We start from the raw sequence: 110875 nt of genomic DNA on the forward strand, positions 1-110875 counted from the left end.
GGCGGGGAGTCGTGACCAGTCGGCGGGGGCGATGGGCGCAGCGGACGCGGGGCGGGCCTCCAGGCCGGCGGCACGGCTTCACGACGCGCCGCGTGCGCTTCGCCGAGATCGCACGAACCGTCGCTCGACAGGCGCTTTCGAGTGCCAGACCGCCTCGGTTGCACCACGCAACTTTCGTGCGTGACGCGCCGCTCGACTCCGGCGGAATCATGCATCATGCGGCAGGCCCGTGCATTACAGCGGTGTAAACAAATCGCCCCCGGTTCGTTCTGTTCCGTGACAGGGTGATACCAATGAGCGTTCCTGGCCGGGCACACAGACGTTCCACCCTCCGGCTCAGGACTCTTGCAATCATGACCAGAGAGGCAGCGGACATGGCATCCGTGACCAAGTGGGGCAAGCGCGGCATCGCGCTCGGCGCCGGTGCAGCAGCGACGGCGCTGGTGCTGACCGGCTGCGCGAGCAGCAGCGTGAGTGACACCGAACTGAACGGCCTGAGCATCGGGACGACGGACAAGATCACGTCCCTCGACCCGGCCGGTTCCTACGACAACGGCTCCTTCGCCGTGCAGAACCAGGTGTTCCCGTTCCTGATGAACACGCCCGTGGGGAGCCCGGACGTCGAGCCGGACATCGCCACGAAGGCGGAGTTCACGAACCCGACCACCTACGAGGTCACCCTCAAGGACGGGCTCGAGTTCGCGAACGGCAACAAGCTCACGTCGAGCGACGTGAAGTTCTCGTTCGACCGCGAGCTGAAGATCAACAACGAGAACGGCCCGCAGTCGCTGCTGGCCAACCTCAAGAGCATCGACACCCCGGACGACACCACCGTGGTGTTCAACCTCGACCACGCCGACCAGACCTGGCCGCAGGTGCTCTCGAGCCCCGCGGGTCCGATCGTCGACGAGGACGTCTTCAGCGCGACGAAGCTCACCAGCGCCGACGACATCGTCAAGGGCAAGGCCTTCGCCGGGCAGTACCAGATCAGCTCCTACAAGGAGAACGACACGATCCAGTACAAGACGAACCCGAAGTACGACGGCCTCCTCGGCAAGGCGAAGACCGACGAGGTCACCGCCAGCTACTACACCAAGGAGACCGACCTCAAGCTCGCCGTGCAGAAGGGCGACGTCGACGTGGCGTACCGCTCCCTGACGCCGACCGACATCTCGGACCTGCGCAAGGACGACTCCCTCAAGGTCACCGACGGCCCCGGCGGCGAGATCCGCTACGTGGTCTTCAACTTCAAGACGCAGCCGTTCGGCACCGGGCAGGACGACGCCGACGAGGCGAAGGCCCTGGCCGTGCGCCAGGCCGCTGCCGACGTGGTCGACCGTGCCCAGCTCGCGAAGGAGGTCTACAACGACACCTTCACCCCGCTGTACTCGATGGTCCCGGACGGCCTGACCGGCGCGGTCCAGCCGTTCAAGGAGATGTACGGCGACGGCGACGGCGGCGCGGACGTGTCCAAGGCGAACAAGACGCTGTCTGACGCCGGCGTCAAGGGCAAGGTGCAGCTCGACATCCAGTACGCGCCCGACCACTACGGTTCGGCCTCGGACGACGAGTACGCGCTGCTCAAGCAGCAGCTCGAGGACTCCGGTCTGTTCACCGTCAACATCCAGTCGACGGTCTACACGACCTACGCCCAGGAGCGCACCAAGGACGCCTACCCCGTGTACCAGCTCGGCTGGTTCCCGGACTTCTCCGACGCCGACAACTACCTGTCGCCGTTCTTCACCAAGGAGAACTTCGTCCAGAACCACTACGACGACCCGGAGATCCAGGACCTCATCGCGAAGGAGCAGGCCGAGTCCGACCCGGACAAGCGTGCTGACCTGATCGAGCAGGCCCAGGAGCGCGAGGCCACCCAGATCTCGACGCTGCCGCTGCTGCAGGGCAAGTCCGTCGCGGTCGCCGGCAAGGACGTCAAGGGCCTGACCCTCGACGCCTCGTTCAAGTTCCGGTACGCCACCCTGAGCAAGTAGCACCAAGCCCCACGTGCAGGCCGCGGGCGTTCCCACGAGGAGCGCCCGCGTGCCTGTGCAACGGCGACGAAAGGCACACACCCCGTGACCCTCAGCACTCCCGAGGCGACGCAGGACGTGAACGGCACCGATCCCACCAAGCCACAGGCACAACGCAGTGCCAAGAACAGTGGCGGCGGACTCGGCCGGTACATCCTCGTCAGGTTCCTCCTCATCATCCCGACCGTCTTCATCCTGGTGACGCTCGTGTTCTTCCTGATGCGCGTCATCGGGAACCCGATCACCGCGTCGGTCGGCGGTCGACTCACGCCGAGCCAGCTGCAGGAACGCCTGCACGCCGCCGGGTACGACCGGCCGGTGCTCGTGCAGTACTTCGAGTACCTCGGCAACATCCTGCGCGGCGACTTCGGCACCTCGTCGACGGACAACCGTCCGATCACCGACATCATCGTCACGTACGGCGGTGCGACCGCGGAGCTCGTGTTCTACGCGCTCATCGTCGCGCTGGTGCTCGGCATCCCGCTCGGCATGCTCGCCGCGTACACGCGTGACAAGTGGCCGGACGTGCTGCTCCGCGCGCTGGCGATCCTGACCTACGCCACGCCGGTGTTCTTCGGTGGTCTGCTGCTCAAGCTCGTCTTCTCGGTGTGGCTCGGCTGGCTGCCCCTCGGCGACCGGGCCTCGACCCGGGTGTCGCTCATCCTCGACGGCATCCCTGGCGCGAGCGGCATATACATCATCGACGCGCTCCGCACCGGCAACGCCCAGGTCATCGGCGACGTGCTCCAGCACGCCGTCCTGCCAGCGCTGACGCTCGGCCTGCTCACCGCCGGCATCTTCCTGCGCCTGGTGCGCGCGAACATGATCGGCTCACTCGGCTCCGAGTACGTCGACGCCGCCCGGTCCCGCGGTGTGCGCGAGTCACGGTTGGTGCGCACCCACGCGTTCCGTCCGGCCCTCGTGCCGATCATCACCGTGATGGGGCTGCAGATCGCGATGCTCCTGGGCGGCTCGGTGCTCACCGAGACGACCTTCGGGTGGCGCGGTCTGGGCTTCGAGCTCAACCAGTACCTGTCGGCCCGTGACTTCGTCGCGGTGCAGGGCATCGTCGCGATGCTGGCGGTGATCGTCGCGGTGACCAACTTCATCGTCGACGTCGTCGCCGCCCTGATCGACCCGAGAGTGAGGTTCTGACGATGGTCGACACCACCCTCGTCGACCGCCACGAGCCGCTCTGGAAGCGGCTCCCCGTGGTGGTCCAGCTCCGTCGGAGCACCGGCTGGCAGCGCGCCATGCTCATCGTCGGCGTGGTCATCTGCGCCCTCTACCTGCTCGTCGCGGTGTTCGCCCCGCTCCTCGCCCCGTACGGCTTCGGCCAGCTGCAGGGCGCGGACGGGCAGAGCTTCCCGCGTACCGGCGCACCGAGTGCCGAGCACATCTGGGGCACGACGGTCGGCGGCTTCGACGTGTTCAGCCGCGTGCTCTACGGCGCCCGCACGGCCGTGCTCGTCGTCATCGTCGCCGTGATCGTCTCGATCATCGTCGGTGTCCTGCTCGGCATGGTCTCCGGGTACCTGGGCGGCTGGCTCGACCGCGTGCTGGTGGTCGTGGCCGACGCCATCTACGCATTCCCGTCGCTGCTGCTCGCGATCATCGTGTCCATCGTCATCTCCGGCGGCAACTCGAGCTACTCGGGCGGCATCATCGCGGCGGCGATCTCGATCACCGTCGTCTACGTGCCGCAGTACTTCCGCGTGGTGCGTGCCGAGGCCGTCCGGCTGAAGAACGACGCGTTCGTCGAGTCGGCGCGCGTGATGGGCACGAACCCGTGGCGCATCATGACGCGGCACGTCCTGCGGAACTCGACCCGTTCGCTGCCGCTCATCCTGACGCTCAACGCGAGCGACGCGATCCTGACCCTGGCCGGCCTCGGCTTCCTCGGGTTCGGCATCGGCCCGACGTCCGGAGCCGAGTGGGGCTACGACCTGAGCCGTGCACTCTCGGACGTCGCGAGCGGCGTCTGGTGGACCGGTGTCTACCCGGGTGTCGCGATCGTGGTGCTCGTGCTCGGTGTGACCTTCATCGGCGAGAGCCTGAACGACATCTCCGATCCCCGCCTGCGTGCACGCCGCCGGCTGAAGCAGCTGGTGTCCACGCGCAACGCCGGGAACGACACGGAAGGGACGGGCGCATGACCCCGACCACCCGCCTGCAACCGGGCGACACCACCACCGAGCCGGTCGTCGTCGTCGACGACCTGACCGTCACCTTCGCGACCGACGGCGGCGCCGTCGACGCGGTCAAGGGCGTCAGCCTCGACGTCCGCCCCGGCGAGGTCCTCGCCCTGGTCGGCGAGTCCGGCTCGGGCAAGTCCGTCACGGCCCGCAGCATGCTGCGGCTCATGCCGAAGACGGCGACACTCGGCGGCGCGGTGCTGCTCGACGGCACCGACGTCGTGTCGGTCGGCTCGCAGAAGCTCCGCGAGCTCCGCGGGACGGCCGGCGCGATGGTGTTCCAGGAGCCGTCGACCGCGCTCAACCCGGTCTTCACCGTCGGGTGGCAGATCGCCGAGGGGCTCCGTGCCCACGGCGGCGTGTCCAAGAAGGAAGCACGGGCGAAGGCCATCGACTATCTCGGCCGCGTCGGCATCCCCGACCCCGAGACCCGCGTCGACCACTACCCGCACCAGTTCTCCGGTGGGCAGAAGCAGCGCGTGGTCATCGCGAGCGCACTGGCCCTCGAGCCGAGCGTCATCATCGCGGACGAGCCAACAACGGCACTCGACGTCACGGTGCAGGCCGAGATCCTCGACCTGCTGCGTCGCTGCCGCGACGAGTTCGGCACCGCGATCGTCGTCATCACGCACAACATGGGCGTCGTCGCCGACCTGGCCGACCGCGTCGCCGTGATGTACCAGGGCGAGATCGTCGAAGAGGCCACGGCGACGGCACTGTTCGCGACGCCGCAGGCCGACTACACCAAGCGGCTGCTCGCTGCGGTGCCCCGGCTCGAGGCGTCCACCGGGGTGGCCCGGCGCGCCGCGATCTCCGAGGACGTCACCCCGCTGGTCGAGGCGAAGGGGCTCGAGATCGAGTACCCCGGCCGGCTCGGGTCGCCGGCGTTCAAGGCGGTCAAGGGCGTCGACCTGGCGATCCGTCCGGGTGAGGTCCTCGGCCTGGTGGGGGAGTCCGGCTCGGGCAAGACCACCATCGGCCGGGCCATGGCGGGCCTGACGAAGGTCACCGGCGGCTCGCTCACGGTGCTCGGCGCCGAGATGCTCGGGTACCGCGAACGCGACTTCAAGCACCTGCGCAAGGACATCGGCTTCGTGTTCCAGGACCCGGCGACCTCGTTCAACCCGCTGCTGACGATCGCCGAGTGCGTCGCCGAGCCGCTGGTCGTGCACAAGGAGGTCTCGAGCCCCCGTGCCGCGCGCAAGCGGGTGGACGAGCTGCTCGAGGCCGTGCAGCTGCCGGCCGCGTACGGCGACCGCTACCCGCACGAGCTCTCCGGCGGGCAGCGCCAGCGTGCATCGCTCGCCCGGTCGCTCGCGCTCCGGCCGAAGCTGCTCATCGCCGACGAGCCGACGAGTGCGCTCGACGTCTCCGTGCAGGCCCGGGTGCTCGAGCTCTTCCTCGAGCTGCAGCAGGACCTCGGCTTCGCCTCGCTGTTCATCAGCCACGACCTCGCGGTCGTCGGCGCGCTGTCCGACCGGATCGCGGTGCTGTACCGCGGCGACCTGGTCGAGACGGGCACGACGGCGCAGGTCCTCGGCGCGCCGCAGCACCCCTACACGCAGCGGCTCCTCGCGTCGCTGCCGGTGCCGGACCCAGCCGAGCAGGCGGAGCGACGGCGTACGCTGGAGCGACTGGAGAACGTCGGGTCCTGACCCGACGTGACCCGCCCTGGAGGCCCGCCCAGCGTCGTCGACGCACGCCGGGCCTCCAGGGCGGTCGTCTCCACTGCTGCACGCACGACGGACCTGCCAGGGCGGCCCGTCGCGAACCGCCGCCAGGGGGCGGCGTGGAAGGGGACCCATGATCGCGGTCAACGGACCGGCGGTCGTCGCGGACGACGTGTCGATCGAGTACCGGGGCGGACGCGGGGGCGAGTCCATCCGGGCCGTCGACGGCGTGAGCCTCACGGTCCGGCAGGGGGAGATCCTCGCCCTGCTCGGTGAGTCGGGATCGGGCAAGTCGACCTTCGCCGCCGCCATCGCCGGCCAGCTCGGATCCCACGGCGAGGGCGAGGGCGCTCTCCGTCGGCACATCGTCGGCGGCGAGCTGACCGTGCTCGGCCAGAAGACCCGGGGCCTCCGCCCTTCGTCACGCAAGCTCGAACGGCTGAGCGGCCGGATCGGGTACCTGCCGCAGGACGGCGCCGACCGGCTCAGCCCGGACCTGACCGTCGGCGAGGCCGTCGCCGAACCGATCTACGCCCGCGACCGCCGATTCGACCGGCGCGAGGCCGGGCTCATCGTGGCCCGGCTGCTCGACGCGGTGCACCTACCGCTCGGGGCGATGCGCCTGAACACCTGGGAGCTCTCGAGCGGGCAGCGTCAGCGTGTCGCCCTGGCGAAGGCGCTCGTGCTCGAGCCCCAGCTCCTGGTCGCGGACGAACCGGCGCGTGGCGTCGACGTACTCGTGCGGCAGTCCGTGCTCGAGGCCCTGGCGACCCTGCAGCGCGGCCGGCAGTTCTCGGCCGTCGTCGTGTCCAGCGACCTGCGCGAGGCCCGCGCCCTCGCCGACCGCGTCGCCGTGATGGCCGATGCCCGGCTCGTCGGGCTCGGCACCTTCGACGAGGTCCTCGACAACCCGGTCGACCCCTACGTGAAGACCCTCGCCTCGACCGCGGCCCGCGGCGTGAAGCGTCGTCCGGCACCGACCACGGCCCGCCGTTCGTCGGCGCCGCGCCGTCCGCTCGCCGCCGGCACCGGCCCGCGCACCGACCGTCAGGAGAACGCGTGAGCACCACTTCCCAGGGCCCCCGCGGCCACCGCGCCGTCGTCCCCACGTCGGGTGCACCGCTGCCGATCGACGCCCCGCAGCCCGGGCCGGTCGCCGTGCTGCCGGAACCGACGGACCTGCACGTGGACGCCGTGACCGAGGCCGGCGGCACCGTCGCGCCGCTCGACGCCGACACCCGCGGGGTCGTCTGGCTCGACCCCCGCGACCCGGCCGGCCTCGCCGACGCGCTGTCCTCGGCGCCGGGGGTGGGTTGGGTGCAGCTGCCGTTCGCCGGCGTCGACGCCTTCGCGCACCTGATCCAGGAGCACGGCGACCGCGTGCTGTTCACCTCGGCCAAGGGTGCCTACGCGGAGCCGGTCGCCGAACACGCGCTCGCGTTGACCCTCGGCACGCTCCGGGTCCTGCAGAAGCGCGCTCGTGCGTCGTCCTGGACGACCGAGCCCGAGGGCGTCTCGCTGTACGGGCGGAACGTCGTCGTGATCGGTGCCGGCGGGATCGCCCTCGAGTACCTCCGGCTGCTCGCCCCGTTCGACGTCGACGTCACCGTCGTGCGCCGCTCGCCCGAGCCCGTGCCGGGAGCCGCGCGGACCGTCACCACCGACGAGCTCGACCGGGTCCTGCCCGACGCCGACGTCGTGATGATCGCAGCGGCGATGACCTCGGGCACCGCGAAGCTCTTCGGTGAGGAGCAGTTCCGGATCATGAAGCCGTCCGCCCGGCTCGTGAACATCGCCCGCGGCGGACTCGTCGACACCGACGCGCTGGTCGCCGCCCTGCGGACGGGGGAGATCGCCGCGGTCGGCCTCGACGTCACCGAGCCCGAGCCGCTGCCCGACGGGCATCCGCTCTGGTCGGAGCCCGGCGCGGTCATCACCCCGCACCAGGCCGACACCCCGGAGATGGTCGCACCCCTGCTCGCCGAGCGCGTCCGGCTCAACGCCGCGGCGTTCCTCGGGGGCGACGGCGGGGGCTTCGTCGGCGTCGTCGACCCGGTCGCCGGCTACTGACACGGGGGCCTCGAAGCGCGGCGCGCCCGGGCGGCGTGTCCGATGCGGTGGAGGGCCTCGGCGTCCTGCTATGCTGTTACCCGTTGTTCGCACGTCATTCGCCAGCGGACAGTGATCCTCGATAGCTCAATTGGCAGAGCAGCCGGCTGTTAACCGGCAGGTTGTTGGTTCGAGTCCAACTCGGGGAGCGACAGGTCCTCATCCCTTCGGGGTGGGGATCTTTTGCGTTGCTGTCGTCGTGCGCGTTCGGTGCTCCCTGTACGATCGTTCCGTCATGACGAACACTCGGGAGTCCCGCCGCGGACGTTCGGAGCGAACGGAGCGGCGGTCCGTCGTGCAGGCGGTGGACGTCGCACTGTCGTCACGAGCGTCGTTCGTGGTGGTGCTGACGGTCTTCGTCGTCATGGGGTTCGCCTTCGCCGGGTGGTTCCACGTCCACGTGGCCGCGGCCCCGGACGAGCGAGGGCACGTCTGGAACATCCTGCTCTACGCCGAGCGCCCCGTGCTCGCGGGCCCCTACCTGCAGCAGGTCGACCCGTCGCAGCTCTGGATGGGCGAGCTCGTCCGGTCGCCGCTGTACCTGTACCACTACCTGATGTCGTTCCCCGCGCGCGGAGCACTCGCGATCGGGCTCGACTACGAGCAAGTCGTCTTCGTTCTCCGTGCCGTGGACGTGCTGTGGGCAGCTTCGGGGCTCATCGCGCTCCGGTCGCTGTTCCAGCACGCTCGCGTCCCCGCGTCGATCGGGCTGCTCGCGATCGTGGCGACGGCGTTCACGGGGCGGTTCACCTGGCAGGCCGCGTCGGTGAGCTACGACGCCCCGGCCATGGCAGCGCTCTTCGTGTTCGCCGCCGTCGCGGTCCGTTTCGTCCGCGGTGGGGGACTGCGCACGCTGGCCTGGATGGCCGTCGCAGCGCTGTTCGCCCTCCTGATGAAGTACTCGCAGGCGCCGTTCGTGCTCGCGGGAGGGTTCTTCGCCATCCTGCTGCGGTACCGCGCCGCCGGCTGGTCGTGGTTGCGGCACCCGGTGCAGCGAACCGTCGGGGGACTCCGCGCGCGACCCGGACAGTCGATCGTGCTGCTCGTGATCGGCGGTGTGCTGACCGCTCTCGCGATCGAGCGCTTCGGCCTGAACCTGTTGCAGTTCCACGCGGTGAACCCCGCCTGTACTGCCCTGCACAGTCGTGCCGATTGCATGGACTACGCGATCTTCCGCCGGAACTACGCCGCTTCCCGCGCCCACGACCTGGCCGAGGTGAACGGAACGCTGCCGGCGTTCGCGCCGCTGTCCTTCCTGCGGTCATGGGTGACGATCTACTTCCAGTCACTTTTCTTCTTCTGGGGCGCCTCGTTCCCGTGGCGTCCGAACCCGTCGGTCGTCGTGTTCGGAGCCTCGAGCGCCGTCGTCGGCATCGGGATCGCGCTGACGCAGGCCCGACGGATCCTGCACGATGCGGCGCTCACCTGGTGCGCCGCGGTCGCGGCGACCTACACGTTCGCCGTCCTCTGCTTCAACGCCGCCACGATGGTCAACTTGGGGGAGTCGTACGCGTTCTCCGGTCGCTACCTGTTGCCAGCGATGCCGTTGGCCGTGGTCGTCGTCCTGGTCGGTGTCCGGACGTGGCTCCGACGTCTCCGACCGCGAACGCGTGCCGTCGCGACGGCCGTGGTCGGCGTGGTGCTCGCCGCGCTCTTCGTGTTGTACAACCCGCTGAGCGCGTTCTTCCCCTACGCACACTCCGCCGCGTGGTACTCCGATTGGGGGCTCGACGTCCTGCCGAGATGGCTGACCGGGGTCGAGTCGTGAGCGCGTCCCGTCGCGCCCGTGGGGTGAGCGTCGGAGTCGCCTCAGCTGCCTTCGTCGTGGTGATCGGTGTCGCAGCCTTCCTCAGGCCGGGCGACGACGGGGGTACGAGTCACGATGTCGACGGTTGTGCGGTGGTGTCCGAGCCGGGGCCGGCCACGGCGACGGCGTGCCCCGGAGCCGACCTGTCATCGGTCGATCTCTCGACGGCCGACCTCCGGCTCGCAGACCTGCGTGGTGCTGACCTCCGTGACGCAGACCTCTCCGAGACCGTGTTCTTCGGAGCCGACCTGCGCTCGACCGACCTGCGCGGCGCGGACCTCCGGGAGGCTGATCTGCACGCCGCCGATCTGCGCGGTGCTGATCTGCGCGGAGCCCGGCTCGCGGACGCTGATCTCTCCTCCGCCCGGATCGACGGTGCAGACGTCTCCGGTGCCGACCTGTCGGGCGCTCGGATCGAGCAGATGAGCGTCCGGGGCACAGCACTGGAACCCGGAGCGCTCTCGGTCCGGAGCACCGACGGCACAGCAGTCCGCGTCGTGCTCCGACTGGAACTGCCACTCGGACTGACTTCTCCGAACTGCAGTGACCGTGTGGTCACCGCGCCGGTCGGCACGACGACCGTCCGGTGCCAGATCCGCACGGACGCACGACACGGCGGTCGTCTCGAGGCGCCGGTGGACGTCGTCGTCGCCGGACAGGACAGCTGAACCTCGATCGCGGTCAGCGAGCGTCGGGCTCGACCCTGAGCGTGCCGTCCCGGTTGTTGTCCTCGATGATGCCCTGTCGGGGCACGTAGACGTCGAGGTAGTCGAGCCGGAAGTGCTGGAGTTCTGCAGCGTGTTCGTCGAGGAACGTCCGGACCTGCTCGGGCATGGTCCGCCGGGTGTCCGAGCCGACGACGACGGCGTCGAACGGTCCGTTCTCAGGGCGCATGGAGCCACGGTCCCCGAAGTAGATGCGCCAGGTGTTGGCGCTGAACTGGCTGAAGAGGACGCCTTCGGAGTCGTGTCCGCGGACCTTCAGAGCATCCGAGAGCAGAGCGATCCCGCTCGGACGGGTCTGCACGACGGCGACGCCCAGCCGTGCGACGGGGATGAGCAGCGCGGCGACGAGCACTGCTGCCGCAATGCGTCCGAGGGGCGGCCGGACGGTCGCCAGTCGCCCGTACCCGATCGCCGCCAACGCGATGATGAACGGTATCCACGCGTCGTAGTAGTACGGCAGCGAGACGTTGGCGACGATGACGTAGAAGACGAGGAAGACACCGAGGGCGATGCCGAGGTACGCGACCAGGCGGTCCGGTCGGACGACGAGCGCGGCGACCACACCGATGGTCAGGACGGTGAGCAGCAACCAGCCCGTGCCGTCGGCGAGGAACGCGAAGTTCGCCCACCACGGTGCCGCCGGGTAGATCGTCCCGAGGATGGTCGTCGGGTGCCCGTGGGCGTTCTGCTGCGCCTGGAACCGGAGCATCTGCCCGATGGCCGCGAAGAGCCCGACCGGCAGGTAGACGACGACGAACACGACCACGAACGCGATGCCGCCGTACAGCGCACCGACCCCCAGGTCGCGCCACCGACGGAACAGCAGGGGGAGTGCTCCCACGGCGAGGACGAGCACCGCCGTCGACACCTTCGAGGTCACGGACAGTGCGAGCAGCGCACCCGCTGCGGCCACCCACCACCGGTTGCCGGTCCGCATCCAGCGCCAGGCCGCGGCGAGCGAGGCGACGGCGAAGAAGACCATGAGGGGTTCGAGCATCGCGAACCGCTCGATGCGGACGCCGATGACCGACCCGGCTTCCGCCCAGGACGAGCCCGAGCCACGCGGCGTCAGCCACCACATCGCCGCCGCGGTCAGGCCGGTCCAGAAGCCGACCTCGCGTCGCAGCCAGAGGAACAGGACGACACCCGTGCCGAGCATCGCGGTCGCAGCCACCAGCCTCGGTCCGAGCGGCCCCTGTCCCACCAGGAGCTGCGCCACGCCGTACACGTACTTCGCGAGCGGCGGGTGCTCGAGGTTGAGCGAGAAGTTCCCGTGCACGTAGGCCCAGCTCGCGCGGAGGTACACGAACTCGTCGTTCACGATGGTCGGACGGCCGAGGTGCCAGTAGGCGACGAACACAGCAGCCAGGGCGACGACCACGAGGGCCGTCGCACGGACGGGGCGGGAGTGCAGGCGGGGGATGAGGACCTCCAGGACAGGGCGATGCCGGACCATCATCGCAGGAGCCGCCGTACGGGTCGTCCGCAGCGCTTGCTGTTAGCGTTCACAGGTGCACCGTTCCCGTTCGCCTCGACTCACGCTCCTGGGCGTCGTCGTCGCCGTGACGGCGGTGCTCACCGGCTGCAGCAGCGTCGGCCCGGACACCGACGCGTCCGAGGACCCGACGAGCTCGGACACCGGCCTGGGCTCGGGCGCGTCGCCCGTGGTCTTCGCGTTCGTCTGCGCCGCCGACGGATCGGACAGCGAGACCTACACCACCTACTCGGCGGTGTGGGAGGCCGAGCGCGCCGACTGCTCGGCGAAGCGCCTGACCGGGTCGGTGCCGTCGAGCCAGCAGCAGGCCGCGGTGGCGGCGGCGCGCGGTGACGCGACCCTCGTCGAGCTCGCGAGCACGTGCGCGGTCCGCGGCTCGGCGCCGTGGACGTCGGCGGTCGCCGACGCGCGCGGTGCGCACGTGGCCGCCGGGCTCCTGCGGTACTGCCCCGGGCACCCGGAGACCGACCGCCTGCGCGACGCACTGGCTGCCTACCGGGGCTGAGCCGGGCCTCCAGGCCGCCCGCCGGACCAGCGACGGGCTGGACGGCACCGGGTGCCGACGTCGACGGGCGTCAGCCCTCGGGGTGGTCGCGACCCGGCAACCAGGACTGGCCGGGGCCGCCCCAGCTGCTCTTGCGGATCGCCTTGGCGACCTGCTTGCCGTAGGGGTGCACCAGGCGGTCGGCGTAGAGCCAGCCGTCCAGGTGGTCGTACTCGTGCTGGAAGATCCGGGCCAGCCAGCCGTGCGCCTCGACCTCGAACGGGGTGCCGTGCTCGTCGAAGGCCCGCAGCAGGGCGCCCTCGGAACGGCGGAGCGGGAACCGCTCACCAGGGATCGACAGGCAGCCCTCGGACTCCTCGTCCTCGTCGAGCTCCTCGACCGATTCGGGGACCGGGGGCGTGATCCACAGGACGGGGTTCACGGCGGCGCCCCGGTGCAGGACGTCGTCGTCGTCGGTGTAGGAGTACACGAACAGGCGCTTGCCGACGCCCACCTGCGGACCGGCCAGGCCGACGCCCGGTGCCAGGTCCATGGTCTCGAGCATGTCGGCGACGAGGGTGCGGAGGTCGTCATCGAACGCGGTGACCTCGGCTGCACGCTCGTGCAGGACGGGTTCGCCGGTGATGCGGATCGGGAGAACGGCCATTCACCCAGGTTATCCGGCGGGGGACGGTAGCCTCGACGCGTGACGACGGACCTCCAGCTGCCCGACGCCGTGAGCAACCTCACGCCGTTCCAGGCGCTGATGATCCCGGTGGCGCTGATCGGTGCGGTGTTCCTGTCGCTCGGGGCGCAGTTCCAGAGCCGCGGGGTGCAGCGGGTCGAGGCGCGTCTCGGTCGGCAGTCGAAGGGGCTGAGCGTCAGGCACGTGGTCGGGCTCGTCTCGAGCGGTTACTGGGTGCTCGGCACGCTCATGCTCGGCATCGCGGTGGTGCTCCAGCTCATCAGCATCACGTTCGCGCCCCTGATCGTCGTGCAGCCGCTGGGTGCCGTCGCCCTCGTCATCACGACGTGGTTCTCGTCGCGGTCGTCCGGTGTGCCGCTCGGTCGTCGTGCGCGGCGGGCCGTGTGGACGTGCATCATCGGTGTCGGCATCTTCGTCGGGATCGCGGCGTTCGTCGGGCACGAGAGCGCGATCACCCGCCAGCAGCTCGTCACCGTGCTGGTGATCCTGGCCGTCGTGCTGGTGCTCGTGCTGGTGTCGTTCCGCCTGGTCGCCAAGCACCGCAGTGCGCTGTACTACATCGTCGGGGCGGGGGTGCTCTACGGGTTCGTGGCGACGCTGGCGAAGGTCGTGCTCAACCGGTTCGTGAACGGCACCTTCGACTGGCTGACCGTGCTCGCCATCGCCGGGGTGGTCGTGGCGGCGTCGCTCGGTGGGTACTTCGTGCAGAACGCGTACTCGAGCGGGTCGGCCGACCTCGTGATCGCGGGGTTGACGGTGATCGATCCGATCGTCGCGGTCGGCATCGGCGTGATCGTGCTCGGCGAGGCCTCGGGGGCGCCGTGGTTCGCGGTGGCGGGGTTCGTGGTGGCCGCGGGCATCGCCATCACCGGGGTGTTCCTGCTCGCCAAGCACCACCCGCAGACCCGGGCCTGACGCCGGCCGGCGCGGGCGACCGGCGCGCACGCGGCGGTGCACTCGCCGCGCACCCCGGGTGGTCGCCGCCCTCATCCGCGCGGCTGACGCGACCGTCGATCCTGGTGCGATAGCGTCACTGCCGACCAGCCATCGCCCACGAGAGGACGAACTCAGCCGTGTCAGGAGACGCCACCACCGCCACCGCCGGACCGACGGAAGCGACGGGCGGTCACCGACCGTTGCGCGTGCTGATCGCAGCGGACACCTTCGCCCCCGACGTCAACGGCGCCGCCACCTTCGCCGAGCAGCTCGCCGTCGGCCTGGCCGAGCGCGGGCACGAGGTGCACGTCGTGGCCCCGGCCTCGAGCCGCCACTACGGCACCTTCGACGAGGAGCACCACGGCGTCACGCTCGTCGTGCACCGCCTGAAGTCGTACAAGTGGCCGCTGCACCCGTGGCTGCGCTTCGTCTGGCCGTGGAGCGTCCGGAAGTGGACCGGCCCGATCCTCGACGCCGTCAAGCCCGACGTGCTGCACATCCAGTCGCACGTGGTCATCGGCCGCGGCATCGTGCACGAGGCGAACGACCGCGGCATCCGGGTCATCGCGACGAACCACTTCATGCCGGAGAACCTGCTCGAGTACACGCCGTTCGGCAAGTGGACGCTGCCCCTCGCGCTGAAGATCGCGTGGAGCGACGCCGCCAAGACCTACCGGCTGGCCGACACCATCACGACGCCGACGAACCTGGCCGCCGACTACCTGCGGAAGGCCATCGCCGGCCAGCAGGTCCTCGCGATCTCGTGCGGCATCGACGCGTCCCGGTACGTGGCGCGCGAGGGACGCCCGGTCAACAACGACATCGTCTTCGTCGGTCGCGTGGCCCCCGAGAAGAACCTCGACGTGCTCGTCCGCGCGGTGGCGCTGCTGCCCGCCGAGCTGTCCGCGACGCTGACCATCGTCGGCGACGGCGAGATGATCCCGAAGCTGACCGCGTTGGCGAAGGAGCTCGGGCTCGAGGACCGCGTGCGGTTCCTGGGGTTCGTCTCCGACGAGCGCAAGCAGGAGGCCCTGACCAACGCGACGGTGTTCGCGATGCCGTCGACGGCGGAACTGCAGAGCATCTCGTCGCTCGAGGGGATGGCGTCCGGGCTGCCCGTCGTCGCCGCCGACTCGATGGCGCTGCCGCACCTGATCGACGGCAACGGGTACCTGTTCACCCCGGGCGACGTGGACGACCTGGCGGCGAAGCTCACGACGGTGCTCACCGCGCCCGAGTCGGAGTACGTCGCGATGCGGGATCGCAGTCTGACCATGATCGAGGCACACGACATCAACCGCACGCTGTCGACGTTCGAGTCGCTGTATCGTGGTGAGCCGGTGGCCTGAGGGTCTCCGGCGAGGGGCGGTAGCCAAGCTGGTCAAGGCAGTCGGCTCATAACCGAACGATCCGCGGGTTCGAGTCCCGCCCGCCCTACGTGCACATGCCAAGGAAGCGCGACACGTCGCAGGACGACCACGCACCGACACCGAACGTCACCTTCGAGGTGACCCGTGGCGGTACCGGCGTGCGCGTGAACGCCTTCCGCCTCGGGTTCATGGGCGCCATCGGGGTGCTCGTCGCGCTGCTCGCCGGTGCGATCATCAACGAGCTCAGCACGGTGCTGGTCTACATCGGGGTCGCGCTGTTCCTGGCACTCGGTATCGACCCGCTCGTGTCGTTCCTGGAGCGGATCATCCCGCGCTGGTCCGCCATCACGATCGTCGTGGTGGTCGTCCTCGGGGCCTTCGCCGGCATCGTCTTCGCCGTCGTCCCGATCCTGGTGGAGCAGGCGTCGAACCTGGTCCAGAACTTCCCCGAGATCGTGCAGGACATCTCGCAGCAGCCGTGGGTGCAGGACCTGTCGAAGCAGTTCGCCGGGTCGTTCGACATCGACCACGCGCTGCAGTCGCTGCAGTCCTTCGTCGAGAAGCCGGGCAACCTGCTCAGCGTCGGCGGCGGGATCCTGGCGGTCGGCAGCGGGATCCTGTCCGGGGTCACCGGGGCGCTCATCGTCATCATCCTGATGCTCTACTTCCTCGCGTCGATGCGGGGCATGAAGCGCGCGGCCTACCGGTTCGTCCCGGCGTCGCGTCGCCAGAACTTCATCGACGTGAGCGAGCAGATCACGCAGGCGGTCGGCCGGTACGTCGTCGGGCAGGTGTCGCAGGCGCTCATCAACGGCATCCTGAGCTTCATCTTCCTGCTCATCATCGGTGCACCGCTGCCCGTGCTGCTCGCGTTCATCGCGTTCCTCGGCTCGCTGATCCCGCTGGTCGGCACGCTGGCCGCCGCGATCGTGATCTCGCTGCTCTGCTTCTTCGCGTCGCCGGCCACCGCCCTGTTCTCGGGCATCTACTACCTGGTCTACATGCAGGTCGAGGCCTACCTGATCTCCCCGCGCATCATGTCGCGGGCGGTCCAGGTGCCCGGCGCCCTCGTGGTCATCGCGGCGGTCGCCGGCGGCACGATCGGCGGCGTGCTCGGCGCGCTCGTGGCGCTGCCCGTCGCGGCGTCGGTCATCATCATCGTGCAGAAGGTCATCTACCCCCGCCAGGAGCAGGCGTGACGAGCGGCACCGGCGCTGCCGACGACGCGCTCGTCGCCGCCTTCGCCGAGCACGTCCACGACCGTGACCGCTGGGCGCGCAGTGCCCGTGGACCGCTCGCCCTGGTGAACGCCCAGCACGTCGACCACCCGCAGCCGGTCTGGCCGGTCCCCGGGACGTGGGCCCCGGCCGTCGGCGGACTCACCGTGACGGCCGAGGCATCCGACGGCGTCGTCGTCGACGGCGTCCCGGTCGACGGCACGGTCCTGGTGGCCGGGGACACCGCCGTCGTTCCGTCGACCGTCGCGCTGCCAGACGGCTTCGCCGGCACCGTCAGCGGCGACACCCTGCGCGTCTGGGACCCGTCGTCCGAGGCGATCGCCCGCTTCGCGCAGATCGCCCGCTTCGCCTGGTCCGGCGACTGGGTGACGTCCGGCACGTACGTCCCGCTGGTCGGGGACGCCCTGGAGGCCCGTGGCAGCGTCCGTGACGCCGCCGGCGACGCCCTGCCGGTCGCCGGACACGTCGAGACCGTCGTGGGTGGTGCCGCGGTGCACTTCGTCGCCGTCCGGTCGGCTGCCCACCGCGGAGCCGCCCGGCTGCAGCTCATCGTGCAGGACGCCACGAGTGCCCTGCCCGAGGACGACCCGGGCAGCACCTACTCGATGGGTCGGTTCCTGTACCTCGACGACCCCGGCACGGAGGCCACGGTCGAGCTCGACTGGAACCTGCTGGTCCTGCCGCCGTGCGCGTTCTCGTACCAGTACGCGTGCCCGATCCCACCGGAGGACAACCGCGTCCCGGTGCCGATCACGGCGGGGGAGCGACACCCGGTCGACGCGGACGGTGCCGTCCTGCACTGATCGGGGTCGGTTCCTTGCCGTTCCCAGCCGCGGCGCTGCATAATGGGCGTGTCCCGTCGGGACATCACAATCGCATACCGATGGTTCCGTGGCCCCTCGGGTCAGGATCCTCCGCACCAGGTCGATGGGGAAGTCGCACCTGACGTATCGGAGGAACCGTGAACGGAACGACGACAGGAGTGCTCTACGTGCACTCCTCACCCCGCGCGCTCTGCCCGCACGTCGAATGGGCAGCAGGTCGCGCGATGAACCGCGCCGTGAACTTCTCGTGGCTCGACCAGCCCGCACAGGACGGTGCGCGCCGGACCGAGTACACGTGGACCGGTGCGGTGGGCGCCGGCGCCGCGATCGCGTCGGCCCTGCGCGGATGGGAACACCTGCGGTACGAGGTCACCGAGGAGCCGACGAGCGCCTCGGACGGCGGTCGCTGGATGCACACGCCCGACCTCGGCGTGTTCTACGCGCAGACCGACGTCACGGGCAACATGGTCATCCCCGAGGACCGGGTGCGCTACGCGATGGAGGTCGCGGGCAGCAACGCCCTCGAGCTGCACCGTGAGCTCCGACTCGCACTCGGGCAGGCCTGGGACGACGAGCTCGAGCCCTTCCGCCACGCGGCCGAGGGCAACCCGGTCGTCTGGCTGCACCGCGTCGGCTGAGCCAACTCGCAACACGCGGGCGTGTCGGGTGCGCCAGACGCCGGCGTGTCGGGTGCGCCAGACGCCGGTGTGTCGTCCGGACACCGCCACAGACTCGAGACGCCGCCGAATACGGCGGCGTCTCGTCGTTTCCGGGGCGCCTCAGCGACACGACGGCGTGTTGCCGGGACTCCAACCGGCACCGGAACGACGGAAGCCCGCCCCGACGACGCGGGACGGGCCTCCTGGCAGGGTGGGACGGATCAGACGCTGCGGAACGCGACCACGGCGTTGTGGCCGCCGAAGCCGAACGAGTTGCTGACCGCGAGCAGGTCGCCCTCGGGCAGTGCACGCGGCTCGCGGGCCACGTCCATGACGATCTCCGGGTCCTGGTCGTGCAGGTTGATCGTCGGCGGGGCGACGCGGTTGTGCAGCGCGAGGACGGTGAAGACCGCCTCGATCGCGCCGGCACCACCGAGCAGGTGGCCCGTCGAGGCCTTGGTCGCGGACACCACGACGTCGTCCAGGTGGTCGCCGAAGACCCGACGCATCGCGTGGTACTCGGCGACGTCACCGACGGGGGTCGAGGTGGCGTGCGCGTTGACGTGCACGACGTCCTCGATGCTCGCGTCGGCGTGCTCGAGGGCCTGCAGGACCGCACGGGCGGCGGCGCTGCCCTCGGGGTCCGGCGCGGTGATGTGGAAGGCGTCCGAGGTGATGCCGGAGCCGGCGACCTCGGCGTAGATCGTCGCGCCGCGGGCCTCGGCGTGCTCCTTCGACTCGAGGATGAGCGCCGCAGCGCCGTCACCGAGCACGAAGCCGTCACGCGTGACGTCGTACGGACGCGATGCGGTCTCGGGGGAGTCGTTGCGGCGCGACAGGGCCTGCATCGCGGCGAACGCGGCCAGCGGGAGTGGGTGCAGCGCGGCCTCGGCGCCACCGGTGATGACGATGTCGGCGTCGCCGTCGGCGATGTGCCGGTACGCCTCGGCCAGCGACTCGGTCGACGACGCGCAGGCGGACAGGTAGGTGCGGGCACCACCACGGGCGCCGAACTCCATCTCGATGGCGGCGGCGGGTCCGTTCGCCATGAGCATCGGGACCGTCATCGGCAGGACGCGACGCGGACCCTTCTCGCGCAGGGTGTCCCAGGCGTCGAGCAGCGTGTTGACGCCACCGATGCCGGTCGCCCAGTCGACGATCAGGCGCTCGGGGACGACGGACTCGTCGTCGATGCCGGCGTCGGCCCAGGCCTCGCGCGCCGCGACGAGCGACAGCTGCGACGAGGGGTCGAGGCGCTTCGACTCGGGGCGGGTGAGCTGGTCGGTGAGGAACCGGCGCGCCTGGCCGGCGAACTCCACCGGGAGTTCGAGCTCGGCGTAGCGGGGGTCCTCGATGCGGGTGATGCCGGACTTGCCGGCGAGCAGCGCGTCCCAGGTGTCCGGGGCGGTCGCGGCGAGGGGTGAGATCGCACCGATCCCGGTGACGACGACGGTCTTCTTGGTCATGGGACGACGTGTTCTTTCGTTGGGGTGAACAAGATGAGCGCCACGGCCCGCAGGGGTCCGCGGGCCGCGGCGCTCAGGAAGCTCGTGTCAGGCCTGGGCCTTGACGATGTAGTCGACCGCGTTGCCCACGGTCTTGAGGTTCTTGACCTCTTCGTCCGGGATCTTCACGTCGAACTTCTCCTCGGCGTTGACCACGATGGTCATCATCGAGATGGAGTCGATGTCGAGGTCGTCCGTGAAGGACTTGTCGGCGGCGACGGTGTCGGTGGCGATACCGGTCTCGTCGTTGATCAGCTCGGCCAGGCCGGCGAGGACTTCTTCGTTGGACAGGGCCATGAGTGTTCTCCTTGAAGGGGGGTGTCGTTTGACCGTTGACCAGCCTAGGGCACGCGGGGTCCGGGTGCGCGGAGGCTCGTCGGGATGGGGACCGGGCGCGCGGTTGCGCGACCGGACGGGGATCAGGGGAGGACGACCACCTGGGCACCGAACACGAGTCCGGCGCCGAAGCCGATCTGCAGGGCGAGGCCGCCCGACAGGTCCGGGTGCTCCTCGAGCAGGCGGTGCGTGGCGAGCGGGATGCTCGCGGCGGAGGTGTTGCCGGTGGTGGTGATGTCGCGGGCGATCGTCACCGTCTCGGGCAGGCCGAGCTGCTTGGCGAACTCGTCGATGATGCGGATGTTCGCCTGGTGCGGCACGAACGCGGCGAGGTTCTCGGGGCGGACGCCGGCGGTCTCGAGCGCCTGGCGGGCGACCTTGACCATCTCCCAGACGGCCCAGCGGAACACCGTCTGCCCGGCCTGGCGCATGGTCGGACGCGGTGCGCCGGCCTCCCACTCGTTGTAGGTCGCGGTCATGCCGATGGCGTCCCACTTCGAGCCGTCGGAACCCCAGATGGTGGGGGCGATGCCCGGGAAGTCGCTCGGGCCGATCACGGCGGCGCCGGCACCGTCCCCGAGCAGGAACGAGATCGAGCGGTCGGTCGGGTCGACGACGTCGCTGAGCTTCTCGGCCCCGACGACCAGCACGTGGTCGGCGAGCCCGGACTTGATGAACGAGTCGGCCTGGGCGATGCCGTAGGCGTACCCGGCACAGGCGGCGCTGATGTCGTACGCGGCGGCCGGGGTGGCGCCGATGCGCTCGGCGAGCAGCGACGCCATCGACGGGGTCGCCACGGTGTGCGTGACGGTGCTCACGAGCACGACGCCGATCTGGGACGGCTCGATGCCGGCCTTCTCGATGGCCTCGCGTGCGGCGGCCTCGGCGAGGTCGACGGCCTCGACGTCCTTGCCCGCGCGCTTGCGGGTGATGATGCCGGTGCGCTGGCGGATCCACTCGTCGGACGAGTCGATCGGGCCGACGAGGTCGTCGTTCGGCACGACGTTCTCGCCGCGGGCGGCGCCGAACGCCAGGATCCGGGTGAACTCGTGGCCGCTGCGCTGCTGGAGCAGCGGGCGCGCGGATCCGGTCGGGAGGCCCGTGGGGGCGTCCGTCGGGGTGGTCGGGTCGGTCATGCGGTTGCGTCTGCTTCCTGGCCCGCGCGCTGCAGCAGGTCGATCGCTGCAGGCAGGTCGTCGGGGGTCTTGACGGCGACGGTCGGCGTGCCGCGGAGGCCGCGCTTCGCCAGGCCGACGAGGGCACCGGCGGGTGCGAGCTCGATGATGCCGGTCACGCCGGCGGCGGAGAAGGACTCCATGACCGCGTCCCAGTGCACGGGGCTCGCGATCTGCTGGACCATCAGGTCGACGAAGCGGCGCCCGTCGTCGACGCGGGAGCCGTCGGCGTTGGTCCAGATCGGCAGGGTCGGGTCCTGCACGGTGGTGGCGGCCGCGACTGGGGCGACCCGCTCGACGGCGGGGGCCATGTACCGGGTGTGGAACGCACCGGCCACGGCGAGCGGGATCACCCGGGCCTTGGCGGGCGGGTCGGAGGCGAGGGCCGCGATGGCGTCTGCGGCACCCGCGACGACGGTCTGGCCGCCACCGTTGTGGTTCGCGGGCACGAGGCCGTGCTCGGCGAGGGCTGCGGCCACCGCGTCGGCGTCGCCACCGAGGACGGCGGCCATCGAGGTCGGCTCGAGCGCTGCGGCGTCCGCCATGGCCCGGCCGCGCTCGGCGACCAGGGCGACGGCGTCGGTCGGCTCGAGGATCCCGGCGACCGCGGCGGCGGTGAACTCGCCCACCGAGTGTCCGGCGACCCCGCCCACCAGCGCACGACGGCCCTCGGCGAGCAGTGCGTCGGCGGTCACCAGGCCGGCGGCCACGATGAGGGGCTGTGCGAGCGCGGTGTCCTTGATGGTGTCCGCGTCGGAGTTCGTGCCGTGCTCGGCGAGGTCGACGCCGATCGACTCCGACCACTGCCCGACTCGTTCACGAACGGTGGCGTCCTCGAGCCAGGGGGCGAGGAAGCCGGGGGTCTGGGAGCCCTGTCCGGGCGCGACGACGACGATCACCGGACAATCCTCGCGTTCTCGTCCCGCGGGGCCCGTGTGGACTTCCCACACGAATCCCCGCGGGACATTGTCGGTTCTCTACCGTCCGGAGCGCTCTAGCGTCGGGGTGTGATGCGGCGACGGCCGGTCGCGGACTCGGACATCGCGCCGAGGATGAGCGCCGACTGCACGATCAGGGCGTCCCGGGCGTGCGTGGCGTCCCACCCGATGATGTCGGCGACCCGGCGCAGGCGGTAGCGCACGGTGTTCGGGTGCACGAAGAGCTCGCGCGCCGTGGCCTCGAGCGACCGGCCGGTGTCCAGGTAGCACCACAGCGTCTGCAGGAGCTCGGTGGACTGGTCCTTGAGTGGGACGTAGATGCGCTGCACCAGGGCCGACCGGGCGAGCGGGTCGCCGGCAAGGGCCCGTTCGGGCAGCAGGTCGTCGGCCAGGGCCGGACGGGGCACGCCGCGCCAGGCACGCGCGACGGCGAACCCGGCGAGGGCGGCCTTCGCGCTGGTCGAGGCGTCGACGACCCCGGGGACCTCGTTGCCGAGCACCAGGTGGCCCTCACCGAACAGCGGCTCGAGGGCCTGCGCGATGGTCGTGAACGAGACGGGCTCCTCGCCCTCGGGGACGTCGTCGCGGGGGGTGGCGCGACCGATCACCACGACGAGCCGCGACCCCTGGACCCCGACGAGCACATCGGCGTCCATGTGCCGTGCGGTGCGGCGGACCTGGTCGACCTCGAGCTGCTTCGGTGCGGTGCCGACGAGCACCGCGACCTCGCCGTGGCCGTGCCATCCGAGGGCGGCGATGCGGGACGGCAGTTCGTCGTCGTACTCGCCGGAGAGGATCGAGTCGACCACGAGTGCTTCGAGCCGGGCATCCCACAGACCGCGGGCCTCGGCCGCGCGGGCGTAGACGTCGGCGGCGGCGAACGCGATGTCGCGGGAGTACTTGAGGATCGCCTCCTGCAGCATCTCGTCGTCGGCCGCGCGTTCCTCGACCACGGTCACCACGACGCGGATGAGCTGCAGGGTCTGCTGCAGGCTCACCGAGCGCAGGAGCTCCCGCGGGGCGGACCCGAAGACGTCGGCCGCGGCGATCCACGGCGTCGACGCGGTGCCCTCGAGCCAGCTGATGAACGAGGTGATGCCCGCCTGGGCGACGAGGCCCACGGCGGAGCGGCGCCCCGGCGGCATCTCGCTGTACCAGGGGAGCGTGTCCTCGAGCCGCTTGATCGTGGCGGTGGAGAGTTCTCCGGACACCTGACGGAGCCAGGAGAGCGCGCGCTCGCGCGCGCTCTCCTGGCTCTCGTGGTCCGGGCGGACCGTCGTCACGGGTTGATCAGCTCTCGCCGCCCGCGCTGCCGGTGGTGCCGGCGGTCACGTCGTGCAGGCGGTACTTGTCGATCGCCTGCTGGACGAGCGCGCCGTCGACCTTGCCCTGGCGGGCGAGCTGCTGCAGCGTCCGCACGACGACCGAGGGGCCGTCGATGTGGAAGAAGCGGCGAGCGGCCGGACGGGTGTCCGAGAAACCGAAGCCGTCGGCGCCGAGGGTGGCGTAGTCGGTCGGCACGAACGGGCGGATCTGCTCCTGCACCAGGTGCATGAAGTCGCTCACGGCGACGACCGGGCCCTCGGTGCCGAGCAGACGCTCGGTGACGAACGGCGTGCGGGCCGGCTCGTTCGGGTTGAGGAACGCCTGCTGCTCGGCGGCCACACCGTCGCGGTACAGCTCACCCCAGCTCGTGACGCTCCACACGTCGGCCGACACGCCCCAGTCCTCGGCGAGGAGCTGCTGCGCCTCGAGGATCCACGGCACGGCGACACCGGACGCGAGCAGCTGGGCCTTCGGGCCGTCGTGCTCGCTGGCCTTGAGCAGGTACATCCCCTTGAGGATGCCCTCGACGTCGACGCCCTCGGGCTCGGCCGGCTGCACCAGCGGCTCGTTGTAGACCGTCAGGTAGTACATGACGTTCGGGTCGGCGTGCTTCGGCGAGCCGTCCTCGTTCGTGCCGTACATGCGGTCGAGGCCGGCCTTGACGATGTGGCCGATCTCGTAGCCGTACGCCGGGTCGTAGGAGACGACGGCCGGGTTCGTCGTGGCGAGGAGCGGCGAGTGACCGTCCGCGTGCTGTAGGCCCTCGCCCGTCAGCGTGGTGCGGCCGGCGGTCGCGCCGATCATGAAGCCACGGGTCATCTGGTCGCCGGCGGCCCAGATGGCGTCGCCGGTGCGCTGGAACCCGAACATCGAGTAGAAGACGTAGACCGGGATGAGCGGCTCGCCCTGCGTCGAGTACGAGGTGCCGACCGCGGTGAACGCTGCGAGGGCGCCCGCCTCGTTGATGCCGACGTGGATGATCTGGCCCTGCGGGCTCTCCTTGTAGGCCAGGAGGAGCTCGCGGTCGACCGACGTGTAGTGCTGGCCGTTCGGGTTGTAGATCTTCGCCGACGGGAAGTAGGCGTCCATGCCGAAGGTGCGCGCTTCGTCCGGGATGATCGGGACCACGCGGTCGCCGAAGTCGGGCGAGCGCAGCAGGTCCTTCAGCAGGCGTGCGAACGCCATGGTGGTGGCGACCTCCTGCTTGCCGGAGCCCTTCTTGACGACCTGGTACTTCGAGTCGTCCGGCAGCGTGAACTGCGTGTACTTCGTGCGACGTTCCGGCACGTAGCCACCGAGCGCGCGACGACGCTCGTGCATGTACTGGATCGCCTCGTCGTCGTTGCCCGGGTGGTAGTACGGCGGCGTGTAGGGGTTCTCTTCCAGCTGCGCGTCGGAGATCGGGATGCGCATCTCGTCGCGGAACTGCTTGAGGTTGTCGAGCGTGAGCTTCTTCATCTGGTGGGTCGCGTTGCGGCCCTCGAAGCTCGGGCCGAGGCCGTAGCCCTTGACCGTCTTCGCCAGGATGACGGTCGGCTGGCCCTTGTGCTCGGTCGCGGCCTTGAACGCGGCGTAGACCTTGCGGTAGTCGTGGCCACCGCGCTTGAGGTTCCAGATCTGGTCGTCGGTGTAGTCCTTGACGAGCTCGAGCGCCTTCGGGTCGCGCCCGAAGAAGTTCTCGCGCACGTAGGCACCGTTCTCGGCCTTGTACGTCTGGTAGTCGCCGTCCGGCGTCTGGTTCATCAGGTTGAGGAGCGCGCCCTCGGTGTCGCGGGCGAGCAGGTCGTCCCACTCGCGGCCCCAGACGACCTTGATGACGTTCCAGCCCGCACCGCGGAAGAACGCCTCGAGCTCCTGGATGATCTTGCCGTTGCCACGGACCGGGCCGTCGAGTCGCTGCAGGTTGCAGTTGATGACGAAGTTCAGGTTGTCGAGGCCGTCGTTCGCGGCGACCTGGAGCTGCCCGCGGGACTCGACCTCGTCCATCTCGCCGTCGCCCAGGAACGCCCAGACCTGCTGGTCCATGGCGTCCTTGATGCCGCGGTTCGACAGGTACTTGGCCTGCTGCGCCTGGTAGATCGCGTTGATCGGGCCGATGCCCATCGACACGGTCGGGAACTGCCAGAAGTGCGGCATGAGGCGCGGGTGCGGGTACGACGACAGGCCGCCGCCGGCGTGCGACTTCTCCTGCCGGAACCCGTCGAGCTGGTCCTCGGAGAGGCGACCTTCCATGTACGCGCGGGCGTACATGCCGGGGGAGGCGTGGCCCTGGAAGAAGACCTGGTCGCCACCGGAGGGGTGGTCCTGCGCGCGGAAGAAGTGGTTGTAGCCGACCTCGTACATCGCAGCGCTCGACGCGTACGTCGAGATGTGCCCGCCGACCCCGATGCCGGGACGCTGTGCACGGTGCACCGTGATGGCCGCGTTCCAGCGGATCCAGCGGCGGTACCGGCGCTCCAGCTCTTCGTCGCCGGGGAACTCCGGCTCGTTCTCCGGCGCGATGGTGTTCACGTAGTCCGTCGTCGGGACCATCGGCACACCGAGGTGCAGTTCCTTGGACCGCTTGAGCAGGCTCAGCATGATCTCGCGACCGCGCTGGTGTCCGTGGGTCTGGACCAGCCCGTCGAGGGACTCACGCCATTCGGCGGTCTCCTGCGGATCCTGGTCGTTCGCCCCGGCGCTGTACGGGTCCTGGTCGTTCACCGTCACCCTTGACCTCGTTCGTTCTCGTGGTGGTGGACATGGTGGCTCCGGTGGTCGGGTCGCGACCGGCTGGGGCCCCGTCCACTCTAGGCCCCAGGACCGACGCTGATGCTGATGGTGACGTGCAGGTGGACGGGTGCTTGCATTCGCGTGTCGTCGGCGTAGCATGGCCGATCGTGCACACGCGATCCGCGGCGCACGGACCCGACGGGCACACCCCACGCCCGAGGAAGAAGCACACGTAGCGATGGCACTGGAGATCGGCTCACTCGCGCCGGACTTCGAGCTCCCGAACCAGTTCGGTGAGCACGTCCGACTCAGCGACTTCCGTGGCAACCGCCCGGTCGCACTCGTCTTCTTCCCGCTGGCGTTCTCGTCCGGGTGCACGAACGAGCTCTGCACCCTGCAGGACAACATCACGATGTTCCAGGACCAGCGCATCGAGCTGCTCGGCATCTCGGTCGACTCGAAGGCGACGCTCCGCTCGTTCGCCGAGACGAACGGCTACGACTTCGAGCTGCTCGCCGACTTCTGGCCGCACGGCGCGGTCTCGAAGGAGTACGGCGTGTTCCTCGAGAACAAGGGCTTCGCCACCCGCGCGACCTTCGTCATCGACGTGCAGGGCCGCATCAAGGCCTCGATCATCACCGAGCCCGGCCTGCAGCGCGACGTCGCCGAGTACAAGGCGGCCCTCGACCGGCTCGCCGCCTGCTCGGCACCCGTCCCCGTCGGCTAGCGTTCCGAATCCCTCCTGACGGACGCGTCCGCGTCGACGGTCGGACAGGAGGCCCGGTGCACGCCATCGACACCGACCCGCGTGGTCGCGGGGTCGCCGCTGATGCGTACGCCCCGTACCCGGTGCGCGTCACGCCCGGCGTCTGGGGGCTGACCCGCACGGTCGTGGAGGCCCCGACCGGGCCCGTCGTGGTGCACCACCGCGCCGGCCCGGACCCGCTCCTGCTGCTGCACGGCGTCGCGGGCTCCTGGTCGACGTGGACACCGTTGCTGCGTGCCGCGGACGGGATCGGGGACCGCGGGCTGGTCCTCGTCGACCTGCCCGGCTGGGGGTCCTCGCCGGCTCCGGACGGTCCGCTCGGGCTCGACGCCGTCACGGCTGCCGTCTCGGCGGTCCTCGGTGCGCTGGCCCTCGGCGCGGTCGACGTGGTCGGGCACTCCATGGGCGCGTTCGTCGGGTTGCACCTGGCCGTGGTGGCGCCCGAGCGGGTTCGGTCGCTCGCCCTGGTGTCCGGCACCACGGTCGCGACCGCCGGTGCGGCTCGGCACCCGGTGCGGGCGCTCGGCACCCTGCCGGCGTTCACCCTGCTGCGTGCGGGCCTCACGGTGACCGGGGTCGCCGCTCGTCCGCTGCTCCGGGGGATCGCGCGGATCGGCCTGTTGCCGCTCGTCGCGGCGCCGGTGTTCACGCACGTGCGACGTCTGGACCCGAGCGTGCTCGAGGCCTTCGTCGAGGAGCTCCGGCCGGAGCAGTTCACCGAGGCGGCACGGTCGGCGGCTGCGTACGACGTCGACCGGTGGCGTGGGATCACCTGCCCGGTGACGGCGATCGCCGGGCGCGACGACGTGTTCGCCCGCGTCTCGGACCTCGAGGCGCTGCGGGCGTTCGTGCCGCAGGTCCGGACGGTCCTGCTCCACGACTGCGGGCACTTCGCCCACGTCGAGCGTCCCGACGCCGTCGCGCGGGAGCTCGGCCTGCGCTGAGCCGACGTGGATGCGTGTGCATGCGGCGACACCACACGAGTCGTTCGACACGTGCATCGTCGGAACATGCACCCGCATCGGATGCGTGTGCATGTGGCGACCCCACACGAGTCGTTCGACGCGTGGATCGTCGGAACATGCACCTGCACGGTCTGCCCGCCGGTCGGGGCGCGTCAGGTGTGGACGGGGAACGTCGCTGCGACGCGGGAGCGCACCTCGGCGACCACGGCCTCGCGCATCGTCGGGGAGAACAACGCGTGGTCGCCGTCCTCGACGCGGACGACGGACACCGAGCCGCGACGGTCGTCACCGGGCCAGCGCCGGACGGCCTTCTGCCCACCGAGCCGGTCGAACAGGGCGGCGTCCTCGGGGGCGACGATCACGACGACGTCGGTGCCGTGCTCGACGAGCGGGCGGACGTGGCCGACGACGCCGCCCATCCGGTCGCGGCGGGCGATGCGGTCGCGGACGGCCTTCGGCACGAAGCGGTTGTACCGCTCGCGTACCCACATCCGGGCGGGCGACGGGGCGTCGATCGCCCGGACCCCGTCCGCGTACGAGCCGGGCTCTGCCGGGACGCGACGGTAGTCGTTCGGGCTGATCTCGACGACCAGGCGCGGGGCCTCCTCGACGGCGCGGCCCGCGACCCAGGCGCCGGCGCACATGCCGACGAGCACGAGCCGGTCCGAGGGGGTGGCGAGTGCGGTGACGACGGCGGACTGGTCCTCCACCCACTCCTGGGCGAACAGGAAGCTCCGCTCGTCCTCGTGCACGCCGGTGCTCTCGCCGGTGGCACGACGGTCCACCCGGACGACCCGGGCGCCGTCGCGGGCGAGGGCGCGGGCGAGTTCGACCTGGTAGTCGGTGGCCCCCACACGGTGCTCGGCGCCGCCGCTGTGGAGCACGACGACGGGGGCGTCGTGGTGCTGGGCGGACGAGACGGTCTCGATCCCGAACAGCCCCTGATCGCCGAGGTGCACGATCCGCTCCGACACGCGGCCGTCGACGTCGAGGACCTCGTCGAGGACGGGCGTGCGGACGGGCACCGCCGTCTCGGGCGCCCAGGTGTCGAGCCAGGCCACGACGGTGTCGACGGCGGCTCCGGGGATGCGGGCGTGGATGCTCGTGCCGTCGAGGAGCTCGGCGCTGCCGGTGACCTCGGTCACGTCGACGTCACCGAGGGGCTTCGGCGGCCGGGCGCCCGGACGGACGAGCGCGACGGTGGGCCCGGTGCGCGGGGCGAAGGCAAGGTCCGCGAGTGCGGCGGCCTCGTCCGGCTCGACGTCGAACCCGATGAGGCTCTCGACGCCGTCGACCACGCGGTCGGGACCGATCGTGATGGTCGCGAGGGCGCGCTGCCGACGGAGCCACCCCTTGCCCGATGCCGGGGCGTCCCAGACGACGAGGCCGTCGGTGTCCGCGGCCGCGTTCGCCGCGACGAGGGCCGCCGAGGCCAGCCCGACGAAGGCGACGTGCTGCACCCCCGTCGTGCGGAGCACGGCGACGGCGTGGCGTGCGGACCGGACCTGCGCGTCGGGCGCGGTGTCGGGTGCGCCGTCACCACGTCCGGACGGGTCGTAGCGCACCGAGGCGATGCCACGGGCCTCCAGGCGGTCGGCCAGCAGACGGAGCGTGCGGTACGCGATGACGCCCTCCTGCCCGAGCGGCGGGCAGATCACGACGCCGGCGCGCGCGGCGGCGGGGAGCTGGACCGCTGCGCGGATCGCCGGCGATCCGGACCAGCCGTGCAGCGTGGTCACAGGGCGAGGGCGGCGCGGGCGGACGCCGGCCAGGCGTCGAGGTCCGTGCCGTGGGCGGCGAACAGGGCGATGGTGATGCGTTCCAGGCCGAACGCGATGCAGGCGCTGTGCGCGACCTGTCCGTCCTCGGTGCGGAGGCCGAACGAGGTGCCGAAGTGGTCCTCGTGCAGGTTCGCGGAGCTGATCGCGGTGGCGTCGTGGTCGGGGCCGTAGACCTTCGTCACGAACTCGAACTTGAGCGCCTGCTCGACCTGGTTGCGGGCGAGCATCTGCCCGACGCGGCCGAAGAAGGGGTCGTTGGCGGGGACGACGTCGATCTCGAGCCCGAACGACTCGAGCAGCGCGCGCATCACCGGGATGCTGCCGTCCCGGTGGGCCGCCGCGGACGCGGGGGTGCCGACGTGCACGAACTCGTGCATGTGGAAGGCCTGCAGACGCATCGGGTCGAGCGAGGGCTCGCGGCGGAAGGAGTCGCCGAGGACGTCGAAGAACCGGCCCTGCTGCGGCACGGTGTCGCCGATCAGGCCGTAGACCGGGTGGCAGACCGCGGGGGTGAGCATGAGGTCGGCCGGCTCGAGGAACCCCTCCCAGCGCTCACCGCGCTCGCGGGCGGCGAGCAGTGCGCGGTGGGTGCGGTCGTCGCCGGTGAACCCGGAGATCGACGCGGCGAGGTCCGGGAACGACGCGATGTAGTCGGTGCGCTCGAACGACGCGAGTGGCTCGACCGGCGGGAAGCGCAGGACCTCGGCGCCGAGGTGCTGCTGGCTGCGCACCGCTGCGGCGTCGACCGCGGCGTACACGCGCTCGAAGACCCCGGTGCGGCCGTAGAGGCCGGGCGTGCCGAGGTCGAGGAGGACGCCGTCGGTGAGCAGGCGGGCGCGGAGGGCTGCGCGGGCGGCGTCGAGCGCGGCTGCGTCGGCGGCGGTGTCCGCGGTGGTGGTGTCGGTGGTGTGCGTGGTGGTGTCCGTGATCGTCACAGGATCACTCCCGTCATGATGGCCAGGTCGGCGTCGTTCTTGAGGAGACGGTCGTTGCTCACCATGACGGCGGCCCCGTGGGCGTCTCGGAGGTGTCGGGCGATGCTCATCGGACCCGAGGCGGCGTAGCCCGCGATCCCGACGATGCGCAGCGCCTTCGTGACGATGTCGGTGACGCGCTCGGACGCACCGATCTTCAGGGCGTTCGCGGCCAGGGCGTACGCGCTCGAGGCCAGCACGTCCGGGTCGTCGGCGGCGGCGTCGAACCGTTCGGCGGCGTGTCGCACCGAATCGGCGAGGGCCTGCAGGTCGACCAGGAGCTCGGCGAGCCGGAGGGCACCGGGCGGGGTCGTCCCGACGGCGGCGCGGGCCTGCTTGCGGACGGCGCTGCGGGCACGTTCGGCGGACGAGACCGCGATGCCGAGCCAGACCGAGGCCCAGAGCACGTGCGACACCGGCAGGACGGTCTGGGCGGAGATCGCGGCGTAGTCGTCGCGGAACACCCGGTCGGTCGTCGTCTCGGTGTCGAGGATCCACCCGTTGCTGCACGTGCCGCGGAGCCCCATGGTGTCCCAGGTGGACGTCTGCGACAGGACCATCGTGTCGGTGCGGCAGATGAGCAGTCGCTGGTCCGACGCCGGGGCGTCGGGGTCGCGACGGGCGGTGACGAACACCGCGTCGGCCTCGGTGGCGTACGAGATCACCGGCGCGTCCTTGCGCAGGCGGATCCGGCCGTCGTCGGTCGGCTCGATGGAACACGTGGACCGCCGGGCGTCGCCTCCGACGCCGCGCTCGGTGGTGGCTGACGCGACGAGTGCCCCGCCCCGGACGGCCTCGATCGTCTCGAGCACGCCGGCACCGTCGCCGCCGTGCCGCCAGAGCGCCATGACCTGGCCCTGGTGCATCGCGAACACCATGCCGGTCGCGGCGCAGGCCCGGCCGAGTTCGGTCGCGATCGCGGAGAGCTCCGCCACGGAAGCACCCTCGCCACCGTGCTCGGTCGGCACCGCTGCCGCGAGCAGGCCGTACTCCCGCATCGCGGCGATGGCCTCGCGCGGGGGTCGGGCGTCGCGGTCGACCTCGTCGGCGAACTGTGCGGCGACCTCGGCCACCGCGCTCGCACGCTCGGCGAAGCGGTCGACGACCGACGGTGCCGGCAGGACCAGGGTCACGAGGCGAGCTCCGCCGCGGCGGTGATCGACTCGACGCTCGCGAAGGTGGACCGGTTCAGCACCGAGTCGGGGAACTCGACATCGAGGTCCGACTCCACCGCGAGCATCACGTTGACGGTGGCGTGCGAGGTCAGGCCGAGGGCGTAGAGGTCGGCGATCGACGCGACGTCCCACGCGTCGACCGTCAGCCTGCCGTGCTCGGCGAGGGCGCGACGGACGGCCCGGTCGGTGGCCGTGTCGGCGATCGTCGCGGTGCTGCTGGAGGGGTTCGGGTCCTGTTCCATGACTGCAACCGTAAAGAGGAACGGCCCTCGGGAAACCGCCGTGCGGGTGCGGGAAACCGCACCCCTGTCCGGAGCGCCGGGTCAGCGCTCCGAGAGGGCCACCGCCGTCGCCACCGCGAGCCCCCGTTCGTGTGCCAACGAGACCGCGATCGGGCCGCACCCGATCGACTCCGCCAGGGCCGCGGCCTCCCCGGACAGCTCGACCGTGGGGGCACCGCCGGCGTCGAGCACGACGGCGACGTCACGCAGCGGGATCGCCTGGTCCGGAGCCGGCCGCAGCAGCTTCACGACGGCCTCCTTGCCCGCGAACCGGGCAGCGAGGCGCTCCGGGTCATCGCCGGTGTCGGTGCGTTCCCGCAGGGTGAACACCCGGTCCAGGTACCGCTCGCCGTGCGCCGTCACGGCGTCGACGACGTCCTCGACCGCTGCGAGGTCGGTGCCGGTGCGGATGGTCATCACGAGGAGCAGGCTACGCACCGGTTGTCCACAGTGCATGCCCTGACCGGCATGGGGCACGCCGGGGGTTCGTATGATCGTCGCCAGGGACCACCGAGGGGGAACGATGGCATCAGCGTGGACGGGCATCATCGAGGACGCGCGGCACTACCCGTCGCCGCACAACTCGCAACCGATCGTCGTGCGCGTCGAGGACGACCGCACCGCGACCGTGTTCTACGACCTGCGACGGGGGTTGCCGGCGGAGTCGTTCGGCATCCCGTTCGGGCACGTCTGCGCCGGGGTGTTCCTGGCCGGGCTCGACGTGGTGGCACGAGCGCACGGGCACACCGTGCAGGAACGGCTCGACCACGCCGAGATGGACTTCGGTCGGCTCGACGCTGGTGCGGACGACCGCCTGCACCGGCTGGGCACGGTGACGTTGCGTCCGCACGTGGTCACCGCGGACGACCGGGAGGCCCTGTCCGGCTTCCTCGCACGGCGCACCTCACGCAGGCCCTACGACGCAACGCTCGTCGACGCCACCGCGATCGAGGCCGCGTCCGCCATCGCGTCGGCTGCCGGGCAGCGCTTCCGCACCACCGACGACCGGGCCACCGTCGACGAGATCGTGCGCGTCAACCAGGAGACCCTGTTCGACGACCTGCAGCACGACGCCGTGCACGACGAGATCCTGCACTGGCTGCGGTTCTCGAAGCGACAGGCAGCGGCCACCGGTGACGGGCTGTCCGCCGAGACGATGCTCATGCCCGGCCCGGTGCTCCGGTTCGCCATGGAACACCGCGGACTCTGGCAGGCCCCGGGCATCGGCGGGGTCTTCCGCAGGGTGTACCTGTCCACCATGCGGGGCGTCCGACAGCTCGCCTGGCTCGAGGGACCGTTCAGCACCCCGGCCGAGTACGTCGAGGCCGGACGGGTCTTCATGCGCATCTGGCTCGAGTTCTCCGCACGCGGCATCGCCATGCACCCCTTCGGGACCGTGATCACCAACCCGCGGTCACACGCCGCGTTCGTGGAACGCGCGGGCGTCGACGAGTCCGACGGGCGGATGGCCTGGATGCTGTTCCGCTTCGGACACAGCGACCCACCACCCCTGGCACACCGCCGACCCGCAGCAGCGATGACCGTCGGCGGTGCCCGGTGAAGCGCGCAGCGGTGTTCTCGGTGGTGTGGGTGGTCGAGACCTTCGTCGCACTGTTCATGCCCCGCGTCGGCACCCACAAGCTCCTGCTCACGCCGGGCATCGAGCCGCTCCGCTGGACCCTCGGACGCTGGCGCGCCTGGCGGACCGCGGAACGGGCTGCGAAGCGGGTCCCCGCGTACCGGGCGTTCCTGGCGGAGTCCGGACGCGCCTCCAGGCTCGACACCCGTGGCGGGATCGCCGCGGCGATCTCGGGACTGCCCGAGATGGACAAGGACTCCTACGTCAAGCGCTGGAGCATCCCCGAGCGCTGCATCGACGGACGCCTGCCCCGACGCGGCGTCGTCGTCGACGAGTCCAGCGGGTCGAGCGGCACCCCGACCAGCTGGGTGCGCGGCCCCGACGAACGCCAGGCCACCCGACAGCTGCTGCAGCTCGGGTTCTCCCGCACCGCCAAGGACCTGTCCAAGCAGCCCTTCGTGCTCAACGCCTTCTCGCTCGGCGCCTGGGCCACCGGGATGAACGTGACGGCCTCGCTCACCGAGTCCTCCATGATCAAGTCGATCGGCCCGGACCGCGACAAGATCGTGCAGACGATGCGCGAGTTCGGCACCGACTTCACCTACATCATCTGCAGCTACCCACCGTTCCTGAAGGCCCTGTTCGAGGATGACCGGCTCGACTGGAGCCAGTACACGATCGTCGCCGCGTTCGGGGGCGAGGGCATCAGCGAGAACATGCGCGCCCACATCGAGCAGTACGCCCAGGCCGTGCTCGGCTCCTACGGGGCGAGCGACCTCGAGATCAACCTCGGCATCGAGACGCCGTTCAGCGTGCAGCTGCGCCGGGCGATCGCCGCCTCACCGGAACTCTCCGCCGCCCTCACCAAGCAGGGCGAGTACGGGGTGCTGCCGATGGTGTTCCAGTTCAACCCGTTCGGTTACCTGATCGAGACGAACGACCTCGGCGAACTCGTCGTCACCATCGCCCGCTCCGAGAACATCAGCCCACGCATCCGCTACAACATCCACGACCGCGGACACGTGGTGCGGATGAAGGAACTCCGCTCCGTGCTGCGGGCGACGGGGCACGCGGCGCTCGCCGCCGAGGCCGAGCTCGACCTGCCGCTGCTGTTCCACTACGGCCGGTCCGACCTGTCCGTCGACTACAACGGCGCCGTCGTCGCACCCGACGTGGTGCGAGACGTCGTGTACGGCGACCCGGAGCTGCTCGAGGCCGTCGAGAACCACCGGCTGATCAGCTACGAGGACGACCGCGGTGACCGGCAGCTGCACATCGCGTTCCAGCTCGCCTCGGGTGCCGGCGGGTTCGACGCGGACGCCGCCCGGGGCGACGTGATCGCCGAGCTGCGGCGGTTGAACAAGGACTTCTCGAACGCGATCCGTACGGCGCCGCCGGGCACGCTGCCGACGGTCGCGTTCTACCCGTACCGGACGGGGCCGTTCCGCGAGGACGGCAAGAAGCTCAAGAACGAGTACGTGTGGCAGCTGCCGGCCGGGTCGGTCGCGCAGTGGGACCTCGACCTGTCGTGGGTCGCGGCGAAGGAGGCCTGAGCCGAGCCGGTTCCGGCGCTAGTCGTACTGCGGGGGCCAGTCGAAGGGGGCCGGCAGGTGCGGGACCTCGCCGACGGTCGTGACGACGAGGACGATCTGGCGCAGGTCCGTCAGCTCGATCGAGCGCGGGTTGCCGATCCGCCGGTGCCCGTCGACCCACACCGTCAGTTCGCCGCGCAGACCACCGACGTGCTCCGGACCGAGCGAGACGCCCCACTCGTCGAAGAACTGCCCGAGCGTGAACGTCTGCTCCGTCGGGGACTCGACGTGCACGATGCCCGACGTGTCGTGCGTGTGGATCTCCGCGGCGAACTTCCGCTCGTCGGAGTGCCCGATGTTCGCCGGGACGGTCACCGGCTCGTCGCCGTCCAGGATCGTCAGGTGCGTGTGCACGTGCTCGGCCAGCCGTTCGCCCCAGACGTTCCGGAGCCCGGCGGATTCGGCGCGGGCCGTCAGGTCGGACGGCCGTGGCCAGGGCGGAGCGTCGCGGGCGGTGGCCGGTCCGGATGCGGCGCACCCGGACAGCAGCAGGAGTGCGGCCACCGCGACCGCGACGCTCCGGCGTCTCACCAGCGGTCGTGGACGCTCGCGCAGAACCACGTGTCGTACAGGTCGTGCACGGTGGCGTCCAGCCCCTCGATCGGCGGCAGGTCGCCGGCGGCGGCGTTCGAGCGCGCCTGCTCCGGGTTGCGCGCGCCGGGGATCGCCGCGGTGACGCCGTCCTGCGCGATGACCCACGCGAGCGCCGCCTGCGGGACCGAGACGGCGTCCGGCAGGGAGGCCGCGAAGGTCTGCGCGGCGCGCACGCCGTCGTCGTAGTCGACGCCGCTGAAGGTCTCGCCCTGGTCGAAGGCCTCGCCGTTGCGGTTGTAGTTGCGGTGGTCGCCCTCGGCGAACGACGTGTCGGTCGTGTACTTGCCGGAGAGCAGCCCCGAGGCCAACGGGACGCGCGCCAGGATGCCGACCCCTGCCTCCAGGGCGGCCGGCAGCACGCGGTCGAGCGGCTTGAGGCGGAACGCGTTGAGGATGATCTGGACGCTCGCGACGCCGGGCCGGGCGATCGCGGTGAGGGCTTGGTCGGCGGTCTCGACGCTGACGCCGTAGGCGGCGACCGAGCCGTCGGCGACGAGCGCGTCGAGGGCGTCGTAGACGGCGTCGTCCTCGTAGACCGGGGTCGGCGGGCAGTGCAGCTGCACGAGGTCGAGGGTGTCCTGCCCGAGGTTCTTCCGCGAGCGGTCCACCCACTCGCGGAAGTTCGCGGCGACGTAGTTCTCGGGGACCTGGTCGGCGCGACGGCCCATCTTCGTGGTGATCGTCAGCGGCACGTCGGGGTTCGCGGCACGCCACGCGCCGATGAGCTGCTCGCTCCGGCCGTCGCCGTAGACGTCGGCGGTGTCGAACAGGGTGACGCCCGACTCGACGGAGGCGTCCATGACGGCGTTCGCGTCGGCTTCGGAGACGGGACCCCAGTCACCGCCGAACTGCCAGGTGCCGAGACCGATGGGGGAGACGGAGCGGCCGGTGCGGCCGAGGGTGCGACTCTGCATGGGTCCGAGCGTAGTCAGACGTGCGCGGGCGGGGTTCAGCCGATCGTCGAGACGCCGCGGCGCAGGAGCGCTCGCGCTGCCCGCGCGCGGGGGATGACCCAGACGGCTGCCCACAGGGCCATCGCGCTCCACAGCAGGATGAGCATCGTCGTGATGAGCGTGCCGTGCTGGTCGCGCATCGACCAGGTCATCGCGATCCACAGCACGCCGAGGACGACCTTGCCCCAGCCGGCGCCCTCACGGTCGGCCTGGGCCTGCACGAGCGGGATCCACTGGTCCGCCGGCACACCCGCGGGCACCTGACCGTCGGCGATCCACTCGCGGACGACGATCGACCGTTCGTAGCCGCCCTCGGCACGCCAGGCGCGGCGCTGCAGGACGACGGCGATCGCGGCACCAGCCACGGCGGTCGGGATACCGGCCGAGACCAGGACGGTGGTGGTCGCCTCGGTCCACGAGGACAGGACCAGCATGACCAGGACGACGGCGAAGGCCGCGCCCGTCACACCGGCGCCGAGCAGGCGGAGCCGCCCGGCTTCGTCGAGGACACCGACTCCGACACCGTTCACGGGGGAGAGCGTACCTGCGGTGATCGGGGGCCGGGGGCGTTCGTCAGCCCAGTGCCAGCAACCAGCACATGCCGGCGGCGGCGAAGGCCATCGCCCAGCTCACCAGGCTGCCGATGAGGAAGTACTCGGCCTGGTACCCGGTCGTCTCGCGGCGGATCTCGGGGAACCGGACGATCCCCTTCGCGGCGATCAGTGCGGCGACTACGGGGAAGGCGCCGGCCAACGAGAACCCGGCCAAGAGCAGGCGCTCGATCGGACCGATCATGCGGCCGCCCTTGAGGGTGACCGTGCGGTCTCCGGGTTGGTCGTCGTCTTCGTCCGACGCCCTGCCGGTGCGTCGTCGGCCGAAGCGTTTCGGTCGGCCGGCTGCTGCTGCCGCCGCTGTGCGCTGGGCGTCCGGGGAGAGTTCTGCTGGCAGTGCCTGGGCGACGACCACGTTGGCCGAATCGACCAGGAACAGCGCCGATCCGATCCCGGCGACGATCGCGGCGAGCGGCACCGCGCCGACGAAGGACGGGCCGATGTCCCGGTGCCAGTCCACCACGAAGCCCGAGGGGTCGGCAGCCGGCGCCCAGAGCAGCAGCACGGCGACGGCGACCGCGAGCAGGACGGCCGGCCAGGACCCGGAGCGTCGGAGCCAGGGGAGTGCCCGATCGCGACCGCCTGGCGCGCCACCGGACCGCACCGGGATCGTCGTCGCGACCCACAGGGCTGCGAGGACGACCGTGACCAGCACCGACCAGACGGCGAGGCCGAGGCCGAGCACCGCCACGGCCGTCACGGCGGCCCAGAGCAGGACGATCACCGTGGCGGTCAGCCCGCGCCGTGGAGCCGCATCGGTCCCGGTCCGTGCGCGGACGACGTCGGCGAGCCCGACGAGGGTCAGGAGGACTCCGGCGAGCATCAGCGGCCCCCGTCCCCGAGGACACGCAGGCCCTCGACCAGGGCGGCGACGCCCGACTTCTGCACGGACTGGGACACCGCCGACGGGGTGATCCCCTCGTCCGCGGCGATCTGCGCCTGCGTGCGGCCCTGCACCAGTCCGAGTGCGATCCGGCGGGCGCGGGGTGCGAGCCGCGAGACGACGTGGTCGCGGCTGAGGAAGTAGGCGTTCACGAGTCGCTCCGTCGTTCCGTGGCGGTCGTCGGCGTCGTGGTACCAGGACCGCAGGAACGCGGTCCGGCCGTCCTCGCGCCGGTGGGTCTCGTTGATGGCGTCCCGAGCCGACCACCAGCCCGGGCCGTCCTGCAGCGGGCCGGCGCCGCCGGTGCCGATCGTCCGGACCTGCCCGCGGCCGATGCCGAGGCGGATCTGCACGGTCGGGGGGAGTGCGAGGGTCGCGGCCGTGGTCGCCAGCAGCGCGTCGGTGAGCGTGGCGTAGATGACCTGGAACTCGTCGCCGACGGTGGCGCGGAGGGGGTCGAGTGCACTGACGTCCGGGGTACTGTCGAAGGCGTGCTCGACGTTCTGCTGGGCTGCGGAGCGGTCCTCGAGCGTGCGGGAGTCGACCAGGTCGACGATCACGGCGATCACGGGCTCGGGCTGCATGGGTTAAGCGTAGAGCTTCATATCGTCGAAAGTAAGCCTGGGGCTAAACTTCATCGACTGCCGTGACGCTCTAGGATCGTCGTGAGGGCCTTTAGCTCAGCTGGTAGAGCGCCACGTTTACACCGTGGATGTCGTCGGTTCGATCCCGGCAGGGCCCACCGAGAAGACTCGGATTCAGTGCGTGGCCGGTCCTCCACCGGGACCGGCCAACGACCCGTCAGTCGCCGAGGGGCCACAGCCATTCGGCTTCGAGGTGGCCTTCGACGAGGTCCGCGAGCTTGCCGAAGTAGTTGCGCCTACGACGTCTCGCCCACGGCGGCTGTCTACTGCGGCACGAAGGTCGCAGCACGGGCGATCACCGAGGGGCTTCACCAGGAGTCACCGCGCGGGATCCGTGTCACCACCGTGTCACCACCGTGTCACCAGGAGTCACGGAGTCCGAGCTCGCCGAAACGATCACCGACGCCTCCGCCGCCGCCGCGATGGTCGTCTACCGTGCCGAGTCGATCTCCGCCGACGCGATCGCCCGCGCCGTCTCCTACGCGGTGGCCGAGCGACCCGACGTCGACGTGAACGAGATCGTCGTGCGGCCTGCGGCCCAGCGTTGAGTTGCTCCGCAGTGTCGCAGCGAGCCGCCGGGCGAGGCGTGGCGGGTGGCCGTCACCCCGGAGGGGCTACGACGCAGGTCACGAGTGCAACAGCGCTCAGGGCGATGAGGGCGATCGCTCACCGGCGTGAGGCTGTTCGACGTGTCATCGGGTCACGGTAGCGGTCCTCGGCGATCACTCCGGCGTCCGGTAGCGTCAGCGCCATGACCGAGATGCAGCGACGCAGTCTGCTGGAACGGCTGATCGGCAAGCCCCTGCCGTGGCTCGCCTGGGTGTGGGCGGTCATCGCGCTGGTCTGGCTCGTCCTGGCCGTCGTCGAACCGTCCCGGTTCCACACGCAGATGGCGGTCCTCTGGATCATCCTCGCCGCCGTGCAGATCGGCTCGGTGTCCTACGCCCGCGCGCAGGCGCGGAAGCGTGCTCGGAACGCAGGCGACGACTCGTAGCCGGCCCGACGCCGGCGCCCAGAGCACGCCCGCGCCCGGAGCGCGCCCGCGCCCGCCCAGTGCATGAGCGTGCGCAGAGCTCGGCGAGAGGCCTGTGTGCTGCGTGAGAGCATGCGGTCGTGACAGACGAACCCCTGCTCGAGATCCGGTCGGCGTCCGAGACGGACGCGGCGTCCGTCGCTGCGGTCGTCGTCCGTGCGTACGCCAACGAACAGGGTTGGGTGAGCGACGCCGAGCTGGTGACCGGGGAGCGGACGACCCCGGACCAGGTGCGTGCGATGATCCGTGCCCCGCGGTCGGTGGTGCTCGTCGCGGTCCACGACGCCACCATCGTCGCGACGTGTCACCTGCGGGCCTCCGACCGGGCGACGGCGCACCTCGGCATGCTCGCTGTGGACCCGGCGTGGCAGTCCCGAGGCATCTCCCGGCGGCTCCGGACCGCGGCGATCGCGTTCGCCGAGGAAGCCATGGCATGCGAGTCCGTCGAGCTCGAGGTGCTCAGCGTGCACGAGGGACTGCGACGCGTGTACGAGCGGAGCGGGTTCATCGCGACGGGGGAGACCCGACCGTTCCCGGCACACGTCGCTCGCGTCGCGGGGCTGCACTTCGTCGTGCTCCGGAGATCGCTCGGCGCGTCTGGACAGAACCCGGACGTGTGACCCGAGCGGCGCGCCGCCGCCGGGACCCGTAGGCTCCAGGCGGACCCACCGGTGCACGGGGCGCACGGCGGGATCCGAGGGGGAACCACATGTCCATCACATCCAGGATCACCACCGCGGGGACGGCGACCGTGATCGTCGTGCTCGCGCTCTCCGGCTGCGCCGGGACCGGCACCACCGCACCGGGGACGGAGCGGGCGGCAACGCAGTCGTCGACACCGACACAAGCGCCGACCCAGGCACCGACGGAGACGCCGACCGCGCCGGCCACCGTCGACTCGGCAACGAAGGACCTCACGTTCGAGGACGGCGACGCGCTCTCGGCGAGCACGCTGCCCGCGTTCGGGCTCCAGGTCTCGGCACTCGACGGCTGGGAGCAGACCGGCGAGGACCCGACCACCGGGTCGCGTGAGTACACGAACGCCGACGGCTCCGTGGCGACGATCACGCAGCAGCGGCTCACCGACCTCGACCCGACGATCGGGGACCGTGCCGCCACCGAGCAGCTGTTCACCGCGGCGGGGCTCCCGGCCGACCGGCTCGAGGAGCAGCTCCTGCCGACGATCACCGGCGGCACCGCGCAGTTCCTGTCGATCGCCGGGCACAACACGGACGGGTCCTGGTCGGCGACGGTCGCACGCGCCTTCGCGAAGCCGGGAGCGGCGCTCATCGTGAAGGTCCGGACGACCTCGCAGGATGCGCTCCGTCCCGACCTGCACGACATCCTGGTCAACGCGCAGGTGGTCGTCGCCTAGCGAGTCGAGCTGGTGCGTCGGGGGCGCCGCGACGGGCGCCCCCGACGGGTCCCTATGCTGAGTCCTCGTGCGCCGCTCCGTCCGTCTCCTGACCGTCATCGTGATCGTCGCCCTGTTCGCCGTCGGGGTCCTTGCGGCAGTGGTGTTCATCCAGCGTGTGCTGGCGGATCCGGCAAGCGACGTCGCGTGGGTCGGCACCGTCCGGGCGATGGGGTTCATCGTCATCGGGGTCATGCTGACACTGCTCGGACGGCGAGGGCTGCCCGCGGCCGTCGACGCGGTCAACTTGCTCGCCGACGCCGGTCCGGTGCGGCCGCTCACGGTCGTGGTGTGGGTCGTCCTCGGCGCCACCATCTACTCGATCCTGCGCGGCTGGACGGTGATCGTCCCCGTCGCGGCCGTCATCGGTGCGATCGTGGTGGCGTTGCCGTTCGTCGAACGCTTCCTGGACGCGGCGCTGGCCCGACAGGCTGCGCGAGCCGACGCCGACGCCGACGCCGACGCCGACGCCGCGACACCGGTCGCGCCGGTGGCGCCCGCCGGGACCGCCGCCGACGCGTGAGACGGCAAGCGAGACGGCACGCGGGACGGACGTGAGACGGTCACGAGACGAAACGGGAGGCCCGGTGCCAGCTGGCACCGGGCCTCCCGCTTCGTCGTCGACGCGGCCTGACCGCCCCTGCCGACCCACGCGGGTCGGCCCGCGTCAGCGCTCGGCGCGTCCGGCGAAGCGGTACCGGAACCCGGGCACACCGTCCGCGGTGACGACCACGTCGTAGTACCCCCACTCGTCGAGCGGCCAGTGCATCGTCTTGTGCCCGGAGCCGCGGACGTGCGCGGTCTCGCGGTGCTCGACGAAGTCGTTGGCCACGAGCACGAAGCGGAGCTCGCCCGTGCCGGTGTTCTCGAGCAGGAGCTGCAGCGTGCGCCGACCGCGGGGGTCCCGGACGACGGAGACGTGCGGCACGCCGCCGGTCGCCCGACCACCGACCGCGACGGTGCCGGCGAAGCGCCGGAGGAACCGGTCGGGTCCGTAGACGCTGACGTCGTAGGCGCCGGCGGTCGTCGTGGTGTCCCATGCCCAGTCGGCGGTGGCGCCCACGGGGACGGTCTTCGGGTGGGCGACGAACGGCAGCGCGGTGTTCGGGTAGACCAGGAAGTTGACGCCCTGGCGGCCGTCGTTCGCGAGGGTCACGGTGACCCGACCGGTGCTCCGGTCGACGGTCGCGTCGGCGTGCTGCCGGTAGGGCAGGCTCCGGCGGCGGACGGTGCCGGGTTCCTGGACGGGCAGGGTCTGCGCACCGATCGCCGGTTCCTCGATCGGCGGCTTCGCCTGGTCGGCGTCGGCGGCCGCCACCAGCGCACGGGTCTGCTCGATGCCGGGGACGACGTCTGGACCGGGGATGCTCGGGTCCGGCGCGCTGAAGTCGAAGCAGCTCGTCAGGTCCCCGGAGACGGTCCGTCGCCAGTCGGAGATGTTCGGCTCGCGGACGCCCGTGACGTGTTCGAGGAACTGGATCACGGACGTGTGGTCCGCCACCTGCGAGTTGACCCACCCGCCCCGGCTCCACGGGGACACCACGGTCATCGGCACGCGCGCACCCATGCCGATGGGCAGGCCGTCGACGTACTCGTCCGGGGTGCCCGGCTCGGCGAACGGGGGGACGACGTGGTCGAAGTACCCGTCGTTCTCGTCGTAGTTGACGAGCAGGACGGTCGAGGCCCAGGTGTCCGGGTTGCTGAAGAGCGCCTGCACCACGGCGTTCGTGTAGTGGGCGCCGTAGTCCGGGCTGGCGGCCGGGTGCTCGCTCCAGCCGTAGGGGGCGACGACGTACGACACGGTCGGCAGGCTGTTGGTCGCGCAGTCCTGCCCGAACTGGCTGAGCAGGTGGGTGACGTCGAGGCCCTTGCCGGAGTTCGGCTTCCACCCGTCGTGCAGCCCGGCACGCGTGGCGAGCTCCTGCTGGGCGGGGTCGGAGGACGCGAGCGCACGGTGGTACTGCTCGAACAACCAGAGCGGGTTGTCGCCGTAGTCGCCGACGTAGGGGTCGGCGGAGCTGTCGCCGACCTCGTCGTTGGCGTAGGTCTTCCAGGTGACCCCGGCCGCCTGCAGGCGTTCGGCGTAGGTGGTCCAGGCGAACACCGGTTCGTAGTCCGCCGGGTTGTCGGTCGCCGGTCCGCCCTGGGCGCCGCGGGGGTCGATGGTGCCGGACCACTGGTACAGCCGGTTCGGCGTCGTGGGCCCGTTGAGCGAGCAGTGGTAGTCGTCGCAGACCGTGAACGCTCCGGCGAGTGCGCGCTGGTAGGGGATGTCCTCGCTCGTGAAGTAGCCCATCGTCTGGGCGCTCTTCGCGTCGACCCACCGGTTCCAGGCCCCGCCGTTCCAGGCGGTGTGCCCACCGCCCCAGGAGTGGTCGAGGCCGTCGGCGTTCTGCGCGTTGAACCGGGTGGTGTCGAGCCGGAACGGCAGCATGGCGCCGCCGTCGGTCCGGGCCGCCGCCGGCTGGTGGAAGACGTCGTGTCCGGTCGGCAGCTCGAGCGCCTGCTTGTCCGAGAACCCGCGGACCCCGGGCATCGTGCCGTAGTAGTGGTCGAACGACCGGTTCTCCTGCATGAGCACGACGACGTGCTCGACATCGGCGATCGTGCCGGTGGGGACGGCACGAGCGGTCGCGGCGCTGGCGCGGTCGGCCGCGCCCGGTCCGAACGCGGACCCTGCGGCGACGCCGGCCATGATCGCTGCTGCGCCGCCGACCAGGACCGTCCGGCGGCTCAGGCCGGGGCGGACCGCTGCGGTGTACGCCGCGTCCGGGGTCAGCGGTGGTGCGGCGTCCAGGCTGACGTCGGGTGCGCCGTGTTCGGGCTTCCTCGTGCTCATCGCGGGCCTTCCAGGTCGGTGGGAGTGCGGGCGCTGCGGGGGAGGAGCGCCCGTCAGCATGACAACGAGGTGCGCTGAACCGTGCCTTGCCCGGCCGTGGCGGCGGGGTGAACGCGTCCGGTGGAGTCGGGATCGACCTGTCCAGGTGTGCCGCGGCGCAGCCCTGTCGTTCCGGTGTCGATCCCGCGAAGACTCCGACGCACCTGGACAGCTCGTGCCGCGGCGGGGGAGGATCACCGGGTGCGACCACTGTTCCGGGACATCGCCGAGGACCTCGCCGACCGGGTGCTCCGCGGTGAGTTCGACGCCACGGGTGTCCTGCCGGCCGAGCACGACCTGGCGGCCGACTACGCCGTCGCGCGCGGCACCGTGCGGAACGCGCTCGAGCTGCTCCGCGACCGGCAGGTCCTGACGGCACGTGCGGGCTCCCGCTGGCGCGTCCGCACCACGACGCTCGGCCACGACGCCGGCGCGCTCGAGTCGTTCGGTCAGCTGGCCAGGGCCAGGGGACACGAGCCCGGCGGGCGGGTCGTGGCGGTCGAGGAACGGCCGGCCACCGTGCGCGAGCGGCGCCTGTTCCGCGCCGCGCACGACGAGCCCGTCCTGCACGTCGTGCGGGTGCGCTCCCTCGACGGTGTGGACGTCATGCTCGAGCGCACCGCCTACGCGCCGTGGGTCGCCGCCGTCATCCGGACGATCCCGGGCGGGCAGACGTCGGTGTCGGCGACCCTGCAGGACCGGTTCGGCATCCGGGTCGGTTCCGCCGTCACCACCGTGGACGCGCTGCTGGCAGACGACGCCGACGCCGCGCTCCTCGGGGTCCGGCCCGGCGCGGCCCTCCTGCAGGTGCGCCGGTCCAGCACCGCCGAGGACGGCCGCCCGCTCGAGGCCGGCGACGACCGGTACGTCGCCGGGACCGTGCCGCTCCGGATCCGGACGGCGTCCGCAACGGCACCGGCACCGCGGACCGGCACCGGGCACGACGACGCGGGATGAGACGGACGGGAGGCCAGGTGCCAGCTGGCACCGGGCCTCCCGTCCGTCTCCACTTGACCCCACGACGTGGGCCGGCAGTCGGGATCAGCGTCATCGTGTGCGGTCCGCGGCGGCGGCGGCGGCGACGGCCGCCGGCCGTGACGTCCCCGAGCGCAGGCCGGCACACACGCCCGCGTGGCCGACGTACTGCGTCCGCAGTAGTCGTGGCGCTCCCGCTGCAGTACCGCTCGCGCTCCGGATCGGCGCACGCTGAGGACCACAACACCCCGACGAGAGGACTCCATGGACATCGCAGTCGACATGACGAAGTGTCAGAGCTACGCGCAGTGCTGCTTCCTGGCGCCCGGCGTCTTCCGGTTCGAGGGCGAAGAGGCGTTGGTGTACAACCCGAACCCGAGCGAGGAGGAGCGTTCTCGCGTCCTGGAGTCCGCGGCGGCGTGTCCGGTGCAGGCGATCCGTGTCGGGGGAACGCGGCTCCCGGTCCGGCATGCCGACACCGGGGCGCGCGGTGCCGCGCCGTTGACGTCGAGCGACGCGGTCGTCATCGTCGGTGCGTCGCTCGCCGGCCTTCGTGCGGCAGAGACGGTGCGCGCAGCGGGGTTCACCGGCGAGCTCACGATCGTCGGGGACGAGCCGCACCGGCCCTACGACCGCCCGCCGCTGTCGAAACAGGTCCTCACCGGTGTCGTGGACACCACCACGACGACCCTCCCGCACGCGGCCGACCTGGGCGCCGACTGGCGTCTGGGCCACGCAGCGGTCTCGCTGGACACGTCCGGCCGGGAGGTCGTCCTCGACGGTGGGGAACGCGTCCGGTACACCCGGTTGCTGATCGCCACCGGACGTCGCTCCCGGCCTTGGCCGGTCGAGTCCGAGGCTGCCCTGGACGGTGTCTTCGTGCTGCGCACCGCAGACGACGCGGCACGGATCCGCACCCGGCTGGAGGACCGGCCTCGTCGTGTGCTGGTGATCGGCGGTGGGTTCACCGGCGGCGAGATCGCATCGTCGTGCAGCACGCTCGGCATCCCCGTGACCGTCGTGGATCGCGGGCCTGCTCCGATGGTGAAGGTCTTCGGAACCGCGATCGGACGGATGCTGGCCGATGTCCACCGTGAGCGCGGTGTGGACCTCCGGACCGGCACGGGCGTGGTGGCGTTGCTCGATGACGACACCGGACGGCTCTGCGGTGCTCGACTCACCGACGGTTCCACCGTCGACGTCGACCTGGCCGTCGTCGCGGTCGGGGCCGTTCCCAACAGTGAGTGGCTCGCCGGGTCCGGTGTCGCACAGGACGCCGGCGGGGTGCTGTGCGACGTCGCGCAGCGGGCGCTCGACACCGACGGGCAACCGATGGACGACGTCTTCGTCGCTGGCGACATCGCGCGGCACCCGAACCCGTCGGCGGGCCCCGGCCCCTGGACGAGCGAGCACTGGGGCGCCGCGGTCAGCCAGGCCGACGTCGCAGCGCGGAACCTCGTGCACGACAGCAACGTGCCGCACGAGAGCACCGCGGTCTTCTGGACGATGCAGTTCGGCAACGTCCTCAAGGCCGTCGGAGAGCCATCCGTCGCGGACTCCGCGCAGGTCTCCCAGGGGTCCCTCGACGAGCGATCCGGTGTCGTCACGTTCGGCCGGGACGGACGCCTGGTGGCCGCCGTCGCCGTCAACCAGGCGAAGTGGCTGCCGTACTACCGCGCGCAGATCGCCGCTGGCGCGTCCTTCCCGCTCGAGGACCCGACCGTCGACCCGTCACGGAACCCCGGAGTGGCCGCAGCACGCTAGCGGACGGCTCCCACCACCACCGATCAGAGCCAGACGACAGGAGCAGAACACGATGACGAACAACCCGCACACCGCGTCGACGACGTGGGACACGTTGCTCGAGCAGGACAACCGGCACGACCCCAACCCCCTCTACGCGCAGCTGCGCACCCACCCGGTGCAGCAGCTGGACAACGGCGCGTTCCTCGTCACCGGGTACGACGAGGTCGTGCAGCTCATGCACGACCCGCGGATCAGCTCCGACCCCATGGCGAAGCACCGCGCCGAGGGTGGCGATCCGGGTGAACCCGCGCTGACGTCGGCGTTCGTCATGACGGACCCGCCGGTGCACGACCGCCTGCGCCGACAGACGATGCGCCACTTCGGACCGCCGCACGCCGCCGACTACATCGACGGGCTCCGACAGGACATCGATGCCATCACGAACGAACTCATCGACGGGTTCGCCGGACGCACCGAGATCGACGTCGTGGAGTCGTTCGCGTACCCGCTCCCGGTCGCGATGATCTGCGACGTGCTCGGCGTGCCCCCGGAGGACGAGCCCCGCTTCCACGCGTGGAGTTCAGCCATCATCGCGCCGCCGGAGGCCACGGACGACGCCGACGCCGCGGTCAAGCGGCGCGAAGCGGACGATGCCAGCCGTGAGCTGGCTGCGTACCTCGGCGCACTCGCCGAGTCCCGGCGCGGCACACCGCAGGGCGATCTGCTCTCCGGACTCGTCAACGACGACGGCCCCGACGGGCGGATGTCACGGACGGAAGTCCTCAACACGTCCATCATGCTGCTCGTCGGCGGGCACGAGACCACCGTCAACATGATCGCCAACGGCACCCTGACCATGCTGCGCCACCCCGACACCATCGAGCTGATCCGCGACAACCCGCACACCATCGCGCAGGTGTTCGAGGAGCTCATCCGAGTCGAACCGCCGGCGCAGGTGACCCCGAAGTACATCGCCCTCGCCGACGTCACCATCGCAGGCGTCACCATCCCCGAGGGCGCACCCGTGTGGATCGCCTGGGCTGCAGCGAACCGCGACCCCCGGCACTTCCCCGAGCCGGATCGGTTCGACCCGCACCGCGCGGGCAACGACCACCTGAGCTTCGGCGCCGGGATCCACGCGTGCTTCGGCGCCCCACTGGCCCGGTTGGAGACCCAGATCGCCCTCGCCACCCTGTTCCGGCGGCTCGTCAACCCGAGGCTGGTGCTCGACCCGCCGCCGTACCGCCGCAACGCGCTCCTCCGGGGTCCGAGTGAGCTCCGTGTCACCTTCGACGGAGTCCGACCCGCCGCCTGACCGAAGCCGTGTCGGCGTCGCGGAGCCCGGGCACTAGGGTCGCTGCATGACCACACCCGCGGGGGCGAGTTCGGGCAACGGCTAGTGGCGCGGGCAGATCGGGGCGACGGCACTGTTCGGCGTCGGCATGGTGGTGTGCAGCGTGGTGCTCTTCCGGGTGGACCCCGACGAGCCGGGGCGGGCGGTCTTGCTCGCGTTCGGGGGCCTGCTCTTCCTCACGACGCTCGGTTGGGCGGTCGACGCCGCGACCCGCTCGGACCCCAGACAGCGCGCGCTCTTCGCGTGGGCCATCGCCCAGCACGAGGCCGCGGGGCACGGCAACGACGCCCTCGCGCTGGCCGATGCCGCCCGTGCCCGCGACGGTGCACTCGACGCCGAACGGATCCGCGCGCTGCAGGCGCTCCGCCCCGACAACCCGTACCCGGGCGGCCCGCTCGACGACGACTCGGACGTCGGGACCGCCGAGACCGCAGGGGCGAACCGACTCGGGGTCGCGCTCCTTGCGCTGTTCCTCGCGTTGACCGGGTTGTACAGCAGCTGCTGGCCGTCGGTGTTCGTGCTCGGGTGGCCGTTCCAGTTCGTCGCGTCGATCCTCGCGGTTGTCGCGATCGCGCGGCCCGGTCGCGGACGCCGGCTCGGCGTCGTCGCGGCGATCGTCTCGGTGCTCGGCACCCTCGTGACGGTCGGCATGCTCGTGTGGCGCGTGGTCGAGGCGAACGGCAGCTAGCTGCCCGCGGTCGCGCGTGCGGCCCGCGACGTGGGCGGGTGACGGACTGGAGGCTCGGTGCCGGCTGGCACCGGGCCTCCAGTCCGTCACGTGGCACCCCAGGACGCGGGCCGGCGTGCGCGGGCCGGCCACCTGTTTCGGTGGGCGCGCGGCGCGGCATGTGGGAACAGACTCGCAACGTCGACGAAACACCCGCCCTGTGGGGTGGATGCATGGACGTCACCACCACGGATCGTGCTCCCGCTCGCTGGTACCACTCGCTGTTCGTGCAGATCGCGATCGGGGTGGCCCTCGGCATCGCCGTCGGGGTCTGCTTCCCCGCGGCCGCGCCGGTGCTCAACGTGGTGGGGCAGGGGTTCATCCGGCTGATCGAGATGGTCATCGCGCCGCTCGTGTTCATCGTCGTGGTGACGGGCATCGTGCACGTCGGTGACCTGCGCTCCGTGGGACGGATCGCCGGCAAGGCGATGATCTACTTCCTGCTCGCGTCGTCGTGCGCGCTCGTGTTCGGCCTGCTGGTCGGCAACCTCGTGCGCCCCGGGGCCGGCCTGCGGATCGACCCGTCGTCGCTCGACGCCTCGGCCGTTGCGGCGAAGACCGCGGGCGGCACGGCTCCGGACGCGGGGACGTTCATCCTCGACCTCATCCCGTCGAGCGTCGTGAACGCGTTCGCAACGAACGACATCCTGCAGGTGCTCGTCTTCGCGGTGTTCGTCGGCGCGGCGATCGCCGCGATCGGCAGTGACCGTGCGCGGCCGCTCGTGCGGGGCCTCGACCTGTGCCTCGAGGTCGTCTACCGGATCCTGGGCTGGGTGATGCGTCTGTCGCCGCTCGGTGCGTTCGGGGCGATGGCGTACGTGGTCGGGCAGTACGGCATCGACACCCTGGGATCGTACGGGCTCCTGATCGCCGCCTGCTACGGCGCAGCGGCCGTGTTCATCGTGGCGCTGCTCGTCGGCGGGCGGCTGCTGTCCGGGGTGCCGATCTGGCGGTTCGTCTGGCACACCCGCGCGGAGTTCGGGCTGGCCCTGGGTACCGCGTCGACCGAGGCCGTGCTGCCGCGGATGATCACCCGGCTCACCGAGGTCGGCGTCTCACGGAGCGTCGCCGGGCTCGTCGTGCCGACGGGGTACTCGTTCAACCTGGACGGGGCGGCGATCTACCTGTCGATCTCGCTGCTGTTCCTGACCCAGGCGTTCGGGGTGCCGCTGACGCTCGAGCAGCAGCTGGCCGCACTCGGGGTGCTGCTGCTGACGTCGAAGGGCATGGCCGGGGTGCCGGGATCGTCGTTCCTGGCGCTGTCCGCGACGGCGACGAGCCTCGGACTCTTCCCCGTCGCGGGCGTCGCGCTGCTGCTCGGTGCCGACCGGATCATGGACGCGATGCGGGTGAGCGTCAACCTGCTCGGCAACTGCGTCGCGACGCTCGTGGTGGCGCGGTGGCAGGGCGAGCTCGACCGTGAGCGGGTGGACGCGGTGCTGCGGCCTGGTCGAGGGACGCGGCCGTCGTCAGAAGTGGAGTCTGCTGCGGGTGCGGCCGCGGTGTCGGCGCCGGTTCGGTGAGAGCTCTCGGCGCGGTCAGCGTTCGAGGACGGCGCGCTGCTGGTCGTACTGCTGGCGGGTCCGGTGGCCGCCCATCTTGCGGACGACGGCGCCCGAGGGGTCGCGGGTGATGCGCCACCAGATCGCGGTGCAGAGCGCGTCGACCGGGACGATCGCACCGAGTCCGACCAGGAGCTGCCGACCGAGGTCCGTGCGCCACGGCAGCCCCGAGACCTCGAGCACGGTCACGACGAGCAGGCACACCACGATGGTGATCGGGCTGAGCCAGAGCCTCCGCACGGTGCGTTGACGTGCCACGTCGATGTCCGCCAGCTGCGCCAACGGCAGCGTCGAACCGACGTGCTCGCGCGGCTCGCCACCGACGATGACGGCGGCAGGGCCGGGGGTGGGCGCTGTGTCGTCCGCGTCCGTGGCGGGTCGCCACACCACGTCGTCCAGGTGCTCCACGTCGTCGTCGATGCGGAACCAGCCGCCTTCGAAGCCGTCGGCAGCGGCGTCGGGATCGGCGCGAGGCGTGGTCGTGGTCACGTCGGTCATCTTGGCAGCAACCAGGGCTGCTCCGGCACGACCGATTCGGGGGTGGGCGGAGGCGTCGCTCGGGCCCCGATCGCGTTCTGCTGACAGGATGGTCCGGACACCACGGGGGCGGGGGCCGGCATGGGCACGGAACAGCAGGACTGGCGAGACCAGCGGACGGGCCCGACGACGGGGCGGGGCAACGCGATCGCCATCGCGCTCGTGCTGCCGGTGCTGCTCGTCGTGAGCTGGGCGGTCCAGATCGGGGCGTACCTGGCGCGCGACTTCGGGTCGATGGACGACCGGCTCGGCGCCGGGGGCGTGTTGGCACGGCTGGTCATCGGCGCCGTGCTCGCCGTGGGGATCCCCGTGGTCGTGCTCGTCGTGCAGGTCCGGGCTCGTCGGCGCGAACCGCGGCACTCGCTGGTCGCCGTGGTCGCGGCGATCGTCGTGCTGGTCATCGCCGTGCCGTGGAACGGCCTGGTCCTGACGTCGCAGGTGCGGAGCGTGGCCGCCGACGCTCGGCGGTGGGCGCAGCCGGCGACCGCCGCCGAGCGGCACTTCGCCGACGGCGAAGCCCGGGCCACACTCGAGCGGGTCGGGGACCGCACGGTGCGGATCCTCGGCGGCGACCGGAAGTCCGCCTACCGTGATGGTCAGCGATCCGGTGGTGCGTACAGCGAGGAGTGCCGGCTGTCGAACGCGCACCAGGGGGTACGGTGGCGGTACTGGTACCACCCGGGGGAGTACACCGACGAGCACGGCAAGGAACTCCTGCCCGAGGACCACACGCTGATCGAGGGCGCCAACCGCGACGTGGACCGCGTCCGTGCGTACTGGGAGTCCGAGGGCATCGACGCACGGTCCGAGGCGGACATGGTCCCCGACCAGATCTCGCCGGCCGCAGACTGGCTCGAGAGCACCTCGTCGTACACGCGGCCCGGTCCGGATGTCGACTTCAGCACGATCTGCCTGGTGCGCTGAAGGTACGCCCCGTGGTGGGGCCTCCGGGCAGATGCGTCGTGGGGCCCCTTGCCCTGCCCTCGTCGGGGTATGCGTCCATCGCCTCGACCCAGCTGCCGTGCCCGGGCTCATCCGCTCTCCGTGGACGATCCCGCGCGGGGCACCGTCGCCGGAACCTCTTCCAGACCAAGTGTCTGGACACTGTTCACGCGGACGGATTCGGGGGGGGGGGCAGCTCTCGGAGTGCCCGGTAGCCGATCGGCAACCGGACGCTGCTCCCCAGCGCAATCAACCGACGATGCTGAGGCCGTTGTCCTGGAGTGTGCGGTCATGGCAGGTGACGTCAGTTGCGGTCTCAGCGGCGGATCCGCTGAGCTTCACGCTGCTGGTTGCACCGTTCGACGCGTCGGTGCCGTTCAGCGTGATGACGGTGCGCTGCACGGTGACGGTTTCACCAGCGGACATCGCTCCGGCGGGCTTGCTGCTCTTGAGGCCGACCAGCTGCCCGGCGCCGTCAATGTCAACGCAGCCGACACCGTTGCCGTTCTGCCCGGTGAGGTCGAACTGGTACTGCTGGCCCTGCGGGTTCTGCACCGGCTCGAGAGCGCAGTTAATCCACCGGTACAGGTTCGCCTCGCGGCTGCCAGCGACGAGCATCACCACTTCACCCTTCCCGTTGACGTCTCCCACGAGCGCAGTCGGCTCGGCGCCACCGGAGAAGCCCGTCGGCTTGACGGACGCGGTCCGACCAGATGCGGTCGTGATCCCGAATTCTCCGGCCTGGCTCACCCACTGCTGGTCAGCCTTCCCGTCACCATCGACGTCGATCGTGGTCGCAGTCTTCGCCCCCGCCGGCGCGCCGCTCCCCGAAGCGCTGCATGCCTCACCCGCCGCGACCGCAGGCGGAGTCGACGGCGCTGCCGCCGACGAAGTTGGCGTCGGCGCAGCCGAAGGCGTCGTGGTCGGTGTCGATGCCGTCGCGGCAGCAGAAGCCGTGTCCTCGCCTCCAGCATCGTCACTTGAGCAGCCCGCAAGAGCTCCAAGCACGAGCGCGGCCGGCGCGATGACTGCCACCAACCGGCCAGCATTCCTCATTGAAGTCATTCGCGCACTCTCTCCCCTGCTGCTCTGTGAACCAAATCACCGCTCCTCCGGATCTGACGACGCCGCCCTGCTGGCAGCCGTCGAGTGCTCGGTATAACGTCGCGCGCATGATCGAGACAACGCGACGCAGCCTTCTCGAACGACTCGTTGGGAGGCCTCTCCCGTGGCTTGTCTGGGCGTGGGTTGTCCTAGCCGCTATCTGGATCGTCCTCGCCTTCGCCGAACCGTCCGGACTTCACACGTTCCTAGCGATCGCTTGGACGATCCTTGCTGCCGTCCAGCTCGGCACGGCCTACTACCGCCGGCGGCAGGAACGTCGGCGAGCTCACGGAGGTCCGAACACTCAGTAGGAGCGTCACGGGCCTTCTCGACAGCACTCAGTCACGTAGAGACCCGCGGCGCCAGCTCACCGATCGGTGCATGGGCTGCGAGGAACGAGACGTTTGGTCAAACGGATACCACTGCCACTCCCTTCCAAGCAGGCGCTTACTCCGTCCGATAGCCGATCGTCTACCGGGCGGCTAATGCTCGTTGGTAGAAGATGAGCGAGTCACGGCGCCCCGTCTCCGTGAAGCCGTTCCGCACGAGAACACGCTGTGATGCATCGTTGTCTTGGGCCGTGTCTGCGGTCGCGACGGTGGCGCCGCAGTCGCGGGCGCGTTCGAGGGCCAGCTTCACCGCCTCGGTCGCTAGCCCTTTGCCGCGGGCCGCCGGCACCAGGCCGTAGCCGAATTCGATTACCCCCTGCTCGTCGGGCGGGCCGAAAAAGCCAAAGCCGCCTACTGCGAGACCATCCGAGGTACGGCGAATCATGTACATCGTGAAGTCCGGGTCAGGCTTTGGCGCGTCAGCGAGTGATCGGAGTGGGTCGAGCTCGTCGGGGTAGGGGTACTCCGGATGCCAGTCATCTCCGGGACGCTCGTCCCGAGCGACGATGCGCCGTGCAAGCTCTGGCGAGATCGGCTCGAGGACCACATGAACGTTCCGAAGGATCATGAACCGATCCTCGCAGGGCAACGCCAGAGGATGCAGCGCTTGTGCCCGGTAGCGGATCCGCTACCGGGACTGCCCGCAGGGTGAGGACTGCGACGATGGTCCGGTGACTGAAACTCCCGAACCCTCGCTCGTTCCCGAATTACTCGTGGCCGACCTGGATCAGAGCATCGAGTTCTGGTGCAACGTGTGCGGCTTCGACGTCGCCTACTCGCGCCGTGAGGAACGCTTCGCGTACATCACGCTCGGTTCCGCGCACCTGATGCTCGAACAAGCAGGCGTGGGTCGCAACTGGATCACCGGGCCTCTTGAGCGCCCGCTCGGCCGCGGGGTGAATCTCCAGATCACGGTGCCGGACTCTGAGGCGTTGGCACAGGTCCTCCTACGGGCTGGCGTTCAGCTCTACGTGCAACCCGAGACGAAGTGGTACGGCGTCGGCGAGGAAGAGGCCGGTGTGCATCAATTCCTCGTCCAGGACCCTGACGGATACCTCGCGCGGTTCCAATCGTCACTGGGGCGACGAGCAACCGCCCGTTAGACGATCGGCTACCGCACTCCGTAGCGCTCATTGAGGTTCGTCCTGGTGAATCGCGGCTGTCCGCTTCCTGCTCGTCAAGGCCATGCACAGGAGCATCACTTGGTTGCCGGCGCAACATGAGAGTGACCCGAACAGCATGCTGTGCGGGTCACTCTCGACGACTTGGGCGGTAGATCAGCGGGCGCGTCGCCGTTGCAGGACGATCGCTACCACGGTGGCAACGATGAGCGCTAGCTGTTGCGGCCAGCCTGATGATGGCCGGCCCGGCGCACGCGGCAACGGAGTCAACAACTGCCGCGATGGATTCCGAAAAGGAATCTGTCTCTCACATGGGTGGCACGTTGGACCCTGAAACCTATTCGGGCGCGCTCCTTGTGGCAACACCGGAAGGCGACGAGGTGCCCGTGATGGTGAAGAGCGGCGAGGCGCCCGAGGCTATCGCTCGAATCCGGACTCAGGCAGTGGACGGAACGCTCGCAACATCTCGAGAGATGTCGGCGGCTGCCGTTTCGTGCGGCGTGTTCGTGAATGCAATAGCTTCGCCCTTCGGCTACGCCGTTTCGCCGCAGGGATGCGCAGTTGCTGGCTACCGCGGCTACCAGCGCGAATATCGCTGGAACAACACGTCCGACGTGGAGCTCTGCGCTCAGGGGAAGGGCTTCGTGAACAACGGCACCACGGAGGTGTACCAGTCGACTGGCTGCACCTCAGGGGCTTACTCCGTCTCGTGGGGCAACTCTCTCGCCTACACCCAGATGAAGGGCATGTCGCTCAGCGGCGTCACCGGGGCTGCCTACCAGTTCCGGGCCTAGCCTCGTCGGAGGCGCCGCGGAACAAGCGGAGGGCGCGGATGACATCCGCGCCCTCCGTACTCATCTCAGCTGATCCAGTTCCTATGATCGCCGCCGAGCGGGCAACCGAGCTTCGAAGACGAGGCTAATGCCGAGGCAGACAAAAGCGATCGGAAGGAGCGTTTGCAAAATGAATGCAGTAACCAGCGGACCATTCGCGAACAAGTACTGCGCGGCGAAGGAGACCGTGAACAAGATCACCACGCCGATCAGGAACCATCGCACTGTCCCGTTGTACTGACGCTGAGGGAAAACCAGAGCTACGTAGATCCCTGCCAAAAACACAATACATTGGAGAACGACCAATGCAGTAAAGGATTGAAAAGGCGCGGCCAAGAGCAGAAGTGCCACCAATCGCTCAATGCCAACGATTGCTAATGCGATCGACCACGACACGCCATGCGGGCGACCGCGGCGAACGCTGCTCCAAGCAAATGCTATGAATCCGAGAGCGACTGCGCAGGCCGCGGTCAGTGGCAACCCGCTCCCCCAAGAAAGCTTCGACGCCCCGAAGGTCGTCGGCTGTGTCAATGCGAATAGGAAGAGTGCACCGCCTAGTAAAAGGATTAGGCCACTCAACATGATCGGTGTGCGTAGACGCGTTCCGGTGTGTTCTTGCATCTCGACTCCTCTGCTCATTTGCAAGATTTCTTGTGCTTCGGGTCTGCAAACCACGGTAGACGAGTCTGCGATGACGCGCGGACTGCAAGCAACCAACGGCAGGCTCACCGACTTAGTTAGGTCGAGCACGGAGTAGACGGGACCGGAACTTCTGCCGACAAGTGGCCCCGACTACGCGTCGAAAATGAGCTGTCTCGGCCGTGCACGGAGAAGCTCGTCGTCGGCAGTGACGGTACGACGCTCATCGACCGCTTGCTTCATCAGGCGGCGCTCGTTCAACCAGCGGCCCGAGGTGCCTTCCGTCCGCTCCACCATCGTCAACCGCATGAGATCGAGCTCGTCCCGGATCGCCGGATCAGAGCGGGCCCACGTCATGGATCATCCCGAGCTCATCACCTTCGCTGACCGTCGAATCCTGACCGGCGTACTCGAGAACCTCACTGCAGCTTTCCTCGGCGCGGTCGACCATCTTCGTGAGGTGTCTCAATAGCCGATCCTGTACCGGACGGCTCACCGCATCGCCTGGACCGCTACGGGATGAGAACGATTCGGCCGAAGACGTCGCCGTCATCCATTCGTTGGTGCGCAGTCGCTGCTTCCCCGAGCGGCATGACAGCGTCGATGACTGGGTGCAGGTCCCCGCGCACGGCCGCCTCGAAGCTGGCGAACCGCGCCATGTCACGCTCGCCAGGGTCGATCGAGGCGAGGCTGAACGTCGCGACGGACCGTGACTTCTGGAACGACTGCATCAGCCTCATCCCGAAGTCCGCGGGCGGGAACCCGGACACGGCGCCGACGAGCACCATACGGCCGTTGGGTGCGAGACGGTCAATGAAGTCGGGGACGGCAGGCCCCCCTGCGATGTCCACGATCACGTCGAACTCGGTCGGCGCGGCTGCGTCACCGTGGCCTGCTCGGTCGAGGACGTGGGTTGCGCCGAACTGCTGAAGTCGGCGGCCGCGGTCCGGTGATGAGGTCGTGACGGCGACAGTCGCAGCGCCGAGCTGGATGGTGAGCTCGATAGCTGCAATCCCGATACTGCCCGCAGCTCCGCGCACGAGAACCCGGTCCCCGCGCCCTGCGTGGGCGTGCGCGAGCGCGAAGTGCGCAACCGTTGCTGCACTGCCCAATGCGACCGCGTCGGTCGAGGGGATTCCGTCGGGAAGAGCAACGGCGTCACCGATGTGGGCGACGGCGAGCTCGGCATAGCCGCCGGAGGTGCCAGTGAAGGCCCAGACCCGCTGCCCGATGCGGCTCTGGTCGACGTCCGCACCAACCTCGACGATGGTCCCCGCGACCTCGCTTCCGAGGATCATCCCCGACGGGTACCCGCCGCCGAGCGTGCCGCGGCGGATCACTGCGTCGACACCCCCGATCCCCATCGCGTCCGTGCGGATGACGACCTGGTCGGCTTCCGGCTTCGGAGCAGGCAGATCGACCAGCTCCATTCCGCTGGGTGCACCGAACTCCCGTACCGTCATTGCGCGCATCGGTTCTCCTGACCGTCATAGGTGGGCGTACCGTCAGGACGGTAGTGGACGCCTGCGTCCACTACCGCTAAGTGAGACGAACGGAGTGCCCGATGGTTCAGAAGTTGCGCGCCGACGCCCAGGACAACCGCGACCGCATCCGCGCAGCAGCCCGGCAACTCTTCGCCGATCACGGAACAGACGTCGGTATGCGGGAGATCGCTCGTCGGGCGGGCGTGGGACCGGCAACTCTGTACCGACGGTTCCCGACTCGACAAGGGCTCGTCGACGACGTGTTCGCTGACGAGCTGGCAGCCTGCCGGACCATCGTGGAGCACGGTCAGGAGGACCCCGACCCGTGGCAGGGGCTTCGCTTCGTCATCACGGAACTGATCGTCCGCAACGCCGGCAACCATGCATTCGTCGATGCGATCGCTACGACGTCCGAGGGTACCGGAGCAGTCACGGAGCATCGTCGGCAACTCGTCGCGATGCTCCACGATCTCACACAGCACGCCAAGAGCCGACGGCGGCTTCGCGCGGACTTCACGACCGACGACGTGATCCTGGCATTGGTCGCAGCCCGAGGACTCAGCGTGATGGACGGGTCGAGGCGTGGGATCGCCGCACGCCGTCTCGCAGCGCTCATCCTCGACGCCCTCCAACCGGAGCCATGACCCTCGACCGCGTCCCGCAAGCCGATCCTCTACCGGCCGCGCTTCGCCTTCCGAAGCGCGAAGCGCCACAACCAGGCGCCAGCGCCGAGCCAGAAGAGGCCGAGCACGGTGTTCAAGATCACCAAGAGCACGTCGAGGTCGGGCCGAGTGAGGCGAATGATCGACGTCGCGACGAACACCAGACCGAAGGCGAGCGCGATCGAACCCAGAATCTTTGCGCTCAAGACGTCCATTGCGCCAACCTAGCTCGCGCCGGCGTCCGTTGGGCGATGGGCTACCGGGCGCCGCGGCCGGACGGCAGCGGGATCTAGAGTGCGAACTGTGCTCGATCCATACGATCCGTCGTGGCCCGACCAGTTCAAGGCTGCCGCTGAGGAGATCCAGACGCTGGGCAACAGCGCCTGGATCGTCGAGCACATCGGGTCGACGTCGGTCCCTGGTCTGGCCGCGAAGCCAATCATCGATCTTGCAGTCCGAGTCCGCGACGGCGCGGACTTCGATGCCCACCGCCCACGCTTGGAAGCGGGCGGATGGCAACTCGGAAGCGCCGTGCGTTCCCATCGCGTGATGGTCTTCGAGCGCGACGGGCGACGACTTCGTATCGCGCACTTCTTTAGGGCAGACGACTGGGACAACAACAACCAGCGCATCTTGCGGGATTGGCTCCTCACCCACCCGAAGGACAAGTCGCTTTACGAGGCGGCGAAGGTTGCTGCCGAAGACGGAGCGCAGCAGCGCGGAGCGTCGTACAACGCAGCCAAGACGGCGGTCATCCAGTCAATCGTTGATCGCGCCCGAGCTGACCGAGGTCTTCCCTCCGTGCCGGTCTACGACAAGTAACAGTGTGTCTGGCGGGCGGCAGGACGTGCCCGTAAGCCGGTCGACCATCGGCCATCGCGCTCACTCCTCGTCGGCGAGCTCCGCTCGAAGGGCTCGCCTCCCTGCGATCCGCTGAAAAAGTTTCCGCAAGAAGACGAGCTCGATCGCCACCATCACCGCCAGGCCGAACAGTGCGAAAGTGATGCGCGCTGAACTGAAGCCGCCGCTAAGCACGATCACCGGCAAGCCGACCAGCAACGCGGCCCCCGCAATGACGTTCCACCATGATCCGAGGAGCCCCGCGGGAGTGCGGTTCGTGAGTTCCGGGCGGTCTGTCGGATCGGTGCGATCCCACCAGGACGTCATGCGGGCACACTACCCCGCCATCCACGAGTAACCAGAAGCCCGACCGCCGGTAGAAGACCAAGCGGATACTCCTCCAGGGGCTTCCCCGCAAGTGCCCGATAGCCGGTGGTTCACCGCTACACGACAGTTGTCGCCTTCGACAGCCTCCGTTGCCTACTGCCGCCTGACCGGGGGTATTGCCGTATGCCTGTCCCGCAAAAATGCCCGGTGAAGGGGCGCCAAACGCTTCACAGCGGCGACGTCGCTGGCAGCGACGGCGTCAGGGCTGGGAGAGGGGACCGGGCTCATCGCAAAGGCGTTGTAGTAGTTGCTCATGGGCTCCACGTTCTGCCCTCACGACGTGTGAGGGTCAAATCGGGGACTCTCGGACCAATTTGTTGGCTCGGTGCAACGAGCGGGCCGAGCGAAAGGGAGTGCATCCTTCCGAAGGACGGGCGAGACGCCGTCCTCACACGTGCCTGGTGCGCTGACCATCGGGCCTGATCGGCGCTCGTCACCGCGGTGCGCGCTCACCCACCGACCAGGCGCTCGACGGCGGCCAGGACGACGGCCGGGGGTTCGCCTGTCACGATCTCGGTCCTGACCCGATCCGCTGCGACGCGGAACGCCGGCTCGGTCAGGAGTCGCGACGCGGTGGTGCGGATGTCCTCCGCGGTCGCCGTCGCGGCGTCGAGGACGAGTCCGGCGCCCAGAGTCTCGACGCAGCCGCCGTTCGGCAGCTGGTCCGCACCGAGCGGCAGGACCAGCAGGGGCACCCCGTGCGCGAGCGCCCCGGTCACCGATCCGGACCCGCCGTGGTTCACCACGAGGTCCACGAGCCCGAGCACCGAGTCCTGCGGGACGTACTGCTCGACCCGGATCGCCGCCGGCCCGGCCGGCACCGGGAAGGTCGTCGGGTCGACCCAGGGTCCGGTGGTCACGAGGATCCGCGCCGGCAGGGCCGCGAGCGCGTCGATGAGCCGAGCGAACAGGTCGCCGGACTTCGTGTTGAACTCGGTGCCGAGCGTGACGTAGACGCGCGGTCCGTCGTCGGCGGCGAACCACGCCGCGGCATCCGACGGTGGTGACGACCAGGTGTCCGGTCGCATCCGGATCACCGGGCCATGCAGCTCGTGCCCGGATCGCATCGACGCCGGGAACGGGATGACGGTGAGCGAGCCGCCGAGCATGTGTTGCTGCGGGTCGGGCCCGAGTCCCGCGCGTCGGCGGAGCGCCTCGAGCGGCTCTCGCACCGCGTCGCGCCAGGTCCCGCCGGCCGAGGCGAAGGCCAGGACCACCACGCACGGCACCCCGGCTCGTTCGGCGGCGGTCATCGCGCCGAAGTCGAACTCCCCGCAGACCACGAGGTCAGCCGTCCACCGAGTGACCAGTCGTCCGACGTCGACGACGGCCCCGGCGGCCGCGTCCCCCAGGAACACCTGGGGGACGCGCGTGAGCACCGTGCTCGGGTCGATCGGGGTCAGGGTGCCGGTGCCCGGCCTGCTCGCCGGCAGTTCCACGTCCCGCGGCTGCCGGTGCGAGAACCCGGTCTGTTCGAGGACCGCCTCGCGTGCGCCGCTCAGTGCGGTCCGGTGTCCGGCAGCGCTGGCCGCGCGGGCGAGCGGCAGCATCGGCGCGAGGTGTCCCCGCCCCCGTGGGAACGAGAACACGATGCGCAGGGGTTCCGGAGCCCCGGAGCCGGGCCGGCCGTTCGCAGCAGACACCACAGGGCTCCGATCGTCGCGCGGGCTCCCCGCCCGCTTCATCAGACAACCGTATGACGAACGACGGTCGCGCTCCATGAACCCTTGGTCAGCCTCGCGGGGCGCTCACACGCCGACCGTCATCACTTGCCCGCGGCCTCGTTGTACGACTCGATCTGCTTGCCGGCCTGCTGCTCCGCATCCGTCATGGTCGACTCGACGTCGGCACCCTCGACGATCCGGTTGAAGGCGCCGATGACGGTGGCGCGCACCGTCGGGAACGCGCCGGTGATGCAGCCGGCAGCGGCGACGCTCGTGGGGTCGTCGGCGAGCTGCTGGTACATCGTGGCGATGTTCGGGTCGGACAGGGAGCGCTTGCCCACGGTGGTGTCCTGGGCGTCGGTGTTCATCGCGACGTAGCCGGTCGCCTTCGCCCACTCGGCCTGCACGTCCGGCGTCTGGAGCCACTTGGCGAACGTGTACGACGCCTGCTGCTCGGCGGACGAGTGGCCCTTGCCGGAGATCCACAGCGCGTTGCCGCCGATGACCTGCCCGGCGTCGTCGGAGGCCGACGTGGTGGGGAACCGGGCGACGACGGACTTCGAGCCGTCCGGGTCGACCGTCGTGTACGCGCCGGACGAGGTCAGCAGCATGCCCACCTTGTTGCTCGAGAACGCCGAGTTCTGCACGGTCGAGTCGGTGCCGGGGTTCAGGGCGGCGCCGTCCTGGTAGAGCTTCTGCAGCGTGGTCATGAACTGCACCTGCGTGTCCGAGGTGAGCGAGACACCGGTCACCGGCTTGCCGTTCCGCCCGTTGTCCGGGGTGCAGAAGGGCTGGCCGCCCGAGGCGCTGAGCTCCTCGAGCATCCACGAGTCGCCCATGTTCATGCTCATGCCGTAGCCACCGGTCGCGGCGTGGATCTTCTCGGCCCAGGTCGCGACCTGCGCCAGCGTCTTCGGCGGCTTCGTCGCGTCGAGGCCGGCCTTCGCGACGAGTGCCTTGTTCAGGTAGAGCACGGGCATCGAGACCGAGAACGGCATCGCCGCGAGTGACGTGCCGTCGCTGTAGTACGTGGCGGCGGCCGGGGCGATCGTGTCGGTGCCCGACGTCGATCCACTGATCTTCGCGGGGGACACCGTCTGGCCGGAGTCGATCATGAAGCCGGTCGACACGTCGTTCATCATGAGCAGGTCCGGCGTCGAGCCGGACTGCACCGCCGCCGTGTACTTCGTCTGGACGGCCGCGTAGTCGCCCTGGAACGACGACTTCACGGTGATGTGCTGGTCGTTCTCCTTGTTGAAACGGGCGACGAGCGCGTCGAGTTCGGTCGCGGGCGGCCCGGACATGGCGTGCCAGAAGTCGATGGTGACGGGGCCGGAGCTGTCCGACGCGGAGCTCGACGTGGAGCACCCGGTCAGGGCGAGGACCGCGACGGCCCCGGTGGCGAGTGCGGTGAGGGCGGTGGAACGACGTGCGGGCATGGTGCGTCCTTCGGGTGTGGGGCGGGCGGGGGTCGGGGAGGGGAGCGAACGAGTCGTCACTTGAGCGCCCCGGCGGTGAGACCACCGGCGAGGAACCGCTGGGCGACGAGGACGAGGACCAGGACGGGGAGGGTCACCATGGCGGCGCCGGCGAGGACCACGCCGATGTCGGCGGCCTCGGCGTCGGACAGCTGGGCGATGCCGACCTGCACGGTGCGGTGCTCCGGCGAGTTGGTGACGAGGAGCGGCCAGAAGAACCCGTTCCAGGCGGCCGTCGCGCTCACCAGGGTGACCGAGACGAGCGTCGGGCGGGTGAGCGGCAGGAGCATGGACCGGATGAACCGGAAGTGTCCGGCGCCGTCGAGCACCGCCGCTTCGCGCAGCTCGTCCGGGAAGCTCAGGAACGCCTGGCGGAACAGGAAGATCGTCAGCGCCGAGGCCACGAACGGCAGGAAGACGACCAGGAGCGTGTCGATGAGGTGCCACGACGAGACGGTCAGGTAGTTCGCGATCAGCGTCGTCTCGCCGGGGATCATCATGCTGGCGAGCAGGACGAGGAACAGGGCACGGGTGCCCCGGAGCCGACAGAACACCAGTGCGTAGGCGGTGATGATGCCGATGACGACCTGCAGCACCGTCTGGGCGAGGGTGACCACGACGCTGTTCAGGAACTGCTGCCCGAGCGGGACGACCTGCGTGGCCCGGACGATGTTGTCGAGCGTCAGGTGGATCGGCACGAGACCGGCGAGGCCCTGGTCCAGGTACCGGGTCGGGGTGAGCGCGCCCTCGAACACGTAGTAGAGCGGGAAGCAGACGACGACGACCGCGATGACGAGCCAGGCGGAGACGAAGACGCTCCGGAGCCGGCGCGCGGTGACCGGGCGCATCAGTAGTTCACCCGCTTCTCGAGCACGCCGAACTGCACCACCGACAGCCCGAGGACCAGCAGGAACAGCACGACCCCGAGCGCGGCGGCGAGGCCGAAGTTCGCGCTGCCGGACCCGAACGCCTGCTGGTAGATCGCGTAGACGAGGGTCTTCGACGAGTCGGCCGGACCGCCGCCGGTGAGGATCTGGATCTGCCCGAAGGTCGTGAGTGCCTCGACGGTTCCGGTCACGACGACGAAGAAGAGCGTCGGCGTGACGAGCGGCAGCGAGATCGACCAGAGTGTCCGCACGGGCCCCGCGCCGTCCAGGTGCGCCGCCTCGATGACGTCCTGGTCGATGGCGCCGAACGCCCCGAGCAGGAGCAGCACGGTGAACCCGAGCGACCCCCAGATCGTCACGACGATGACGCTCGCCAGGGCCCACTGGGTGCTCGTCAGGAACGGCACGGGCGCGCCGCCGAACTGGGTGATCACCGTGTTCAGCAGCCCGTTGCCGGGTGCGAGCATCGCCGCGAACGCGACGGACCCCGCTGACACGGACACGACCATGGGTGCCGTCAGGAGTGCGCGGAAGACCGGCAGGCCGCGGAGCTTCACGGTCAGGGGGATCACGACGAGCAGACCGAACACGATGCGGCCGACGACCACGCCGACGCAGAAGACTGCGGTGGTCAGCATCGTTCGTCCGAACGCGGGGTCCGTGAACGTGCGGACGTAGTTCTGCAGCCCCACCGAGCCCGCCGGCTGACCGAAGATGTCGGTGCCCTGGGTGCTGAGGACGAGTACGCGGCCGAGCGGGTAGAAGACGAAGACCGCGAACGCGAGCAGCGCCGGTGCGAGGAGCACCAGACCGAGCCGGCGGTCCGAGCGCAACGAGGACCGCGTCGTCCGGGTTGCCCGGGGTGGACGCGGCGCTTGCGGCAACCGCGGCGACCCTGCGGTACGCGGGGGACCGGCGACCAGGCCGGACCTGACGGGGACCGTCATGGGGCGGACTCCTCCGAGTAGGGAACGTTCCCTAACCGGGAACGACTCCACTGTGCGGCGGGGGTCGGAGACCGGTCAAGGCACGTCGACCACCCGCCGTCACCCGTTCACGCCGCGTTCAACCCCTCCGCCGATCGGGTGCCGACGTTCACCGCCGCACGCCGCGCGTTCACCTCGGGTTCGGCCCGTCGACCGGCGTGGTTCGCCGTCCAGGGGCCGCGACGTCGTAGAACCGGGGACCATGCGAACCGTTCCTGCTCCCCAGACACTCCGGGCGATCGCCGAGGAGGCCGCGCGCACCGTCGCGCCCGACCTGCTCGCCGTGTTCCGCGCCCCGATGACGATCAGCACGAAGCGCGATGCGCACGACGTGGTGACCCTCCACGACCGCGCCGCGGAAGAGGCGATCACGGCGGTGCTCACCGCGGCTGTGCCGGGCTCCGTCGTGCTCGGCGAAGAAGGCGGCACCACCGGCGACACCGGTACCGCCGGCGACACCGGCAGCACCGATGGCCCCGTGGTGCGGTGGATCGTGGACCCGATCGACGGCACCGCGAACTTCGCCCGCGGACTCGCGTACTGGTGCATCTCGATCGCGGCCGAGGTCGACGGCGAGGTCGTCGCCGGGGTGGTCTTCGACCCGGTCGCCGACCACGTGTTCGCGGCGGACGACGACGGCGCCTGGCTCGACGGCGCCCCGATGCACTCGTCGTCGGGGCCGGACGACGCCGCGACGGTCCTGACGAGCTTCCCGGTGCAGCAGGACCTCGACCTGCTCGGCGAGGCCGCGGCGTTCGACCTGCTCCGGGACCTGACGCTCCGGTACCGCCACCACCACAGCCTCGGCAGCGGCGCCCTCAACCTGGTGCACGTCGCCGCCGGGTGGTCGGACGTGACGATGGGCTTCGCCACGCACCCGTGGGACGTCGCCGCCGGGGCACTGGTGCTCGAGCGCGCCGGCGGGTGGTTCCGGGGCTTCCGTCGGGGCGAAGCCGTCGACCGCGCCCACCTGGCCGACGACTACGTCGCCGCCGGCGCCGGGGGATCGCACGCCGAGCTGGTGCGCCGGGTGCAGGAGCTGTCGGCCACGACCGCCGCCGACTGAGCCGCCGACCGAGCTGCCAGCCGGCCCGCCGACTGAGCCGCAGACCGGCCCGCCGACCGATTCGACGTGGGCGCCGCGAGCGGTCAGCCGAGCGGGTGCCCGGCGACCGCCCTCGCGGTGGACCCACGCGGCAGCAGGTGCGTCGGGAGCACCTCGTGCCGGTCGCCGCGGCGACCCCGGAGCCGCTCGACCACGAGCTCGACCGCCCGCGCGCCCATCCGGACGCGCGGCTGGTCGACACTCGTCAGGTCGAGTCGTTCGCCGAGACCGGTGCCGTCGAACCCGGTCACCGCTGCCATCCGGGGGAGCGCGAGCCCCGCGCCGTCGGCGATCGCCACGAGCCGCGCCGCGGTCGCGTCGTTCGTCGCGACGAACGCCGTCACCCCGTCACCCAGGTGCCGGGCGATCCGCGCCGGGTCCGCCGCCAGGGCCTCGACGTCGTCGACGCGGTGGTCGCCCGGTGCGCCGAGCTGTGCGGTGACCGCGGCGTGCGCGACGGCACGACGCGTCGTCGAGGGGTGGTCGGACTCCGCCACGAAGCACGTGCGCCGGTGCCCGAGTGCGGCGAGGTGGAGCACCAGCGCGCGCATGCCCGCCTCCTCGTCGGCGCGCACGGTGTCGAGTCCGAGACCGGCGAGCGCCGACCCGCTCGACCCGAGGACCGCGACCGGCAGGTCGCGCGCGGCCGCAGCCAGCCGTGCCGGGGCGAGCCGACTGCTCAGGACCGCGACCCCGAGGACACCGTCGGCCGATCCGCGGGAGGCGTGCAGGGCCTCCAGGCCGTCGGCCAACCGGGCAGGGTCACGGAACCCGTCCACGACCCAGAGCGCGAACCCCAGGGTCTGCGCGGTCGCCCGTGCGCTCCGGAGCGCTTCGTCGTGGAACGGGTTCGCGGCTTCGGTGACGACCACCCCGAGTACGAGCGGCGCGCCTTGCGCGCGTCGCCTGGCGAGCGAACCGACCGGGAGGCCCAGCTCGTCCGCCGTCCGCACCGCGAGTTCCCGACGTGGCCGGGACACACCGTCGTCGCCCCGCAGGGCGAGTGACACGAGCGATCGCGAGATGGCGCATCGCTCGGCGACGTCGCGGAGGGTCGCGGCCACGGTCAGGCGAGCTTCCAGGTGTGGACGTGCTCCCACGTCATCGTCTGCCACCAGCGACCGGACCAGTCCGGGCTCGCGGTGCGGTAGAGCACGACGGTGTCGCCGCGGAACCCGGTCGGCACGTCGACGTCGAGCTCGCGGATGAACGCGCCGACCTCGTCGTGCAGGTCCGGCCGGCCGTACAGGTCGTGCGAGGCGAGCGAGAGGTGCGCGCGGTACTGCTCCGGGTCGTAGTCGTTCGCCAGCGGGACCTGCATCGGCTGCCGGAACGGTGCGACCACGGCCTCGATGTCGGCGGCGAGCCGGACGAGGTCGTCGTTGTGCGAGCCGTCCGGTCGGGTCGCGACGTCGTAGACGAACCCTATGCCCTGTTCTCGGACGCCGGCGTTGTGGACGTCGAACGCCGGTCGGCCGTCGAGCAGTGCCGTGACGGCCGCGACGACCTGGTCCTCGTGGCTGCCGAACGGTTGGCTGCCGACGAGTGTGGCGTGCGGCGGGAAGGCACCGGCCGACAGCAGGCCGTACTGCGCCCGGAGCTGGTCGGTGATGACCGTGACGGCCCGGCAGGTGCGGGCGTCCGGGCGCAGGTAGATGCCGTGGCGGTACGGGTCGCTCGGGTCGCGCGGCAGCTTGGCGGTGACGTTCTGGGGCATGGGTCCGTCCGTGGTCGGTCGATGGGGAACGTTCCCGATGGTCGGGAACGTTCCCCATGATCGACCGGACGGGCTCGGATCTCACCCGTCGGTCCGTGACGGAACGGTGAACGATGGGTGTCGGCGGCACGGGGTCGGCCGTTCTCGTCGCTCCGTGCCGCTCGGCGCTCAGACCCGGGCGGCGGTCCGGCCCGGTAGCAGGCTGCCGTCGACCGCGTTGTGGGTGACGCCCGTCGAGCGGCCGTCGATCTGGTCGACCACGTCGTCGACGGACAGACGACCGATCAGACTGAGCGGCTGTCGCCACGAGGTGATGCCGAGCAGCTCGGTGGCGAGTGGGGCGACCCCGTCGTAGCCCGTGACCGACAGGTCGTCCGGTGCGCGGAGGCCGCGGCGGCGCATCGACTCGAGCACGCCGACGGCCCAGCGGTCGCTCGGTGCCATGATCGCCGTGACACCGCCGGCCCGCAGGACCTGCTCGACGAACGAGTCGAGGTCCTCGGGGTCTGCTCCGTGATCCTCGGAGCGGATACGGAGCACGTCGGCGCCGCGCGCACGGAGTCGACGCACCATCGCGTCGGTGCGTGCCGACTGCGTCAGTGACCCGGACGGTGTGACCGTCAGCACGGCGACGCGACGGTGTCCGAGGTCGGCGACGTGGTCGGCGAGCCCGCGTCCGCCGCCGCGTTCGTCGCAGTACGCGCTGCTCACCGCGTCGTTCGTCTCGGGGCGCCCGGAGACCACCGTCGGGATGCGTCGGGCGAACGGCAGCACGTCGGCGATCGGCAGGGCGCCGCTGCAGACGATGAGCCCCTCGACGCGCAGGGAGACCAGGGTCTCGAGCGCCCGGCGTTCTTCGCTGACCGGGAACGACCCCGCACCCGTGGCGGTGACGACGCGGTACCCGCGCGCCGCGGCCTGCAGCTGGAACGCGGTCAGCAGGTGTCCGTAGAAGGGGGTGGAGGCGTCGCGGACGAACACCCCGAGCGTGTGCGTGCGGTGTGCCGACATGCCGCGGGCATTCGCGTTCGCGACGTAGCCGAGGTCGAGCGCCGCCCGCTTGACCCGCTCGGTCGTCGACGGAGCCACGCCGTACGCGCCGGCGAGGGCGCGGGAGACGACCGACTTCGACACACCGGCCAGGGCGGCGACGTCGTGGATGGTCGGGACGGCGGGGTGTCCGGTCACTGCGGGCGCCGTTGTCTGGAGGACTGCACGACTGTCACGGTAGCCGGAGGGACGCCCGGACCGGGCGGCGGTGGTGGTGAACAGTTGGTCACGCCGACCGCCCGGCGCGGCTGGCGGGCGGTCGGCGTGGGTCCCGGGCTAGCGCTTCGTCGCCGGGCGACGGACCGTCAGCCGGTACCCCTTGGTCGTGGTGCCGTCCTGGGCGGTGACCGTGATGCGTGCCGTCCGGCCGGACACGTGCACTGTGGCGACCGCGTTCGGGTTCGTCGTGTGCACGTGGACGTCGGCGACGCGCAGCGTCCGGACCGGAGCGGTCACGGTCGCACCGTGCGACGAGGCAGCGGCGGGCAGGTGGACACGCACGCCGGCGACCGTGATCGAGGACACGGTGGGGTCGTTCGACACCAGGAAACGCTCGCGCAGGGCGGCAGCCTCGTGCTTGGTCACGCCGATCGTGTCGGTCAGGTAGGAGCCCATGCCGCCGTACTCGGTCGCGATGTCCTGCTCGAAGGTGCCCTGCAGCAGCTGCGGGGTCGCCCAGGTCACCCCGAGCTGCGTGTTCGAGAGCAGGTAGTCGTGCAGGATGTCCGCGCTGTCGACGCCGAGGACCCGGTCGAGCAGGTCCACGACGGTGCCGGTGCGGTCCATGCCGTGCGAGCAGTGGATCAGGACCGTGCCGCTGGTGTGCGTGGCGAGGATCCGGAGCACCCGGCGGTACGCGGTGATCATCGACCCCGGTGTCGCCTGGTCGACCCGGCCCTTGTCGACCAGGTCGTGGTACATCGCGGTGTCGTCGCTGTAGTCGCCGTCCGCGCCGAACATGGAGATGTCGACGTGGCGCGCACCCGGGATCGCGACGTCCGGCTTCGCGGCGATCTGTGACGGGGTGCGCAGGTCGACGACGAGGTCGACGTGGTACTCGTCGGCCAGGGACGTGGCCCCGGCCACGGTGATCTTGTCGAGTGACTCGGAGCGGATCAGGCGCGGGGCGTTCACGGTCTGACCAGACCGGCCGTGGACCGCGGCGAGCTCACGGCCGTTGACCAGCCCGGGGACGTCGGTGATCGGGTGGTCGGCGGCGGTGAAGGCCGGCTGCAGGGTGTCGTCGGCGTGGGCTGCCGTGACGGAGAACGCGGCGGAGGCGACGACGGCCAAGCCGGCGAGGGCGGTCGCTGCGACGCGGGTGGTGCGCGGCGAACGGGTGAGTGGGGAGTGGGTGAGTGGGGAGCGGCGGAGCGGGGACACGGGGCAACCTCGATCTGATCAGGACCCGGGGGGTCGTGGGGAGCCGGACGTGGTGGCGTCCGGCTCCCCGCAGGATCGCGGCGCGGGTCGTCGGCGGTGTGGCGGCGAGGTGGCCGGGGCGTGTCCGGGTCATGAGGCAGCGCTCAGTCGCCCACCCAGCGGCCAGCGGCTCAGGACGCCGGGGCCAGCCGGTACCGGAAGAGCTCGGTGAGGACCTGCTGGGCGGGCGTGTAGAGCAGCACCGTCGAACCCGTCGTGCTCGTCGTGCCCGTTGCAGCCCTCGTCGAACTGCCCGAGACGATCCCGTACAACCGGTTCGTGGCGCTGATCACCGGTCCGCCGGCGTCGCCCGGCTCGATGCCGGCTCCGGCGCCGCCGCGCGCGGCGGCGAGGTGCTGCACGCCGGGACGGCTCCCTGCCGGCACGCGTGTGGCCGTCCAGGAGCAGTGCAGCCCGCTCGCCGCCCCGCTGGTGCAGAAGGGATTGGCATCTGGCTTGCCGATGCCGGTGACGGCGGCGCGTGCCAGGCCCCCGTCCACCCGGTTGAACACACGACCCGATGCCCGGGGCGTCCAGGTCGCGACCGATCGGTCGCACGACCCGGTCGCCGTCCGCGCCCGGGTGCACGCCAGGGGCGGGACGACGGCGAGTTCGAGGTCCGACTCCGCGGACTGCCAGACCACGTGGCCGACGGTCGCGCCGGCGAGCTGCACGGGTGCCTGCAGCGGCGCGCAGTGCTTCGCGAGCACCACCCACCGGGTCGCTCGCTGGTACTGCTTCAGCTGACTCCGGAACCCTTTGGCGGCCAGCACGGCACCGACCGTGCAGGTGCCGCCGGGGACCCCGACCTCGGTGCCGGCGATGATCGGCGCTGCGACCCGGTCGGGGTCGCTCGTGGTGGCCGAGGCCGACGGAGCCCAGGTGAGGGTGGCCCCGACGACGGCCGCCAGGGACACGGCGACGGCCAGGGTGCGGACGAGCGCCGGTTGCGCGTGGCGGGTCACGCGTCAGCCGAGCGTGCGGGTGCCGTTGACGCGTCCGATCACCGACAGGGTGTCCGGGTCACCGAGACGGGCGTGCCAGTGCAGCGTCGTGGTGCCGCGCGGCAGGTCCGGGAACGCGGCGGTGAAGCGGTAGTGGCCGCTGGCGCTGACGATGTCGTCCCCCGAAGTGACCTCGGCGATGTGCTTGTTGAACAGGCCGCGCGGCTTGCCCGGTGCGTCGTAGTAGACGATGACCAGGGCGCCGGGCTTCCCGGTCCCGGCGAAGGTGATGCCGGTGAAGCTCTTCCGGTCGGGCCCGCCGTGGGTCTTCGCGGTGAACGCCACGGCCGCAGCCCGGGTCGAGGTGTGTGTGGCGTGCGTCGTGTGGGAGATCGTGGCAGCTCCGGCCTGCGCGGGGACCAGGACGCCTGCGGCGAGCGCACCGCCGAGGGTGACGCACGTCGCGAGCACGGTCAGTCGGCGCACCGATGGGGAGCGGTGGGTGGACGGGGTCGAACGCATGGGGACTCCTCGGTTCGTGGGGGTACGGGCCGGGGTGGCCCGGTGTGCGTGAACGCTAACAATGCCCCAGACGATCGTCTAGCGAAATGCTGAAGCTGAGGAGATCAGAGGCATTGCGCCCGGCGTGACCGCTGACGACTTTGGTCAGACGTTCGTATGATGAACCAAGACCCGACCGAGGAGTGCGATGAACCAGCGGCAGCAGGCGAAGACCCGGACCCGCGAGCAGATCATCGAGGCTGCGGCGGCGGTGTTCGCGAGCCACGGCTACGCGGGGACCTCGTTCGCACGGGTCGCCGCCGCGATGGACCGCCCGAAGTCGGCGATCGGCTACCACGTGTTCTCGTCCAAGCACGAACTCGCCTTCGCGGTCATCGAGCGGCAGCAGGCTCGCTGGGCGGCGATCGACTCGCTGATCCGGCAGCCCGAGGGGCTCGAGCACCTGCTCGTCATGCTGACGTCCGCCTGTTCCGACGCCATACGGTGCCCGGTGGCTGCCGGGGCGATCCGCCTGAGTCACGAACTCCGCGGTGCGGGGGAAGTGATTCCACGGGTCTTCACGTGGGACGACTACGTCCGTCGGCACCTGTCGGCTTCGAGCGGTGGCACCGGACCGGCCACCGACCCCGAGTGGGCACGTGCGGCGGACCTCGTGCTGACGTCGACCTTCGGGGTGATGTGGGCCCGGACGAGCGCCCGGCTGACGCGGGACACCGAGGGGCAGCTCCGGGATCTGTGGGCGGCGCTGTTCACCGGGCTCGGTCTGCCGGGTGTGCACGCGCTGCTCGAGCAGGTGGAGCCCGTGCGCGTGGGCGGACATCCGGCCGAGGCCGAGGGCTGACCCCGGCGGGCGTGGCATCCCTGCCCTCCCGCCGGGGTGCCTGCCCTACTTCTTCTGCTCGGAGCCGTCCGGGTTCACGACGTACCAGACGCCCTTGTCGCCCTGACCCGTCACGTCACCGGCCTTCTTGTCCCCGATGAAGGTGTAGATCGGTCGGCCGTCGATCGTGATCTGCCGTCCACCGTCCACGCCCGTGATGGTGCCGACCTTGCCGGTGATGCCGGACACCTTGGGTGTCGCCGTCGTCGCCTCGATCGCGGGCCACGCGCTCGCGCAGCCTCCGGTGCAGGTGCTCTTCCCGGAGTCCTTGACGTCGGCGTCGAAGTAGTAGGCGGTCATGCCCTTGCCGTCGACGACGACCTTGCCGAGTGTCGTCGCGGCGACGGTCACGTCGACCGACGGTGACGAGTCGGTCGTCGCGGGAGCGTCGCCCTGCGCGGCCGGGGACGGCGAGGGTGAGGGTGCTGCGGATCCGGCCGTGGAGCAGCCGGCGAGGCCGAGGGTCAGGAGCAGCGCGGCCCCGAGTGCGATGGACGCGGGTCGGGATGACGGGGTGCGATGGGGTGTCGACACGGGGGCTCCTCGAGGTCAGGTCTCGCCGCTGACTGCTGGCCAGACGTTCGTCTAGCGAACGTAGCCGCAGGACGGGACGGGAGCCAGCACCCTGCGCGCCCTCTCATCGTGCCGGCCGTGGATCGGTGGTCAGCGCTCGGTGTGCTCGACGAGGTGAACGCCCTCGACGCGGCCGAGGACGGCCAGCGACGCGGGGTCGATCAGCCGGGCGCTCCAGGACGCCCGGTCGGCTCCACGGGGCAGCTCGGGCAGTGCCGCCGTGAAGGCGAACCGGCCGGTCGAGCCGACGGCGCTGCTGCCCGGCTCGATCTCCGCGACGCGCTCGTTCCCGGAGTCGTCCCCGGGGCTGCCGTAGTGGACGACGACGACGGCACCGGGGGTGCCCAGTCCGGCGAACCGCACCCTGACGACTCCGCTGGTGCCGACCGTCCGTGGTGGGCGGATCGCGAACCGGTGCGCGCCACTCGTCACGGGCGGTACCCCGAGCGCGGGGCCGAGTGCGCCGGATGCGCCGAGACCGATCGTCTCGGGACCCGGCGTGGTCGGCAATGGCGCGGGCAGGGCGATGGCGACCGCGAGCGCGGCGATCCCCACGGCGAGGACGATCGGAGACGCCCGGACCCGATCGGTGCTCCGCGGCATGGTCGGCCCCTTCGTGGACGGTGTGCGGCGGCTGCCGCCACCGCACACGCTACCGGTTCGCCAGACGATCGTCTGCGCTGGTCGAGGTGCCGACGCGGACACCGGTCCATGGGGAGCGGTACTGTTCCCCTTCGTGAGTGTTCGTCGCCGTGCTTCCCGTGTCGTCTCCATAGGGGTGGTCGCAGCCCTGGCAGCGTCGTTGACCGGGTGTGGCGAGGGAGCCGGCGTCGACAGCGACTACGCGAAGATCTGCCGCGACAACGCGACCGAGAAGCGGTTGCCGGACGACGACTGCAACAACCACGGCGGGCACGCCGGCTGGTACTTCCTGCCGCTCTTCGCCAACCGTGCCACGAGGGTCCCCGGCGTGGGGGACGCGGTCTCCGGCGGCACGAGCGCCCTGCCCGCCGGGAAGACCGCGAAGGCCGGCGTCTCGTCCCGTGGGAGCTCCGTCACCAAGGGCGGCTTCGGCGGAGCCGGCGGTCACGGTGGGTTCGGCGGCTGATGGAGCGCATCGAGTTCCCCGAGCGTCCGGACTGGCGGCGCCGGATCCAGCAGACCGGGTTGATTTACTCGCGGTCCGTCCGCGACGACGGCACGCCCGTCGAGTACTGGAACGACACCGCCGCGTACGTCTTCACGCTGCCGGAGGTCGAGGCGCTCGAGCGGCAGACCGAGGAACTGCACCGGATGTGCCTCGAAGCCGCCCGGTACCTCGCCACCGGCGCCCTCGGCACGCTGGGCCTGACGCGAGCCGGGTTCGACCTCGCCTCGTGGTCGCTCGAGCACGATGAGCCCGACCTGTACGCGCGGTTCGACCTGGCGTACGCCGGAGACGGTTCACCCGCCAAGATGCTCGAGTACAACGGGGACACCCCGACCGGGTTGATCGAGGCATCGGTCACGCAGTGGCACTGGATGCAGGACCGGCTCACCACCGGCGAACTGTCCGCCGAGACCGACCAGTGGAACGGCATCCACGAGGCGATGGTGGCGCGCTGGCGGACACTGCTGCACGAATCCCTGCGCGCCGAGGACGGTGGCCGACTGTTCGTGGCGCACTCCGACCTCGACACGGCGGGCGAGGACTGGGACACCGTGGCCTACATGCGCGACCTGGCGGGGGAGGCCGGGTGGGAGCACACCGGCATCGAGATGAAGGACATCGGCTGGCACCCGACGGCCCGCCAGTTCGTCGGCGACCAGGAGCCGGCCGGTTCGTCGCGGAGCGTGTTCACGCTGCCCGGGGACGAGCCGGGGACCCAGTACCCGGTGATCCGCAACCTCTTCAAGCTGTACCCGTGGGAGGACCTCGTCTCCGGGGACGACCGGGCGCAGGGCGACGAGGAGTTCGGCGCCTTCCTGGTCAGCGACCGCGGGCGGCTCGGCCGCTGGTACGAGCCGGCGTGGAAGATGTTCCTGTCGAACAAGCTGCTGCTCGTCGCGCTCTGGCGATTGTTCCCTGGCCACCCGAACCTGCTGCCGGCCTTCGCGGACGGTCCGAACGGCATGCGCGACTTCGTCGTGAAGCCCGTGTTCGGGCGTGAGGGCGACGGCATCGCGGTGCACCGAGCCGACGGTTCGGTCACGACGAACGGTCGCGAGTACCGGCGCCCCGGCACCGGGGCCGAACGGGTGTGGCAGCAGTACCACGAGCTCCCGGACTTCCCGGGGTCGAACGGACACAACCACCCGGTGCTCGGGTCGTGGGTCGTGGGCGGCGAGTCCTTCGGAGTCGGCATCCGCGAGTCCGACGGGCCGATCACGGACTACTGGTGCCGGTTCGCCCCGAACATCATCGCGGCCTGACGTCGGTCAGTTGACGATCTCGCCGCGTTCCTCGGGCGGGAGCGCGACGAGCCGTTCCCGCCACTGGCGCAACGCCTCCGGGGTGAGCCGTGTCCACCCGGTCTCCTCGCCGACCACGCGGAGCGGGAGGGCACTGCGGTACGACCGGGTCGGGTTGCCGGGGAACTTCTTGTCAGTCACGTTCGGGTCGTCCTCGAAGGGACCGGTCGGCTCGACGCGGTACACACGCGGCTCGCGGTCGCCGGGCACGAGCTCGGCCGCGAGTTCGGCCGCGAGCCCTGCTCCGTCGCGGGTCGCCGTGAAGTAGACGTGGTTCATCACGACGTCGGGGCGGTAGTTCGAGCGGAAGCCGGGGGAGAGGAACTCCCCGGGCCGCAGGGCTGCCACTGTGCCGTGCCAGAACGGACCGGTCTCGTCTGCTGCTGCCATGGCGTCAGCCTACGAACGGCTCAGCGCCCGCGTCCGACCAGCGCGCGCCACCGCGGCTGTTCCGAGACGACGACGGCGACGCACAGGGCGGTGACGACGATCGCGACCGCCGTCGGCCACAGGACCCAGGCTGCAGCGACCGCCCCCACGAGGTGCGCGAGGACCGACGCGATGGTGACCGCTCCCGGTGCCGCGACCGGCGGGTCACCGCCGGGGCGGTCGCCCGGGGTCCCGAACACCGCCGGCGGCACGACGAGGACCAGGACGGCGGCGATCGCGAGCACCGGCGAGTGGGGCCAGAGCGCCCAGGGAACGGCCACCCACGCGACGAGCTCCGCCAGGAACCGCAGACCGCCACGGAGCGGGTCGTGACCGACGGGCCTCGACGGGCGCGCCGCCGTGGTGACGGTCACCGTGTCGTCGCGGCACGGAAGCCGCGATCCAGGAAGTCGATCATCCACGCGGCACTCGCATCGACATCGGTGTCCATCTGGAACCCGCCGGACGCCTCGATCGTGGCGAACCCGTGCAGGACGCTGCGGAGCACCCGGAGCGCGTGGACCTCGTCGGCCGGGTCGAGCGGGTAGTCGCGGAGCGCAGCGGCGAAGGACGCCAGGGTGCGGCCGAGTGCGACCGCCAGGGGGTCATCGGCACCGGTCGGCCGGACGCTGACGGCTGCCTGGTACCGCGCCGGGTGTTCCCGGACGCTCCGGCGCACGGTCTGCACCGCCGCCTCGAGCGCACTCCGACCGCTGCGCCCCTGCATGGCGTCGCGGAGCGCGTCACCGAGCTCGTTCGCACCGAGGATCGCGATCCTGCGCGTGACGTCGCCGAGCCCGTCGACGTGCTTGTACAGCGACGGTGCCTTCACCCCGAGGCGGTCGGCGACGAGGCTCATGCTCAGCTGGGCCAGGCCGATCTCGTCGGCCAGCGTCGCCGCGGCCTCGGTGACGGTCGCCGGGTCGAGCCCCGCCCTAGGCAACGGGACCTGCGACGGGCAGCGTGCGGGCGAGGAACGGCAGCAGCAGGGCGAGGAGCGCCGCCGGCGTCTCGGTGTGGGGGTAGTGGCCGGCGCCGTCGATCACGGCGAGTTCCCCGAGGCCGTCCGGCAGGTCGGCGAGGATCCGCTCGCCCTCGGCACGGGGCACGGCCCAGTCCGGGTCGGCGCTGCCCTCGACGACGAGCACGGGGCACCGGACGGCACCCAGCTGCTCGCCGGCGTCGGCGGGCGACGTGCGGGTCATGGCGCGGAGGACCGCCATCCGCTCCGGTTGCCGCAGGGTCGTCTCGATGCGGCTGCGTTCCGTCGCCCAGTCGGCGGGCTTGGTGGGCACCGCGATGTCGAGGTACGCGAGCCAGCCGGGCAGGCTGCCGCTCGTCATGACCCGCGCGAGCTGGACGGTGCCGGCGCGGTGTCGGCGGTTGCGCAGGAGTCCGCCCAGGTCGACGGACTGCTTGCGCGTGAACGGCGCCAGTTCGACGATGCCCGCGACCAGGTCCGGTGCGGTGGCTGCGGCGATGGTCGCCGCGCCCCCGCTGATGGACTGCCCGACGACCACGGCCGGGCCACCGAGGTGGCGGGCCACGGCGACGAGGTCACGTGCGATGTCGGTGCGCTGGTAGCCGTCCCACCCGGTGCTCGAGTCGCCGCAGCCGCGGAGGTCGACGTTCGCCACCCGGTAGCCGGCCGCGACGAGCTCCGGCACGACGAAACGGTAGGCGTGCCGGCTGTCGCCCATGCCGTGGGCGAGGACCACGAGCGGGCCTGTTCCGGAGAGGTCGTAGGCGATCGTGCCGCCCTCGGTGTCCAGGTGTTCGAGCATGACGTGGCTCCTTCTGCTACGGGTAGTAACTCAGAGGCTAATACCCGTAGCCAAAGTTGGCAAGGGGCAGTCGTCACGCATCCAGGTCGAGCGTCGTCGACAGCTCGGGGAACGCCTGCGCCTGGTCGACGAGCTGCTGTCCCTTCTGCACGATCCCCGCCACGCTGTCCGCGCCGGCGGCGAACCGCAGCGGCGGCTCGGGCATCGCGATCAGCGTCAGCAGCACCTGCGCGAGCTTCGCGGGGTCGCCGGACTGGTTGCCCCGCATGCCGCGGAAGAACTCCTTCGACCCGGCCGAGAGCGGGGCGTAGTCGTCGATCGCGACGTCGCCCCAGAAGGTCGAGTCGCCCTCGGCCAGCAGGTCGGTGCGGAAGAAGCCGGGCTCGACCACGGTGGTGTGGATGCCGAACGGCGCCACCTCGTCGTGCAGGGCCTCCATCCAGCCCTCGAGCGCGAACTTCGACGCCGAGTAGGCGCTCCCACCGGCGCCGGCGACGATGCCCGCGGTGGAGCTGATGCTGATGACGTGCCCGGAGCGCTGCCGTCGCATGACCGGGAGCACGGCACGCGTCACCGCGAGCGCCCCGAAGAAGTTCGTCTCCATCTGCGCGCGGAACTGCTCGGCCGAGATCTCCTCGAAGTACCCGGCCTGGAAGCTCCCGGCGTTGTTCACCAGGACGTCGACGCCGCCGAAGCGGTCGGTCGCGGCGTCGACTGCGGCCCGGACCGACTCGGGGTCGGTCACGTCGAGCGCGACGGTGAGCAGGCGCTCGTGGTCGCCGAGGACGGCGCGGACCCGCTCGGGGTCGCGTCCGCTCGCCACGACTCGGTGCCCGGCGTCGAGGGCGGCCCGGGCGAAGTCGGTGCCCATCCCGCGGCTCGTGCCGGTGATGAGGAAGGTGCTGGTTCCGGTCATGGTGTTCCCTTCGTTCGTGGACACCACCATCGAAGCCCCACCACCACCCGCCCAGTGAGGCTCCGGCGAAACGGGGTCCAGCCGAACCTCCCTGTCCGCCGGACCATGCCCCTACCGTCGGTCCGTGACCACGACGACCTCCGACCTCCCCACGACCGACCGGGCGACCGACGGCCGACTGCCCTGGTTCCCGCTCGCCCTGCTCGCCGCGATCGGGTTCCTCCTGGTCGCCATGGAGACGATGCCGGCCGGGCTGCTGCCCGCGATCGCCGACGGGATGGGCACGAGCGAGGGCACGGTCGGCCTGTTCGTCAGCGCGTACGCGATGGGCACGGTCATCGCCACGGTCCCGGCGATCGCCCTGACGCGCGGGTTCCGTCGCAAGCCGCTCATCGTGGCCGCCATCGCCGTGCTGCTCGTCGCGAACACCCTGACCGCGTTCGCCCCGAACGTCGCGGTCGCGCTGGTCACCCGGTTCGTCGCCGGCGCGATGTCGGGGACGATCTGGGGCATGTTCGCGACCTACGCCCGGCGGATCAGCCCGGCCCGATTCGCCGGGGTGTCGCTCGCGATCGTCTCGACGGGCGCGCCGGTGGGGTTCGCGCTGGGCACCCCGCTCGGGTCCTTCATCGGCAACGCCCTGGGCTGGCGGTCGTCGTTCATCGGGCTGAGCCTGGTCGGCGTGGTGGTCCTGGTGCTGATCGCGCTGTTCGTGCCGGATGCCCCGGGGCAGACGAGCGGCGGGAAGCTGTCCGTCGTGCGGGTGTTCCGGATCCGCGGCATCGCCGTCATCCTCGCGGTGATCGCGACGTGGATGGTGGCGCACAACACGATCTACACGTACATCTCGCCGTACCTGCGGGCGACCGGCACCGACCTGAGCGCCGGGCTGGTGCTGCTCGTCTACGGGATCGCCGCGATCCTCGGCGTCGTCGTGACGGGCGCGCTGCTCGACCGGCACCCCCGACCCCTGCTGCACGGCAGCGTCGGCCTGTTCGTCCTGGCCGGGGTGGTGCTGCTCGTCGGGCACACGTCGCCGGTCGCGGTCCTGGTGGCCGCGGGCCTGTGGGGCATCGGCTTCGGAGGGTCCTCCACGCAGCTGCAGGCCGCCCTGACGACCGCCGGCGGCGAGGACGCCGACGTCGCGAGCGCGTTCCTGCCGGTCGCGTTCAACATCGCGATCTTCGCGGCCGGCCTGTTCGGTGCCGCCCTGCTGACGGCCTTCGACGGGCTGGTGCTCGCCGTGGTGATGATCGTGTTCGGGGCGATCGCAGCGCTCCTCACCGTCATCGGCCGCGGATCGGCGTTCCCCACGAAGCTCTGACGCGATCGACGACCGCGACCGCGACCGCGACCACGACCACGGACTGCGATCATGTCCGGGTGCACCACGACGACGACCACAGCCGCCCGGACGTCACGACCGTCGAGATCATCGGCGGCCCGGAGCCGGTCACCGTGACCCTGCACCCCGCCGACAGCGGGTGGGCTGCGGTCTTCGCCGACCACCGGCGACGCATCCTGGAGGCCCTCCCCGGCTCCGGCACGGACGCTCCGGTCGTCGAGCACATCGGCTCCACGGCCGTCCCCGGCCTGGCAGCGAAACCCATCGTCGACATCGTGGTCGTCGTCGCCGACATCACCGCCGAGGCCACGTACCTCGACCAGCTCCTCGCCGCCGGGTACGAGCTGCGCGTCCGCGAGCCGGGCCACCGCCTGGTCCGGACGCCCGCCCGCGACGTCCACGTGCACGTCTACGAGCGGGGTGCGACGGCGGTCGACGAGTACCTGCTCCTCCGTGACCACCTGCGCGCCGACGCCGACGACCGGGTGCTGTACGAACGGACGAAGCGGGAGCTGCTCGACCGGAGCTGGGACGACATGAACGCCTACGCCGAGGCGAAGACGGCCGTCATCACCGCGATCAAGGAGCGGGCACGACGGAGCCGCGCGTCCTGAGACGCGCGGCTCCGGTGCCGATCCTCAGCTCGTCGGGACGACGTCCCAGTGCTCGCGGATCAGGTTGTCGTCGACCCGGAACAGGTCGGCCGCGCCGAACGGGGCGTCGGCCTTCGCACCGACCGGCTTCGAGAACGTCCACACCAGGTCGCCGTCGGCGAGCGAGATGACGGACTCCTGCTTCGGCAGGCTCTGCGCGGCGCTTCCGGCGAAGAACTGCTTGAGCGCGGCCGTGCCGTTCGCGGCGACCGAGTTGTGCTGCAGGTACGCCGGGTCGAACTTCTCGTCGAGGACGGACACGTCGTGGTCGCGGAACAGCCGGTTGTACGCGGTCACGGCGAGCACCCGGTTGTGCTCCTCCTGCCGCTCGGTCAGGTGACGGTCACGCTTCGCGGCCGGGTACAGGTCGCTGAACATGCTGTTCGTGTTGCCGCTGGCCGGCGTGCCCGTCGGGACCGTCTGACGGAGTGCCCACCACTCGCTGATGCGCCCGTCGCGCATGCGGAACAGGTCGACGGCAGCGTCACCGGTGCGTTCGTCCTTCGGCTTCGCGGTGATCTGCCAGTGCACGGCCACCAGGTCCCCGTCACCGGCGATGTGCTTGATCACGGCGTGGGCGCCGGGCACCCGGGAGCGGTCGGCGGTGAACTCAGCGAGCAACGCGGACGGACCCGAGGCGCTCGTCGCACCGTGCGCGACGGCACCGGTCGCGACGGCGGTCCGTGCAGCCGCACGGGCCTTCGCGGACGCGGGGGACCGGAACGCGCACCGGAACAGGTGCCGGACCGTGGCCTCGTTGCGCTGCTCGGCGCGACGGTCGAGCCGCGAGACCGCCGTGCCACCCGAGGTCGTCCGCGCCGCACGGTCCACCGTGTGGTGCGCGGAGGTCGCCGTGGTGACGGAGGTGGAGGAGGAGGTGGAGGTGTGGAGGGGTGCCGCCACGGCCGGACCGGCCACGAGCGACACGGCGATGGCGACCGGAGCTGCCACCGCACACGCCTTGGCGATGATGGGGAGAAGTGATGTCGTCTGCACGGCAGAACGATGGAACCGGTCCCTGGAAGCCCACGCGCGCCCTGGGGCCGCCACTCGCTCGACCGTGACCGGCTTCTCAGTCGCGGTGCGCGCCTCCAGGGTGGCCTGTGCACGCTCTGCCAGGGTGACCCGCTCCCGCTGGTGATCGACGGTCCGTACCTGTGGGACGGCTCACGTCGCCGCTCAGGCGATCGCAAGCCCGGCGAGCAGGTCCTGCACCCGTGCGCGCACGTCGTCGCGGATCGGCCGGACGGCGTCCAGGTCGAGCCCCGCGGGGTCGGTGAGCTCCCAGTCCTCGTAGCGCTTGCCCGGGAACACCGGGCAGGCGTCCCCGCACCCCATCGTGATGACGACGTCCGCGGCGCGGACGGAATCGGTGCTGAGCAGCGCGGGCTGCTCGTTCCGGATGTCGATGCCCTCCTCGAGCATCGCTGCGATGACCACGGGGTTGAGCTGGTCGGCCGGTTCGGAGCCGGCGCTCCGGACGTCGACGCGGCCACCCGCCAGGTGCTGCAGGAAGCCGGCGGCCATCTGGGAGCGGCCGGCGTTGTGGACGCAGACGAACAGGACGGTGGGCATGCGGAGTGCTCCGATCAGAGGACGACGGCGCCGAGCAGGCCGGCTCCGATGACGACGGCCCACGGGGGAGCGGACCAGCGGCTGAGGGCGGTGAAGGCGGCCACGGCGAGCGCCAGTGCGGGTGCCGAGCGGATGCCCTCGGTGATGACCGGGTCCCAGAGCGCCGCGGCGAGGAGCCCGACGACCCCCGCGTTCACACCGGCCAGCACACGCCGGGCCCACGGCAGGGCACGGAGCACGTGCCAGAACGGCAGCGCACCGATGACCAGGAGCGCCGCCGGCAGGAAGATCGCGACGAGTGCCACCGCAGCGCCGAGGAGCCCGCTCGGACTGCCGTCGGCGACGGCGCCGAGGTAGGCGGCGACGGTGAAGAGCGGCCCGGGCACGGCCTGTGCGGCGCCGTACCCGGCCAGGAAGTCCGCGTGGCCCACCAGGTGCGTGGCCACGGTCTGTGACTCGAGCAGCGGCAGGACGACGTGGCCGCCGCCGAAGACGAGCGAGCCCGCCTGCGCGAAGACCCCGAACAGGCGAACGGCCCCGGTGCCGCTCGCGGCGACGGGTGCCGCGACGAGCAGGGCGGCGAACGCGACGAGCGCCGACACGGCGACCCAGCGGGGGAGGCGCACGGCGATCTGGGAGCCGGCGTCCTCGGTGTCTCCGACATCCTCGACCGGGCCGACCACCCGACCGAGCCACAGCACGCCGACCACACCGCACACCGCGATGACCGCGACCTGCGCCGCCGGGCCGGGGACGAGCAGCACCACGACCGCGGCGGCGGCCGCGATGGTCGCCCGACGGCGGTCCGGTGTGAGCGAGCGCGCCATGCCGAGCACCGCCTGCGCCACCACCGCGGCTGCGGCGGCCTGCAGCCCGAGCAGCCACCCGGCGCCGGCCAGGTCGGGCGTGCCGGAGACCAGCAGGGCGAACGCGACGAGCAGCACCGCGGACGGCAGGGTGAACCCGCACCACGCCGCGAGGAGCCCGGGCAGTCCGGCGCGCTGCAGCCCGAGTGCCATCCCGACCTGGCTCGACGCCGGTCCGGGCAGGAACTGGCACAGCGCGACGAGGTCGGCGTAGGCGTCGTCCCGCAGCCAGCGGCGACGCACCACGAAGGCTTCACGGAAGTACCCGAGGTGCGCGACCGGCCCGCCGAACGAGGTCAGCCCGAGCCGCAGGAACACCAGGAACACCGATCCCGCGGACGACCGCAGGGGCTCGGGGCTGGTCGTCACCCGCTCATCTTGACGACGGCAGATGGTTCAGTCAACATTGAACCGATGAACACCCGGCGGCAGGACCTCGAGCGGCGTGCGGCGCAGCACGCGGCACTCGGCGACGTCGCCCGCCTGGCGATCGTCGACCTGCTCGCCGCGTCTGACGCCAGCCCGAGCGAGGTGCGGTCTGCCCTCGGGATCTCCGGCCCGCTCCTGGCGCACCACCTGCGCGTCCTCGAGCAGGCCGGTCTGGTCACGCGACGCCGCTCCGACGGCGACGGGCGCCGCAGCTACCTGCACCTCGAACCGAGCGGTGTCCCGCACGGTTCGGCGGCGGTGCCCGGCCCGGTGTCCCGCGTGCTGTTCGTCTGCACCGGCAACTCCGCGCGCTCCCCGCTGGCCGCGGGCGTCTGGGCGCAGGTGAGCGAGATCGGCTCGCTGTCGGGCGGGACGCGTCCCGCGGCCGCCATCGCCCCCGGGGCGGTCGCCGTCGGGGAACGCCACGGCCTGGACCTCGGCCGCCACGTCCCGCGTGCCTTCCGCGACCTCGTCGCCGACGGTGACCTGGTCGTCACGGTCTGCGACCGCGCGCACGAGTCGATCGACGACGGCGACAGCCTGCACTGGTCGCTGCCGAACCCCTCGCGCGTCGGCACGCCGGACGCGTACGAGGCCACCTACGCGGACCTCCGGTCCCGCGCCACCGCGCTCGCTGCGCGCCTCGCCGCCTGACGCGGCCCCACGAACGGAACGCCCCGATGAGATCCCCCCTCCTCATCGGGGCGTTCTTCCTGCGCCGTGGTCTGGACGCGCCGACGGACGGGAGGCCCGGGGCGGGCCCGCCCCGTGCCTCCCGTCCGTCCCGTGGTGCGCCCAGGGCGGCGCCCGCTCGCGGGGGAGCCGTCACTCAGGGACGGCAGCTGCCGGCGACCAGCCGGAGGACCTGATCGGTGTGCCGTTCCGGCGTCGCGCGTCGGGCGTGCTCGATCGCGGCGGCGGTGTGCGGCCGCAGCAGCGTCCGGTCCGAGGCGAGTTCGATGATCGTCGTGGCGAGCCCGAACGCGGTCTCGTCGTCGGTCAGGACGGCGGCGGAGCCGAACTCACTCGCCAGGCGGATGTCGGAGACGATGACCGGGCGGTGGTCCCGGATCGCCTCGAGTGCGGTCATCGGCTGGCCGTCGTGCTCGAGCGAGCAGACCACCGCCGCGTGCCCGCACAGCAGCAGGTCGTGGACAGCGTGCGACGACAGGCGGCCGTGGACGCGGACCGACACCGGCGTGCGGGCCGGGGGGACGGTCCCACCGGCGACGTCGACCCGCACGGCGTGTGCCCCGAGGCGGATCTCCACCAGCCGGATCGCGTTGAGGAGGACGTCGAGGCGCTTGTCCGGGGTGAACCGCGACGCCCAGACGAGCCGGAGCGGGCCGAGTTCCGGCGCCGGCGGCGGTTCGACCGGCCGGCGGACGAGGGCGTTGGGCACGACGTGGACCGGGCCGATGCCGGCCTCGCGCAGGACGCGGGCCTGCCGCGTCGTCGGGGTGACGACGACGTCGGCCGCCCCGGAGACGGCCACGGCCATGTTGCGGCGCGCGTCGTCCATGGGGTGCCCCGTGAAGCGGTGCCGTGTGGGCCGGATCCCGGTCACCACACGGTGCGCGTGCCGTGCGAGGGGCGCCATCGCCGCTGCGGTCCGGCCCCGGACCGGCGCCGAGCCGTGCACGGTGTGGATCGTCGGCAGCTCGAGGGAGCGCGCCGTGGTCAGCGCCGCCGCGGCGAGGCCGAAGTCCGAGTGGGTGACGACGAGGTCGATCCGTTCCTCGAGCATCAGCGTGCCGAGGCACCGGCGGACACGGACCGAGTTGCGGACCACCGGCAGGTCGCTCTCCGGCGCGCTGATCGACGGTTCGACCTCGAACAGGCGGACGCCGTGCTTCCGCAGCTCCGCGGTCTCGCTCGAGCGCGGAGTCGCCACCCAGACGACGTGACCGGACTCCGCGAAGGCCTTCGCCTGCTCGACCAGGGCGGCGCGTTCACCCCGCATCGCCGACAGGGAGAAGTCGCTCACGAGCAGGACGGTCGCCTTCGCCGCGGCCACGTCAGCGGCCGGTCTCGAGCTCGGTGGTCTGGCGGGGGCTGCGCATGCGGTCTCTCACGGTTCGGGAGCGGAACGGGGTGCTGGGAACCGTAGGCGTTCAGAAGACGATCGTCTAGTGAGCCGCTGTGCTGCTGAGCAGGCCTTCACGACTCCCCGGGCGGACGCCCAGTCGGGCGCGGTCCCAGCTCGCCTACCGTGGAGCCACCAGACGATCGTCTGGCGAAGCTGACGGCACACGCCGAGGAACGAGACGACATGTCCATCTCCATGCCCTCTCGGGCGCACCACGTCTCCGCGCTGCTGTCCGGCGTCGCGCTCGTCCTGGGCTCGGTCCTGGTGGCGGCTCCGGCGCCGGCCTCCGCAGACGCCGCACCGGCGGCTGCCGCCCTGCCCCCAGTGACCACGCCCTCCACCTCGACCACCGCGACGGCCCCGTCCACCCCGTCGCAGCACTGGAACTACTCGTTCACCTACCCCCTGGGGCACGCGAGCCCCACGGACATCTGGAACCGGCTCCACACCTGCTTCTCGTGCGGGATCCCGATCACCGGCGCCCCGACCGCGTTCCCGAAGGTGGGTGACGTGGTGCCGTTCACCCTGAACCGGTTCGGGGACGACAGCTTCCGGGTGAGCACGTTGTACGACTACTCGGGTCCGACGGTGCGACCGGGCGTGAACTCCGGCCTGATCTTGACCGCGACCGATCAGAACATCGGCGGGGCCGGATCGGTGCTGAACATCGACTTCACGGTCCGAGCCACCGACGGGCAGACGATCATGACCGTCAGTGCGAACGTCGAGAACGACTTCGGGTCGTCCGGTCGGCGACAGGCCTACGGCCAGTGGGAGCACGACCAGTGGGCCCGCGTCGCGGACCGGCTGCAGCACGGCTGAGCGGCTACGGGCTGATCCGGGACCCGCCGGTTCCTGTCCGGTTCCGGCGGATCCTGTACACGTCTGAGCCGTGGTCGTCGTACAGTCTCCGGAAGCTACCCCGCCGGACCCTACCGGCGGGTGCCCGACCCCCCGTTCCCGGGCTGGCCTCGTCATGACCACCGCGTCGAACCCGACGGCGTCGTAGCGCGAGGACGTCTGCTCCTGACCCGAACTCGTGGCAGACGTCCTCGCACCTTCCCGCTATCGTCGAGGAACTGCCGGTCCCCGATCTCGGGGCGAGCAGCGGCCAGGGGACCACGGGGGACACCATGCAGCACCAGCGCGCCATCACCGCACTCACGACGCTCACCGCGACGATCGCCCTGGCGGTGACGCTCAGCGGGTGGACGGTGTCGACGTCGTCGTCACGGACCGTCACACCTGACGCCTTCGAACGCGTCGTCGTCGACGCGTTGGCGGACGTCTCGGACGCGACGCCCGAGGTCGACTGCGGTGGGAACGACATCGCGATCGAGGACGGCGCCGAGGTGCACTGCGACGTGAACACGGCGGGCTACGACGTGGTCTACGACTCGGTGTCCACGATCAGCACCGACGGCGGCGACGACTACCACGTGGACGTGGAAGTGGCCGACCAGCCCAAGGACTGATCGGCCACTGCGCGGTGTCCGACGACTAGCGGTCGGACGCCTCGACGACGCAGCTCTCGACCTGCTCGGCGGCCTTCGAGTCGTCGGCGAACGGCGTCGGCGCGTCCGAGGTGGTGGTCGTCTCGTCGGCGACGGCCTGCTTGGCGACGTCGTTCACGGCGTACAGCGGACCGTCGAAGTCGTCGGCCGTGGGGTCGGCGGTGGTCGCCCAGATGGTGACCTCGTCGTCGTTCGAGTCGTTGCTGTCCGCGGGGACGATCGCGGCACCGAGGTACCAGCCGCCGTCCCCCTTCTGGATGTTCGCGAACTCGGTGGTGTCGTGCGACCCGACCGCCTTGTCGATCATGTCGACGGCGGCGCTGGCGGCCACGTCGCACTGGGCCGACTGGGACTTCTCCTCGGAGCCGGGGACCTTGCCGACGGGGTTGATGTTCTGGGCTCCGCCGGGGTCGCAGGCGGTGAGCAGGAGGGCTACGGTGGCGGCGCCGAACAGCGCCGTGACGGTCTTCGCTCGCGTGGACATGGCCCTGAACGTAGGCCGGCCCCGGTGGGCGGCGATTCAGCCAGGAGCGTCCCCCGACGACGGACGGGAGGCCCGGCGCACGTCGTGCCCCGGGCCTCCAGTCCGTCACCTGGTCCGGTTGCAGGACCGTGTCCGGTTGCCGGACCGGCGTCCCGTCACAGGATCGGGGTGCCGCCGGTGACGGCGACCCGCGCGCCGGAGACGTAGCTGCCGTCGTCACTGGCGAGCAGCACGTAGACGGGTGCGAGCTCGGCCGGCTGGCCGGGACGGCCGAGCGGCGACTGCTTGCCGAACTGCTCGACCTGCTCCGGCGGCATCGTCGACGGGATCAGCGGCGTCCAGATCGGACCGGGGGCGACGCTGTTCACGCGGATGCCGCGTTCCCCGAGCAGCTGCGCCAGCGCGGCCGACAGGTTCGCGACGCCGGCCTTCGTGACGTCGTAGGGCGCCAGGTTCGGCTTCGGGTTGTCGGAGTTCACCGAGCTCGAGCCGATGATCGACGACCCCGGGCCGAGGTGCGGCAGCGCGGCCTTGACGAGGTGGAAGTAGGCGCTGAGGTTCGTCGCGAGGGTGTGGTCCCACTCCTCGTCGCTGATCTCCTCGATCGTCTCGTGGGTCATCTGGTAGGCGGCGTTGTTCACGAGGACGTCGAGCCCGCCGAGTTCCGAGACCGCCCGGTCGATGACGGATCGGCAGTACGCGGGATCGCTCACGTCGCCCGGGAAGAGCACGGCCTTCCGACCGGCCTCCTCGATCCAGCGCTTCGTGTCCTGCGCGTCGTCCTCCTCTTCCGGCAGGTAGCTGATCAGGACGTCAGCACCCTCGCGCGCGAACGCGATCGCGACGGCCTTCCCGATGCCGCTGTCCCCGCCGGTGATGACGGCGCGCTTGCCGGTGAGCTTGCCGGAGCCGCGGTACGACTCCTCACCGTGGTCGGCCTTCGGGGTGAGTTCCTGGTCGCTCCCCGGGGGCTGCTGCTGCTCGGTCATGTCTCTCCCTGTGGTCGGTTTCCCTGGACGTCCCCGATGCTGGGCGGGCGCCACTGAACGCCTGTCCAGGGTCACGGCGTACCCCGTTCGGTGCTCGAAGATGTGTACCCGGCACGTCGGCCGCCTACCGTGGCACCGGATCAGGGAACCGTCACCGCGACGGAAGCTCCTCTTCACCAGGGAGCAACGTTGAAGTACGTGAACTACGCGGGCACCGTCCGTGTCCTGACGAGCGACTCGATCGCCGACGCGGTGATCCGGTACGCCGCCGCTCTGCACCAGAGTCGGCTGAGCGACGTCGTGTCGATCCCGACGGCCGACGACTTCGGGGTGGCGAGCACGATCGAGGTGCTCCTGGCCCCGGCGATCCCGGTCGCCCTCGAGCCCGCTCCGGACGACGACCTCGAACCCGAGGGCGAGGCGTTCCTGCTCGAACTCGGTCGGCGCACCGAGGCCGTGCTCGCCGTCGACACCAACGCGTCGCCGCCGGACTTCGGGCGCTGAGCCGGCGCCCCTACGCCACCGGCCCCTCGGTCAGGTCCGACCGGGTGTCCGCGTGGATCACCTCGTCGTGGTCGAACGTCAGCGCGGCGGCGCGCAGGCGAGCCACGAACACGGTGTCCTCAGCCTCGAGTTCGTCCTCCTCGGCGTCCTCGACGACGAGTTGGCTCGACGGACCGATGAGCACCTTGGTGGTCGTCATGGTGCCGTCGGCGGCCACGGCGGGGATCGCCACGGTGTCCGCACGGCTGCCCCCGGCCAGTGCGGCGGCGTACTCGATCACGGCATCGGCCACGTCGTCGCTCGTCAGGATCGTCGAGCGGTCGTACTGGATGTACTTCATGTTCGACCTCCTGGAGCACAGCCAACAGCGCGTTGGCTGGCCGCCGTACAGGAACGCGGCGCGTCGCTCGTTGCGCGGACGCCGACTTGTCGTCAGGATCATCACGTGCCCGAGACGATGCACCGCTTGCTGCGGGAGACCCAGACCGCCGAGCCGTCGGTCGCGGCCGAGGCGATGGCTCGGACGCACATCACCCACGGACTGTCGGTCGAACCCACGGACGCCGAGTTCGTGTTCGAGGAACGCGTGCGCGGGACGGCACTGCTGTCGCTCGAGTCGACCCGCTGCACCGGGGTCCTGAGCGGCACGATCGAGCCGGGCGACGCGATGATGATCTTCTGGATGAAGTCCGGGGTCGCCCAGGTCGACGAGAACACCGTGAAGATCGGCCGCCCGACGCTCTTCCGGCAGGGGCCCCAGCGCTTCCGCTGGATCGCGTGCAACAAGGACGTCCTGCGCATCGACCGCTCGATCGTCGAACAGGTCGCGGCCGAGCGCGGCGACTGGGCCCCCGGTCCCATCGAGTTCCGTCCGCGGCACGTCCCCGAGGGCGCGCCGCTCGCTGCCTGGTGGCTCATGGTGCGGTCCGTCGCACAAGAGGTGCTGGCCGGACCGGACGCCGTCCCGGTCGAACGCGAGCGGGAGCTCGCGCGCTTCGCCGCCGGTGGGCTGCTCACCGCGATCCCGCACTGGCCCGTCGGGCAGCACGAGCCGGCGATGGCCGCCACCGCCCGCTTCGCCCGTGCCGAGACCTTCCTGCTCGAGCACGCCACCGAGCAGATCACCGTCGACGACGTCGCCGAGGCCGCCGGCCTGAGCGTGCGTGGCGTGCAGGCGGCGTTCCAGCGGCACCACGGCATCACCCCGACCATGTACCTGCGTCGCATCCGGCTGCTGCTCGCCCGCGAACAGCTCGAGTCGGGCGACGGTCGGAGCATCGCCGAGATCGCCCGGGCCACCGGGTTCGCCCACCTCGGCCGGTTCGCGGGGAGCTACCGCGAGGAGTTCGGCGAGCTGCCCCGGCAGACCGCGTCCACCGCGCGGGACGGCGCCCGCGCCTAGCGAGCAGCCGCGCGGGCCCGCAAGAATCCCGCAACCGCCCGCCGTCCGGCCGATCGCCGACGATCGTCGCCCTACGTTTGCGCTGCACGGACACGCAGCCACGACGACTGGAGACCCCATGGCCGGCTCAGCAGCACCACCCGTCCCGACCACGGCCGTCCCGCCGACGACCGATCCGTCGACGTTCGGCCGCCGGCTCGTCGAGGACGCCTCCTACGCCCGTGAGCACTTCGTCTTCACGGCACTGCTCGGATCCCCGCTGCTGCCCCGGATCGTCCGGCGGCTGCTGCTCCGTGCCGCCGGGGCACGCGCCGAGTCCGGAGTGGGCACCGGGTTCTCGCTGACGGGGGACCCGAAGCACCTCACCATCGGCCGGGGCGTCTTCTGCAACCGCAACGTGACCGTCGAGGCCGTGGCTCCCGTGACGATCGGTGCGAACACCGCGATCGGGATGCAGGTGCTCATCATGACGAGCCACCACGAGATCGACGCCGAGGGCCGGTGGAGCGACGTCGCGACCGGCCGCCCGGTGGTCGTCGAGGAGCACGTCTGGATCGGCGGCCGCGCCACGATCTTGCCGGGCGCCCACATCGAGCACGACGTCGTGGTCGCCGCCGGCGCCGTGGTCGTCGGCCGCCTGGCGGCGCACGGCGTCTACGCCGGCGTCCCCGCGAAGCGCATCCGTGAGCTCGCCCCGTCCGCGCGACCGCCGGTGGTGGACCCCGCCGGGTGACGGCCTGGAGGCCCGTGGCGGCGCCGCCACGCGCCTCCCGTCCGGCGTTGGTGCTGCTTCGAACACGCCGGTGTGTTGCTGCGACGCCGTGCCGTCGTCGAGACGCCGCCGAATGTGGAGGCGTCTCGACGACCTGGCGGCGCCGAACGAAGACGACGGCGTCTCCTTCCGCGGGGACGCGGGACCTGCCACGATGATCACGACGCGGACGACGACGCCCGCGCAGGACGAGGGAGACCGTCATGACCGTTCGCCTCAACCCCTACCTCGGGTTCCGGAGCGGCGCCCGCGAAGCGCTCGAGTTCTACCACTCGGTCTTCGGCGGGACGCTCACCATCGGCACGTTCGGTGAAGCCGGCATGAGCCAGGACCCCGCCGACGCCGACAAGGTGATGCACGGCCAGCTCGACGGCGACCAGAGCCTGCTCCTGATGGCCTCGGACGCGCCGTCCGGCATGCCGACACCCGCGGAGAGCAGCATCTCGCTCTCGCTCAGCGGCGACGACCACGAACTGCTGACACGGTGGTGGAACGGCCTCGCCCAGGGCGCGACGATCATCGAACCACTCACCACAGCGCCGTGGGGCGACACCTTCGGCATGCTGACCGACCGCCACGGGGTGTCGTGGCTCGTCAACATCAGCGGCGCGACGAGCTGAGCGGCACCGAACCCACGCGTGCCGGCACCGGCCACCGCGGCACCCAGCACCGCACCTGCTCGGCGTAGCGGCGGAAGTCGTCGCCGAACCGTTCCTCCAGGTCGGATTCCTCGAGCGGGCGGACGATGCAGTTCCAGACCACGGAACCAGCGATCGCGTAGACGACGACCAGCCACGACGACAGCAGCAGACCGACGGCGACGCCCTGCGTGATGCCGGCCAGTGCCATCGGGTTCCGCACCGATCGGTACGGCCCGGCGACCACCAGGCGGTTCGCGGTGGCCGAGGGCAGCGGCGTGCCCTCGCCCTTCATCGACATCGCCGCTGCCGACGCCATGCCGAGCGCGCTGGCCAGCAGGAGCACGACCACACCGACGACGGTGAGGGTGGTGACGAAGGGTGCCGGCAGCTGCGGGTGGAGGCCCCAGCGGTGCTCGGCGAACGCGATGAGCAGGGGGAACACCCCGAGGAACAGGCCCCAGAAGACGACGATCTGCAGCACGGTCGCGGTGACGTGCCGGGAGCGCGGGGCGCTGGCGTCGGCGGTCCGGATCCGCAGCGGACCACTCGTCACCCACTCCGTCGGGACCCGTCCGAGCAGCACCAGGGCGAGGGCGAGGGCCGAGCCGATCGTGGCGGCCAGCATGACGAGCACCCCCCAGCCGGCCTCGCCGGTGACGGTGGCCCAGACGCTCAGGGCGACGAGCACCAGGGCGGTCCACACTGTCGTGACCACCGCGGCGGCCCGGACACCGGCGGCGGCGAGCGCCGAGGCGACGACGAACAGCGGGACGTCGAACACGGCGACGAGCACCGGGTCGAGCGAGCCGAGCGTGGCCGTGCGGATCCAGGGCAGCGTCGCGACGGCGATCCACCAGGCCGCTCCACCGACGGCTTGCAGCGCGTAGTACCGCCGGCCCCAGGACATGGGTGCACGGTAGCAGTGCGCGGCGAGGGGCCGGGGAGTCGGCGGGCCGTGCGTGCCCTCGCTCCCGACGGTCGGTCAGTCGGTGTGGTTGATCTGGCCGAGCCAGCGACCGAAGGACGGGGTGCGCTCGTCGTGCAGGGTGGGCAGGACGGGCTTCGGCAGGCAGGCGCGCTCGTCGGTGACGGTTCCGGCGCCGGTGCTCTTGTGGAGGTCGAGGCTCATGGTGGGCTCCTTCGTGGTCGGTGGAGTGTTCGACACCGGGCGGGGCCGTTCCATTCCCACCCGGTGTCGTCCTGGTCCGGTGCAGCGCGTTCCGGTGCGTCGCGTTCCGGCGCGTCGCGTTCGGTTCAAGAGGTGCCGAGCTCGACCTTGATCCAGCCGGGTTCGCGTCGGTCGAACGCCTGGTAGGCAGCGATCGCGTCGGTGATCGGCTCGTGCTCGGTGATCAGGGCCGTCGGGTCGAACTGTCCGGCGGCCACCATGTCGATCAGCGGCGGGGTGACGGAGTGGTGGTCGCAGTTCCCCATCCGCACGGTGAGGTTCTTGAGCATCGCCTCGCCGATCGGGTAGTGCTCGGCCGTCGGTCCGTACACGCCGATAATCCCGATGCGGCCGTACTTCGCCACGCTCGCCACCGCCCAGCGAGCCACCTGCGAGGGGCCGTCCCCGGGCTTCCACTGCTGCTGCGCACCGAAGCCGTCGGGCGCGGCATCGGGTGCGACCGCCGCGACCTCGGCGTCGAACGCCGCCGCCTGGTCCTGGTCGACCGCCGCCGGGCCGCGCTTCGGGCGTTCGGCGTCCACGCCGACCGCGTCGATCACGCAGTCCGCGCCGATGCCGTCGGTCAGCGACATGATCGTCTCGACGGGGTCCTCGGCGTTGTAGTCGACGACCTCGCAGTGCTGGGCGAGCGCGGCGGCGAGCCGGGTCTCCTCGCCGTCGACGACGATGACGCGGGCCGCGCCCTGCTTGTACGCCGAGGCCGCCGCGAACTGTCCGACGATCCCGGCGCCGAACACCACCACGACGTCACCGCGCGTGACGCCCGCGAGCTCCGCGCCGAACCACCCCGTGGGGAAGATGTCGGACAGCAGGATCGCCTGCTCGTCGGAGACGGTGTCCGGGAGCGGGTGCATGGTGTTGCGGGCCCACGGGACGCGGACGTACTCGGCCTGCATGCCGTCGACCGGTCCGGTCGAGGCGGGGCCGCCGAAGAACGCGGTGCCCGCCTGCGGTCCGTTGCTGTTCGAGCGGTCGCACTGGGCGGTCTTGCCCATCCGGCAGTACCGGCAGGCACCGCAGGACACGGTGGAGTTGATGACGACGCGGTCGCCGGGGCTGAAGCCGCGCACCGCGTCCCCGACCTCGGTGACGACGCCGACGGCCTCGTGACCGAGGATCGTGCCCTCGACCATCGGTGCCATCGTGCCGCGGACGAAGTGCAGGTCGGTGCCGCAGATCGCACTGCGGGTGATCCGGACGATCGCGTCCTCCGGGTCCTGGATCGTCGGCTGCGGGACCTCGTCGAGCCGGATGTCGCCGATGCCGTGCCACACGACTGCGCGCATGTGATGCCTCTTTCTGTTCGGGTGCGGGGTTCGCTCGGTCAGGAAACGCGCGAGGGGCTGGGCGCGGTCGGAGGCGCATCCGCCCTGCGCAGTCGTCCAGCACCGCCGGGTTTGCTCGACGGCATGAGCGAGCACGACGACGAGCAGACCCGAGCCGACTTCGACGACGCGGTAAACATGACCGCCACCGAGTTGCGGAAGTGGCTCGACACCGACGAGTCGAAGTCCGTCGGGCAGAAGCCCTCGGGTGGCGGCGAGTCGACCGGGCACGAGAGCGGCCGACACATCATCCGCATCCTCGAGAAGCACAAGGCCGACCGCACCGACGACGACCTGGCGCACATGCGGAAGGTCGTCGGCTACGTCGCCCGGCACTCGGAGCAGCGTCCCGACGGCGACGTGCACGACACCCCCTGGCGGTACTCGCTCATGAACTGGGGCCACGACCCGGAGAAGCACTGACGGCATCGGGCAGAATGGGTGGTGTGAACGAGACGGGCATGCCGCGCTTCCGACGGATCTGGTCGACCGTGCAGGTCGGTGTCCTCGCGATCGCCGTCGCGTTCTGCGTCGTGATGCTCGTGATCGGGCAGGGCAAGCTCGACCGGGTCTACGCGGTCGCCGCGGTGTTCTTCGGACTCGCCCTGGTCGGGCACAGCACGTACCTGTGGCTCGTCGCCCGGGCGAACCGCCGTCCCTGACGCTCGTCCGCTTCGGCGATCCCCGGCTAGGCGTTCTGGTGGACCCGCAGCCAGTCGATGGTCATCTGCTGCGGGAACCGTGTCGAGGCGTCGGGCGAACCCGGCCAGTTCCCGCCGACCGCGACGTTGAGGATCACGAAGAACGGCTTGTCGAACACCCACGGGGCCGAGCCGACGTCGGCCCGGGTGACCGTCCGGTACGCGACGCCGTCGACCGTCCAGGTGATCGAGCCGGGGCGCCAGTCGACCCCGTACACGTGGAAGTCGTCGGCGAACGCTGCTCCGGACGGGTTCGTGTACGCCGCCGAGATGCCCTGCGCGCCGGAGTACCCGGGCCCGTGCACCGTGCCGTGCACGATCCCCGGCTCGTACCCGACGTTCTCCATGACGTCGATCTCCCCGCACGCCGGCCAGCCGACCTGCCCGATGTCCGCGCCGAGCATCCAGAACGCCGGCCAGATGCCCTGGCCGCGGGGGATGCGGATCCGCGCCTCGATGCGGCCGTACTGCGCGGTGTAGGTGCTCTCGGACTTCAGCCGAGCCGACGAGTACGAGCCGTCGGCCTCGCGGTGTGCGGTGATCACGAGGTTGCCGGCACCGTCGAGCGCCGCGTTCCGCCGCGAGTCCGTGTAGGTCTGCAGCTCCGCGTTGCCCCAGCCGCCGGGGCCCAGGTCGTACCGCCAGATCCCCGGGTTCGGCGCGCTGCCGGCCGGGCCGTCGAACTCGTCGGCGGCGAGCAGCACGGGCGCAGCGGTCGGCGCCGCAGCTCCGGTCACGGCCTGTGCCGAGCCGTCCGGGATCGCCGTCGCGCCGAGGGCGGTCGTCGCGGCTCCGGCGAGTCCGAGCGTCATGAAGCGCCGTCGATCGATGTGCTGGTCCATGTCGTGCTCCCTGCAGCGCGATGGTGGTGTGGTCGTCGGATCATGCACCATCCGGCCGCACCTGAACAGGCCCACATCCCGCTTCGTCCGCGGGACGCACCCGTCAGCCGAACCGCATCGCCAGCGGCACGAGCAACCCCGCGACCCAGACGAGCACCATCACGAGGGCGCCGACCGCGATGAGCCGTCGGCGACGCCGCAGCTTCGGGCTCCGCTCCTCGCCCCACATCTGTGCACGGACCAGCACCCGGTTCGCCTGCTCGACGACCTTCCGCACCTCGGGGTCGTCGACGTCGAGGACACCGGCGCGGGCGTGCTCGGCGATGACCGCGGCTTCGTCGACGGTCAGGTCGTCCTTGCGCATGCTCCATCTTCGCACCGCGTGCAGGGGTACGACCCGGCTGTGCGGGAACGGACCACGGCCGGGTACCAAGGACACATGGGACATCGGTACCGCGGGAAGATCGTCGTCATCACCGGAGCATCGAGCGGCATCGGGAGGGCCGCCGCACACGAGTTCGCCCGGCAGGGCGCCACACTCGCGCTCGCCGCACGCGGGCACGACTCGCTCGAGGCCGCAGCAGCCGAGTGCCGGAAGCTCGGCGCCGAGGCGATCGCGATCCCGACCGACGTCGCCGACGAGCACCAGGTCAAGGACCTCATCGGCACGGTGACGACCCGCTTCGGTCGCATCGACGTCTTCGTCGGCAACGCGGCCCTGTTCGTCTACGGCCTGTTCGAGCAGACGCCCACCGAGGCGTTCAAGCGCGTCGTCGACACGAACCTGTACGGGCACCTCAACGCCATCACGCACCTGCTGCCGCACTGGAAGCAGCGCGGGAAGGGCACCTACGTGCTCGTCGGCTCGATCCAGTCGCTGCTCTCGGCGCCGTACCAGTCGGCGTACGTGACGAGCAAGCACGCTGCGCTCGGCCTGGTCGACGTGCTCGGTGACGAGTTCGCGGGCACCGGCATCAAGTTCACCGCGCTGCTGCCGTCCACGATCGACACCCCGATCTACCAGAACGGTGCCAACTACACCGGCAAGACCTCGCACCCGCTGCCGCCCACCGTCTCGGTCGAGCGAGCCGGCCGTGCCGTCGTGCAGGCCGCCACGCACCCCAAGCGCTACCGCTTCGTCGGACGGATCCAGGCATCGCTCGTCCCGTTGCAGTACGTGTTCCCGGGCCTGTTCCACAAGATCACGAAGCCGATGGTGGAGACGTTCGCGCTCCGTGGCGAGGGCGCGCCGACCGACGGCAACCTCTACGCCCCCGCCGACGCCGCGAACGCGACGAACGGCGGCTGGGTCGCGAAGCGACGGCGCGTCACGCGCCCCCTCGTCTGGCTCGGCGTCGCGGCTGCGGGCGCGGCGGTCGTGCTCGGCCGCTCGCGTCGGTAGACGCATCCGCTGACGGCCTGGAGGCCCGGTGCCAGCTGGCACCGGGCCTCCCGTCCGTCCGTGCGCGCGTCCGAATCCGGGCGTACCTGCCCGAACCGGGCGTACCTGCCCGAACCGGGCGTACCTGGCGGAAACGGGCGTACCTGCCCGATCCGGGCGTGCCTGGCGGAAACGGGCGTACCTGCCCGAACCGGGCGTACCTAGCGGAACCGGGCGTACCTGCCGTGTTCTTCTTGGCAGGTACGCCCGATCTCGCCCGGTATCGCAGCTGTTCTGGGAAGGAACGGGCGGCTAGAAGAGCTTCGCGCTCGCGCGCCGGGCACCCTCGCCGAGGGACTCGAGCTTCGCCGCGGCGATCTGCGGGTGCACGCGGCCGCCGAGGCCGCAGTCGGTGCCGGCGATGACGCACTCACGCCCGACCACCGAGGCGAACCGCTCGATGCGCTGCGCGACGAGATCGGGGTGCTCGACGACGTTCGTGGCGTGGCCGACGACGCCCGGGACGATGACCTTGCCCTCGGGCAGGGCGACGTCCTGCCAGACGGTCCACTCGTGCTCGTGACGGGCGTTCGCAGCCTCGAACGAGTACGCGCCGGCGTCGATGTCGAGCATCAGGTCGACGATGTGGCGGAGCTCGATGTCGGTGGTGTGCGGGCCGTGCCAGGAACCCCAGCACAGGTGGAAGCGCACGCGGCTGGTGTCGAGGCCCCGCAGCGCATGGTTGAGCGCCTCGACACGGATGCGGGTGAAGGCGCGGTAGTCCTCGATGCTCGGCTCGGGGTTGATCTGGTCCCAGTTCTCGGCGATCGAGGGGTCGTCGATCTGCAGCACGAGGCCGGCGTCGAGGATCGTCGTGTACTCCTCGCGCAGGGCGTCGGCCCACGCCCAGATGTGTTCTTCCTCCGTCGCGTAGTACTCGTTCGCGATGCGGGCGGCGGAGCCGGGGGAGAGCGCCGTGATGAAGCCGTTGTCCGCGCCGGCGGCCTCGACCGCGTGCTTGAGGTTCGCGGCGTCGGTGGCCGCGGCCTCGTGGCCGGTGTACGTGATCGGGCCGGTGGTCGTCGGGAACGCGGTGGCGTTCTTGCCCGTGCCGATGCCCGACTCGGGGTCGGTGTAGGCGTCGTGGAAGATCGTCCAGTCGCGGCGGTCCGGGAAGCTCGTGAGCCGGATGTTCCCCGGGCTCGAGCGGACCGGCTGCTGCGAGAAGATGTTCTCGTCGGTCAGGCTCAGGCCGCTGACGCGCTGGAACGAGTAGCCCCACCAGGCGCCGTAGTCGACGCTGTTCGACATCGCCTTGCCGAACTCGCCGTCACCGGGCTGCGTGATGCCGAGCGCGCTCTGCCGTGCGACGACGTCGTCGACGGCCGCGCTCGTCAGGGCTCGGACCTCGTCGGTGGTCTCGAGCGTGAAACCGTCGGCCGCCACGGGCCGTGCGGCGTTCGCGGCGATGAGCTCGGGGGTGCGGGGGAGCGATCCGGCCGTGGTGGCCTGGATACGGTCGGTGTTCTCGAAGGGCATGCGCTGCCTTCCTCTCGATGGGTGCGGACTGTCGGGAGTCGGGGGCCGCGCGCGAGGCTTCGCGGTGCGCTGCAGTGCCACTCTGCCACGAGGGTTCCGGCCCGTTACGTTCCGCGTCGCGCCACCGGGCCACGCGTCGTACGGTCGACCCATGAGCACGACGACCCCGACGAGCGACACCACCACGACGAACCCGACGCCCCCGGCCGCACCGACCTTCGCCGAAGCGTGGACCGCTTGGCAAGACGACCACGAGCAGGCCCGGGCGAGCGAACACGGCTTCCTCGCGATCACGAGCATCCGTTGGCTCACCGCGACGCCGGAACGGTTCGAGGACGCCCCGGGCAGCTGGTCGACGGACGAGGACGGCCCGGTGGTCGCACTGGCCGACGACGAGACGATCGAGGTCGACGGACAGCCGGTCACCGGGACGCACCGGTTCGGCCCGCTGCCGGAGCGCTCGAGCACGAACGTGGTGTGGCGCGACGGCGACGAGACCGTGGTGATCGAGGTCGCCCGGCGCGGCGGCAGTGACCTGCTGCGCCCGCGGCACCCATCGAACCCGACCCGCGTCGAGTACCGCGGCACCCCGGCGTACGCCCCCGCTGAGCGCTTCGTCGTGGACGCGCACTTCGAGCCGTTCGACACCCCGCGTGAGGTCACCGTCGGCAGCGTCGTCGACGGCCTGCTGCACGTGTACGAGGCCCCCGGCGTCCTGGCGTTCGACCTCGACGGGCCGCGGTCGCTCCTGGCGTTCAACGGGCACGCCGGCGGCCTGCACGTGCTGTTCACCGACCGCACGAGCGGGGTCACGACGTACGCGGCGAACCGGAGTCTCGACATCGCCGCACCGGATGCAGACGGTGCCACCCGCATCGACTTCAACCGGGCGACGAACCTGCCGTGCGCGTACACCCCGCACGCGACCTGCCCGCTGCCGCCCGCCGAGAACCGGCTCGACGTGGCGATCGAGGCGGGCGAGCAGCTGCCCGCAGCCTGACCGCGGAGCACGCACGCCCCGCCGAGCACGCACGGCCCGCGGGCGCGCACGGCCCCAGCCGCGCACCGGCGCAGCCGACCCGTCCACGAGAATGGGGGAGCCATGCCACGACCCACCTCCCGCGTCCCGCTCAACACCCTCGCCGTCCCGTTCGGCCTCGCCGGCTTCGCCGAGACGTGGTCGTACGCCGCCCCCGTGCTGCACCTGCCCACCGTGGTGCCGCAGGTGTTCTGGGCGATCGCCGCCGTAGCGTGGGTGTGGCTGCTCGGTGCGCACGCCGTCCGGGGCGCACGCGTCAGCGAACGGCTGATCGACCAGCTCCGCCACCCGGCGCAGGGGCCGATCGCCGCGCTCGTGCCCGCGACCGCGATGCTGCTCGGCGTCGACCTGGCGCGGTTCGCCCCCGTCGCCGGGCAGGTCGTCGTACTCGCCGCCGTGGCCACCGCGGCCGGGTTCGCCGCCTGGCTGCTGAGCACCTGGTTCGAGGGTCGACTCGCCCTGGAGTCCGTGCACGGCGGCTACCTGCTGCCGACCGTCGCCGCGGCCCTGGTCGCCTCGGTCGCCACGCACGAGGTCGGCGTCGGCTGGCTGTCCTGGCCGGCCCTCGGCGTCGGCGTGTTCTTCTGGGGCGTCATGACCGGCCTGCTGCTCATCCGGCTGGCGTTCCGACCGGCGCTGCCGGGGCCGCTCGTGCCGACGATGGCGATCCTGGTCGCGCCGCCGGCGGTCGCCACCCTGTCGGTGTTCGCCCTCACCGACGGTGCTGTGACCCTGCCCGTGCAGGCCATCGCGGGCCTCGGCGTCCTGATGGTCCTCGTGCAGCTGGCCCTGCTGCCGCGGTACGTCCGCCTGGCGTTCTCGCTCGGGTTCTGGTCGTTCGTGTTCCCGGCCGCCGCGGTCGCCACCGCCGCGGTGGAGTGGTTCCGGGCACTCGCGCTGCCGTCCGCCTGGATCCCCACCACCGCGTTGCTGGCGCTGCTGAGCGTGCTCGTCGCGGTCGTCGGTGCGCGCTCGATCGGCCTCGCCGTGCACCACCTGCTCGGGCAGGCCGAGCGCACCCTGCACGACGCCGACGACGAGGACGCCGCCCCCGGCCCCGTGACGGGCGCGACGCGCGTGGTCTGACGGGCGGGGCGGTCGGGTCGCGCAGGCGGCGGACGGGAGGCCCGTGGCGGCCCCGCCCCGCGCCTCCCGTCAGGTCGCGGGGACGCGTCGCCAGCCGCTGGTCGCCCGCCAGGCGGGCGCGTCGAGGCGGAAGACGCTGCCCATGCCGGGCTGGTCGAGCGCGCGCGTGATCGGGACGCCGCGCAGGTGGGCCAGGAGCAGTGCGCCGACCGCGCCGTGCGACACGATCGTGACGTCGCCGGTGGCGCAGTGCCGGCGGACGGCCGCGACGATTCGCTCCTGGGCGTCGATCGCCCGCTCCCAGCCGCGGACCGACTGCTCGGGTGCAGCGAAGAACGCGTCGACGACGGCCTCGAACTCGGACGGCGGCAGGTAGCCGGTCGCGCTCCGGTCGATCTCGCCCAGCAGCGGGTCGTGCTCGACCGGCAGTCCGACGGCGCTGGCGAGCAGGTCGGCGGTCTCGACGGCCTTGCGCTCGGTGCTCGAGACGATCCGCCGGGAGCCCGGTGTCCATGAGAGCCGGTGTGCGGCGGCGGCCCGGACGCGACCTTCGGGCGACAGCCCCCACGACTCGATCGGGACCGCGGGGTCGACCACCACTTCCGCGTGGGTCAGGAACGACGAGGCCATCCGGCGATCCTCGCACGGTGCGAGGCGCGTCACACGGCGACACCGTCGGTCACGTTCCGCAACACCACTTCGCCGCCCGGCCGAACCGTCCTAGCGTCGCCCCATGACCGTGCCCGACCGCATCACCCTCGTCACCGCGCTGCAGGGCGCCGGCTGGCACCCCGCCGCCTGGCGCGCCGCAGGCCCGGCAGCGCAGCGCCTCACGAGCCTCCGGCACTGGCGCGACGTCGTCGTCGAGCAGGACCGGCTCGGCGTCGACGCCGTCACCCTCGAGGACTCCTTCACCGCCGGCCCCACCGACCCCGACGGCGACCTCGACACGTCGACCGTCGTCGGCCGCCTCGACGCCCTCCTGGTCGCGAGCGCGGTCGCCCCCGCGACCCGCGCGATCGGTCTGGTGCCGACCGTCTCGGTCACGCACACCGAACCGTTCCACGTCGCCACGGGCCTCCAGACCCTCGACCACGTCTCGCTGGGGCGGGCCGGATGGCGGATCCAGGTGAGCCCGACGACCCGCGAGGCCGCGCTGTTCGGCCGCCGCCCCGGCGGCGACGACGCTGCCACGCTGTTCGACGAGGCCCGCGAGGCCGCCGAGGTCGTCTCCCGCCTCTGGGACAGCTGGGACGACGACGCGATCATCCGCGACGTCGCGACCGGCCGCTTCATCGACCGCGACCGCATCCACGACGCGGCGTTCTCCGGCTCGTTCGTGTCGGTGCACGGCGCGTCGATCGTGCCGCGGTCGCCGCAGGGGCGCCCGCCGGTCTTCTCGCTCGCGCACCGCTCCGACGCGGCGGCGTTCGCGGTGGACGCCGCGGACGTCGTGCTGGTCACGCCCGGCTTCGACGGCCTGGAGGATCGGGGTGCGCTGGCACTCGTCCGTGACGCCGAGCAGGCGGCCGGGTCCGACCTCCGTCGTCCCGTCCTCGCGGACCTCGCGGTGCTCATCGGGTCGTCGCCGGCAGCCGCCGCCGACGAGCTCGCCGCACTCGACGCGGCCGCCGGCGGCCAGTACGCCGTCGGCTCCGGGTCGGACACGTCCGTCCTCGCGACGACGGTGCCGGACCTGGTGGCACGGATCGCGGACCTGCGGGCCCTCGGGTACGCCGGCGTCCGGCTCCGTCCGCTGCGCATCCCGATCGACTCGACCGCCATCGCGCGGCAGCTCGTCCCGGCGCTCGTCACCGCGGGGCTCCGCGCCGACGTGGCGTCCCGTCCCACCGCCGACCTGCGCACGCGGCTCGGCATCGCGCCGGCGGTCAGCCGGTACGCGCGTCCTGCCGTCACCGGTGTCGGTTCCGTCTCCTCGGGGGTCTCAGCATGAGCGTCAAGCGTCAGGTCCACCTCGCCGCCCACTTCCCGGGCGTCAACAACACCACCGTCTGGAGCGACGACCGCGCCGAGAGCCAGATCGCGTTCTCGTCGTTCGAGCACTTCGCCCGGAACGCCGAGCGGGGGTGCTTCGACTTCCTGTTCCTCGCCGAAGGGCTGCGGCTCCGCGAGCAGAAGGGACGCATCCACGACCTCGACGTCGTCGGGCGCCCGAACACGCTCGCGATCCTGGCCGCGCTGGCCGGCGTCACCGATCACATCGGGCTCGTCGGCACGCTGCAGACGACCTTCAACGAGCCCGTCGAACTCGCGAAGCAGCTCGCCACGCTCGACCACCTGACCGACGGCCGTGCCGGCTGGAACGTCGTGACGAGCTCGGACGCGTTCCACGGCGCGAACTTCCGCCGTGGGGGATTCCTCGACCACGCCGACCGGTACACGCGAGCCGCCGAGTTCGTGGAGCTGTCGCGCGAGCTCTGGGACTCGTGGGAGTCGGACGCGATCGTGGCGAACGGGTCGGGCGCCGCCGGGACCCTGGCCGCCGGCGCCTTCGCCGACCGCTCCCGCATCCACGACGTCGACCACCACGGTCCGCAGTTCGACGTGACCGGCACGTTCCCGGTGCCGCGCAGCCCCCAGCGGCACCCCGTGATCGTGCAGGCCGGCGACTCCGACGAGGGCCGCGACCTCGCCGCCGGGCACGCCGAGGTGGTCTTCTCGCTGCACACCGAGTTCGACGACGCGCAGTCGTTCTACCGCGACGTGACCGAGCGACTCGAACGGGTCGGACGGTCGAAGGACGAGCTGCTGATCCTGCCCGGCGCGACCTTCGTGCTCGGCGACACGGCGGACGAGGCCGAGGAACGTTCCCGGGCGATCCGCCGCGCCCAGGTCAGCCCGGCGACGGCGATCGCGTTCCTCGAACAGGTGTGGAACCGCGATCTGTCGTCGTACGACGTCGACGGGCCGTTGCCCTCGATCGAGCCGGACCTGGAGGGCGCCGACATCACCCGTGGCCGCGTCCGTCACACCCGCGACGTCCCCGCGCTGGTGCAGTCGTGGCGTGACCTCGCCGCGGCCGAACACCTGTCGATCCGTGACCTGGTCATCCGCGCCTCGACCCGTGGCGGCTTCGTCGGCACGCCCGCACACATCGCCGCCGAGATCGACCGGTACGTGCAGGAGCGCGCCACCGACGGGTTCGTCGTCGTGCCGCACACCAACCCGTACGGGCTCGACGAGTTCGTCGACCGGGTCGTCCCGCTGCTGCAGGAGCGCGGCGTGTACCGCCAGTCGTACGACGAGGGTGCGACGCTCCGCCAGACGCTCGACCTGCCCGGACGGGTCCTCGACCGGCAGCGGGTGCTCGCATGAGCCGGGTCCCGCTCTCCGTCCTCGACCTCGTCCCGGTGAGCAGCGGGTCGACCCCCGCCGAGGCCCTGGCGAACACGGTCGACCTGGCCGTCGCCGCGGAACGTGCCGGGTACGCCCGCTACTGGCTCGCCGAGCACCACCTCAACCCCGGCGTGGCCGGCAGCGCACCGACCGTCGTCATCGGTGCGGTCGCCGCTGCCACCAGTTCGATCCGCGTCGGCAGCGCCGCGACACTCGTCGGCAACACCCGCGGGCTGCAGATCGCCGAGACCTTCGGCACGCTCGCCGCGCTGTACGGGCCGCGCATCGACCTCGGGCTCGGCCGCTCAGGAGCACCAGCACCGGGCGCCCCGAAGCCGCCGTCGCTCGCCCCGCGGACCGACCGGGTCGTCGACGGCCTGCTCGTCCCCGCGCCGTTCGAGTTCCGCATCGCGCCGGGCAGCAGGTTCGCGCTGCAGGGTGAACTGCTCGGCCGAGTGCCCGGGGACGTCGACCGGTTCGAGGGCGAACTCGACCTGATCCGCGGGCTGTTCGCCGGCACGTGGTCGCGGGACGATGCTGTCGTCGAGGCGCCCCCGGCCTCCGGCGCACCCGTCGAGCTGTGGATCCACGGCTCCACCGGCGGCGAGAGTGCCCGGATCGCCGGCGCGCTCGGGCTGCCGTACGGCGCGAACTACCACACGTCCCCGGGCACGGTCCTGGCTTCGGTGCAGGCCTACCGCGACGCGTTCCGCCCGGGTGTGCTCGACGCGCCGCACGTCATCGTGTCGGCCGACGTGCTCGTGGCGCCGACCGCGGCCGAGGCGGACGAGCTCGGGCTCGGGTACGCCCAGTGGGTGCACTCGATCCGCTCCGGCGTCGGGGCGATCGAGTACCCCACCCCGGACCAGGCTCGGGAGCTGCGGCTCCCCGCTGAGGCCGAGGCGTCGGTGGCGGACCGGCTCGCGACGAGGTTCGTCGGCGACCCGGCACACGTCGCGGAACGGCTCGAGACGCTCCGGCGGGTCACGGGAGCGGACGAGTTGCTCGTCACGACGATCGCGCACGACCACGACGCCCGGGTGCGCTCGTACGAGTTGCTCGCTGCCGAGTGGGCGGCGCCTGTCGTCGAGGGGGAGTCCGCTCTGGCTGCGCGATAGCTCGCTGCGTGCGCATGTTCCGACGTCCCACCTGTCGTTCGACGGGTGGGACGTCGTTCGTTGCCCACGCATCGGGTGCGCCCCGCACGCACGACACCCCCGCGACCCCAACGGCCACGGGGGTGTCACGGCACACCTCAGCTGTTGTCGAGCGGCAGACCCTCGGGGTTCACCTCGGACGTCTTCACGGCCTCGTTCGACAGGTTGTAGGCCGCGAGCCACTTCGCGTAGGTGCCGTCCTCGATGAGCTCGTTGATCGCCGCCGCGACGGGCTTCGCGATCCCGCTGCCCTGCTTCGTCGTCGCGGCGATGAGCCCCTGCAGTGACGAGCCGGCGCCGGAGTACGTGCCCGCCGTCTTCGTCGGCTTCGCGGTGCCCTTGCTCTGCGTGTTCTGGTACGCGATCGTCGGGTTCGGGCCGAAGTACGCGTCGATCTTGCCCGAGTCGAGCGCGAGCTTGATCGCGTTGCCGTCCGGGTAGTACTTGATCGTGAAGTCCTCGCCCTTCGCCCGGAGCTCCTTCTGCCACTCGAGCAGGATGTTCTCCTGGTTCGTGCCGGAACTCACGGACAGGGTCTTCCCGGCGAGCACGGACGGGTCGCCGTCGAAGCGCAGCGAGCTCGACGCCAGCACCTGGAACGCCAGGTTGTCCTGCCGGTACGAGGCGAAGTCGTACTTCTCCTTGCGCTCCTCGGTCACCGTGACGTTCGAGAACCCGGCGTCGTACTTGCCGCTGTCGATGCCGACGAACAGGTTGTCCCACGTGGCGTTCTGCACGTCCGCGCGCAGCCCGAGCTTCGCTGCGACGAGCCGTCCGAGGTCGGGCTCCGAACCGGTGATCGTCTTCTGGTCGTCACCGGTGAAGGCGAGCGGCGGGAACCCGGCGGGCAGGGCCCCCACGCCGATCGTGAGCTTGCCGGACTTCCGGACCGCGGCGGGGAGCGCGTCGTGCAGCTTCGTGTCCTCGGTGACCTCGACGGTCGTCTCCTTCGCCGCACCGTTCGAGGCGGCGCCGATGGTGACGGAGCCGTCGGGTGCGCCGCTCGTGTCGGCGGAAGCGCCCGCGGAGCACCCGGCGAGGGCGACGACGACGCCGGCTGCGAGGACGAGGAAGCCGGCGCGGTTGCGCCAGCGGGCGGGGGTGATCGTGGACATGGTTCTCCTTGGGGTGCGTGCGGGGATCGGGGGTCGGGGGTCAGCGGACGCGGGACAGGAAGTCGCGCGTGCGGGTGTGCTGCGGGTGGTCGAGCACCTGGGCCGGCGGCCCCTGCTCGACGACCCGCCCGTGGTCGAGGAACACGACGTGGTCGGCGACCTCGCGGGCGAAGGCGATCTCGTGCGTGACGATGACGAGCGTCGTGCCGGACTCGGCGAGGGACCGGATGACGCCGAGCACCTCGCCGACGAGCTCCGGGTCGAGCGCCGAGGTCGGCTCGTCGAGCAGGACCACCGACGGCTCGAGCGCCAGGGCCCGGGCGATCGCGACCCGCTGCTGCTGCCCGCCGGACAACTGCCGGGGGCGGGCCGCGCCGCGGTCGCCGAGTCCGACCCGATCGAGCAGGGTCCGTGCCCGGGCTCGGGCCGTGGCGACGGGGACCCCGGCGGCGATCGGCCCCTCGGCGACGTTCTCGAGCGCGGTGAGGTGCGGGAAAAGGTTGAAATGCTGGAACACGAACCCGATCCGGGCACGCTGCCGCAGGATGTGCCGCTCGGGCAGCTCCTTCCAGCGGGGGACCCCGTCGCGGCCGGTGCGCAGGCGGACCCCGATGGGCTCGTCGCCGACGGTGACGACCCCGCGGTCGAGCGGTTCGAGGTGGTTGATCGCCCGGAGCAGCGTGGACTTGCCGGAACCGGAGGGGCCGAGGACGACGGTCACGCTGCCGGACGGCAGCGACAGGTCGATGCCGTCGATGACGACGCTGTCCCCGAACGCCTTGACGGCTCCGTGGATCGCGATGGCGGCGCTCATCAGATGCTCCTGTCGTCGACGGTGGAAGCGGACCCGGACGCGACCGCGCGCTCGGCGGCGGCTGCCTGTGTGCGGCGACCCGCGCCTCCAGGCCGTCCCGGACCACGTCCGGTCCCGCCGCCCCGCAGCGCGCTCCGCACCCGCTGCCACGGTGTCGGCGGCAGCGCACGGACCGACCCGCGGGCCGTCCACCGCTCGACGTAGTACTGCACGATCGAGACCGCGCTGGTGAGTACGAGGTACCAGATGGTGGCGACGACGAGCAGCGGGATGATGTCGCCCGGGTACGTGCTCGACAGGTTCTGCACCACGCCGAACAGGTCGAGCAGCGACACGTAGAACAGCAGCGACGAGGCCTTCAGCAGGCCGACGACCTGGTTCACGAACGCCGGGACGATCGACCGCAGCGCCTGCGGCATGATCACCCGCAAGAACTGCCGGCGACGGGGGAGCCCGAGCGCCTGCGCGGCCTCGTGCTGGCCGTGGTCGACGGCGAGCACCCCGGCGCGGACGATCTCGGACGCGTAGGCGATCTCACTGAGGCTCAGCCCGATGACCCCGATCGCCAGGTCCCCGAGCAGGTTCGCGGTCGGCACCTCGAGCTGCGGCCCGAAGGGGATCCCGATGCCGATGGTCGGGTACAGCGACCCGAGGTTGTACAGGAAGACGAGCACCAGGATGAGCGGCACCGACCGGAACAGCCACACGTACCCCCACGCCAGCCCGGACAGCACCGGGTTGTGCGACAGCCGGGCGATGGCCACCAGGATCCCGCCGGCGAAGCTGATCACGGCGCTCAGCGCGGTGGCGGTGAGCGTCAGCTGCAGGCCGGTCAGGACCGCCGGACTGAACAGCCACTTGCCGACGGCCGGCCAGCCCCACTGCTCGTTCGTGAACAGCGTCTCGCCGAAGTTCAGCAGCACGACGAGCACGAGGGCCGCGGCGATCCACCGCAGCGGGTGCCGCAACGGCACGACGGAACGGTCGAGTGCGGCGTGTCCGGCAGCGTCGATGGTCGCGGTCTCCGGCCTGGAGGCGCGGCTCGCCCCGGTCGTCCGGCCCGCGTCGTCGACGCTGGTCGCCTCCCACTGCGGGGCCCTGGTGGTGTCGGTCATGTCGCGACCGTAGGAGGCCCGGGCGGCGCCGACAACGCCTCGCGCAACACCCCGCCACGCGGCGCAACACCCGGCCATCCGGCGCAACGCGGCGTCACAGAACGGTGTCCTGCGTGACGTTCCGTGACGGCCGACGGAGCGCTACCGTTGCGCCATGACAGCGCATCGTGTGACCGCCCCGGTGCCCCCGGCGGACGGCACCAAGGTGAAGGGTCCGGCGTCGTACTTCCCGAGCATCGAGGCGACGTACGGGCGCCCGGTGCAGGAGTGGCTCGACCTGGTCGCCGACCGGCTCGACGACCACCAGCACATGGAGGTCGTCGGGTGGCTCAAGGCCGAGCACGGCCTCGGGCACGGGCACGCGAACGCCCTGGTCGCCTACGTGAAGCACGCGCTGGCCTCCTGAGCGGTCGCGTCGCTCGCTTGTGGTGCGGCGGGTGTCGGTCGCAGTGCGTGGTGCGGCGGGTGTCGGTGGCGTCGGTCGCGCTGCTGGCCGCGTGGTGCGGCGGGTGTCGGTGGTCGTTCCTAGCGTGGGGGCGTGGCCGAACCCGTCGATGCGTGGTGGCGCCGCCGACAGTGGTCGCGCGGCGAAGCGGTGCCGTACGCCGTCGGACAGTTCCGCGCCGACTGGGCTCCGTACCCGGTGCTCATCCGGCAGTACCACCCCGACTGGAACCACGGCGTCGTCCTGACCCAGGTCCCCCCGGCGGCCGAGGTCCTGCTCACCTGGGAGTGCGACGTCGGGCACGTCTTCGTCGCGACCCCGTCAGAACAGCGGTCCCGCCCGGGCCGTGAACGTCGGCGATCCGTCTGGTGCCCCGAGTGCGCGGTGCAGGCCCAGCCGCAGCGGTGGCCGGTGCTGCCGTCGGACTGGCCGCAGGCCGTGCCCGTGCCGCAGCGGGTCGTCCGGAGTGCCGGACGACAGACCCTGCCCGCCGCTCCGGTGCGCGGGGTCCCGGCCGGAGCCGTCGCGTCGAGCCGATCCCGGTCCCGTCGGCCCGTCGCCGGGTCCGCCAGCGCGGCCGGCTCGGCAGGGGCGGCCCGTGGTGCACCACGGCGGACTGCTCAGTCCGTTCCCCGCACGATCTGCCCGAAGACCCCGCGGCTGCCGTCGGGTGAGTCGTTCACGAGCGTCTGCGCCCCGGCGACGGCGTCGGCGGTCGAGGCCGAACTCCGGGGCATGCTGTCCGAGCGGTTCGCGTTCACCTACGACCACTCCGCCATCCGACTCGACCGCCCGTTCTTCGACCACGTCGAGGCCTGGCCGGACATCATCCTGCCCGAGCTCCGCGTCGCCATCGAGTACGACTCCACCGGTCGTCACGGCCTCGAGCACGTCGGCCCGCGGCAGGAGACCGACCGGAAGAAGGACCGCGCCGTCCGCGCCGTGGGGTGGGAGGTCGTCCGCATCCGCACCGGGCGGCTCCCCGCGCTCGGCCCGTACGACCTCCAGGTCTCGGGGATCTCCGGCCGGACCGTCGACCGGTTGGCGGACACCCTGCGCGAGCTCCGGGGCGCGCTGTTCGTCGACGCGTACGCCCGGTGACGCCGTCGATCGGGGTACACGCACGACCCGGCGGGGTACGGCCCGGCTGGGAGCGGTCGCGAGCGACGGGTAGGTATACATGGTGACCACCGTCTTCTGTCTCCACGCCCTCGGAGCGAGTTCCGAGGAGTTCGCGCTGCTGCGCGCCGAACTCCTCGGCGACCTCGACCTGATCGGCATCGACCTGCCCGGCTTCGGCCGCAGCCCGGCGTCGTCCGGCACCACCGTCGAGGAGATGGCCGTCCTGGTGGAACGCGCGATCGGGGCGAGCGGCTCGACGGAGTGGATGCTCCTCGGGCACTCGATGGGCGGCAAGGTCGCCACGGTGGTGGCCGACCGCACGATCTCCGGCGCGAACGGCCTGTTCGGGCTGCGAGCCGTGGTGCTCCTCGCCGCGTCCCCGCTCGCTCCCGAGCCGATGGACGACGACCGCCGCTGGACGATGCTCTCGTGGGCTGCCGGTGGCCCGATCGGCACCGAGGACGCCGAGGAGTTCGTCGCCGCCAACACCGCCGCACCCCTGGCGCCCGCGCGCCACAGCGCGGCGGTGCAGGACGTCGAGCGGACCGACCCCGCCGCCTGGACGGACTGGCTCTCCCGCGGCAGCCGCGAGGACTGGTCGGACGGCGCACCGAACCCCGTGCCCGCCCTGGTGCTCGCCGGTGCCGAGGACGGCGACCTCGATGCCGACGCCCAGCGTCGCCTGACCCTGCCGCACTGGCCGAACAGCGAGCTCCACGTCGTCGACGGCGCCGCCCACCTGCTGCCGTGGGAACAGCCCGAGGCCGTGGCCGAGCGCATCCGCGACTTCTGGCAGCGCCGGGTCACGGGGTCGCCGGTCGTCCCCGTGGAGCACGCCCGCGTGATCGCCTCGCCGCGGGTCAGCGCCCGGACCCGCGGCCTGCTCGCCGAGCGCGCGCTGCCCGACGACCC

Annotated in this window: 118 protein-coding genes and 3 tRNA genes (1 of these 121 cut by a window edge); 60 read left to right on the forward strand and 61 right to left on the reverse strand. The window is 71.3% G+C overall.

Going from position 1 to position 110875, the window contains the following annotated elements:
• Positions 1-374: 374 nt before the first annotated feature.
• The 9 genes from DEI98_RS08965 (at position 375) to DEI98_RS09005 (ending at position 10479) form a co-directional block, all read left to right on the forward strand.
• A complete protein-coding gene (locus DEI98_RS08965) occupies positions 375-1991 on the forward strand; it encodes an ABC transporter substrate-binding protein (protein WP_111100539.1) in 1617 nt (538 codons plus the stop codon).
• An 84-nt stretch (positions 1992-2075) separates the two neighbouring features.
• Positions 2076-3185 (forward strand): ABC transporter permease, encoded by a 1110-nt coding sequence (locus DEI98_RS08970; RefSeq protein ID WP_372439454.1) that lies wholly within the window; start codon positions 2076-2078, stop codon positions 3183-3185.
• 2 nt (positions 3186-3187) lie between these two features.
• Positions 3188-4186, forward strand: a complete 999-nt coding sequence (locus DEI98_RS08975) for an ABC transporter permease (protein WP_111100540.1) — start codon at positions 3188-3190, stop codon at positions 4184-4186.
• On the forward strand, positions 4183-5880 hold the full coding sequence (locus DEI98_RS08980) for an ABC transporter ATP-binding protein (RefSeq protein ID WP_111100541.1): 1698 nt from the start codon (positions 4183-4185) through the stop codon (positions 5878-5880). Before DEI98_RS08975 ends, DEI98_RS08980 begins: the two co-directional genes overlap by 4 nt.
• Positions 5881-6028: 148 nt before the next feature.
• Positions 6029-6958 carry an ATP-binding cassette domain-containing protein gene (locus tag DEI98_RS08985; protein WP_110864664.1) on the forward strand — a complete coding sequence of 310 codons (930 nt, stop codon included), beginning with the start codon at positions 6029-6031 and terminating at the stop codon, positions 6956-6958.
• Positions 6955-7965 (forward strand): D-isomer specific 2-hydroxyacid dehydrogenase family protein, encoded by a 1011-nt coding sequence (locus tag DEI98_RS08990; protein ID WP_258370787.1) that lies wholly within the window; start codon positions 6955-6957, stop codon positions 7963-7965. Before DEI98_RS08985 ends, DEI98_RS08990 begins: the two co-directional genes overlap by 4 nt.
• 115 nt (positions 7966-8080) lie before the next feature.
• A tRNA-Asn gene (locus tag DEI98_RS08995) sits at positions 8081-8153 on the forward strand.
• An 86-nt stretch (positions 8154-8239) separates the two neighbouring features.
• Positions 8240-9772 carry a hypothetical protein gene (locus tag DEI98_RS09000; RefSeq protein WP_111100542.1) on the forward strand — a complete coding sequence of 511 codons (1533 nt, stop codon included), beginning with the start codon at positions 8240-8242 and terminating at the stop codon, positions 9770-9772.
• 131 nt (positions 9773-9903) lie between these two features.
• Entirely contained in the window at positions 9904-10479 is a 576-nt protein-coding gene (locus tag DEI98_RS09005; protein ID WP_244993470.1) for a pentapeptide repeat-containing protein, read from the forward strand.
• A 13-nt stretch (positions 10480-10492) separates the two neighbouring features.
• On the opposite strand, the gene DEI98_RS09010 is transcribed toward DEI98_RS09005, so the two are convergent.
• Positions 10493-11995 (reverse strand): glycosyltransferase family 39 protein, encoded by a 1503-nt coding sequence (locus DEI98_RS09010; RefSeq protein WP_111100543.1) that lies wholly within the window; start codon positions 11993-11995, stop codon positions 10493-10495.
• 52 nt (positions 11996-12047) lie between these two features.
• On the opposite strand from DEI98_RS09010, the gene DEI98_RS09015 reads away from it, so the two are divergent.
• Positions 12048-12536: a hypothetical protein gene (locus DEI98_RS09015; protein WP_071405350.1), complete on the forward strand. Its 489-nt coding sequence runs from the start codon at positions 12048-12050 to the stop codon at positions 12534-12536.
• 70 nt (positions 12537-12606) lie between these two features.
• Here DEI98_RS09015 and def read toward each other — a convergent pair whose 3' ends face one another.
• Positions 12607-13182: a peptide deformylase gene (def, locus tag DEI98_RS09020; RefSeq protein WP_071405349.1), complete on the reverse strand. Its 576-nt coding sequence runs from the start codon at positions 13180-13182 to the stop codon at positions 12607-12609.
• A 39-nt stretch (positions 13183-13221) separates the two neighbouring features.
• On the opposite strand from def, the gene DEI98_RS09025 reads away from it, so the two are divergent.
• The 6 genes from DEI98_RS09025 (at position 13222) to DEI98_RS09050 (ending at position 18227) form a co-directional block, all read left to right on the forward strand.
• The gene (locus DEI98_RS09025; RefSeq protein ID WP_173033410.1) at positions 13222-14136 is read left to right on the forward strand and encodes a DMT family transporter; all 915 of its coding nucleotides are present in this window, start codon (positions 13222-13224) and stop codon (positions 14134-14136) included.
• 158 nt (positions 14137-14294) lie between these two features.
• A complete protein-coding gene (locus DEI98_RS09030; protein ID WP_110864667.1) occupies positions 14295-15506 on the forward strand; it encodes a glycosyltransferase in 1212 nt (403 codons plus the stop codon).
• A gap of 13 nt (positions 15507-15519) precedes the next feature.
• Positions 15520-15594 (forward strand) — tRNA-Ile (locus DEI98_RS09035).
• A gap of 7 nt (positions 15595-15601) precedes the next feature.
• Positions 15602-16726: an AI-2E family transporter gene (locus tag DEI98_RS09040; RefSeq protein ID WP_181437993.1), complete on the forward strand. Its 1125-nt coding sequence runs from the start codon at positions 15602-15604 to the stop codon at positions 16724-16726.
• Positions 16723-17568 (forward strand): DUF1684 domain-containing protein, encoded by an 846-nt coding sequence (locus tag DEI98_RS09045; protein ID WP_111100544.1) that lies wholly within the window; start codon positions 16723-16725, stop codon positions 17566-17568. The genes DEI98_RS09040 and DEI98_RS09045 overlap by 4 nt, the downstream gene beginning before the upstream one ends.
• Positions 17569-17726: 158 nt before the next feature.
• The gene (locus DEI98_RS09050; RefSeq protein ID WP_027465337.1) at positions 17727-18227 is read left to right on the forward strand and encodes a DUF3145 domain-containing protein; all 501 of its coding nucleotides are present in this window, start codon (positions 17727-17729) and stop codon (positions 18225-18227) included.
• Positions 18228-18469: 242 nt separating this feature from the next.
• Here the strand turns inward: DEI98_RS09050 and DEI98_RS09055 are convergent, their stop codons facing one another.
• From DEI98_RS09055 to aceE, 6 genes are all read right to left on the reverse strand, one after another.
• Positions 18470-19714 carry a beta-ketoacyl synthase gene (locus tag DEI98_RS09055; RefSeq protein WP_027465338.1) on the reverse strand — a complete coding sequence of 415 codons (1245 nt, stop codon included), beginning with the start codon at positions 19712-19714 and terminating at the stop codon, positions 18470-18472.
• A gap of 87 nt (positions 19715-19801) precedes the next feature.
• On the reverse strand, positions 19802-20050 hold the full coding sequence (locus tag DEI98_RS09060) for an acyl carrier protein (protein WP_017886710.1): 249 nt from the start codon (positions 20048-20050) through the stop codon (positions 19802-19804).
• A 122-nt stretch (positions 20051-20172) separates the two neighbouring features.
• Positions 20173-21225, reverse strand: a complete 1053-nt coding sequence (locus tag DEI98_RS09065) for a beta-ketoacyl-ACP synthase III (RefSeq protein ID WP_111100545.1) — start codon at positions 21223-21225, stop codon at positions 20173-20175.
• Positions 21222-22163 (reverse strand): ACP S-malonyltransferase, encoded by a 942-nt coding sequence (locus tag DEI98_RS09070; RefSeq protein ID WP_111100546.1) that lies wholly within the window; start codon positions 22161-22163, stop codon positions 21222-21224. Before DEI98_RS09070 ends, DEI98_RS09065 begins: the two co-directional genes overlap by 4 nt.
• A 95-nt stretch (positions 22164-22258) precedes the next feature.
• On the reverse strand, positions 22259-23485 hold the full coding sequence (locus DEI98_RS09075; RefSeq protein ID WP_027465341.1) for a CdaR family transcriptional regulator: 1227 nt from the start codon (positions 23483-23485) through the stop codon (positions 22259-22261).
• 7 nt (positions 23486-23492) lie between these two features.
• Complete coding sequence (aceE, locus tag DEI98_RS09080; protein WP_071405343.1) at positions 23493-26237, reverse strand: pyruvate dehydrogenase (acetyl-transferring), homodimeric type; 2745 nt, start codon at positions 26235-26237, stop codon at positions 23493-23495.
• Between the two features lie 241 nt (positions 26238-26478).
• Between aceE and DEI98_RS09085 the strand changes: the two genes are divergently transcribed.
• Positions 26479-26967: a peroxiredoxin gene (locus DEI98_RS09085; protein ID WP_071248033.1), complete on the forward strand. Its 489-nt coding sequence runs from the start codon at positions 26479-26481 to the stop codon at positions 26965-26967.
• A 56-nt stretch (positions 26968-27023) separates the two neighbouring features.
• Positions 27024-27950, forward strand: a complete 927-nt coding sequence (locus tag DEI98_RS09090; RefSeq protein ID WP_181437994.1) for an alpha/beta fold hydrolase — start codon at positions 27024-27026, stop codon at positions 27948-27950.
• Between the two features lie 173 nt (positions 27951-28123).
• Here DEI98_RS09090 and DEI98_RS09095 read toward each other — a convergent pair whose 3' ends face one another.
• The 5 genes from DEI98_RS09095 to DEI98_RS09115 all read right to left on the reverse strand — a co-directional run bounded on the left by DEI98_RS09095 (position 28124) and on the right by DEI98_RS09115 (position 32599).
• Positions 28124-29710 (reverse strand): alpha/beta fold hydrolase, encoded by a 1587-nt coding sequence (locus DEI98_RS09095; protein WP_111100547.1) that lies wholly within the window; start codon positions 29708-29710, stop codon positions 28124-28126.
• A complete protein-coding gene (locus DEI98_RS09100) occupies positions 29707-30687 on the reverse strand; it encodes an amino acid--[acyl-carrier-protein] ligase (RefSeq protein ID WP_204166209.1) in 981 nt (326 codons plus the stop codon). Before DEI98_RS09100 ends, DEI98_RS09095 begins: the two co-directional genes overlap by 4 nt.
• Positions 30684-31859, reverse strand: coding sequence for an acyl-CoA dehydrogenase family protein (locus DEI98_RS09105; RefSeq protein ID WP_071405339.1), 1176 nt, complete (start codon positions 31857-31859; stop codon positions 30684-30686). The genes DEI98_RS09100 and DEI98_RS09105 overlap by 4 nt, the downstream gene beginning before the upstream one ends.
• On the reverse strand, positions 31856-32143 hold the full coding sequence (locus DEI98_RS09110) for an acyl carrier protein (protein ID WP_110864673.1): 288 nt from the start codon (positions 32141-32143) through the stop codon (positions 31856-31858). Before DEI98_RS09110 ends, DEI98_RS09105 begins: the two co-directional genes overlap by 4 nt.
• Before the next feature lie 81 nt (positions 32144-32224).
• Entirely contained in the window at positions 32225-32599 is a 375-nt protein-coding gene (locus tag DEI98_RS09115) for a holo-ACP synthase (RefSeq protein ID WP_181437995.1), read from the reverse strand.
• A 106-nt stretch (positions 32600-32705) separates the two neighbouring features.
• On the opposite strand from DEI98_RS09115, the gene DEI98_RS09120 reads away from it, so the two are divergent.
• Entirely contained in the window at positions 32706-33743 is a 1038-nt protein-coding gene (locus tag DEI98_RS09120; RefSeq protein WP_111100548.1) for a hypothetical protein, read from the forward strand.
• A complete protein-coding gene (locus tag DEI98_RS09125; protein ID WP_254791666.1) occupies positions 33740-35314 on the forward strand; it encodes a phenylacetate--CoA ligase family protein in 1575 nt (524 codons plus the stop codon). The genes DEI98_RS09120 and DEI98_RS09125 overlap by 4 nt, the downstream gene beginning before the upstream one ends.
• Positions 35315-35332: 18 nt before the next feature.
• On the opposite strand, the gene DEI98_RS09130 is transcribed toward DEI98_RS09125, so the two are convergent.
• The 5 genes from DEI98_RS09130 to DEI98_RS09150 are packed head-to-tail and all read right to left on the reverse strand — an operon-like array spanning position 35333 to position 38978.
• A complete protein-coding gene (locus DEI98_RS09130; RefSeq protein ID WP_111100549.1) occupies positions 35333-35884 on the reverse strand; it encodes a hypothetical protein in 552 nt (183 codons plus the stop codon).
• Positions 35881-36861: an aldo/keto reductase gene (locus DEI98_RS09135; RefSeq protein ID WP_111100550.1), complete on the reverse strand. Its 981-nt coding sequence runs from the start codon at positions 36859-36861 to the stop codon at positions 35881-35883. The genes DEI98_RS09130 and DEI98_RS09135 overlap by 4 nt, the downstream gene beginning before the upstream one ends.
• Positions 36862-36896: 35 nt before the next feature.
• Positions 36897-37430 carry a hypothetical protein gene (locus tag DEI98_RS09140; protein ID WP_071405333.1) on the reverse strand — a complete coding sequence of 178 codons (534 nt, stop codon included), beginning with the start codon at positions 37428-37430 and terminating at the stop codon, positions 36897-36899.
• Between the two features lie 43 nt (positions 37431-37473).
• A complete protein-coding gene (locus DEI98_RS09145; RefSeq protein ID WP_111100551.1) occupies positions 37474-38334 on the reverse strand; it encodes a hypothetical protein in 861 nt (286 codons plus the stop codon).
• A complete protein-coding gene (locus DEI98_RS09150; protein ID WP_111100552.1) occupies positions 38334-38978 on the reverse strand; it encodes a SatD family protein in 645 nt (214 codons plus the stop codon). The genes DEI98_RS09145 and DEI98_RS09150 overlap by 1 nt, the downstream gene beginning before the upstream one ends.
• 85 nt (positions 38979-39063) lie before the next feature.
• Here DEI98_RS09150 and DEI98_RS09155 point away from each other — a divergent pair.
• From DEI98_RS09155 to DEI98_RS09180, 6 genes are all read left to right on the forward strand, one after another.
• Positions 39064-39136 (forward strand) — tRNA-Val (locus DEI98_RS09155).
• Positions 39137-39394: 258 nt separating this feature from the next.
• Positions 39395-39586 (forward strand): hypothetical protein, encoded by a 192-nt coding sequence (locus DEI98_RS18845; RefSeq protein WP_220035561.1) that lies wholly within the window; start codon positions 39395-39397, stop codon positions 39584-39586.
• Positions 39587-39789: 203 nt separating this feature from the next.
• Entirely contained in the window at positions 39790-40032 is a 243-nt protein-coding gene (locus tag DEI98_RS09165; RefSeq protein WP_111055364.1) for a hypothetical protein, read from the forward strand.
• Between the two features lie 119 nt (positions 40033-40151).
• Positions 40152-40691, forward strand: a complete 540-nt coding sequence (locus DEI98_RS09170; RefSeq protein WP_111100553.1) for a GNAT family N-acetyltransferase — start codon at positions 40152-40154, stop codon at positions 40689-40691.
• An 89-nt stretch (positions 40692-40780) separates the two neighbouring features.
• Positions 40781-41446 (forward strand): hypothetical protein, encoded by a 666-nt coding sequence (locus DEI98_RS09175; protein WP_111046945.1) that lies wholly within the window; start codon positions 40781-40783, stop codon positions 41444-41446.
• A 67-nt stretch (positions 41447-41513) separates the two neighbouring features.
• Positions 41514-42008 (forward strand): hypothetical protein, encoded by a 495-nt coding sequence (locus DEI98_RS09180; RefSeq protein ID WP_111100554.1) that lies wholly within the window; start codon positions 41514-41516, stop codon positions 42006-42008.
• A 144-nt stretch (positions 42009-42152) separates the two neighbouring features.
• On the opposite strand, the gene DEI98_RS09185 is transcribed toward DEI98_RS09180, so the two are convergent.
• The gene (locus tag DEI98_RS09185; protein WP_111100555.1) at positions 42153-44324 is read right to left on the reverse strand and encodes a phosphocholine-specific phospholipase C; all 2172 of its coding nucleotides are present in this window, start codon (positions 44322-44324) and stop codon (positions 42153-42155) included.
• Between the two features lie 240 nt (positions 44325-44564).
• On the opposite strand from DEI98_RS09185, the gene DEI98_RS09190 reads away from it, so the two are divergent.
• The 5 genes from DEI98_RS09190 (at position 44565) to DEI98_RS09210 (ending at position 50688) form a co-directional block, all read left to right on the forward strand.
• Positions 44565-45320, forward strand: a complete 756-nt coding sequence (locus DEI98_RS09190; protein WP_111100556.1) for a GntR family transcriptional regulator — start codon at positions 44565-44567, stop codon at positions 45318-45320.
• A gap of 282 nt (positions 45321-45602) precedes the next feature.
• Complete coding sequence (locus DEI98_RS09195; protein ID WP_111100557.1) at positions 45603-47102, forward strand: FAD-dependent oxidoreductase; 1500 nt, start codon at positions 45603-45605, stop codon at positions 47100-47102.
• Between the two features lie 52 nt (positions 47103-47154).
• The gene (locus DEI98_RS09200) at positions 47155-48399 is read left to right on the forward strand and encodes a cytochrome P450 (protein ID WP_111100558.1); all 1245 of its coding nucleotides are present in this window, start codon (positions 47155-47157) and stop codon (positions 48397-48399) included.
• A gap of 127 nt (positions 48400-48526) precedes the next feature.
• A complete protein-coding gene (locus DEI98_RS09205; protein WP_111100559.1) occupies positions 48527-49126 on the forward strand; it encodes a hypothetical protein in 600 nt (199 codons plus the stop codon).
• A gap of 212 nt (positions 49127-49338) precedes the next feature.
• Complete coding sequence (locus DEI98_RS09210) at positions 49339-50688, forward strand: cation:dicarboxylate symporter family transporter (protein ID WP_111100560.1); 1350 nt, start codon at positions 49339-49341, stop codon at positions 50686-50688.
• A gap of 15 nt (positions 50689-50703) precedes the next feature.
• Here DEI98_RS09210 and DEI98_RS09215 read toward each other — a convergent pair whose 3' ends face one another.
• Positions 50704-51216, reverse strand: a complete 513-nt coding sequence (locus tag DEI98_RS09215; RefSeq protein WP_146243479.1) for a hypothetical protein — start codon at positions 51214-51216, stop codon at positions 50704-50706.
• Positions 51217-51345: 129 nt separating this feature from the next.
• Here DEI98_RS09215 and DEI98_RS09220 point away from each other — a divergent pair, with 129 nt between their 5' ends.
• Positions 51346-52188 carry a hypothetical protein gene (locus tag DEI98_RS09220; RefSeq protein ID WP_111100562.1) on the forward strand — a complete coding sequence of 281 codons (843 nt, stop codon included), beginning with the start codon at positions 51346-51348 and terminating at the stop codon, positions 52186-52188.
• Between the two features lie 267 nt (positions 52189-52455).
• Here the strand turns inward: DEI98_RS09220 and DEI98_RS18355 are convergent, their stop codons facing one another.
• Together DEI98_RS18355 and DEI98_RS09230 are read right to left on the reverse strand one after the other, a co-directional pair.
• Positions 52456-53244 (reverse strand): hypothetical protein, encoded by a 789-nt coding sequence (locus tag DEI98_RS18355; protein ID WP_181437996.1) that lies wholly within the window; start codon positions 53242-53244, stop codon positions 52456-52458.
• A gap of 537 nt (positions 53245-53781) precedes the next feature.
• Entirely contained in the window at positions 53782-54267 is a 486-nt protein-coding gene (locus DEI98_RS09230) for a GNAT family N-acetyltransferase (protein WP_111100564.1), read from the reverse strand.
• A gap of 103 nt (positions 54268-54370) precedes the next feature.
• Here DEI98_RS09230 and DEI98_RS09235 point away from each other — a divergent pair, with 103 nt between their 5' ends.
• Both DEI98_RS09235 and DEI98_RS09240 read left to right on the forward strand, forming a co-directional pair.
• Positions 54371-54802 carry a VOC family protein gene (locus DEI98_RS09235; protein ID WP_111100565.1) on the forward strand — a complete coding sequence of 144 codons (432 nt, stop codon included), beginning with the start codon at positions 54371-54373 and terminating at the stop codon, positions 54800-54802.
• A 329-nt stretch (positions 54803-55131) separates the two neighbouring features.
• Entirely contained in the window at positions 55132-55614 is a 483-nt protein-coding gene (locus tag DEI98_RS09240) for a hypothetical protein (protein ID WP_146243481.1), read from the forward strand.
• A gap of 81 nt (positions 55615-55695) precedes the next feature.
• On the opposite strand, the gene DEI98_RS18360 is transcribed toward DEI98_RS09240, so the two are convergent.
• The 3 genes from DEI98_RS18360 to DEI98_RS09255 form a co-directional block, all read right to left on the reverse strand.
• The gene (locus DEI98_RS18360; protein WP_146243482.1) at positions 55696-56274 is read right to left on the reverse strand and encodes a hypothetical protein; all 579 of its coding nucleotides are present in this window, start codon (positions 56272-56274) and stop codon (positions 55696-55698) included.
• Between the two features lie 171 nt (positions 56275-56445).
• Positions 56446-56649, reverse strand: a complete 204-nt coding sequence (locus tag DEI98_RS09250) for a hypothetical protein (RefSeq protein WP_111100568.1) — start codon at positions 56647-56649, stop codon at positions 56446-56448.
• A gap of 155 nt (positions 56650-56804) precedes the next feature.
• Positions 56805-57764 (reverse strand): zinc-binding dehydrogenase, encoded by a 960-nt coding sequence (locus DEI98_RS09255; RefSeq protein ID WP_111100569.1) that lies wholly within the window; start codon positions 57762-57764, stop codon positions 56805-56807.
• 92 nt (positions 57765-57856) lie between these two features.
• Between DEI98_RS09255 and DEI98_RS09260 the strand changes: the two genes are divergently transcribed.
• Positions 57857-58420 (forward strand): TetR/AcrR family transcriptional regulator, encoded by a 564-nt coding sequence (locus tag DEI98_RS09260; protein ID WP_111100570.1) that lies wholly within the window; start codon positions 57857-57859, stop codon positions 58418-58420.
• Positions 58421-58449: 29 nt separating this feature from the next.
• Here DEI98_RS09260 and DEI98_RS09265 read toward each other — a convergent pair whose 3' ends face one another.
• Positions 58450-58653, reverse strand: coding sequence for a hypothetical protein (locus tag DEI98_RS09265; protein WP_111100571.1), 204 nt, complete (start codon positions 58651-58653; stop codon positions 58450-58452).
• 88 nt (positions 58654-58741) lie between these two features.
• On the opposite strand from DEI98_RS09265, the gene DEI98_RS09270 reads away from it, so the two are divergent.
• A complete protein-coding gene (locus tag DEI98_RS09270) occupies positions 58742-59260 on the forward strand; it encodes a GrpB family protein (RefSeq protein ID WP_181437997.1) in 519 nt (172 codons plus the stop codon).
• A gap of 60 nt (positions 59261-59320) precedes the next feature.
• Here the strand turns inward: DEI98_RS09270 and DEI98_RS09275 are convergent, their stop codons facing one another.
• From DEI98_RS09275 to DEI98_RS09295, 5 genes are all read right to left on the reverse strand, one after another.
• Positions 59321-59605, reverse strand: a complete 285-nt coding sequence (locus tag DEI98_RS09275; protein ID WP_111100573.1) for a hypothetical protein — start codon at positions 59603-59605, stop codon at positions 59321-59323.
• A gap of 509 nt (positions 59606-60114) precedes the next feature.
• On the reverse strand, positions 60115-61308 hold the full coding sequence (locus tag DEI98_RS09280) for a glycosyltransferase (protein ID WP_258370788.1): 1194 nt from the start codon (positions 61306-61308) through the stop codon (positions 60115-60117).
• Between the two features lie 122 nt (positions 61309-61430).
• Positions 61431-62768, reverse strand: coding sequence for an ABC transporter substrate-binding protein (locus DEI98_RS09285; RefSeq protein ID WP_111100575.1), 1338 nt, complete (start codon positions 62766-62768; stop codon positions 61431-61433).
• A gap of 56 nt (positions 62769-62824) precedes the next feature.
• Positions 62825-63655 (reverse strand): carbohydrate ABC transporter permease, encoded by an 831-nt coding sequence (locus DEI98_RS09290; RefSeq protein WP_111100576.1) that lies wholly within the window; start codon positions 63653-63655, stop codon positions 62825-62827.
• On the reverse strand, positions 63655-64527 hold the full coding sequence (locus tag DEI98_RS09295) for a carbohydrate ABC transporter permease (protein WP_258370789.1): 873 nt from the start codon (positions 64525-64527) through the stop codon (positions 63655-63657). Before DEI98_RS09295 ends, DEI98_RS09290 begins: the two co-directional genes overlap by 1 nt.
• 355 nt (positions 64528-64882) lie before the next feature.
• Here DEI98_RS09295 and DEI98_RS09300 point away from each other — a divergent pair, with 355 nt between their 5' ends.
• Positions 64883-65746 (forward strand): inositol monophosphatase, encoded by an 864-nt coding sequence (locus DEI98_RS09300; protein WP_111100578.1) that lies wholly within the window; start codon positions 64883-64885, stop codon positions 65744-65746.
• A gap of 83 nt (positions 65747-65829) precedes the next feature.
• Here DEI98_RS09300 and DEI98_RS09305 read toward each other — a convergent pair whose 3' ends face one another.
• The 6 genes from DEI98_RS09305 to DEI98_RS09330 form a co-directional block, all read right to left on the reverse strand.
• Positions 65830-66849 carry a LacI family DNA-binding transcriptional regulator gene (locus tag DEI98_RS09305; protein ID WP_181437998.1) on the reverse strand — a complete coding sequence of 340 codons (1020 nt, stop codon included), beginning with the start codon at positions 66847-66849 and terminating at the stop codon, positions 65830-65832.
• Between the two features lie 2 nt (positions 66850-66851).
• The gene (locus tag DEI98_RS09310) at positions 66852-67502 is read right to left on the reverse strand and encodes a 2'-5' RNA ligase family protein (RefSeq protein ID WP_111100579.1); all 651 of its coding nucleotides are present in this window, start codon (positions 67500-67502) and stop codon (positions 66852-66854) included.
• A gap of 168 nt (positions 67503-67670) precedes the next feature.
• On the reverse strand, positions 67671-68690 hold the full coding sequence (locus tag DEI98_RS09315) for a LacI family DNA-binding transcriptional regulator (RefSeq protein ID WP_111100580.1): 1020 nt from the start codon (positions 68688-68690) through the stop codon (positions 67671-67673).
• Positions 68691-68828: 138 nt separating this feature from the next.
• Entirely contained in the window at positions 68829-69935 is a 1107-nt protein-coding gene (locus DEI98_RS09320; RefSeq protein WP_111100581.1) for a tyrosine-protein phosphatase, read from the reverse strand.
• Between the two features lie 170 nt (positions 69936-70105).
• Positions 70106-70939 carry a trypsin-like serine protease gene (locus DEI98_RS09325; protein WP_111100582.1) on the reverse strand — a complete coding sequence of 278 codons (834 nt, stop codon included), beginning with the start codon at positions 70937-70939 and terminating at the stop codon, positions 70106-70108.
• Positions 70940-70942: 3 nt separating this feature from the next.
• The gene (locus DEI98_RS09330; protein ID WP_111100583.1) at positions 70943-71440 is read right to left on the reverse strand and encodes a hypothetical protein; all 498 of its coding nucleotides are present in this window, start codon (positions 71438-71440) and stop codon (positions 70943-70945) included.
• 187 nt (positions 71441-71627) lie between these two features.
• Here DEI98_RS09330 and DEI98_RS09335 point away from each other — a divergent pair, with 187 nt between their 5' ends.
• Complete coding sequence (locus tag DEI98_RS09335) at positions 71628-72281, forward strand: helix-turn-helix domain-containing protein (protein ID WP_111054644.1); 654 nt, start codon at positions 71628-71630, stop codon at positions 72279-72281.
• A 45-nt stretch (positions 72282-72326) separates the two neighbouring features.
• Here DEI98_RS09335 and DEI98_RS09340 read toward each other — a convergent pair whose 3' ends face one another.
• Together DEI98_RS09340 and DEI98_RS09345 are read right to left on the reverse strand one after the other, a co-directional pair.
• Positions 72327-72854: a hypothetical protein gene (locus tag DEI98_RS09340; protein WP_111100584.1), complete on the reverse strand. Its 528-nt coding sequence runs from the start codon at positions 72852-72854 to the stop codon at positions 72327-72329.
• A gap of 129 nt (positions 72855-72983) precedes the next feature.
• On the reverse strand, positions 72984-73496 hold the full coding sequence (locus tag DEI98_RS09345; protein WP_111100585.1) for a hypothetical protein: 513 nt from the start codon (positions 73494-73496) through the stop codon (positions 72984-72986).
• Between the two features lie 133 nt (positions 73497-73629).
• On the opposite strand from DEI98_RS09345, the gene DEI98_RS09350 reads away from it, so the two are divergent.
• Both DEI98_RS09350 and DEI98_RS09355 read left to right on the forward strand, forming a co-directional pair.
• Positions 73630-74001, forward strand: a complete 372-nt coding sequence (locus DEI98_RS09350) for a tRNA-dihydrouridine synthase (protein ID WP_152377983.1) — start codon at positions 73630-73632, stop codon at positions 73999-74001.
• Positions 74001-75305 carry a glutathionylspermidine synthase family protein gene (locus DEI98_RS09355; RefSeq protein WP_111030207.1) on the forward strand — a complete coding sequence of 435 codons (1305 nt, stop codon included), beginning with the start codon at positions 74001-74003 and terminating at the stop codon, positions 75303-75305. The genes DEI98_RS09350 and DEI98_RS09355 overlap by 1 nt, the downstream gene beginning before the upstream one ends.
• A gap of 6 nt (positions 75306-75311) precedes the next feature.
• On the opposite strand, the gene arr is transcribed toward DEI98_RS09355, so the two are convergent.
• From arr to DEI98_RS09380, 5 genes are all read right to left on the reverse strand, one after another.
• Positions 75312-75734, reverse strand: a complete 423-nt coding sequence (arr, locus tag DEI98_RS09360; RefSeq protein ID WP_071244431.1) for an NAD(+)--rifampin ADP-ribosyltransferase — start codon at positions 75732-75734, stop codon at positions 75312-75314.
• A 20-nt stretch (positions 75735-75754) separates the two neighbouring features.
• Entirely contained in the window at positions 75755-76147 is a 393-nt protein-coding gene (locus DEI98_RS09365; protein WP_111100586.1) for a hypothetical protein, read from the reverse strand.
• Positions 76144-76716 carry a TetR/AcrR family transcriptional regulator gene (locus DEI98_RS09370; RefSeq protein ID WP_111100587.1) on the reverse strand — a complete coding sequence of 191 codons (573 nt, stop codon included), beginning with the start codon at positions 76714-76716 and terminating at the stop codon, positions 76144-76146. Before DEI98_RS09370 ends, DEI98_RS09365 begins: the two co-directional genes overlap by 4 nt.
• Positions 76709-77557, reverse strand: a complete 849-nt coding sequence (locus tag DEI98_RS09375; RefSeq protein ID WP_111100588.1) for an alpha/beta fold hydrolase — start codon at positions 77555-77557, stop codon at positions 76709-76711. The genes DEI98_RS09370 and DEI98_RS09375 overlap by 8 nt, the downstream gene beginning before the upstream one ends.
• Before the next feature lie 73 nt (positions 77558-77630).
• A complete protein-coding gene (locus tag DEI98_RS09380) occupies positions 77631-78473 on the reverse strand; it encodes an SDR family oxidoreductase (protein ID WP_110863938.1) in 843 nt (280 codons plus the stop codon).
• A 124-nt stretch (positions 78474-78597) separates the two neighbouring features.
• Here DEI98_RS09380 and DEI98_RS09385 point away from each other — a divergent pair, with 124 nt between their 5' ends.
• Together DEI98_RS09385 and DEI98_RS09390 are read left to right on the forward strand one after the other, a co-directional pair.
• Entirely contained in the window at positions 78598-79797 is a 1200-nt protein-coding gene (locus DEI98_RS09385; RefSeq protein WP_258370790.1) for an MFS transporter, read from the forward strand.
• Positions 79798-79856: 59 nt separating this feature from the next.
• The gene (locus DEI98_RS09390; protein WP_111100590.1) at positions 79857-80432 is read left to right on the forward strand and encodes a GrpB family protein; all 576 of its coding nucleotides are present in this window, start codon (positions 79857-79859) and stop codon (positions 80430-80432) included.
• A 24-nt stretch (positions 80433-80456) separates the two neighbouring features.
• On the opposite strand, the gene DEI98_RS09395 is transcribed toward DEI98_RS09390, so the two are convergent.
• From DEI98_RS09395 to chrA, 3 genes are all read right to left on the reverse strand, one after another.
• Positions 80457-81422 (reverse strand): nuclear transport factor 2 family protein, encoded by a 966-nt coding sequence (locus tag DEI98_RS09395; protein WP_110863907.1) that lies wholly within the window; start codon positions 81420-81422, stop codon positions 80457-80459.
• A gap of 228 nt (positions 81423-81650) precedes the next feature.
• A complete protein-coding gene (locus DEI98_RS09400) occupies positions 81651-82046 on the reverse strand; it encodes an arsenate reductase ArsC (RefSeq protein ID WP_111100591.1) in 396 nt (131 codons plus the stop codon).
• Positions 82047-82060: 14 nt separating this feature from the next.
• Positions 82061-83281 (reverse strand): chromate efflux transporter, encoded by a 1221-nt coding sequence (gene chrA / locus DEI98_RS09405; protein ID WP_111100592.1) that lies wholly within the window; start codon positions 83279-83281, stop codon positions 82061-82063.
• A gap of 45 nt (positions 83282-83326) precedes the next feature.
• On the opposite strand from chrA, the gene DEI98_RS09410 reads away from it, so the two are divergent.
• Positions 83327-83995, forward strand: a complete 669-nt coding sequence (locus DEI98_RS09410) for an ArsR family transcriptional regulator (protein ID WP_111095169.1) — start codon at positions 83327-83329, stop codon at positions 83993-83995.
• Between the two features lie 175 nt (positions 83996-84170).
• Here DEI98_RS09410 and DEI98_RS09415 read toward each other — a convergent pair whose 3' ends face one another.
• Positions 84171-85328 (reverse strand): glycosyltransferase family 4 protein, encoded by a 1158-nt coding sequence (locus tag DEI98_RS09415; protein ID WP_146243483.1) that lies wholly within the window; start codon positions 85326-85328, stop codon positions 84171-84173.
• 285 nt (positions 85329-85613) lie between these two features.
• On the opposite strand from DEI98_RS09415, the gene DEI98_RS18645 reads away from it, so the two are divergent.
• Together DEI98_RS18645 and DEI98_RS09430 are read left to right on the forward strand one after the other, a co-directional pair.
• On the forward strand, positions 85614-86252 hold the full coding sequence (locus tag DEI98_RS18645) for a hypothetical protein (protein ID WP_181437999.1): 639 nt from the start codon (positions 85614-85616) through the stop codon (positions 86250-86252).
• Positions 86253-86563: 311 nt separating this feature from the next.
• Entirely contained in the window at positions 86564-86905 is a 342-nt protein-coding gene (locus DEI98_RS09430) for a hypothetical protein (protein WP_111100595.1), read from the forward strand.
• Positions 86906-86930: 25 nt separating this feature from the next.
• On the opposite strand, the gene DEI98_RS09435 is transcribed toward DEI98_RS09430, so the two are convergent.
• Both DEI98_RS09435 and DEI98_RS09440 read right to left on the reverse strand, forming a co-directional pair.
• Positions 86931-87428, reverse strand: coding sequence for a hypothetical protein (locus DEI98_RS09435; protein ID WP_110863897.1), 498 nt, complete (start codon positions 87426-87428; stop codon positions 86931-86933).
• Between the two features lie 155 nt (positions 87429-87583).
• A complete protein-coding gene (locus tag DEI98_RS09440) occupies positions 87584-88417 on the reverse strand; it encodes an SDR family oxidoreductase (protein ID WP_111100596.1) in 834 nt (277 codons plus the stop codon).
• Between the two features lie 189 nt (positions 88418-88606).
• Between DEI98_RS09440 and DEI98_RS09445 the strand changes: the two genes are divergently transcribed.
• A complete protein-coding gene (locus tag DEI98_RS09445) occupies positions 88607-88921 on the forward strand; it encodes a hypothetical protein (RefSeq protein ID WP_146243484.1) in 315 nt (104 codons plus the stop codon).
• A 10-nt stretch (positions 88922-88931) separates the two neighbouring features.
• On the opposite strand, the gene DEI98_RS09450 is transcribed toward DEI98_RS09445, so the two are convergent.
• Entirely contained in the window at positions 88932-89261 is a 330-nt protein-coding gene (locus tag DEI98_RS09450) for a hypothetical protein (RefSeq protein WP_110863895.1), read from the reverse strand.
• A 105-nt stretch (positions 89262-89366) separates the two neighbouring features.
• Between DEI98_RS09450 and DEI98_RS09455 the strand changes: the two genes are divergently transcribed.
• From DEI98_RS09455 to DEI98_RS09465, 3 genes are all read left to right on the forward strand, one after another.
• Positions 89367-90323, forward strand: a complete 957-nt coding sequence (locus DEI98_RS09455; protein WP_111054624.1) for an AraC family transcriptional regulator — start codon at positions 89367-89369, stop codon at positions 90321-90323.
• Positions 90324-90441: 118 nt separating this feature from the next.
• Complete coding sequence (locus DEI98_RS09460; RefSeq protein WP_111054623.1) at positions 90442-91056, forward strand: DapH/DapD/GlmU-related protein; 615 nt, start codon at positions 90442-90444, stop codon at positions 91054-91056.
• Positions 91057-91298: 242 nt separating this feature from the next.
• Complete coding sequence (locus DEI98_RS09465) at positions 91299-91715, forward strand: VOC family protein (RefSeq protein ID WP_111100598.1); 417 nt, start codon at positions 91299-91301, stop codon at positions 91713-91715.
• Here DEI98_RS09465 and DEI98_RS09470 read toward each other — a convergent pair.
• From DEI98_RS09470 to DEI98_RS09475, 3 genes are all read right to left on the reverse strand, one after another.
• Positions 91696-92643, reverse strand: a complete 948-nt coding sequence (locus tag DEI98_RS09470) for an isoprenylcysteine carboxylmethyltransferase family protein (protein ID WP_111100599.1) — start codon at positions 92641-92643, stop codon at positions 91696-91698. The two genes, DEI98_RS09465 and DEI98_RS09470, sit on opposite strands and share 20 nt — an antisense overlap.
• Before the next feature lie 75 nt (positions 92644-92718).
• Positions 92719-92865 carry a hypothetical protein gene (locus tag DEI98_RS18650; RefSeq protein WP_164941096.1) on the reverse strand — a complete coding sequence of 49 codons (147 nt, stop codon included), beginning with the start codon at positions 92863-92865 and terminating at the stop codon, positions 92719-92721.
• A gap of 125 nt (positions 92866-92990) precedes the next feature.
• A complete protein-coding gene (locus tag DEI98_RS09475; RefSeq protein ID WP_071405280.1) occupies positions 92991-94211 on the reverse strand; it encodes an alcohol dehydrogenase catalytic domain-containing protein in 1221 nt (406 codons plus the stop codon).
• A gap of 123 nt (positions 94212-94334) precedes the next feature.
• On the opposite strand from DEI98_RS09475, the gene DEI98_RS09480 reads away from it, so the two are divergent.
• Together DEI98_RS09480 and DEI98_RS09485 are read left to right on the forward strand one after the other, a co-directional pair.
• Positions 94335-94673, forward strand: a complete 339-nt coding sequence (locus tag DEI98_RS09480; protein WP_071244508.1) for a DUF3140 domain-containing protein — start codon at positions 94335-94337, stop codon at positions 94671-94673.
• A gap of 38 nt (positions 94674-94711) precedes the next feature.
• Positions 94712-94912: a hypothetical protein gene (locus DEI98_RS09485; protein ID WP_111110269.1), complete on the forward strand. Its 201-nt coding sequence runs from the start codon at positions 94712-94714 to the stop codon at positions 94910-94912.
• A gap of 26 nt (positions 94913-94938) precedes the next feature.
• Here the strand turns inward: DEI98_RS09485 and DEI98_RS09490 are convergent, their stop codons facing one another.
• Positions 94939-95793, reverse strand: a complete 855-nt coding sequence (locus tag DEI98_RS09490; protein WP_111100600.1) for a family 16 glycosylhydrolase — start codon at positions 95791-95793, stop codon at positions 94939-94941.
• A gap of 103 nt (positions 95794-95896) precedes the next feature.
• Positions 95897-96157 (reverse strand): hypothetical protein, encoded by a 261-nt coding sequence (locus tag DEI98_RS18655; protein WP_071405277.1) that lies wholly within the window; start codon positions 96155-96157, stop codon positions 95897-95899.
• A gap of 75 nt (positions 96158-96232) precedes the next feature.
• Here DEI98_RS18655 and DEI98_RS09495 point away from each other — a divergent pair, with 75 nt between their 5' ends.
• Entirely contained in the window at positions 96233-97195 is a 963-nt protein-coding gene (locus tag DEI98_RS09495; RefSeq protein WP_146243485.1) for an SDR family oxidoreductase, read from the forward strand.
• A gap of 291 nt (positions 97196-97486) precedes the next feature.
• On the opposite strand, the gene DEI98_RS09500 is transcribed toward DEI98_RS09495, so the two are convergent.
• Positions 97487-98713, reverse strand: a complete 1227-nt coding sequence (locus DEI98_RS09500; protein WP_111100602.1) for a cobalamin-independent methionine synthase II family protein — start codon at positions 98711-98713, stop codon at positions 97487-97489.
• A gap of 151 nt (positions 98714-98864) precedes the next feature.
• Between DEI98_RS09500 and DEI98_RS09505 the strand changes: the two genes are divergently transcribed.
• Together DEI98_RS09505 and DEI98_RS09510 are read left to right on the forward strand one after the other, a co-directional pair.
• On the forward strand, positions 98865-99713 hold the full coding sequence (locus DEI98_RS09505; RefSeq protein WP_111100603.1) for a DUF1684 domain-containing protein: 849 nt from the start codon (positions 98865-98867) through the stop codon (positions 99711-99713).
• Between the two features lie 102 nt (positions 99714-99815).
• Positions 99816-100838 carry a transporter gene (locus DEI98_RS09510; protein WP_111100604.1) on the forward strand — a complete coding sequence of 341 codons (1023 nt, stop codon included), beginning with the start codon at positions 99816-99818 and terminating at the stop codon, positions 100836-100838.
• Between the two features lie 69 nt (positions 100839-100907).
• Here DEI98_RS09510 and DEI98_RS09515 read toward each other — a convergent pair whose 3' ends face one another.
• On the reverse strand, positions 100908-101468 hold the full coding sequence (locus DEI98_RS09515; RefSeq protein ID WP_111100605.1) for a histidine phosphatase family protein: 561 nt from the start codon (positions 101466-101468) through the stop codon (positions 100908-100910).
• 103 nt (positions 101469-101571) lie between these two features.
• On the opposite strand from DEI98_RS09515, the gene DEI98_RS09520 reads away from it, so the two are divergent.
• The 3 genes from DEI98_RS09520 to DEI98_RS09530 are packed head-to-tail and all read left to right on the forward strand — an operon-like array spanning position 101572 to position 105313.
• Entirely contained in the window at positions 101572-102792 is a 1221-nt protein-coding gene (locus tag DEI98_RS09520) for an LLM class flavin-dependent oxidoreductase (RefSeq protein WP_111100606.1), read from the forward strand.
• Positions 102789-104174 (forward strand): NtaA/DmoA family FMN-dependent monooxygenase, encoded by a 1386-nt coding sequence (locus DEI98_RS09525; RefSeq protein ID WP_110863882.1) that lies wholly within the window; start codon positions 102789-102791, stop codon positions 104172-104174. The genes DEI98_RS09520 and DEI98_RS09525 overlap by 4 nt, the downstream gene beginning before the upstream one ends.
• Positions 104171-105313 carry an LLM class flavin-dependent oxidoreductase gene (locus DEI98_RS09530; protein ID WP_111100607.1) on the forward strand — a complete coding sequence of 381 codons (1143 nt, stop codon included), beginning with the start codon at positions 104171-104173 and terminating at the stop codon, positions 105311-105313. The genes DEI98_RS09525 and DEI98_RS09530 overlap by 4 nt, the downstream gene beginning before the upstream one ends.
• A 137-nt stretch (positions 105314-105450) precedes the next feature.
• Here the strand turns inward: DEI98_RS09530 and DEI98_RS09535 are convergent, their stop codons facing one another.
• From DEI98_RS09535 to DEI98_RS09545, 3 genes are read right to left on the reverse strand one after another with little or no spacing between them, the layout of a single operon-like run.
• A complete protein-coding gene (locus tag DEI98_RS09535; RefSeq protein WP_111100608.1) occupies positions 105451-106467 on the reverse strand; it encodes a transporter substrate-binding domain-containing protein in 1017 nt (338 codons plus the stop codon).
• 40 nt (positions 106468-106507) lie between these two features.
• Positions 106508-107281: an amino acid ABC transporter ATP-binding protein gene (locus tag DEI98_RS09540; protein ID WP_111100609.1), complete on the reverse strand. Its 774-nt coding sequence runs from the start codon at positions 107279-107281 to the stop codon at positions 106508-106510.
• Positions 107281-108396, reverse strand: coding sequence for an amino acid ABC transporter permease (locus DEI98_RS09545; RefSeq protein ID WP_110863878.1), 1116 nt, complete (start codon positions 108394-108396; stop codon positions 107281-107283). Before DEI98_RS09545 ends, DEI98_RS09540 begins: the two co-directional genes overlap by 1 nt.
• Before the next feature lie 154 nt (positions 108397-108550).
• Between DEI98_RS09545 and DEI98_RS09550 the strand changes: the two genes are divergently transcribed.
• From DEI98_RS09550 to DEI98_RS09560, 3 genes are all read left to right on the forward strand, one after another.
• Entirely contained in the window at positions 108551-108802 is a 252-nt protein-coding gene (locus tag DEI98_RS09550) for a DUF4287 domain-containing protein (protein ID WP_071405261.1), read from the forward strand.
• A 132-nt stretch (positions 108803-108934) separates the two neighbouring features.
• Complete coding sequence (locus tag DEI98_RS09555; RefSeq protein WP_111100610.1) at positions 108935-109942, forward strand: hypothetical protein; 1008 nt, start codon at positions 108935-108937, stop codon at positions 109940-109942.
• An 82-nt stretch (positions 109943-110024) separates the two neighbouring features.
• Positions 110025-110875 carry the 5' portion of an alpha/beta fold hydrolase gene (locus tag DEI98_RS09560; RefSeq protein WP_181438000.1) on the forward strand. 529 nt of this gene lie beyond the right edge of the window, so 851 of the gene's 1380 nt are visible here — the first part of the coding sequence; it begins with the start codon at positions 110025-110027; the stop codon falls past the right edge of the window.

The sequence above is a fragment of the Curtobacterium sp. MCLR17_034 genome, assembly GCF_003234485.1.
In the GTDB taxonomy this organism is placed as follows: Bacteria; Actinomycetota; Actinomycetes; order Actinomycetales; family Microbacteriaceae; genus Curtobacterium; species Curtobacterium flaccumfaciens.

Coding starts and splice junctions, on each gene's coding strand:
- DEI98_RS08965 (WP_111100539.1), top strand. CDS start 375: ATGGCATCCGTGACCAAGTGGGGCAAGCGCGGCATCGCGCTCGGCGCC.
- DEI98_RS08975 (WP_111100540.1), top strand. CDS start 3,188: ATGGTCGACACCACCCTCGTCGACCGCCACGAGCCGCTCTGGAAGCGG.
- DEI98_RS08980 (WP_111100541.1), top strand. CDS start 4,183: ATGACCCCGACCACCCGCCTGCAACCGGGCGACACCACCACCGAGCCG.
- DEI98_RS08985 (WP_110864664.1), top strand. CDS start 6,029: ATGATCGCGGTCAACGGACCGGCGGTCGTCGCGGACGACGTGTCGATC.
- DEI98_RS09000 (WP_111100542.1), top strand. CDS start 8,240: ATGACGAACACTCGGGAGTCCCGCCGCGGACGTTCGGAGCGAACGGAG.
- DEI98_RS09010 (WP_111100543.1), bottom strand. CDS start 11,995: ATGATGGTCCGGCATCGCCCTGTCCTGGAGGTCCTCATCCCCCGCCTG.
- def (WP_071405349.1), bottom strand. CDS start 13,182: ATGGCCGTTCTCCCGATCCGCATCACCGGCGAACCCGTCCTGCACGAG.
- DEI98_RS09040 (WP_181437993.1), top strand. CDS start 15,602: ATGCCAAGGAAGCGCGACACGTCGCAGGACGACCACGCACCGACACCG.
- DEI98_RS09055 (WP_027465338.1), bottom strand. CDS start 19,714: ATGACCAAGAAGACCGTCGTCGTCACCGGGATCGGTGCGATCTCACCC.
- DEI98_RS09060 (WP_017886710.1), bottom strand. CDS start 20,050: ATGGCCCTGTCCAACGAAGAAGTCCTCGCCGGCCTGGCCGAGCTGATC.
- DEI98_RS09065 (WP_111100545.1), bottom strand. CDS start 21,225: ATGACCGACCCGACCACCCCGACGGACGCCCCCACGGGCCTCCCGACC.
- DEI98_RS09085 (WP_071248033.1), top strand. CDS start 26,479: ATGGCACTGGAGATCGGCTCACTCGCGCCGGACTTCGAGCTCCCGAAC.
- DEI98_RS09110 (WP_110864673.1), bottom strand. CDS start 32,143: ATGGAACAGGACCCGAACCCCTCCAGCAGCACCGCGACGATCGCCGAC.
- DEI98_RS09115 (WP_181437995.1), bottom strand. CDS start 32,599: ATGACCATCCGCACCGGCACCGACCTCGCAGCGGTCGAGGACGTCGTC.
- DEI98_RS09120 (WP_111100548.1), top strand. CDS start 32,706: ATGGCATCAGCGTGGACGGGCATCATCGAGGACGCGCGGCACTACCCG.
- DEI98_RS09135 (WP_111100550.1), bottom strand. CDS start 36,861: ATGCAGAGTCGCACCCTCGGCCGCACCGGCCGCTCCGTCTCCCCCATC.
- DEI98_RS09145 (WP_111100551.1), bottom strand. CDS start 38,334: ATGCTCGCCGGAGTCCTCCTGACCCTCGTCGGGCTCGCCGACGTCGTC.
- DEI98_RS09150 (WP_111100552.1), bottom strand. CDS start 38,978: ATGCAGCCCGAGCCCGTGATCGCCGTGATCGTCGACCTGGTCGACTCC.
- DEI98_RS09165 (WP_111055364.1), top strand. CDS start 39,790: ATGACCGAGATGCAGCGACGCAGTCTGCTGGAACGGCTGATCGGCAAG.
- DEI98_RS09175 (WP_111046945.1), top strand. CDS start 40,781: ATGTCCATCACATCCAGGATCACCACCGCGGGGACGGCGACCGTGATC.
- DEI98_RS09185 (WP_111100555.1), bottom strand. CDS start 44,324: ATGAGCACGAGGAAGCCCGAACACGGCGCACCCGACGTCAGCCTGGAC.
- DEI98_RS09195 (WP_111100557.1), top strand. CDS start 45,603: ATGGACATCGCAGTCGACATGACGAAGTGTCAGAGCTACGCGCAGTGC.
- DEI98_RS09200 (WP_111100558.1), top strand. CDS start 47,155: ATGACGAACAACCCGCACACCGCGTCGACGACGTGGGACACGTTGCTC.
- DEI98_RS09205 (WP_111100559.1), top strand. CDS start 48,527: ATGGTGGTGTGCAGCGTGGTGCTCTTCCGGGTGGACCCCGACGAGCCG.
- DEI98_RS09210 (WP_111100560.1), top strand. CDS start 49,339: ATGGACGTCACCACCACGGATCGTGCTCCCGCTCGCTGGTACCACTCG.
- DEI98_RS09220 (WP_111100562.1), top strand. CDS start 51,346: ATGGGCACGGAACAGCAGGACTGGCGAGACCAGCGGACGGGCCCGACG.
- DEI98_RS09230 (WP_111100564.1), bottom strand. CDS start 54,267: ATGATCCTTCGGAACGTTCATGTGGTCCTCGAGCCGATCTCGCCAGAG.
- DEI98_RS09240 (WP_146243481.1), top strand. CDS start 55,132: ATGGGTGGCACGTTGGACCCTGAAACCTATTCGGGCGCGCTCCTTGTG.
- DEI98_RS18360 (WP_146243482.1), bottom strand. CDS start 56,274: ATGCAAGAACACACCGGAACGCGTCTACGCACACCGATCATGTTGAGT.
- DEI98_RS09250 (WP_111100568.1), bottom strand. CDS start 56,649: ATGACGTGGGCCCGCTCTGATCCGGCGATCCGGGACGAGCTCGATCTC.
- DEI98_RS09255 (WP_111100569.1), bottom strand. CDS start 57,764: ATGCGCGCAATGACGGTACGGGAGTTCGGTGCACCCAGCGGAATGGAG.
- DEI98_RS09260 (WP_111100570.1), top strand. CDS start 57,857: ATGGTTCAGAAGTTGCGCGCCGACGCCCAGGACAACCGCGACCGCATC.
- DEI98_RS09265 (WP_111100571.1), bottom strand. CDS start 58,653: ATGGACGTCTTGAGCGCAAAGATTCTGGGTTCGATCGCGCTCGCCTTC.
- DEI98_RS09275 (WP_111100573.1), bottom strand. CDS start 59,605: ATGACGTCCTGGTGGGATCGCACCGATCCGACAGACCGCCCGGAACTC.
- DEI98_RS09285 (WP_111100575.1), bottom strand. CDS start 62,768: ATGCCCGCACGTCGTTCCACCGCCCTCACCGCACTCGCCACCGGGGCC.
- DEI98_RS09290 (WP_111100576.1), bottom strand. CDS start 63,655: ATGCGCCCGGTCACCGCGCGCCGGCTCCGGAGCGTCTTCGTCTCCGCC.
- DEI98_RS09300 (WP_111100578.1), top strand. CDS start 64,883: ATGCGAACCGTTCCTGCTCCCCAGACACTCCGGGCGATCGCCGAGGAG.
- DEI98_RS09310 (WP_111100579.1), bottom strand. CDS start 67,502: ATGCCCCAGAACGTCACCGCCAAGCTGCCGCGCGACCCGAGCGACCCG.
- DEI98_RS09330 (WP_111100583.1), bottom strand. CDS start 71,440: ATGCGTTCGACCCCGTCCACCCACCGCTCCCCATCGGTGCGCCGACTG.
- DEI98_RS09335 (WP_111054644.1), top strand. CDS start 71,628: ATGAACCAGCGGCAGCAGGCGAAGACCCGGACCCGCGAGCAGATCATC.
- DEI98_RS09345 (WP_111100585.1), bottom strand. CDS start 73,496: ATGCCGCGGAGCACCGATCGGGTCCGGGCGTCTCCGATCGTCCTCGCC.
- DEI98_RS09355 (WP_111030207.1), top strand. CDS start 74,001: ATGGAGCGCATCGAGTTCCCCGAGCGTCCGGACTGGCGGCGCCGGATC.
- arr (WP_071244431.1), bottom strand. CDS start 75,734: ATGGCAGCAGCAGACGAGACCGGTCCGTTCTGGCACGGCACAGTGGCA.
- DEI98_RS09375 (WP_111100588.1), bottom strand. CDS start 77,557: ATGCTCGAACACCTGGACACCGAGGGCGGCACGATCGCCTACGACCTC.
- DEI98_RS09380 (WP_110863938.1), bottom strand. CDS start 78,473: ATGACCGGAACCAGCACCTTCCTCATCACCGGCACGAGCCGCGGGATG.
- DEI98_RS09400 (WP_111100591.1), bottom strand. CDS start 82,046: ATGCCCACCGTCCTGTTCGTCTGCGTCCACAACGCCGGCCGCTCCCAG.
- DEI98_RS09410 (WP_111095169.1), top strand. CDS start 83,327: ATGAACACCCGGCGGCAGGACCTCGAGCGGCGTGCGGCGCAGCACGCG.
- DEI98_RS18645 (WP_181437999.1), top strand. CDS start 85,614: ATGTCCATCTCCATGCCCTCTCGGGCGCACCACGTCTCCGCGCTGCTG.
- DEI98_RS09430 (WP_111100595.1), top strand. CDS start 86,564: ATGCAGCACCAGCGCGCCATCACCGCACTCACGACGCTCACCGCGACG.
- DEI98_RS09435 (WP_110863897.1), bottom strand. CDS start 87,428: ATGTCCACGCGAGCGAAGACCGTCACGGCGCTGTTCGGCGCCGCCACC.
- DEI98_RS09440 (WP_111100596.1), bottom strand. CDS start 88,417: ATGACCGAGCAGCAGCAGCCCCCGGGGAGCGACCAGGAACTCACCCCG.
- DEI98_RS09450 (WP_110863895.1), bottom strand. CDS start 89,261: ATGAAGTACATCCAGTACGACCGCTCGACGATCCTGACGAGCGACGAC.
- DEI98_RS09460 (WP_111054623.1), top strand. CDS start 90,442: ATGGCCGGCTCAGCAGCACCACCCGTCCCGACCACGGCCGTCCCGCCG.
- DEI98_RS09465 (WP_111100598.1), top strand. CDS start 91,299: ATGACCGTTCGCCTCAACCCCTACCTCGGGTTCCGGAGCGGCGCCCGC.
- DEI98_RS09470 (WP_111100599.1), bottom strand. CDS start 92,643: ATGTCCTGGGGCCGGCGGTACTACGCGCTGCAAGCCGTCGGTGGAGCG.
- DEI98_RS18650 (WP_164941096.1), bottom strand. CDS start 92,865: ATGAGCCTCGACCTCCACAAGAGCACCGGCGCCGGAACCGTCACCGAC.
- DEI98_RS09475 (WP_071405280.1), bottom strand. CDS start 94,211: ATGCGCGCAGTCGTGTGGCACGGCATCGGCGACATCCGGCTCGACGAG.
- DEI98_RS09480 (WP_071244508.1), top strand. CDS start 94,335: ATGAGCGAGCACGACGACGAGCAGACCCGAGCCGACTTCGACGACGCG.
- DEI98_RS09485 (WP_111110269.1), top strand. CDS start 94,712: ATGCCGCGCTTCCGACGGATCTGGTCGACCGTGCAGGTCGGTGTCCTC.
- DEI98_RS09490 (WP_111100600.1), bottom strand. CDS start 95,793: ATGGACCAGCACATCGATCGACGGCGCTTCATGACGCTCGGACTCGCC.
- DEI98_RS18655 (WP_071405277.1), bottom strand. CDS start 96,157: ATGCGCAAGGACGACCTGACCGTCGACGAAGCCGCGGTCATCGCCGAG.
- DEI98_RS09495 (WP_146243485.1), top strand. CDS start 96,233: ATGGGACATCGGTACCGCGGGAAGATCGTCGTCATCACCGGAGCATCG.
- DEI98_RS09500 (WP_111100602.1), bottom strand. CDS start 98,713: ATGCCCTTCGAGAACACCGACCGTATCCAGGCCACCACGGCCGGATCG.
- DEI98_RS09505 (WP_111100603.1), top strand. CDS start 98,865: ATGAGCACGACGACCCCGACGAGCGACACCACCACGACGAACCCGACG.
- DEI98_RS09510 (WP_111100604.1), top strand. CDS start 99,816: ATGCCACGACCCACCTCCCGCGTCCCGCTCAACACCCTCGCCGTCCCG.
- DEI98_RS09515 (WP_111100605.1), bottom strand. CDS start 101,468: ATGGCCTCGTCGTTCCTGACCCACGCGGAAGTGGTGGTCGACCCCGCG.
- DEI98_RS09520 (WP_111100606.1), top strand. CDS start 101,572: ATGACCGTGCCCGACCGCATCACCCTCGTCACCGCGCTGCAGGGCGCC.
- DEI98_RS09525 (WP_110863882.1), top strand. CDS start 102,789: ATGAGCGTCAAGCGTCAGGTCCACCTCGCCGCCCACTTCCCGGGCGTC.
- DEI98_RS09530 (WP_111100607.1), top strand. CDS start 104,171: ATGAGCCGGGTCCCGCTCTCCGTCCTCGACCTCGTCCCGGTGAGCAGC.
- DEI98_RS09535 (WP_111100608.1), bottom strand. CDS start 106,467: ATGTCCACGATCACCCCCGCCCGCTGGCGCAACCGCGCCGGCTTCCTC.
- DEI98_RS09540 (WP_111100609.1), bottom strand. CDS start 107,281: ATGAGCGCCGCCATCGCGATCCACGGAGCCGTCAAGGCGTTCGGGGAC.
- DEI98_RS09545 (WP_110863878.1), bottom strand. CDS start 108,396: ATGACCGACACCACCAGGGCCCCGCAGTGGGAGGCGACCAGCGTCGAC.
- DEI98_RS09550 (WP_071405261.1), top strand. CDS start 108,551: ATGACAGCGCATCGTGTGACCGCCCCGGTGCCCCCGGCGGACGGCACC.